Origin of the sequence: Actinophytocola gossypii, assembly GCF_025165815.1 — a bacterium.
GTDB classification, from domain to species: Bacteria; Actinomycetota; Actinomycetes; order Mycobacteriales; family Pseudonocardiaceae; genus Actinophytocola; species Actinophytocola gossypii.
Genome location: NZ_JAFFZE010000019.1, coordinates 113,718 through 227,643 on the forward strand (window position 1 = coordinate 113,718; position 113,926 = coordinate 227,643).

The 113,926-nt window shown below is 71.3% G+C and carries 108 protein-coding genes, 4 tRNA genes and 2 pseudogenes (2 of these 114 only partly in view); 62 read left to right on the top strand and 52 right to left on the bottom strand.

Going from position 1 to position 113,926, the window contains the following annotated elements; translation table 11 throughout:
* The 3 genes from trxB to JT362_RS25845 all read left to right on the top strand — a co-directional run.
* Positions 1-841 carry the 3' portion of a thioredoxin-disulfide reductase gene (gene trxB, locus JT362_RS25835; protein ID WP_260194340.1) on the top strand. 170 nt of this gene lie to the left of the window's left edge, so 841 of the gene's 1,011 nt are visible here — the last part of the coding sequence; the start codon falls outside the window, past its left edge; its stop codon occupies positions 839-841.
* A 9-nt stretch (positions 842-850) separates the two neighbouring features.
* Complete coding sequence (gene trxA, locus JT362_RS25840) at positions 851-1,177, top strand: thioredoxin (RefSeq protein WP_260194341.1); 327 nt, start codon at positions 851-853, stop codon at positions 1,175-1,177.
* 230 nt (positions 1,178-1,407) lie between these two features.
* Complete coding sequence (locus JT362_RS25845; RefSeq protein WP_260194459.1) at positions 1,408-2,556, top strand: N-acetylmuramoyl-L-alanine amidase; 1,149 nt, start codon at positions 1,408-1,410, stop codon at positions 2,554-2,556.
* Between the two features lie 4 nt (positions 2,557-2,560).
* Here JT362_RS25845 and JT362_RS25850 read toward each other — a convergent pair whose 3' ends face one another.
* The gene (locus JT362_RS25850) at positions 2,561-3,196 is read right to left on the bottom strand and encodes a GNAT family N-acetyltransferase (RefSeq protein ID WP_260194343.1); all 636 of its coding nucleotides are present in this window, start codon (positions 3,194-3,196) and stop codon (positions 2,561-2,563) included.
* 139 nt (positions 3,197-3,335) lie between these two features.
* Between JT362_RS25850 and JT362_RS25855 the strand changes: the two genes are divergently transcribed.
* Together JT362_RS25855 and JT362_RS25860 are read left to right on the top strand one after the other, a co-directional pair.
* Positions 3,336-4,652, top strand: coding sequence for an aminotransferase-like domain-containing protein (locus JT362_RS25855; RefSeq protein WP_260194344.1), 1,317 nt, complete (start codon positions 3,336-3,338; stop codon positions 4,650-4,652).
* Between the two features lie 10 nt (positions 4,653-4,662).
* Positions 4,663-5,625 (top strand): D-alanine--D-alanine ligase family protein, encoded by a 963-nt coding sequence (locus JT362_RS25860; protein ID WP_260194345.1) that lies wholly within the window; start codon positions 4,663-4,665, stop codon positions 5,623-5,625.
* 54 nt (positions 5,626-5,679) lie between these two features.
* Here JT362_RS25860 and JT362_RS25865 read toward each other — a convergent pair whose 3' ends face one another.
* The 8 genes from JT362_RS25865 to rpmH form a co-directional block, all read right to left on the bottom strand.
* Entirely contained in the window at positions 5,680-6,666 is a 987-nt protein-coding gene (locus JT362_RS25865) for a ParB/RepB/Spo0J family partition protein (protein WP_260194346.1), read from the bottom strand.
* Between the two features lie 11 nt (positions 6,667-6,677).
* Complete coding sequence (locus tag JT362_RS25870) at positions 6,678-7,577, bottom strand: ParA family protein (RefSeq protein ID WP_260194460.1); 900 nt, start codon at positions 7,575-7,577, stop codon at positions 6,678-6,680.
* A gap of 129 nt (positions 7,578-7,706) precedes the next feature.
* A complete protein-coding gene (rsmG, locus tag JT362_RS25875) occupies positions 7,707-8,429 on the bottom strand; it encodes a 16S rRNA (guanine(527)-N(7))-methyltransferase RsmG (protein ID WP_260194347.1) in 723 nt (240 codons plus the stop codon).
* Between the two features lie 195 nt (positions 8,430-8,624).
* Entirely contained in the window at positions 8,625-9,299 is a 675-nt protein-coding gene (locus JT362_RS25880) for a Jag family protein (protein ID WP_260194348.1), read from the bottom strand.
* A gap of 31 nt (positions 9,300-9,330) precedes the next feature.
* Positions 9,331-10,491 (bottom strand): membrane protein insertase YidC, encoded by a 1,161-nt coding sequence (yidC, locus tag JT362_RS25885; protein WP_260194349.1) that lies wholly within the window; start codon positions 10,489-10,491, stop codon positions 9,331-9,333.
* A 3-nt stretch (positions 10,492-10,494) separates the two neighbouring features.
* Entirely contained in the window at positions 10,495-10,785 is a 291-nt protein-coding gene (gene yidD, locus JT362_RS25890) for a membrane protein insertion efficiency factor YidD (RefSeq protein ID WP_375546557.1), read from the bottom strand.
* Positions 10,786-10,790: 5 nt separating this feature from the next.
* The gene (gene rnpA / locus JT362_RS25895) at positions 10,791-11,177 is read right to left on the bottom strand and encodes a ribonuclease P protein component (protein WP_260194352.1); all 387 of its coding nucleotides are present in this window, start codon (positions 11,175-11,177) and stop codon (positions 10,791-10,793) included.
* Positions 11,178-11,182: 5 nt separating this feature from the next.
* A complete protein-coding gene (gene rpmH / locus JT362_RS25900; RefSeq protein WP_260194353.1) occupies positions 11,183-11,320 on the bottom strand; it encodes a 50S ribosomal protein L34 in 138 nt (45 codons plus the stop codon).
* Between the two features lie 419 nt (positions 11,321-11,739).
* On the opposite strand from rpmH, the gene dnaA reads away from it, so the two are divergent.
* The 11 genes from dnaA to JT362_RS25955 all read left to right on the top strand — a co-directional run bounded on the left by dnaA (position 11,740) and on the right by JT362_RS25955 (position 24,680).
* Positions 11,740-13,302, top strand: a complete 1,563-nt coding sequence (gene dnaA, locus JT362_RS25905; protein WP_260194354.1) for a chromosomal replication initiator protein DnaA — start codon at positions 11,740-11,742, stop codon at positions 13,300-13,302.
* A 490-nt stretch (positions 13,303-13,792) separates the two neighbouring features.
* On the top strand, positions 13,793-14,920 hold the full coding sequence (gene dnaN, locus JT362_RS25910; protein ID WP_260194355.1) for a DNA polymerase III subunit beta: 1,128 nt from the start codon (positions 13,793-13,795) through the stop codon (positions 14,918-14,920).
* A 19-nt stretch (positions 14,921-14,939) separates the two neighbouring features.
* Positions 14,940-15,866: a phosphogluconate dehydrogenase (NAD(+)-dependent, decarboxylating) gene (gene gnd, locus JT362_RS25915; RefSeq protein ID WP_260194356.1), complete on the top strand. Its 927-nt coding sequence runs from the start codon at positions 14,940-14,942 to the stop codon at positions 15,864-15,866.
* A gap of 3 nt (positions 15,867-15,869) precedes the next feature.
* Entirely contained in the window at positions 15,870-17,024 is a 1,155-nt protein-coding gene (recF, locus tag JT362_RS25920; protein ID WP_260194357.1) for a DNA replication/repair protein RecF, read from the top strand.
* 31 nt (positions 17,025-17,055) lie between these two features.
* Positions 17,056-17,682, top strand: a complete 627-nt coding sequence (locus JT362_RS25925) for a DciA family protein (RefSeq protein WP_375546558.1) — start codon at positions 17,056-17,058, stop codon at positions 17,680-17,682.
* Between the two features lie 181 nt (positions 17,683-17,863).
* On the top strand, positions 17,864-19,834 hold the full coding sequence (gene gyrB, locus JT362_RS25930) for a DNA topoisomerase (ATP-hydrolyzing) subunit B (protein ID WP_260194358.1): 1,971 nt from the start codon (positions 17,864-17,866) through the stop codon (positions 19,832-19,834).
* A 391-nt stretch (positions 19,835-20,225) separates the two neighbouring features.
* Positions 20,226-22,829: a DNA gyrase subunit A gene (gene gyrA / locus JT362_RS25935; protein ID WP_260194359.1), complete on the top strand. Its 2,604-nt coding sequence runs from the start codon at positions 20,226-20,228 to the stop codon at positions 22,827-22,829.
* A 303-nt stretch (positions 22,830-23,132) separates the two neighbouring features.
* Positions 23,133-23,885: a DUF3566 domain-containing protein gene (locus JT362_RS25940; RefSeq protein WP_375546564.1), complete on the top strand. Its 753-nt coding sequence runs from the start codon at positions 23,133-23,135 to the stop codon at positions 23,883-23,885.
* 55 nt (positions 23,886-23,940) lie between these two features.
* A tRNA-Ile gene (locus tag JT362_RS25945) sits at positions 23,941-24,014 on the top strand.
* A 364-nt stretch (positions 24,015-24,378) separates the two neighbouring features.
* Positions 24,379-24,513 carry a DLW-39 family protein gene (locus JT362_RS25950; RefSeq protein ID WP_260194360.1) on the top strand — a complete coding sequence of 45 codons (135 nt, stop codon included), beginning with the start codon at positions 24,379-24,381 and terminating at the stop codon, positions 24,511-24,513.
* Between the two features lie 94 nt (positions 24,514-24,607).
* Positions 24,608-24,680 (top strand) — tRNA-Ala (locus tag JT362_RS25955).
* A 244-nt stretch (positions 24,681-24,924) separates the two neighbouring features.
* Here the strand turns inward: JT362_RS25955 and JT362_RS35670 are convergent.
* Positions 24,925-25,725, bottom strand: a pseudogene (locus tag JT362_RS35670) (DUF433 domain-containing protein); the annotation flags it as partial.
* 28 nt (positions 25,726-25,753) lie between these two features.
* On the opposite strand from JT362_RS35670, the gene JT362_RS25960 reads away from it, so the two are divergent.
* Positions 25,754-26,272, top strand: a complete 519-nt coding sequence (locus JT362_RS25960) for a DUF2020 domain-containing protein (protein ID WP_260194362.1) — start codon at positions 25,754-25,756, stop codon at positions 26,270-26,272.
* A gap of 47 nt (positions 26,273-26,319) precedes the next feature.
* Here JT362_RS25960 and JT362_RS25965 read toward each other — a convergent pair whose 3' ends face one another.
* Positions 26,320-27,009, bottom strand: coding sequence for a hypothetical protein (locus tag JT362_RS25965; RefSeq protein WP_260194364.1), 690 nt, complete (start codon positions 27,007-27,009; stop codon positions 26,320-26,322).
* Between the two features lie 83 nt (positions 27,010-27,092).
* Here JT362_RS25965 and JT362_RS25970 point away from each other — a divergent pair, with 83 nt between their 5' ends.
* Together JT362_RS25970 and JT362_RS25975 are read left to right on the top strand one after the other, a co-directional pair.
* Positions 27,093-27,653, top strand: a complete 561-nt coding sequence (locus tag JT362_RS25970; protein WP_260194365.1) for a peptidylprolyl isomerase — start codon at positions 27,093-27,095, stop codon at positions 27,651-27,653.
* Positions 27,654-28,574, top strand: coding sequence for a rhomboid family intramembrane serine protease (locus tag JT362_RS25975; RefSeq protein ID WP_260194366.1), 921 nt, complete (start codon positions 27,654-27,656; stop codon positions 28,572-28,574).
* 7 nt (positions 28,575-28,581) lie between these two features.
* On the opposite strand, the gene JT362_RS25980 is transcribed toward JT362_RS25975, so the two are convergent.
* Complete coding sequence (locus JT362_RS25980; RefSeq protein ID WP_260194368.1) at positions 28,582-29,007, bottom strand: PH domain-containing protein; 426 nt, start codon at positions 29,005-29,007, stop codon at positions 28,582-28,584.
* 134 nt (positions 29,008-29,141) lie between these two features.
* Complete coding sequence (gene crgA, locus JT362_RS25985) at positions 29,142-29,408, bottom strand: cell division protein CrgA (RefSeq protein WP_260194369.1); 267 nt, start codon at positions 29,406-29,408, stop codon at positions 29,142-29,144.
* Positions 29,409-29,536: 128 nt separating this feature from the next.
* Here crgA and JT362_RS25990 point away from each other — a divergent pair, with 128 nt between their 5' ends.
* Together JT362_RS25990 and JT362_RS25995 are read left to right on the top strand one after the other, a co-directional pair.
* Complete coding sequence (locus tag JT362_RS25990; protein WP_260194370.1) at positions 29,537-30,445, top strand: class E sortase; 909 nt, start codon at positions 29,537-29,539, stop codon at positions 30,443-30,445.
* Positions 30,445-30,600, top strand: coding sequence for a hypothetical protein (locus JT362_RS25995; RefSeq protein ID WP_260194371.1), 156 nt, complete (start codon positions 30,445-30,447; stop codon positions 30,598-30,600). Before JT362_RS25990 ends, JT362_RS25995 begins: the two co-directional genes overlap by 1 nt.
* Here JT362_RS25995 and JT362_RS26000 read toward each other — a convergent pair.
* On the bottom strand, positions 30,587-31,798 hold the full coding sequence (locus JT362_RS26000; RefSeq protein WP_260194372.1) for an APC family permease: 1,212 nt from the start codon (positions 31,796-31,798) through the stop codon (positions 30,587-30,589). The genes JT362_RS25995 and JT362_RS26000 overlap by 14 nt on opposite strands.
* 33 nt (positions 31,799-31,831) lie before the next feature.
* Here JT362_RS26000 and JT362_RS26005 point away from each other — a divergent pair, with 33 nt between their 5' ends.
* Entirely contained in the window at positions 31,832-32,485 is a 654-nt protein-coding gene (locus JT362_RS26005) for an aminodeoxychorismate/anthranilate synthase component II (protein WP_260194373.1), read from the top strand.
* 7 nt (positions 32,486-32,492) lie between these two features.
* Here JT362_RS26005 and JT362_RS26010 read toward each other — a convergent pair whose 3' ends face one another.
* The 8 genes from JT362_RS26010 to JT362_RS26045 form a co-directional block, all read right to left on the bottom strand.
* Entirely contained in the window at positions 32,493-33,530 is a 1,038-nt protein-coding gene (locus JT362_RS26010) for an NAD(P)/FAD-dependent oxidoreductase (RefSeq protein WP_311202756.1), read from the bottom strand.
* A 4-nt stretch (positions 33,531-33,534) separates the two neighbouring features.
* Positions 33,535-35,532 carry a Stk1 family PASTA domain-containing Ser/Thr kinase gene (gene pknB / locus JT362_RS26015; protein WP_260194374.1) on the bottom strand — a complete coding sequence of 666 codons (1,998 nt, stop codon included), beginning with the start codon at positions 35,530-35,532 and terminating at the stop codon, positions 33,535-33,537.
* Positions 35,533-35,609: 77 nt separating this feature from the next.
* The gene (locus JT362_RS26020; protein ID WP_260194375.1) at positions 35,610-37,088 is read right to left on the bottom strand and encodes a serine/threonine-protein kinase; all 1,479 of its coding nucleotides are present in this window, start codon (positions 37,086-37,088) and stop codon (positions 35,610-35,612) included.
* A 4-nt stretch (positions 37,089-37,092) separates the two neighbouring features.
* Positions 37,093-38,613: a peptidoglycan D,D-transpeptidase FtsI family protein gene (locus JT362_RS26025; RefSeq protein WP_260194377.1), complete on the bottom strand. Its 1,521-nt coding sequence runs from the start codon at positions 38,611-38,613 to the stop codon at positions 37,093-37,095.
* Complete coding sequence (locus JT362_RS26030) at positions 38,610-40,058, bottom strand: FtsW/RodA/SpoVE family cell cycle protein (RefSeq protein WP_260194378.1); 1,449 nt, start codon at positions 40,056-40,058, stop codon at positions 38,610-38,612. Before JT362_RS26030 ends, JT362_RS26025 begins: the two co-directional genes overlap by 4 nt.
* Positions 40,058-41,497 carry a PP2C family protein-serine/threonine phosphatase gene (locus JT362_RS26035; protein WP_260194379.1) on the bottom strand — a complete coding sequence of 480 codons (1,440 nt, stop codon included), beginning with the start codon at positions 41,495-41,497 and terminating at the stop codon, positions 40,058-40,060. The genes JT362_RS26030 and JT362_RS26035 overlap by 1 nt, the downstream gene beginning before the upstream one ends.
* Positions 41,494-41,955: an FHA domain-containing protein FhaB/FipA gene (locus tag JT362_RS26040; RefSeq protein WP_260194380.1), complete on the bottom strand. Its 462-nt coding sequence runs from the start codon at positions 41,953-41,955 to the stop codon at positions 41,494-41,496. The genes JT362_RS26035 and JT362_RS26040 overlap by 4 nt, the downstream gene beginning before the upstream one ends.
* Positions 41,956-42,044: 89 nt before the next feature.
* On the bottom strand, positions 42,045-43,196 hold the full coding sequence (locus JT362_RS26045) for an FHA domain-containing protein (RefSeq protein WP_260194381.1): 1,152 nt from the start codon (positions 43,194-43,196) through the stop codon (positions 42,045-42,047).
* Between the two features lie 129 nt (positions 43,197-43,325).
* Between JT362_RS26045 and JT362_RS26050 the strand changes: the two genes are divergently transcribed.
* From JT362_RS26050 to JT362_RS26060, 3 genes are all read left to right on the top strand, one after another.
* Positions 43,326-43,408, top strand: a tRNA-Leu gene (locus tag JT362_RS26050).
* A gap of 375 nt (positions 43,409-43,783) precedes the next feature.
* Positions 43,784-44,371: a hypothetical protein gene (locus JT362_RS26055; RefSeq protein ID WP_260194382.1), complete on the top strand. Its 588-nt coding sequence runs from the start codon at positions 43,784-43,786 to the stop codon at positions 44,369-44,371.
* Complete coding sequence (locus JT362_RS26060) at positions 44,371-44,988, top strand: NAD(P)H-binding protein (RefSeq protein ID WP_260194383.1); 618 nt, start codon at positions 44,371-44,373, stop codon at positions 44,986-44,988. Before JT362_RS26055 ends, JT362_RS26060 begins: the two co-directional genes overlap by 1 nt.
* Here the strand turns inward: JT362_RS26060 and JT362_RS26065 are convergent.
* Positions 44,985-46,301: a D-arabinono-1,4-lactone oxidase gene (locus JT362_RS26065; protein WP_260194384.1), complete on the bottom strand. Its 1,317-nt coding sequence runs from the start codon at positions 46,299-46,301 to the stop codon at positions 44,985-44,987. The genes JT362_RS26060 and JT362_RS26065 overlap by 4 nt on opposite strands.
* Positions 46,302-46,329: 28 nt before the next feature.
* On the opposite strand from JT362_RS26065, the gene JT362_RS26070 reads away from it, so the two are divergent.
* Entirely contained in the window at positions 46,330-47,541 is a 1,212-nt protein-coding gene (locus tag JT362_RS26070) for an amino acid deaminase/aldolase (RefSeq protein WP_260194385.1), read from the top strand.
* On the opposite strand, the gene JT362_RS26075 is transcribed toward JT362_RS26070, so the two are convergent.
* From JT362_RS26075 to JT362_RS26085, 3 genes are all read right to left on the bottom strand, one after another.
* Entirely contained in the window at positions 47,538-48,128 is a 591-nt protein-coding gene (locus JT362_RS26075) for a TetR/AcrR family transcriptional regulator (RefSeq protein WP_375546559.1), read from the bottom strand. The genes JT362_RS26070 and JT362_RS26075 overlap by 4 nt on opposite strands.
* Before the next feature lie 281 nt (positions 48,129-48,409).
* Positions 48,410-48,766, bottom strand: a complete 357-nt coding sequence (locus tag JT362_RS26080; protein WP_260194386.1) for a hypothetical protein — start codon at positions 48,764-48,766, stop codon at positions 48,410-48,412.
* Positions 48,767-48,780: 14 nt separating this feature from the next.
* Positions 48,781-49,023, bottom strand: a complete 243-nt coding sequence (locus JT362_RS26085; RefSeq protein ID WP_260194465.1) for a hypothetical protein — start codon at positions 49,021-49,023, stop codon at positions 48,781-48,783.
* A 222-nt stretch (positions 49,024-49,245) separates the two neighbouring features.
* Between JT362_RS26085 and JT362_RS26090 the strand changes: the two genes are divergently transcribed.
* From JT362_RS26090 to JT362_RS26100, 3 genes are all read left to right on the top strand, one after another.
* Entirely contained in the window at positions 49,246-50,625 is a 1,380-nt protein-coding gene (locus JT362_RS26090) for a helix-turn-helix transcriptional regulator (protein WP_375546560.1), read from the top strand.
* 14 nt (positions 50,626-50,639) lie between these two features.
* Positions 50,640-51,578 (top strand): aminoglycoside phosphotransferase family protein, encoded by a 939-nt coding sequence (locus JT362_RS26095; RefSeq protein ID WP_260194388.1) that lies wholly within the window; start codon positions 50,640-50,642, stop codon positions 51,576-51,578.
* 151 nt (positions 51,579-51,729) lie between these two features.
* Entirely contained in the window at positions 51,730-52,014 is a 285-nt protein-coding gene (locus JT362_RS26100) for a hypothetical protein (RefSeq protein WP_260194389.1), read from the top strand.
* Positions 52,015-52,184: 170 nt separating this feature from the next.
* Here JT362_RS26100 and JT362_RS26105 read toward each other — a convergent pair whose 3' ends face one another.
* The 4 genes from JT362_RS26105 to JT362_RS26120 form a co-directional block, all read right to left on the bottom strand.
* Positions 52,185-53,198 (bottom strand): CopD family protein, encoded by a 1,014-nt coding sequence (locus JT362_RS26105; RefSeq protein WP_260194390.1) that lies wholly within the window; start codon positions 53,196-53,198, stop codon positions 52,185-52,187.
* Between the two features lie 4 nt (positions 53,199-53,202).
* The gene (locus tag JT362_RS26110; protein WP_260194391.1) at positions 53,203-53,760 is read right to left on the bottom strand and encodes a copper resistance CopC family protein; all 558 of its coding nucleotides are present in this window, start codon (positions 53,758-53,760) and stop codon (positions 53,203-53,205) included.
* The gene (locus JT362_RS26115; protein WP_260194392.1) at positions 53,757-54,500 is read right to left on the bottom strand and encodes a YcnI family copper-binding membrane protein; all 744 of its coding nucleotides are present in this window, start codon (positions 54,498-54,500) and stop codon (positions 53,757-53,759) included. Before JT362_RS26115 ends, JT362_RS26110 begins: the two co-directional genes overlap by 4 nt.
* A gap of 78 nt (positions 54,501-54,578) precedes the next feature.
* Positions 54,579-55,118, bottom strand: a complete 540-nt coding sequence (locus JT362_RS26120; RefSeq protein WP_260194393.1) for a hypothetical protein — start codon at positions 55,116-55,118, stop codon at positions 54,579-54,581.
* Positions 55,119-55,238: 120 nt separating this feature from the next.
* On the opposite strand from JT362_RS26120, the gene JT362_RS26125 reads away from it, so the two are divergent.
* The 5 genes from JT362_RS26125 to JT362_RS26145 all read left to right on the top strand — a co-directional run bounded on the left by JT362_RS26125 (position 55,239) and on the right by JT362_RS26145 (position 61,562).
* Positions 55,239-55,886, top strand: a complete 648-nt coding sequence (locus JT362_RS26125) for an ABC transporter permease (RefSeq protein WP_260194394.1) — start codon at positions 55,239-55,241, stop codon at positions 55,884-55,886.
* Positions 55,879-57,009, top strand: a complete 1,131-nt coding sequence (locus JT362_RS26130; RefSeq protein ID WP_260194395.1) for an ATP-binding cassette domain-containing protein — start codon at positions 55,879-55,881, stop codon at positions 57,007-57,009. Before JT362_RS26125 ends, JT362_RS26130 begins: the two co-directional genes overlap by 8 nt.
* On the top strand, positions 57,006-57,788 hold the full coding sequence (locus tag JT362_RS26135; RefSeq protein WP_260194396.1) for an ABC transporter permease: 783 nt from the start codon (positions 57,006-57,008) through the stop codon (positions 57,786-57,788). The genes JT362_RS26130 and JT362_RS26135 overlap by 4 nt, the downstream gene beginning before the upstream one ends.
* Positions 57,785-58,768, top strand: coding sequence for a glycine betaine ABC transporter substrate-binding protein (locus JT362_RS26140; protein WP_260194397.1), 984 nt, complete (start codon positions 57,785-57,787; stop codon positions 58,766-58,768). The genes JT362_RS26135 and JT362_RS26140 overlap by 4 nt, the downstream gene beginning before the upstream one ends.
* A 127-nt stretch (positions 58,769-58,895) precedes the next feature.
* On the top strand, positions 58,896-61,562 hold the full coding sequence (locus JT362_RS26145) for an FAD-binding and (Fe-S)-binding domain-containing protein (protein WP_260194467.1): 2,667 nt from the start codon (positions 58,896-58,898) through the stop codon (positions 61,560-61,562).
* Between the two features lie 4 nt (positions 61,563-61,566).
* Here JT362_RS26145 and JT362_RS26150 read toward each other — a convergent pair whose 3' ends face one another.
* Positions 61,567-62,043 carry a DUF6474 family protein gene (locus JT362_RS26150; RefSeq protein ID WP_260194398.1) on the bottom strand — a complete coding sequence of 159 codons (477 nt, stop codon included), beginning with the start codon at positions 62,041-62,043 and terminating at the stop codon, positions 61,567-61,569.
* Between the two features lie 91 nt (positions 62,044-62,134).
* Here JT362_RS26150 and JT362_RS26155 point away from each other — a divergent pair, with 91 nt between their 5' ends.
* Entirely contained in the window at positions 62,135-63,769 is a 1,635-nt protein-coding gene (locus JT362_RS26155) for a TM0106 family RecB-like putative nuclease (protein ID WP_260194468.1), read from the top strand.
* 9 nt (positions 63,770-63,778) lie between these two features.
* Here JT362_RS26155 and JT362_RS26160 read toward each other — a convergent pair whose 3' ends face one another.
* Positions 63,779-64,537, bottom strand: coding sequence for an SDR family NAD(P)-dependent oxidoreductase (locus JT362_RS26160; RefSeq protein WP_260194399.1), 759 nt, complete (start codon positions 64,535-64,537; stop codon positions 63,779-63,781).
* 49 nt (positions 64,538-64,586) lie between these two features.
* Positions 64,587-65,549 carry an aldo/keto reductase gene (locus JT362_RS26165; protein WP_260194400.1) on the bottom strand — a complete coding sequence of 321 codons (963 nt, stop codon included), beginning with the start codon at positions 65,547-65,549 and terminating at the stop codon, positions 64,587-64,589.
* 84 nt (positions 65,550-65,633) lie between these two features.
* On the opposite strand from JT362_RS26165, the gene JT362_RS26170 reads away from it, so the two are divergent.
* Positions 65,634-66,590, top strand: coding sequence for an oxidoreductase (locus tag JT362_RS26170; protein WP_260194401.1), 957 nt, complete (start codon positions 65,634-65,636; stop codon positions 66,588-66,590).
* 219 nt (positions 66,591-66,809) lie between these two features.
* Here JT362_RS26170 and JT362_RS26175 read toward each other — a convergent pair whose 3' ends face one another.
* The 7 genes from JT362_RS26175 to JT362_RS26205 all read right to left on the bottom strand — a co-directional run bounded on the left by JT362_RS26175 (position 66,810) and on the right by JT362_RS26205 (position 78,614).
* Positions 66,810-68,750: an acyltransferase family protein gene (locus JT362_RS26175; protein WP_260194402.1), complete on the bottom strand. Its 1,941-nt coding sequence runs from the start codon at positions 68,748-68,750 to the stop codon at positions 66,810-66,812.
* 39 nt (positions 68,751-68,789) lie between these two features.
* Positions 68,790-69,989: an acyltransferase family protein gene (locus JT362_RS26180; RefSeq protein ID WP_260194403.1), complete on the bottom strand. Its 1,200-nt coding sequence runs from the start codon at positions 69,987-69,989 to the stop codon at positions 68,790-68,792.
* On the bottom strand, positions 69,979-71,145 hold the full coding sequence (locus JT362_RS26185; protein WP_260194404.1) for an acyltransferase family protein: 1,167 nt from the start codon (positions 71,143-71,145) through the stop codon (positions 69,979-69,981). Before JT362_RS26185 ends, JT362_RS26180 begins: the two co-directional genes overlap by 11 nt.
* Positions 71,146-71,193: 48 nt before the next feature.
* On the bottom strand, positions 71,194-74,955 hold the full coding sequence (locus tag JT362_RS26190; RefSeq protein WP_260194405.1) for an FkbM family methyltransferase: 3,762 nt from the start codon (positions 74,953-74,955) through the stop codon (positions 71,194-71,196).
* Complete coding sequence (locus JT362_RS26195; protein WP_260194406.1) at positions 74,948-76,126, bottom strand: flagellar basal body-associated FliL family protein; 1,179 nt, start codon at positions 76,124-76,126, stop codon at positions 74,948-74,950. Before JT362_RS26195 ends, JT362_RS26190 begins: the two co-directional genes overlap by 8 nt.
* A gap of 92 nt (positions 76,127-76,218) precedes the next feature.
* On the bottom strand, positions 76,219-77,298 hold the full coding sequence (locus tag JT362_RS26200) for an SHOCT domain-containing protein (RefSeq protein WP_260194407.1): 1,080 nt from the start codon (positions 77,296-77,298) through the stop codon (positions 76,219-76,221).
* Positions 77,298-78,614, bottom strand: coding sequence for an alginate O-acetyltransferase AlgX-related protein (locus tag JT362_RS26205; RefSeq protein WP_260194408.1), 1,317 nt, complete (start codon positions 78,612-78,614; stop codon positions 77,298-77,300). Before JT362_RS26205 ends, JT362_RS26200 begins: the two co-directional genes overlap by 1 nt.
* Before the next feature lie 167 nt (positions 78,615-78,781).
* Here JT362_RS26205 and JT362_RS26210 point away from each other — a divergent pair, with 167 nt between their 5' ends.
* Both JT362_RS26210 and JT362_RS26215 read left to right on the top strand, forming a co-directional pair.
* A complete protein-coding gene (locus tag JT362_RS26210) occupies positions 78,782-79,786 on the top strand; it encodes a hypothetical protein (RefSeq protein ID WP_260194409.1) in 1,005 nt (334 codons plus the stop codon).
* Positions 79,783-80,355 carry a DUF3558 family protein gene (locus JT362_RS26215; RefSeq protein ID WP_260194411.1) on the top strand — a complete coding sequence of 191 codons (573 nt, stop codon included), beginning with the start codon at positions 79,783-79,785 and terminating at the stop codon, positions 80,353-80,355. Before JT362_RS26210 ends, JT362_RS26215 begins: the two co-directional genes overlap by 4 nt.
* A 173-nt stretch (positions 80,356-80,528) precedes the next feature.
* Here JT362_RS26215 and JT362_RS26220 read toward each other — a convergent pair whose 3' ends face one another.
* The 7 genes and pseudogenes from JT362_RS26220 to JT362_RS26250 form a co-directional block, all read right to left on the bottom strand.
* Positions 80,529-81,479, bottom strand: a complete 951-nt coding sequence (locus tag JT362_RS26220; RefSeq protein WP_260194412.1) for a lysylphosphatidylglycerol synthase domain-containing protein — start codon at positions 81,477-81,479, stop codon at positions 80,529-80,531.
* A complete protein-coding gene (locus JT362_RS26225; protein WP_260194413.1) occupies positions 81,472-82,182 on the bottom strand; it encodes a class I SAM-dependent methyltransferase in 711 nt (236 codons plus the stop codon). The genes JT362_RS26220 and JT362_RS26225 overlap by 8 nt, the downstream gene beginning before the upstream one ends.
* Positions 82,179-83,189, bottom strand: a complete 1,011-nt coding sequence (locus JT362_RS26230) for a glycosyltransferase family 2 protein (RefSeq protein WP_260194414.1) — start codon at positions 83,187-83,189, stop codon at positions 82,179-82,181. The genes JT362_RS26225 and JT362_RS26230 overlap by 4 nt, the downstream gene beginning before the upstream one ends.
* A gap of 2 nt (positions 83,190-83,191) precedes the next feature.
* Positions 83,192-84,913, bottom strand: coding sequence for a hypothetical protein (locus JT362_RS26235; RefSeq protein ID WP_260194416.1), 1,722 nt, complete (start codon positions 84,911-84,913; stop codon positions 83,192-83,194).
* Between the two features lie 90 nt (positions 84,914-85,003).
* Positions 85,004-85,231: a DUF1707 domain-containing protein gene (locus tag JT362_RS26240; protein ID WP_260194418.1), complete on the bottom strand. Its 228-nt coding sequence runs from the start codon at positions 85,229-85,231 to the stop codon at positions 85,004-85,006.
* Between the two features lie 10 nt (positions 85,232-85,241).
* Positions 85,242-85,517 (bottom strand): annotated as a pseudogene (locus JT362_RS26245) (type II toxin-antitoxin system Phd/YefM family antitoxin); the annotation flags it as partial.
* Between the two features lie 68 nt (positions 85,518-85,585).
* Positions 85,586-85,661 (bottom strand) — tRNA-Gly (locus JT362_RS26250).
* A gap of 204 nt (positions 85,662-85,865) precedes the next feature.
* Here JT362_RS26250 and JT362_RS26255 point away from each other — a divergent pair.
* The 4 genes from JT362_RS26255 (at position 85,866) to JT362_RS26270 (ending at position 90,164) form a co-directional block, all read left to right on the top strand.
* Complete coding sequence (locus JT362_RS26255; protein WP_260194420.1) at positions 85,866-87,455, top strand: sigma-70 family RNA polymerase sigma factor; 1,590 nt, start codon at positions 85,866-85,868, stop codon at positions 87,453-87,455.
* A gap of 76 nt (positions 87,456-87,531) precedes the next feature.
* The gene (locus tag JT362_RS26260) at positions 87,532-87,966 is read left to right on the top strand and encodes a DUF983 domain-containing protein (RefSeq protein WP_260194421.1); all 435 of its coding nucleotides are present in this window, start codon (positions 87,532-87,534) and stop codon (positions 87,964-87,966) included.
* Between the two features lie 18 nt (positions 87,967-87,984).
* Positions 87,985-88,851 carry an Fpg/Nei family DNA glycosylase gene (locus JT362_RS26265; protein ID WP_260194423.1) on the top strand — a complete coding sequence of 289 codons (867 nt, stop codon included), beginning with the start codon at positions 87,985-87,987 and terminating at the stop codon, positions 88,849-88,851.
* Positions 88,852-88,886: 35 nt separating this feature from the next.
* On the top strand, positions 88,887-90,164 hold the full coding sequence (locus JT362_RS26270; protein WP_375546565.1) for a histidine kinase: 1,278 nt from the start codon (positions 88,887-88,889) through the stop codon (positions 90,162-90,164).
* 2 nt (positions 90,165-90,166) lie between these two features.
* On the opposite strand, the gene JT362_RS26275 is transcribed toward JT362_RS26270, so the two are convergent.
* Entirely contained in the window at positions 90,167-90,454 is a 288-nt protein-coding gene (locus tag JT362_RS26275) for a hypothetical protein (protein WP_260194425.1), read from the bottom strand.
* Between the two features lie 56 nt (positions 90,455-90,510).
* Between JT362_RS26275 and JT362_RS26280 the strand changes: the two genes are divergently transcribed.
* The 11 genes from JT362_RS26280 to JT362_RS26330 all read left to right on the top strand — a co-directional run bounded on the left by JT362_RS26280 (position 90,511) and on the right by JT362_RS26330 (position 101,217).
* Positions 90,511-91,386 carry a S49 family peptidase gene (locus JT362_RS26280; RefSeq protein ID WP_260194427.1) on the top strand — a complete coding sequence of 292 codons (876 nt, stop codon included), beginning with the start codon at positions 90,511-90,513 and terminating at the stop codon, positions 91,384-91,386.
* A 61-nt stretch (positions 91,387-91,447) separates the two neighbouring features.
* A complete protein-coding gene (locus JT362_RS26285) occupies positions 91,448-92,287 on the top strand; it encodes a LytR/AlgR family response regulator transcription factor (RefSeq protein ID WP_260194428.1) in 840 nt (279 codons plus the stop codon).
* A complete protein-coding gene (locus tag JT362_RS26290) occupies positions 92,284-92,715 on the top strand; it encodes a hypothetical protein (protein ID WP_260194429.1) in 432 nt (143 codons plus the stop codon). The genes JT362_RS26285 and JT362_RS26290 overlap by 4 nt, the downstream gene beginning before the upstream one ends.
* A 30-nt stretch (positions 92,716-92,745) precedes the next feature.
* Entirely contained in the window at positions 92,746-94,539 is a 1,794-nt protein-coding gene (locus JT362_RS26295; protein WP_260194431.1) for a sodium/solute symporter, read from the top strand.
* Between the two features lie 50 nt (positions 94,540-94,589).
* On the top strand, positions 94,590-95,681 hold the full coding sequence (locus JT362_RS26300) for a sensor histidine kinase (RefSeq protein ID WP_260194469.1): 1,092 nt from the start codon (positions 94,590-94,592) through the stop codon (positions 95,679-95,681).
* A complete protein-coding gene (locus tag JT362_RS26305) occupies positions 95,678-96,451 on the top strand; it encodes a LytR/AlgR family response regulator transcription factor (RefSeq protein ID WP_260194432.1) in 774 nt (257 codons plus the stop codon). The genes JT362_RS26300 and JT362_RS26305 overlap by 4 nt, the downstream gene beginning before the upstream one ends.
* A gap of 26 nt (positions 96,452-96,477) precedes the next feature.
* Positions 96,478-96,801, top strand: coding sequence for a hypothetical protein (locus JT362_RS26310; RefSeq protein ID WP_375546561.1), 324 nt, complete (start codon positions 96,478-96,480; stop codon positions 96,799-96,801).
* A gap of 112 nt (positions 96,802-96,913) precedes the next feature.
* Positions 96,914-98,620 carry a sodium/solute symporter gene (locus tag JT362_RS26315; RefSeq protein ID WP_260194470.1) on the top strand — a complete coding sequence of 569 codons (1,707 nt, stop codon included), beginning with the start codon at positions 96,914-96,916 and terminating at the stop codon, positions 98,618-98,620.
* A gap of 253 nt (positions 98,621-98,873) precedes the next feature.
* The gene (locus JT362_RS26320; protein ID WP_260194471.1) at positions 98,874-99,110 is read left to right on the top strand and encodes a DUF397 domain-containing protein; all 237 of its coding nucleotides are present in this window, start codon (positions 98,874-98,876) and stop codon (positions 99,108-99,110) included.
* A 212-nt stretch (positions 99,111-99,322) separates the two neighbouring features.
* The gene (locus JT362_RS26325) at positions 99,323-99,613 is read left to right on the top strand and encodes a DUF485 domain-containing protein (RefSeq protein WP_260194472.1); all 291 of its coding nucleotides are present in this window, start codon (positions 99,323-99,325) and stop codon (positions 99,611-99,613) included.
* Complete coding sequence (locus tag JT362_RS26330; RefSeq protein ID WP_260194435.1) at positions 99,610-101,217, top strand: monocarboxylic acid transporter; 1,608 nt, start codon at positions 99,610-99,612, stop codon at positions 101,215-101,217. The genes JT362_RS26325 and JT362_RS26330 overlap by 4 nt, the downstream gene beginning before the upstream one ends.
* On the opposite strand, the gene JT362_RS26335 is transcribed toward JT362_RS26330, so the two are convergent.
* A complete protein-coding gene (locus JT362_RS26335) occupies positions 101,214-102,404 on the bottom strand; it encodes an epoxide hydrolase family protein (RefSeq protein ID WP_260194436.1) in 1,191 nt (396 codons plus the stop codon). The two genes, JT362_RS26330 and JT362_RS26335, sit on opposite strands and share 4 nt — an antisense overlap.
* 80 nt (positions 102,405-102,484) lie before the next feature.
* Here JT362_RS26335 and JT362_RS26340 point away from each other — a divergent pair, with 80 nt between their 5' ends.
* From JT362_RS26340 to JT362_RS26360, 5 genes are read left to right on the top strand one after another with little or no spacing between them, the layout of a single operon-like run.
* Positions 102,485-103,060, top strand: coding sequence for a CGNR zinc finger domain-containing protein (locus JT362_RS26340; RefSeq protein WP_260194437.1), 576 nt, complete (start codon positions 102,485-102,487; stop codon positions 103,058-103,060).
* 28 nt (positions 103,061-103,088) lie between these two features.
* Positions 103,089-103,583: a SigE family RNA polymerase sigma factor gene (locus tag JT362_RS26345; RefSeq protein WP_260194438.1), complete on the top strand. Its 495-nt coding sequence runs from the start codon at positions 103,089-103,091 to the stop codon at positions 103,581-103,583.
* Positions 103,583-104,386, top strand: coding sequence for a hypothetical protein (locus tag JT362_RS26350; RefSeq protein ID WP_260194439.1), 804 nt, complete (start codon positions 103,583-103,585; stop codon positions 104,384-104,386). The genes JT362_RS26345 and JT362_RS26350 overlap by 1 nt, the downstream gene beginning before the upstream one ends.
* Before the next feature lie 43 nt (positions 104,387-104,429).
* Entirely contained in the window at positions 104,430-104,774 is a 345-nt protein-coding gene (locus JT362_RS26355; RefSeq protein ID WP_260194440.1) for a rhodanese-like domain-containing protein, read from the top strand.
* 1 nt (position 104,775) lies between these two features.
* The gene (locus JT362_RS26360) at positions 104,776-105,663 is read left to right on the top strand and encodes a DUF4328 domain-containing protein (protein WP_260194441.1); all 888 of its coding nucleotides are present in this window, start codon (positions 104,776-104,778) and stop codon (positions 105,661-105,663) included.
* On the opposite strand, the gene JT362_RS26365 is transcribed toward JT362_RS26360, so the two are convergent.
* A complete protein-coding gene (locus JT362_RS26365; RefSeq protein WP_260194442.1) occupies positions 105,628-106,296 on the bottom strand; it encodes a class I SAM-dependent methyltransferase in 669 nt (222 codons plus the stop codon). The genes JT362_RS26360 and JT362_RS26365 overlap by 36 nt on opposite strands.
* 45 nt (positions 106,297-106,341) lie before the next feature.
* The gene (locus tag JT362_RS26370) at positions 106,342-107,529 is read right to left on the bottom strand and encodes a cytochrome P450 (protein ID WP_260194443.1); all 1,188 of its coding nucleotides are present in this window, start codon (positions 107,527-107,529) and stop codon (positions 106,342-106,344) included.
* 38 nt (positions 107,530-107,567) lie between these two features.
* On the opposite strand from JT362_RS26370, the gene JT362_RS26375 reads away from it, so the two are divergent.
* The gene (locus JT362_RS26375) at positions 107,568-108,371 is read left to right on the top strand and encodes a glycerophosphodiester phosphodiesterase family protein (protein ID WP_260194444.1); all 804 of its coding nucleotides are present in this window, start codon (positions 107,568-107,570) and stop codon (positions 108,369-108,371) included.
* Positions 108,372-108,473: 102 nt separating this feature from the next.
* On the opposite strand, the gene JT362_RS26380 is transcribed toward JT362_RS26375, so the two are convergent.
* Positions 108,474-111,695: a S8 family peptidase gene (locus JT362_RS26380; RefSeq protein WP_260194445.1), complete on the bottom strand. Its 3,222-nt coding sequence runs from the start codon at positions 111,693-111,695 to the stop codon at positions 108,474-108,476.
* 382 nt (positions 111,696-112,077) lie between these two features.
* On the opposite strand from JT362_RS26380, the gene JT362_RS26385 reads away from it, so the two are divergent.
* The 3 genes from JT362_RS26385 to JT362_RS26395 all read left to right on the top strand — a co-directional run.
* Complete coding sequence (locus tag JT362_RS26385) at positions 112,078-113,019, top strand: DUF5926 family protein (RefSeq protein ID WP_260194446.1); 942 nt, start codon at positions 112,078-112,080, stop codon at positions 113,017-113,019.
* Positions 113,016-113,363, top strand: a complete 348-nt coding sequence (locus tag JT362_RS26390; protein ID WP_260194447.1) for a DUF952 domain-containing protein — start codon at positions 113,016-113,018, stop codon at positions 113,361-113,363. The genes JT362_RS26385 and JT362_RS26390 overlap by 4 nt, the downstream gene beginning before the upstream one ends.
* A 131-nt stretch (positions 113,364-113,494) precedes the next feature.
* A protein-coding gene (locus tag JT362_RS26395; protein WP_375546562.1) for a SigE family RNA polymerase sigma factor crosses the window boundary here: on the top strand, positions 113,495-113,926 show its 5' portion. Its footprint extends 48 nt past the window's final position; the window shows 432 of its 480 coding nt (coding positions 1-432); it begins with the start codon at positions 113,495-113,497; its stop codon lies beyond the right edge, outside the window.

The window sequence follows — 113,926 nt, forward strand, 5'->3', positions numbered from 1 at the left end:
CGGCTTCCGGGACGGGATCATGGGTCCGGACCTGATGGACCAGATGCGCGCCCAGGCCGAGCGGTTCGGCGCCGAACTGCGTGCCGAGGACGTCGAGGAGGTCGACCTCACCGGTCCGGTCAAGTACGTCACCGCGAACGGCGTCCGCTACGCCGCGAAGTCCGTCATCCTGGCCATGGGCGCGGCCGCCAGGTACCTGCACGTGGCCGGCGAGCAGGAGCTGCTCGGACACGGCGTGTCGGCGTGTGCCACCTGTGACGGGTTCTTCTTCCGCGACCAGGACATCGCCGTGGTCGGCGGCGGGGACTCCGCGATGGAGGAGGCCACCTTCCTGACCCGGTTCGCCCGGTCGGTCACGATCATCCACCGGCGCCAGGAGTTCCGCGCGTCCCGGATCATGCTGGAGCGCGCGCGGGCCAACGAGAAGATCCGCTGGCAGCTCGACTCCGAGGTGCTCGAGGTGCTCGGCCAGGCCGACGGCGCGGTCAAGGGCGTCCGGCTGCGCGACACCACCACCGGCGAGGAGTCCACGCTGGACGTGACCGGCCTGTTCATGGCCATCGGGCACGACCCGCGCAGCGCGCTGGTCGCCGGGCAGGTCGACACCGACGCCGAGGGCTACGTGCTCACCCAGGGTCAGACCACCTACACAGGAGTCGACGGCGTGTTCGCCGCAGGCGACCTGGTCGACCGGACCTACCGGCAGGCCATCACCGCGGCCGGCTCCGGCTGCTCGGCGGCGATCGACGCCGAGCGCTGGCTGGCCGAGCACGAAGGAACCGAGGAAGCCCACAAGGCACCCGAGCTCGTCGGCGGCGGCTACGCCCCGCGGGACAACTAAGGAGAGAACATGGCCGGAAAGCCAGTCACCGTGACCGACAGCTCGTTCGCCACCGACGTGCTGGGCAGCGACAAGCCCGTGCTGGTGGACTTCTGGGCGACCTGGTGCGGTCCGTGCCGGATGGTCGCCCCGGTCCTCGAGGAGATCGCGGGCGAGCACGACGAGATCACCATCGCCAAGCTCGACGTCGACGCCAACCCGACGGTGGCGCGCGACTACCAGGTCCTGTCGATCCCCACGCTGATCCTGTTCAAGGGCGGCGAGCCGGTGAAGCAGATCGTCGGCGCCAAGCCGAAGGCGGCACTTCTGTCGGACCTGGCCGACTACCTGGACTGATTTCCCGGCGACGGGGCAACCCCCAGGGTGAGTGGATACGTCCACGAATCGAGGACGGTGTGGCCGGGGTCACCGCGCGGACGCGTGACGTGACCCTCCGCGCCGGACTCATGTAGGCAAGGCACAATAGTTCTCGAAGTTCGTTCTCGATGTTCTTCGCGAACACGTGCAAGTCCGTGGACGTCCTCCGCACCGGTCTCCGGCCGGTGCCCGACCCGAGCGAGGGGTGCATGCGGGTACTCCGCCGCGGTGATGCTGGTCCGGCCGTTGCCGAGGTCAGGGCAACGCTCGCGGGACTCGGCCTGCTGCCGACGAACCCGCCGCCCGGCAGCTCACTGGAGGCGTACGACGAGCTGGTCGAGCACGCGGTGAGCTCGTTCCAGCAGCAGCGCGGTCTGATCACCGACGGCGTCGTCGGCCCCGCCACCTACGGCGCCCTGCGCGACGCCACCTACCAGCTCGGCGCCCGCCCGCTGGCCTACCTGGTGTCCGCGCCGGTGTCCGGCGACGACGTGCTGACCCTGCAGGAGCGCCTGCTGGAGCTCGGCTACGACGCCGGCCGCCCCAACGGCGTGTTCGCCGCCCAGACCGAGGGCGCGCTGCGCAACTTCCAGCGCGACTACGGGCTCAAGGTCGACGGCATCTGCGGCGCGGAGACGCTGCGGGCGCTGCGCCAGCTGTCCCCCCGGGCCCGGGGCGGGTCGCCGGTGCTGCTCCGCGAGCAGGAGCGGGTCCGCCGGGCCGGTCCTCGGCTGCGCGGCAAGCGGATCGTCATCGATCCCGGCCACGGCGGCGAGGACAGCGGCGTGTCGGTGGCCGGGGTGCGCGAGGCCGACCTGGTGTGGGACCTGGCCAGGCGCCTGGAGGGCCGGATGGTCGCCACCGGCATGCAGGCGCTGCTGTCCCGCGGTCGCGACCAGTGCCCGTCCGAGGGTGACCGGGCCGGTTTCGCCAACGAGGTCGGCGCCGACCTGTTCCTGTCGCTGCACAACGACGCCAACCGCTCGCCGGAGGCCCAGGGCGTGGCGAGCTTCCACTTCGGCACCACCGGCGGCACCACGTCCACCATCGGCGAGACGCTGGCCGGGTTCGTGCAGCGTGAGCTGGCCGCCCGCACCGGCCTGCGGGACTGCCGGACGCACCGGCGGACCTGGGACACGCTGCGGCTCACCCGCTGCCCGGCGGTGCGCATCGAGATCGGCTACCTGACCAACGCCGAGGACCGCGCCCGGCTGTCCGACCCGGGGTTCCGGGACGTGGTCGCCGAGGGCATCCTGGTCGCGGTCAAGCGGCTGTACCTGCTCGGCGAGAACGACCAGCCGACCGGCACGTTCACCTTCGCCGACGTCCTGCGGCACGAGCTGGCCAAGGCCGAGTAGTCCGCTAGCGCTGGAGCGCCGGGCTGGGGCTCGCCGTGGTCACCGAAACGGTGCCCAGCAGGCGCTCCAGGGCCGCTTCGACGTCTTCCTTCCAACTGATCGCCGAACGCAGTTCCAGGCGCACCCGGGGCCAACGGGGGTGCTGGCGGACGGTCTTGAAGCCGACCGACAGGAAGAAGTCGACCGGCAGCACGCAGCCAGCCCCGTCCTCCTCCGGCTTGGCGTCCCCGAACGCCTCGATCGCCTTCACGCCGCGCCGCGTCAGGTCCTTGGCCACCGCCTGCAGCAGCATCCGGGCGAGTCCGCCGCCGCGGAACTCCGGCAGCACGAAGAACCCGGTGAGCAGCACGGCGTCCGGGCTGGGCGGCGAGGTGGGGAACGCGGCCGCGCGCGGCACGGCGGTCGGCGGGGCGTAGAGCACGAACCCGACCGGCAGCTTGTCGCTGTAGACGATCCGGCCGCAGGAGCCCCACTCCAGCAGCACGCTGGAGACCCAGGCCTCCTTCTCCAGGTCGGCGGTGCCGAACTCCTCCGCCTGTTCCCGCAGATGCGGCGCGACCTCCCAGAACACGCACTTCCGCGAGTGCTTGGGCAGGTCCTCTAGGTTGTCCAGCGTGACGCCGATGACGCGTCGCGACACCTGACCTCCCCTGCCGTGTTGCGCGTTCCGCATCACAGGATAAGCCTCCACCGACGCCCGCGGAAACCTCGCGGGCCCGAGGAGGGCTCCGGTTACACTCGATCGATCTACCTCCGCCCCATCCGCGATGGAGCCGCGCATGACCTCGGGACCGCCGGACGGCATCAGCACCAGCACCAGCCTCGACCCGCACCTGCGCCGCTACGCGGCCCGCGCGGCCGGGATGACGGCCTCCGAGGTGCGGGCGCTGTTCGCGGTGGCCAGCCGGCCGGAGGTCGTATCGCTGGCCGGCGGCATGCCCAACCTCACCGCGCTGCCGCTGGACTCGCTGTCCACCGAGGTCGCCGGGCTGATCAGCGGGGAGGGCCTGGTCGCGCTGCAGTACGGCTCGGCGCACGGGCTGCCGGAGCTGCGGGACCAGATCTGCGAGGTCATGGCGCTGGAGGAGGTGCGCGGACACCCCGACGACGTGGTGGTGACCGTCGGCTCGCAGATGGCGCTGGACATGGTGACCAGGATCTTCTGTGACCCCGGCGACGTGGTGCTCGCCGAGGGGCCCTCCTACGTCGGCGCGCTCGGCACGTTCGCCGCCTACCAGGCCGATGTGGTGCACGTCGCGATGGACGACGACGGCCTGGTGCCCGAGGCGCTGCGGGAGGCGCTGACCGCGTGCGAGCGGGCCGGCCGGCGGGTGAAGTTCCTCTACACGATCCCGAACTTCCACAACCCGGCCGGCGTGACGATGAGCGTGCCGCGGCGGTCGGAGGTGCTGTCGATCTGCGCGGCACACGGCGTGCTGGTGGTCGAGGACAACCCGTACGGGCTGCTCGGCTTCGACGGGCAGACCTACCCGGCGCTGCGGTCGATGGACCCGGACAACGTCGTCTACCTGGGCTCGTTCTCCAAGACGTTCGCCGCCGGCCTGCGGGTCGGCTGGGTGCTGGCGCCGCACGCGGTGCGGGAGAAGCTGATGCTCGCCGCCGAGTCGGCCACGCTGTGCCCGCCGACGCTGAACCAGATGATCGTGTCCAGGTACCTGGCCACGCACGACTGGAAGGGCCAGGTCAAGGCGTTCCAGCAGGCCTACCGGGAGCGGCGGGACGCGATGCTGGCCGGGCTGTCCCAGTACCTGCCGGCGGGGTGCTCGTGGACCGTGCCGGCCGGCGGCTTCTTCGTCTGGGTGACCGTGCCCGAGGGCGTGGACACCAAGGCGATGCTGCCGCGCGCGGTGACCGCCCGGGTCGCCTACGTCTCCGGCACGGGGTTCTACGCTGACGGCCTGGGCAGCCGCCAGATGCGGTTGTCGTTCTGCTATCCGACCCCGGAGCGCATCACCGAGGGTGTGCGCCGGCTCGCCGCCGTGCTGTCCGACGAGCTGGAGCTCGCCGCGACGTTCGGCCCGATCAACCAGCGGGCCGGGTCCGGTCCCCAGGTGCCCGCTCCGGACACCGCCTAGGAGGGCGCCCGTGTCCGACCGTTGTGTGGCTGTGCTGTCCGGCGGGCTCTCCCACGAGCGGGACGTGTCGCTGCGGTCCGGGCGCCGGCTGTCCACGGCGTTGCGTTCGGTCGGGGTCACGGTCGACGAGTGGGACGCGGACGCCAACCTGCTGGCGCGGTTGCGGGAGCACCGGCCGGACGCGGTGCTGATCGCGCTGCACGGGGCCGAGGGCGAGGGCGGGTCGGTGCAGACCGTGCTGGAGATGCTCGACGTGCCGTACGTCGGTTCGGACTCGCACGCGTGCCGGCGGGCGTGGGACAAGCCGACCGCGAAGACCGAGCTGGCGCGGGCCGGGCTGGCGACGCCGGACTGGGTGGTGCTGCCGCACAGCACGTTCCGGGAGCTGGGCGCGCGGGCGGTGCTGGACGCGATGGTCGACCGGCTGGGACTGCCGATGATGCTCAAGCCGGAGCAGGGTGGCTCGGCGTTGGGCGCGCAGGTGGTGCGGGACGCGGCCGACCTGCCGGCGGCCATGGTCGGCTGCCTTGCCTACGGGGAGACCGTGCTCGCCGAACGGTTCGTGCCGGGCGTGGAGGTCGCGGTCACCGTGGTCGATGGAGTGGTCGACGGGTCCGACGGGCCGGTGGCGCTGCCGGCGGTGGAGATCGACCCGGAGAGCGGGGTCTACGACTACACCGCCCGGTACACCGCCGGACTGACCACGTTCCACACCCCGGCCCGGCTCGACGAGCGCGCGGCGGCCGCGGTGGCCGATCTCGCGGTGGCGGCGCACCGGCTGTTGGGGCTGCGCGACGTGTCCCGCACCGACGCGATCGTCGCCGGCGACGGGACCGTCCACTTCCTCGAAGTCAACTCCTCGCCGGGACTGACCGAGACCTCGCTGCTGCCGATGGCGGCGGAGGCCGATGGGCGCTCACTCGGCGACATCTACACCGCGCTGATCGAGCGCGCGGTCAACCGCTCTCGGTAGTCGAATCGGCACTTTTCGTCATCGTCACCGTGACGTAAAGGGCTGGGGTGATCCCTAATCGATTTCCGATGTCCGATTCGTCCCGTTTTTTGCCATCAGATCGACAATCCGTTCAAGATCGTCCACCGACCCGAACTCGACCACGATCTTGCCCTTGCGGCGGCCGAGTTCGACCTTCACCCGGGTGTCGAACGTGTTGGAGAGGCGGTCGGCGACGTCCTGGAGCCCGGGTGCCTGCATCGGCTTGCGGGGTTGCGCCTTCGGCTTGGCCGGTGCCTGGCTCTTGATGAGCGTGACCGCCTCCTCGGTGGCCCGCACCGACAGACCCTCGGCGACGATCCGGGCGGCGAGCTCCTCCTGCGCGCCGGCGTCGTCCAGGCCGAGCAGCGCGCGGGCGTGCCCGGAGGACAGCACGCCGGCGGCGACCCGGCGCTGCACGGGCAGGGGGAGCCGCAGCAGGCGGATCGTGTTCGTGATGACCGGGCGGCTGCGGCCGATCCGGGACGCCAGCTCGTCGTGGGTGACCTCGAACTCGTCGAGCAGCTGCTGGTAGGCGGCCGCCTCCTCCAGCGGGTTGAGCTGGACGCGGTGGATGTTCTCCAGCAGGGCGTCGCGGAGCATCGCGTCGTCGGTCGTCTGCCGGACGATGGCCGGGATCGCGGCCATCTCGGCGCGCTGGGCGGCCCGCAGCCGGCGCTCGCCCATGACCAGCTCGTACTTGTCGCCGCCGAGCTCGCGCACCACGATCGGCTGCATGAGGCCGAACTCGCGGATCGAGTGCTCGAGCTCGGCCAGCGCGTCCTCGTCGAAGACCTGACGGGGCTGCTTCGGGTTCGCCTGGATCGAGTCGGTCGGGACCTCGCGGTACACCGCACCGGCCACCGAACCGCTCGCGGCCGGCGGCGCCGGCGCGGTGTTGCCACCGTTCACCGGCCGGGCCGGAGCGGTCGGCAGCTTCACCGCGCCCTCGGTGCCCGCGGCCGGGCCCTGCGGAATCAGTGCGGCGAGGCCGCGGCCCAGCCCACCCTTGCGTTCAGTCATGCCCCTGCTCTCTACTCCCCGCCGAACCCTCGCTCGGCCATCTCCCGCGCAGCGTCAAGGTAGCTCATCGCACCCCGAGAACCCGGGTCGTACGCGAGCACCGTCTGCCCGAAGCCTGGTGCCTCGGACACCTTCACGCTACGGGGAATGACCGTACGCAGCACGGTGGCGCCGAAGTGCTTGCGGACCTCGGCGGTGACCTGGTCGGCGAGCTTCGTGCGGCCGTCGTACATCGTCAGCAGGATCGTGGACACCTTCAGGTTCGGGTTGAGGTGGTTCTGCACCAGCTCGATGTTGCGCAGGAGCTGGGAGAGCCCCTCCAGCGCGTAGTACTCGCACTGGATCGGGATGAGTACCTCCTCGGCGGCCACCATCGCGTTGACCGTGAGCAGGCCGAGCGACGGCGGGCAGTCGATGAACACGAAGTCCGGGTTCAGCTGGTCGAACGCGCCGGTGGGCAGCGCCTCCTTGAGCCGGGACTCGCGGCCCTCCATGGCGACGAGCTCGATCTCCGCGCCGGCCAGGTCGATGGTGGCGGGGACGCAGTAGAGGTTCTCCGACTGGTCACTGACCGCGGCCGCGTCGGCCAGGGAGACCTCGCCGAGGAGCACCTCGTAGATCGAAGGCACGCCCGAGCGGTGGTCGACGCCGAGCGCGGTGCTGGCGTTGCCCTGCGGGTCGAGGTCGATCACCAGGACCTTGAGTCCGTGCATGGCGAGCGAGGCGGCGAGGTTTACCGCGCTGGTCGTCTTGCCGACGCCGCCCTTCTGGTTCGCCACGGTCATCACGCGGCGCCGCGCCGGCTTGGGCAGCGTGTCCTTCGGGTGCAGCATGCGGGTCGCCCGGGCTGCTTCCTCCGCGATCGGCGTCCATCCGGACACCGCGGCGGCCGCCTCGACGTTCTCGTGCATCACCGCTTCCGGGTGCTGCTGGTGCCGGCCGCTCACGACTGTCCCTCGCAGGCTCGGTGGTGCCGCTGTTTCACGTGAAACATGGTCGCTCCGATCGTTGGGTAGCGGGGCACGAGACGTGGGCCGTCGTCAGTGCCCCTGTTCCTTCCTGGTGCGTTGCGCGCTCCGCTGCCGGGGCCGACCACGGCCCGACGCACGCCCCAGCGCGCTCATTCGCTCGACCTCAATGATGGTCGCCGGCGGGTCCAGCACGTCGGCGCCACACCGCTCGACCGACGGATGTCCCCCACCCGCGCGACCCACGGCGGCGCCGTCGCGTTCGATCTCGTCCGCCGCGCTCTCGCCCTTGAGTGCGACGAGGCGCCCGCCCTGCCGGAGCAGGGGAGCGCTCCAGCCCCACAACCGGTCCAGTGGAGCAACCGCCCGCGCGATCACGACATCGGCACCGGCGAGCCGTTGCTTGACACCCGGCTCCTCCGCGCGCCCGCGCAGGACGGTCGCGGACAGACCGAGTGCGTCGACGACCTCTTCCAGCCAGGCCACTCGGCGAGCCATCGGCTCCAGCAGGGTGACGTCCAGGTCCGGTCGCGCCAGGATGAGTGGCACGCCCGGCAGACCGGCACCTGAGCCCAGGTCCACCACCCGCGCGCGGTCGGGCACGCGTTCGCCAACCACCGCCGAGTTCAGCAGGTGGCGCTCCCACAGCCGCTCGACCTCGCGCGGTCCGATCAGGCCGCGTTCGATGCCGGCGGCGGCGAGCAGTTCCGCGAAGCGCACGGCTGCCGGCAGGGCGTCGCCGAATATCGAGGACGCGGACTCCGGGGGAGCGGGCGCTGCTGCCTTCTCGTCCAATCCGGGGCCTGCCTCGCTAGTGATGCGGTGTTTCACGTGAAACCGAGCGAATCGCGGCGAAACTCGTGGGCCTGCTCGGCGGGCGCCGACCTTCCCGCTCACGCGGCGGTACTCGGCACGACGATCGTATCCGACAGAAAAAAGCGGCTACCCCCGCCCACGAAGGACTGGGATAGCCGCTCGAACGACCTGTGGTCAGGTCTGGCGGAACACCACGACGCGACGCCGGGGGTCCTCACCCTCACTCTCGCTGTGCACACCGTCGAACGTGGCGACGGCGTCGTGCACGACCTTCCGCTCGAACGGCGTCATCGGCTGAAGCCGGACGCGCTCGTCGCCGCCGGCGAGCACCCGCTCGGCCGTCGCCCGGCCGAGGTCCCGGAGCTCCTGGCGACGGTCGGCGCGCCAGCCGGCGATGTCGAGCATCAGCCGACTCCGGGTGCCGGTCTCCTGCTGCACCGCGAGCCGGGTCAGCTCCTGCAGCGCCTCCAGCACGTTGCCGCGCGGGCCGACCAGCTTCTCCAGATCGTCGCCGCCGTCGATGCTCACCACCGCGCGTCCGGCCTCCACGTCGAGGTCGATGTCCCCGTCGTAATCGACCAGGTCCAGCAGCCGCTCGAGGTAGTCACCGGCGATGTCGCCCTCACGGACGAGCAGGTCCTCCGAACCGCGCTCGTCGTCCCCGTCCCCGTCCTCGTCCGAATCCTCAGCGTCGGTGTCGCTGTCGGTGTCACCGTCGCTGTCGCTCTCGGCGGGGTCCGCCTGCTGAGTGGGCGCGACGGTGTCCGTCTCACCGCCGGCGGTCGGCACGACCGTCGCCTCGTCGGCGTCGACCTGATCGGTCCCCGACTCCTGCACCGTCTCCGGCACGACTTCTCCTCTCCAGGTCCGAACCGACGCCTCAGCGGTTCTTCCGACCTGTGTTCTTCTTACGGGCTCGGTCTGCGTTGTCCGCGGTGCCGTTGCCGGTCGACTTCGCGGTGCCGGCCGGCTTCTGACCCGGCTTCGGCGCGCCCGGCTTGGCCTTGGCGCCGGAACTCGTGCCGGGCTTGGCGGCGGGCTTGGCGGCGGGCTTGGCGGCGGGCTTGGCGGCGGGCTTGGCGACGGGCTTGGCGGCGGGCTTGGCGGCGGGCTTGGGCGCGGACTTGGCAGTGGACTTCGTGGTGGACTCGCCGGCGGCGGCGTCCGTCGACGCCGGTCGCTGGGCCGGGCGCTTCTTCGTCTGCGGCCGCTGCCCGGGCTTGGGCGCGAGGTTGGTGCGCTTCTCCAGCGCGGCGGCCTTCTTGGCCTCCTCCTCGGCGTCGATCTTGCGGTACACCAGCCGCTGCTGGCCGAGGGTCCAGGTGTTGTTGGCGAGCCAGTAGAGCAGCAGACCGATGGGGAAGAACAGACCGAAGATCAGCACACCCAGCGGGAAGATGTAGAGGGTGAGCTTGTTCATGATCGCGGTCTGCGGGGTGGCCGAGTCCGGGTTCTGCCGGGCCACCGAGTGCCGCGCGGTCAGGTGGGTCAGCACGCTGGCGAGGATCATCAGCGGGATCGACACCAGGATGACCGAGGTGCGGCTGGCGTCGTACTCGGCGAGCACCGCGTCCGGCTGGGTGATGAAGTTCGACAGCCGGGCGCCGAAGATGTTCGCGTCCAGGTAGGAGCGCACGCCGTCCGCGCCGAAGAAGTAGTTCTCCTCCATGCTGTTGCCGAACGAGCGCAGCACGTGGAACAGACCGATGAACACCGGGATCTGCAGCAGCATCGGCAGGCAGCCACCGAGCGGGGAGAACCCGTGCTCGCGCTGGAGCTTCTGCATCTCCATCGCCTGGCGCTGCCGGTCGTTGGCGTACTTCTTCTGGATCTTCTTGATCTCGGGGCCGAACTCCTGCATCGCCCGCATCGAGCGGACCTGCTTCACGAACGGCTTGAACATGATCGCGCGCAGCGTGAAGACCAGGAACATGATGCCCAGCACCCACGAGATGCCGGACGCCTCACCGAAGACGTGCCCGAACACCCAGTGCCAGCACCACAGAATGAAGGACACGGGGTAGTAGATGAAGTCGAGCACGAGCTACTCCTTGGGGAGGGTTTCGGTCACGTCGTGCCGGCGCGGCGGCACCGGGTCGTACCCACCGGGATGCCAGGGACCGCAGCGCAACAGGCGGCGCACGGTGAGGTAGAAGCCGCGGAGCGCGCCGTGGGTGGTCAGGGCCTCGACGGCATAGGCGCTGCAGCTCGGCTCGAACCGGCAGGTCGGCGGAAGCACCGGCGAGATCCACGCGCGGTACAGCTTGACCGGCGCCAGCAGGACGCGGGCCGGAATTCCGGGTCGACGCTCAGGCACGACATCCCGGTCATGCATGAGAGTCACGAGGCACCACCACTGTCCGTACCGGCGAGCCGCAACGTCCGCAGCGCGGAGTCGAGGTCGTTGCCGAGCTCGGCGCTCGCCGCCTCGGCAGCGGGCGGCAGCGCACGGACGACCAACGTGCAACCGGGCCGGACGGTTCCCAGCCGGTCGCGGAGGAGGTGACGCAGCCGCCGCGTGACGCGGTGGCGGACGACCGAGTTCCCCACGACCTTGCCGACGACGAAGCCGACCCTGGTCGACCCGGGCGCGGGCACGCCGAGCCGGGCGACCTCCTCGGCCGTGATGGCATGTACGACGAGCCGTGGCCGGCCGGCACGCCGGCCCTTCCTGGTCACCAGCCGAAAGTTGTCGCTACCGGTCAGCCGAGCGGACGCGGGGAGCACGCAATTCAGGCGGAAAGGCGCTTGCGGCCCTTGCCACGGCGAGCCGTGATGATGGCCCGTCCGGCACGGGTGCGCATGCGCAGCCGGAACCCGTGGGTCCGCGCCCGGCGGCGGTTGTTCGGCTGGAAAGTACGCTTGCTCACGTGGGTCTCCCGGTACTGGCTCGCCAAGTTTCGCTGTCTCCGCCGGCGAACGGCGCGCGGAATCGTACCCACACCTCGCGGGAGACCTTATGAGAGTACGCACCCCGGATCCGGCCGTTCAATCCGGGTGCCCTTTAGTACCGTTCGACGACACGCCGCGCACGTCGGATCCTTGCTCGCCAACACGTCTTGTGGCATGGCCCGGCGCTTGTTAGCGTGCCATCTCCGGTTGGCCAGAGGGAGTGGGAGCCCTGCTGCGCCGCGAGGGTGAAACGGTGGAGTTGGTGGGTTGCTGCTGCGGTCCGTCCTGCCTTCGTGCACAGTTGTGGACAACCCTGTGGATGCCGCCCGTACGTTCGCGGGCCGAGGGCGAGGGGTTGGACATGACACACGGCCAACGAGGGGAGGGGAGCCCGTAGGTGTCCGAGCAGCAGATGAACCTGGGTGTGGTCTGGGAGCAGGTCGTGCGGGAGCTGTCCGCCGGCACACTGTCTCCGAAGCAGCGAGCGTGGATGCGGGTCACCCGCCCCATCGGGTTGCTGGACGGCACCGCCCTGCTCGGCGCACCGAGCGACTTCGCCAAGGACGCGATCGAGCGCGAGCTCCGCGGCCCCATCACCGACGCGCTGTCCCGCCGGCTCGGCCGCGCGGTGTCGCTCGCGGTCAAGGTCGACAACGTCACCCCGACGGTCACCCCGTCGATGGCCACCACACCGGTCCCGCCGGCCGGTGGTCCCGCGAACGGCGACGGCATGGTGGACGCGTTCGCCGACACCACGATCCTGCCCGCGATCACCGACGGCACGCCCGACGGCGACTCCGACAGCGACGAGGTGGACGAGGAGGGCGACGCGCTCGCCACCGTGCACGAGATCTGGCCCCCGTTCGCCGGCGGCCAGCCCGCGAGCGGCCAGCCGTTCACCGCGCCGGCCCAGCCGCAGACCTCCAAGACACGGCTGAACGAGAAGTACACGTTCGACACGTTCGTCATCGGCGCCTCCAACCGGTTCGCGCACGCGGCAGCGGTCGCCGTCGCCGAGGCGCCGGCCCGCGCGTACAACCCGCTGTTCATCTGGGGGGAGTCCGGGCTCGGCAAGACCCACCTGCTGCACGCGGTCGGTCACTACGCGCAGCGGCTGTTCCCCGGCATGCGGGTGCGGTACGTGTCGACCGAGGAGTTCACCAACGACTTCATCAACTCGCTGCGCGACGACCGCAAGGTCGCGTTCCAGCGGCGGTACCGCGACATCGACATCCTGCTGGTCGACGACATCCAGTTCCTGGAGGGCAAGGAAGGCACCCAGGAGGAGTTCTTCCACACCTTCAACACCCTGCACAACGCGAACAAGCAGATCGTGGTCTCCTCCGACCGGCCGCCCAAGCGCCTGGAGACCCTGGAGGACCGGCTGCGCACCCGCTTCGAGTGGGGCCTGATCACCGACATCCAGCCGCCAGAGCTGGAGACCCGGATCGCCATCCTGCGCAAGAAGGCCGCGCAGGACCGGCTGAACGCGCCGGCCGAGGTGCTGGAGTTCATCGCCGCCCGGATCGAGCACAACATCCGCGAGCTGGAGGGCGCGCTGATCCGGGTGACCGCGTTCGCGTCGCTGAACCAGCAGCCGGTCGACGTCGGTCTGGCCGAGATCGTGCTGCGCGACCTGATCCCGGACTCGCAGGTGCCGGAGATCAGCGCGACCACGATCATGGCGGTCACCGCGGAGTTCTTCTCAGTATCACTGGACGACCTCTGCGGGCCGGGTAAGACCAAGGCGCTCGCCGGGGCCCGGCAGATCTCCATGTATCTGTGCCGGGAGCTGACCGACCTGTCGCTGCCGAAGATCGGGCAGACGTTCGGCGGCCGGGACCACACGACGGTCATGCACGCGGAGAAGAAGATCCGCAAGGAGATGGCCGAGCGACGCCGGGTCTACGACCAGGTGCAGGAGCTCACCTCGCGCATCAAGCAGCGCGCCCGCGGCTGACGCCGCCCTCCGCTCGCGGCACCGATTTCCGTTGTCCCACAGGCAACTTCGCGCCTCCCTCACCCGGAAAGGGGACAAAAGTGCTCCCCAACCCTGTGCATGGCCTGGGTACGAAGGGGTATCCCGCTGGGGAGCGTCCCGTGGACAACTGTGGGCGGAATGTGGACAACCATGACGCCTCCGCGAACCATCCACGGGCGGCCCGAGTTGTCCACGGGATCCGTGCCAGGTTCATCCACACCGCGCCGCACGTTCTGACGTGCGCGAACGAGGGGTATCCACACAACCCACAGCCCCTACTACTACGGCTGTCTTTCTCTCTTCATAGATGTTCACAAAGAAAAAACAGGGGTCGCGAGTCGAGCGCGCCGGACGCGCTCCGGGACACCGACGGCACCGTGGCCCCGAGTACCGCGCTCGGCCGGGAAGCCGTACGGTGGCGTTCTACGAGAGCACTCGCGGCTCCTCCTCGTGTCTGGAAAGGACAGTCATGAAGATCCGCGTCGAGCGCGACGGTCTCGCCGACGCCGTCGCCTGGGTGGCTCGGTCGCTGCCGTCCCGACCCCCGGTCCCGGTCCTTGGCGGGATCCTGTTGGACGCCAGCAACTCCGACGCACTGACCATCTCCGGATTCGACTACGAGGTCTCGGCCACGGTCGGAGTCGCGGCGACGGTGGCCGACGGCGGTCGCACGCTCGTCTCCGGCCGGCTGCTCGCGGACATCACCAAAGCCCTGCCCGCGCAACCGGTCGAGATCATGGTCGACGGCGCCCGCGTGTCGATCACGTGTGGCAGCGCGAAGTTCAGCCTGCCGACGATGCCGGTCGAGGACTACCCGCAGCTGCCGGCGATGCCGCCGCACGCGGGCGAACTCCCGGGCGAGGTGTTCGGCCTCGCGGTCAGCCAGGTCGCCGTCGCGGCCGGCAAGGACGACACGCTGCCGATGCTCACCGGCGTGCGGCTGGAGATCAACGGCGACAAGCTCACCCTCGTCGCGACCGACCGGTTCCGGCTCGCCATGCGCGAGTTCGAGTGGAAGCCCGCCCCGAGCATGACCGAGACCGGCGAGGTCGCCGTGCTGGTGCCGGCGCGCACGCTCGCCGAGGCGGCCAAGGCGCTCGGCACCGCCGGCAAGACCGTCGAGATCGCCCACGGCGACGGGCTGATCGGCCTGTCCGGCTCCGGGCGCCGCACCACCAGCCGGCTGCTGGACACCGAGTTCCCCCGGTACCGCCAGCTGCTGCCGTCCGAGCAGACCGCGGCCGCGATCATCGACGTCGCCCCGCTCGTCGAGGCGATCAAGCGCGTGTCGCTGGTGGCCGAGCGCGGCACCCAGGTCCGGCTCGAGTTCTCCGAGTCCGGGCTGAAGCTCTCCGCGGGCGGCGACGACGAGGGCAGCGCGGAGGAGGAGCTCGGCGTCGAGTACACCGGCGAGCCGGTGACGATCGCGTTCAACCCGACGTTCCTGCAGGAGGGGCTCGGCGCGCTGCACGCCGACCGGGCCGAGCTGTCGTTCACCACCCCGAGCCGGCCGGCGCTGATCAAGCCGGTCGACGACGAGGGCAACGTGGTTCCCGGATACCTGCACCTGCTGATGCCGGTGCGCCTTCCCGGCTGACCAACCAGAAGGGACGCCAGTGCCAACGAACGTTCAGCTCGGTCTCGTCGGTCTCGGCAAGATGGGCTTCAACATGCGCGACCGGGTGCGCGCGGCGGGCCACGAGGTGGTCGGCTACGACCGCAACCCGGAGGTCACCGACGTCGGCTCGCTGGCGGAGCTGGTCGAGCGCCTCGCCGCGCCGCGGCTGGTCTGGGTGATGGTGCCGGCCGGCGACCCGACCCGGCAGACGATCGCCGAACTGGCCGAGCTGCTCGACGAGGGCGACCTGGTGGTCGACGGCGGCAACTCGCGGTTCACCGACGACCAGCTCAACTCCGAGCTGCTCGACTCGAAGGGCGTCGGCTACCTCGACTGCGGGGTGTCCGGCGGCGTGTGGGGTCGGGAGAACGGCTACGCGCTGATGGTCGGCGGCACGGCCGAGCACGTCGAGCAGGCGATGCCGGTCTTCGACGCGCTGCGGCCGGAGGGTCCGCGCGAGGAGGGCTTCGCGCACGCCGGCGGCGTCGGCGCCGGCCACTACGCGAAGATGATTCACAACGGCATCGAGTACGGGCTGATGCAGGCCTACGCCGAGGGCTTCGAGCTGCTCGAGGCGGCGAAGGTCATCGAGGACGTGCCGTCGGTGATCAAGGCCTGGCAGCGCGGCACGGTCGTCCGGTCCTGGCTGCTCGACCTGCTGGTGCGCGCACTGGACTCCGACCCGGAGCTGGACGACCTGCGCGGCTACGTCGAGGACTCGGGCGAGGGCCGGTGGACCGTCGAGGAGGCGATCAACCTCGCGGTGCCGGCGCCGGTGATCTCGGCCGCGCTGTTCTCGCGGTTCCGCTCCCGCCAGGAGGACTCCCCGGCGATGCGCGCGGTGGCCTCGCTGCGCAACCAGTTCGGCGGGCACGCGGTGCAGCACGCCGGGCCGACCTCGGGTTCGGGCACCACCCAGGGCTGACGGGTGCGGGTCAGCCACCTCCAGGTCTCCGACTTCCGGTCGTGGGAGCACGCGGACCTGGAGCTGGAGCCGGGCGCGAACGTCCTCGTCGGGCGGAACGGCCAGGGCAAGACGAACCTGGTCGAGGCCGTCGGGTACGCGGCGACGCTCGGCTCGCACCGGGTCGCGACCGACCTGCCGCTGATCCGGCACGGGTGCCCGCGGGCGATCGTGCGGGTGGCGGTGGTCCACGACGGGCGCGAGCTGACGATCGAGCTGGAGATCACGTCGGGGAAGGCCAACCGGGCACGGGTGAACCGGGCGCCGATGCCGCGGACCCGCGACGTGCTCGGCATCCTGCGCACGGTGTTGTTCGCGCCGGAGGACCTGGCGCTGGTGCGCGGGGACCCCGGCGAGCGGCGGCGGTTCCTCGACGAGCTGCTGGTGTTGCGCGCGCCCCGGTACGCCGGCGTGCGTGCGGACTACGACCGGGTACTGCGGCAGCGCAACGCCCTGCTCAAGTCGTCCGGGCACGCCCGGCGCGCGGGGTCGCGGGGGGACATCGGCACGCTGGACGTGTGGGACGGGCACCTGGCCCGGCACGGCGCCGAGCTGCTGGGTGCGCGGCTGGACCTGGTCGCGGACCTCGGCGACCACGTCACCGCGGGCTACGCGGGGGTCGCGCCGGAGAGCCGTCCGGCGCACATCGGCTACCGCTCGTCGATCGCCGACTCGTTCCCGGCGGAGTACGGCACGCCCGGAACTCGCGCGGACCGGGAGGTCCTGCACGACGCGTTGCTCGCCGCGATGGTCGCCGGCCGGGACGCCGAGTTGGAGCGCGGGGTGAGCCTGGTCGGCCCGCACCGCGACGAGCTGGAGCTGACCCTCGCCGACCTGCCGGCCAAGGGGTACGCGAGCCACGGCGAGTCGTGGTCGTTCGCGCTCGCGCTGCGGCTGGGGTCCTACGAGTTGCTGCGTGCGGACGGTAACGAGCCGGTGCTGGTGCTCGACGACGTGTTCGCCGAGCTGGACCGGCGACGGCGCAGGCGGCTCGCCGAGGTGGCGGCGGCCGCGGAGCAGGTTCTGGTGACCGCGGCGGTGGAGGAGGACGTCCCGGACGAGCTCGTCGGCGCCCGGTTCATGGTAGCGGAGGGAAAGGTGGCTCGTCACCATGAGTGAAGAGGGTCGTCCCACAACTGGGGACAAACCTGTGGATAGTGTGGATAACGCGGACGCTCCGCGTGCAGGCGAGCCCGATTTTGCCGGTCTGAACACCCGAAAGGGCGATGCGAGCGATCAAGCCACGCGTTCCACTACGGACGGTGACTATCCACAGCTCCGCGGGTCCGACCTGGCCCGGGCCGCGCTGCAGGCCGCCAAGGACGCCTCCGGTGGCCAGCCGCGCACGCCGAACAAGCAGGCCAAGCGCGGTTTCGGCACGTCGCGACGGCGCCGCCGCTGGTCCGGCGCGCGGGCGGACGAACGCGACCCGCAGCCGCTCGGCCGGCTCGTGTCCCGGGTCTCCACCGAACGCGGCTGGGCCGGCGAGCTGGCGACCGGCCGGCTGTTCGGCAGGTGGGCGGCGATCGTCGGCGAGGACGTCGCCGAGCACGCCCAGCCCGTGTCGCTGCGGGACAAGGAGCTCACCGTCCAGGCGGCGTCGACCGCCTGGGCCACCCAGCTGCGACTGCTGCAACGCCAGCTCATCGCGAAGATCGCGGCCGGTGTCGGCGACGGGGTGGTGACCCGGTTGAAGGTGCAGGGCCCGTCCGCGCCGAGCTGGCGGCACGGCACCCGGCACGTCCCGGGCCGCGGCCCGAGGGACACCTACGGGTGACGGCGCCCGGAAATTGTCGGATCGGGCTTTCGGGTACGGCCCAGGCGTCCGATCCCGCGCCGGTTCACGAGAGCGCGTCTGCGAGGAAGCTAGAGGTGTCCTTGCCCCACTTCTGCGCGGGCGCACCAGTACAATCGACGTAGGGGAGTTCCGCCCGTCCTGACGAGGGAGACACAGGCCCGTGGCAGCCACGAACAACCATGAATACAACGCGTCCTCCATCACCGTGCTGGAGGGGCTCGAGGCCGTCCGCAAGCGGCCCGGCATGTACATCGGCTCCACCGGCGAGCGCGGCCTGCACCACCTGGTCCAGGAGGTCGTCGACAACTCGGTCGACGAGGCGATGGCCGGGTACGCGACCAGGGTCGAGGTCACCCTGCTCGCCGACGGCGGCGTCCGGGTCTCCGACGACGGCCGAGGCATCCCGGTCGAGATGCACCCGGTGCACCAGAAGCCGACGGTGGAGATCGTGCACACCGTGCTGCACGCGGGCGGCAAGTTCGACAGCGAGACCTACGCGGTCTCCGGCGGCCTGCACGGCGTCGGCGTGTCGGTGGTGAACGCCCTGTCGACGGCCCTGGACGTGGAGATCTGCCGCGACGGGAAGCAGTGGCGGCAGCACTACGAGCGGTCGGTGCCCGAGCCGCTGGTCGAGGTCGGCCCGTCCGACCGCACCGGAACGACCACGACGTTCTGGGCCGACCCGGACGTGTTCGAGACCACCACGTACAACGCCGAGACCGTGGCCCGCCGCCTGCAGGAGATGGCGTTTTTGAACAAGGGCCTCACGATCGTGCTCCGCGACGAGCGCGTGTCCGACCAGGACGGCGAGGCCGACGCCGAGGGCAAGGCGGCCGCGATCAAGGAGCGCACGTACCACTACCCGGGCGGCCTCGAGGACTTCGTCAAGCACATCAACCACACCCGCGACGAGGTCCACAAGACGGTGATCTCGTTCGAGGCCAAGGGCGACGGGCTCGAGGTCGAGGTCGCGATGCAGTGGAACACCGGCTACAGCGAGTCGGTGTACACGTTCGCCAACACGATCAACACGGCCGAGGGTGGTACGCACGAGGAGGGCTTCCGCGCCGCGCTCACCCGGGTGGTGAACGTGTACGCGCGGGAGAAGAAGCTGCTCAAGGACAAGGACCAGAACCTCACCGGCGACGACGTCCGCGAGGGGCTGGCCGCGATCATCTCGATCAAGCTGGCGGAGCCCCAGTTCGAGGGCCAGACCAAGCAGAAGCTGGGCAACACGGAGGCGAAGACCTTCGTGCAGACCACGTGCAACGAGTGGCTGGCCGACTGGTTCGAGCGCAACCCGTCGGACGCGCGGACGATCGTGACGAAGGCCGTGTCGTCGGCCCAGGCCAGGATCGCCGCGCGCAAGGCGAAGGAGCTGGTGCGCCGCAAGGGCGCGCTGGACATCGGCGGCCTGCCAGGGAAGCTGAAGGACTGCCGCTCCACGAACCCGGAGGAGTGCGAGCTCTACATCGTCGAGGGCGACTCGGCCGGCGGCTCGGCCAAGGAGGGCCGGGAGTCGATGTTCCAGGCGATCCTCCCGATCCGCGGCAAGATCATCAACGTCGAGAAGGCCCGGATCGACCGGGTGCTGAAGAACACCGAGGTGCAGAGCCTGATCACCGCGCTGGGCACCGGGATCCACGACGAGTTCGACGTCACCAAGCTGCGGTACCACAAGATCGTGCTGATGGCCGACGCCGACGTCGACGGCCAGCACATCCGGACCCTGCTGCTGACCCTGCTGTTCCGGTTCATGCGCCCCCTGGTCGAACACGGTCACGTGTACCTCGCGCAGCCCCCGCTCTACAAGATCAAGTGGCAGCGCGCCGAGCCTGAGTTCGCCTACTCCGACCGCGAGCGCGACGGCCTCTTCAAGGCCGGCCTCGAGGCGGGCAAGAAGATCAACCGCGAGGACGGCATCCAGCGCTACAAGGGCCTCGGCGAGATGAACGCCGACGAGCTCTGGGAGACGACGATGGACCCAGCCCACCGCCTCCTCCTCCAGGTCACCCTGGACGACGCCGCCACCGCGGACGAACTGTTCAGCGTCCTCATGGGCGAGGACGTGGAGGCCCGCCGCTCGTTCATCACCCGCAACGCCAAGGACGTCCGCTTCCTGGACGTCTGACCCACCCCGCTCCACACCACCATCCACACCCCGTCCCCAACGCCCCGCGCCGGTGACCAGCACTGATGCCGAGTTATCCACAACCAGGCCCGTTGTCCACATGTGGATCACGCGCCCTTCCCCAACCCCCACCAGCCGGTAGACTGGCAAGGCGGGACGCCCCCGGGATCGGGTGGGGGTTGGTCTCTGGGGGGCGCGCGCGAAAGACCGCTGTCGGGGCTGGTTGGGTGGCGGGGATTCGGGCTCGTGGTGGGGGTGTGGGGGTCGGGTGGCCGGGCTGGTCCAGAGGGCTCAGCGTGCCTTGCACATCTGTTCTGACCAGCACAGATAGACTGCATTGGTTACCAGCGTCTCGTCGATCGCGCTGGTCTGCGGAAGGAAGCTTCACGTCGTGACGGAAACAACCGTGCCGCCAGAGGGAGACCGGACCGAGCCGGTCGACATCCAGCAGGAGATGCAGCGCTCCTACATCGACTACGCGATGTCGGTCATCGTCAGCCGCGCGCTGCCGGACGTCCGCGACGGGCTCAAGCCGGTGCACCGACGGGTGCTCTACTCGATGTACGACACCGGCCTGCGGCCCGACCGCAGCCACGTCAAGTGCTCGCGCATCGTCGGCGACGTCATGGGCAACTACCACCCGCACGGCGACTCGGCGATCTACGACGCGCTGGTCCGGCTCGCCCAGTCCTGGTCCATGCGATACCCGCTGATCGACGGGCAGGGCAACTTCGGCTCCCCGGGCAACGACCCGCAGGCCGCCATGCGCTACACCGAGGCCAGGATGGCCCCGCTCGCCATGGCGATGCTGCAGGACATCAACGAGGAAACCGTCGACTTCACCGACAACTACGACGGCAAGACCCAGGAACCGAGCGTCCTGCCCGCGCGCATCCCCAACCTCCTGGTCAACGGCAGCGGCGGCATCGCGGTCGGCATGGCCACCAACATCCCGCCGCACAACCTGCGCGAGGTCGCCGAGGGCGTCTACTGGGCGCTGGACAACTGGGAAGCCTCCGACGACGAGACCCTCGCCGCGATGATGCAGCGGATCAAGGGCCCCGACTTCCCGACCAAGGCCCAGATCCTCGGCACCCAGGGCATCGAGGACGCCTACCGCACCGGCCGCGGCTCGATCCGGATGCGCGCGGTCGTCGAGGTCGACGAGGACGCCAAGGGTCGCACCATCCTCGTCGTCACCGAGCTGCCGTACCAGGTCAACCCGGACAACCTGATCGAGAACATCGCCCAGCTCGTCCGGGACGGCAAGGTCACCGGCATCTCCGAGGTCGCCGACGAGTCCAACAAGCGCAACGGCATGCGCATCGTGATCACGCTCCGGCGGGACGCGGTCGCCAAGGTCGTGCTGAACAACCTCTACAAGCACACCCAGCTGCAGCACAACTTCGGCGTCAACATGCTCGCCCTGGTCGACCAGGTGCCGCGCACCCTGCGGCTCGACCAGATGATCCGGCACTATGTCCGCCACCAGGTCGAGGTCATCGTCCGGCGCACCCGCTACCGGCTGCGCAAGGCCGAGGAACGCGCCCACATCCTGCGCGGCTACGTCAAGGCGCTCGACGCGCTCGACGAGGTCATCGCGCTGATCCGCCGCTCGCCGACCGTCGACGAGGCCCGCACCGGGCTGATCGGGCTGCTCGACGTCGACGAGATCCAGGCCAACGCGATCCTCGAGATGCAGCTGCGCCGCCTGGCCGCCCTGGAACGCCAGAAGATCATCGACGAGCTCGCCGAGATCGAGCGCACCATCGCCGACCTGCAGGACATCCTCGCCAGGCCGGAGCGGCAGCGCGCGATCGTCCGCGACGAGCTCGCCGAGATCGTCGACAAGCACGGCGACGACCGCCGGACCAAGATCATCCCCTACGACGGCGACGTGTCGATGGAGGACCTGATCGCGGTCGAGGACGTCGTCGTCACCATCACCCGCACCGGCTACGCCAAGCGCACCAAGACCGACCTGTACCGGGCGCAGAAGCGCGGCGGCAAGGGCGTGCAGGGCGCCGGCCTCAAGCAGGACGACATCGTGGCGCACTTCTTCGTGTGCTCCACCCACGACTGGATCCTGTTCTTCACCAACAAGGGCCGGGTGTACCGGGCCAAGGCCTACGAGCTGCCCGAGGCCAACCGCAACGCGCGCGGCCAGCACGTCGCCAACCTGCTCGCGTTCCAGCCCGACGAGCACATCGCCCAGGTCATCCAGATCAAGGACTACCAGGTAGCGCCGTACCTGGTGCTCGCGACCAGGACCGGCCTGGTGAAGAAGAGCAGGCTGTCCGACTTCGACTCCAACCGCGCCGGCGGCCTGATCGGCGTCAACCTGCGCGAGGACGACGAGCTGGTCGGCGCCGTGCTGTGCGGCCCGGAGGACGGGCTGCTGCTGGTGTCCGCCCGCGGCCAGTCCATCCGCTTCCAGGCGTCCGACGAGGCCCTGCGGCCGATGGGCCGCGCCACCTCCGGCGTGCTCGGCATGCGGTTCAACGAGGGCGACGAGCTGCTCACCCTCGGCGTCGTCCGCGAGGACACGTTCATGCTGGTGGCGACCGACGGCGGCTACGCCAAGCGCACCGCGATCGAGGACTACCCGGTCCAGGGCCGCGGCGGCAAGGGCGTGCTCACCATTCAGCACGACACCCGGCGTGGCAGGCTGGTCGGCGCGGTGATCGTCGACGTCGACGACGAGCTCTACGCGATCACCTCGTCCGGTGGCGTCATCCGCACCACGGCCAGGGAGGTCCGCAAGGCCGGCCGGCAGACCAAGGGCGTGCGGTTGATGAACCTCGGTGAGGGCACCACCCTGGTGGCCATCGCCCGCAGCGCCGAGGAGTCGACCGTGAACGGCGCGTCAGCGCCGGACCAGGCAGACTCGACCCAGGCGGACTCGGCCGAGCCGATCGAAACGACCGGCGAAGCAACCGGAACACCGGAAACGGCGTCCACCGACACGACGCCGGAAGCCGAGCCACCGCGGTAACCAGCACAACGGAACACGACGACGGAAGACACGTAGGGGACCCTCGTGACACCACCTGACAAGTCCGGAAGCACTGGGCAGAACCCGGAGCGCGAGTCGGAGCGACCGTCCGGCATCGCCACCGACGGCCAAGCTCAGCCGGCCGAGCAGGCGTCCGAGGGCCCCGGCGAGCCCAACGGCTCGACCGCTGCCAGCAACTCCACCGGTTCCGGCGCCGCCGGCTCCTCGGACGGTTCGGCCGCCGCGGACCGTCCCGCCGGTTCCGGCGGCTCCACGGGTACCGACGAGCCGACCACCCGCACCGTGAGCGCCGCGAACCCCGCGAACCCCGAGGATCTCGAGCTCAGCCACGGAAGCACCCCGCCGCCGTGGCAGCGGGTACCGAACGAGCAGCAGGCGTCGAGCCGGCAGCAGCCCCCGCCGCTGAACCAACAGCCCGGCCAACGCACCATGCCGGTCTCCCAGCCGCCCGGCGAGACCACCGTCTCGGTCGAACGCCCCGCCGTCACCGGCACCGGCGCCGCCCGCCTGTTCGCCGAGGGCGCGGGCCTGCCCACCGCCGCCACCACCCCGCCGAACACCGGCCAGGGCCGCACCACCGTCCACCTCGACGCCGGCAACCCGTCCAGCGGCGCCATGCGGGTCGGCGCGGCCGCGACCCCGAGCGCCCTGCGCCGCCCCGGCCGCGGTCCGCGCCGGGCCAACCTGCAGATCAAGCGGTTCGACCCGTGGTCGGTGCTCAAGCTGTCGCTGGTGCTGTCCGTGGCGCTGTTCTTCGTGTGGCTGGTCGCAGTCGGCGTGCTCTACGCCGTCCTCGACGGCATGGGCGTGTGGGACAAGCTGAACGGCATCTCCAGCGAGATCCTCCAGCCCGCCGACGACGGCGGTGCCTCGGATCCGCTCATCAGCGCCGGCCGCGTGTTCGGCGTGGCCGCCATCATCGGCGCGGTGAACATCGTGCTGTTCAGCGCGCTCGCCACGGTAGGGGCGTTCATCTACAACGTCTCCGCCGACCTGGCCGGCGGCCTCGAGGTCACCCTGGCGGAACGAGAGTGACGGGGCCTGTGTGAGCCCCCGCGAACCCGTGCGATAAGCTTCGTCTCGCTGTTGAGGGCCTATAGCTCAGGCGGTTAGAGCGCTTCGCTGATAACGAAGAGGTCGGAGGTTCAAGTCCTCCTAGGCCCACGACCGACGTGGGGGATGTGTGTCCGCGGACAGCGCGGACCTAGCGTCGGTCTTCATCACGCTGGGGGGCCGAGCCCCCCAAACCCCCCACGGTGCGAGCTTCTGCTGACCCGGCGTGGTTGGGTTCGAGATGGACCAGCAGTATTACCTTGGGTGTTCGTCTCGATGTGCGTCTGGTCTCGGTGTGCGTCTGTGTGGATTTCAGCGCTTCGGGCTGCTTTGCCTTTTCTTCTGAGTCTTGGGGACCTTGGGTTGTTGGGTCTTTCGGCTTGGGGGGCTGGGGGTGTGGCAGACTTGGGGTTGTCGCTGCGGGGGTCGTGGCGCCGGTTTGGTTGTTGGGTGTTTGCCGAAGGAGGCAGTGGACGTGAAGAAGCTTCTCGCTCTGGTGGCTGTTGCTGGTGGCGTGCTGTTCGTGGTGCGTCGGAGCAAGTCGGCCAAGGCGCAGAACGACCTGTGGCGTGAGGCTACCGCTCCGGCCAACAACGCCAAGAAGGCCTGAGAGCGCGCGATTTGCGCTTCTGGGCGCGGCGGCCTGTCGACGGCGTCGCGCCTTGCCGGTGTGGGCTGGTTCGGAGGGGCTGCTCGCCCGGGTTGGGGACGTAGCTCAATTGGCAGAGCACTGCCTTTGCAAGGCAGGGGTTAGGGGTTCGATTCCCCTCGTCTCCACGACGGCGCCGATGGCGAGCGCCAAGCCTCGCAGCCCTGGCTGTCGCTGGCCGTACCGGACATGGTGTAGCCGCGACTTGCGGATGGCCGCTGTCTCCGCTGGGTCGTCGAACCGATTCGCGTCGTTGGTGACGAAGACCTCGTAGTACGCGCTGGCATCCCGTAGGAGCGGAATGTCGTTCTGTCGCCGTTCCTTTGGTCGCCAGCTTTCCACGTACTGGGCGAACGTCCAGGCATCGGCGGCGGCCGCGGTCACCGATGGGTAGTGGTCCTGGATCGATCCCGTCGGCACGCCATCGGCGACTGGCTTCGCCACGTTCTCGTAGGGCACGCGCGTTCCCGCCACCACCGGATGCCCGAGCCTGATCTCTGGGTCGATCTCGACGTGATCGTTCGGCCGGAGCAGAGGGGGAATGGGTACGTCGCTTCTGTTGACGATCGGTCCCAGGACGTCGCTCATCTCGGCCATGACGAACTGTCCTGGGCCTTGACCAGATCGATGGCTTCGTCGTTCCTCACCAGGACGATGCTCCCGTTGTCCGAGACGAGGGTGTACTGCGACAGGTGGCCCAGCTCGCCGAGGCTTCGTAGATTGCCCAGTGCCTGTCGTACTCGCTGCGGCGAGGAGTCCTTGCGGAGGTAGACACAGGTTCGCAGGGCCACGACGTCTCGGAACGAGTACAGAGTCGGTCGCCGGTGCGAGAGGGACCAGCACGGCTTCCGACGCCGTAATCCGACGACAATGGCCGAGTTGGCACCGTCGCGCCGGAGAGCGCTGCTGCCAGATATGGCGGGTGTGGCACCGAGCAACGTCTCTCGACGAACGGTCGGGTACGGGGATCGTGGCACGACTTCGCTCCACAGGTGGGAGCAACACATGAAATGTAGGCCGTTCATGCACAGGGCGGTTTGGTTTTTCCACAGGTTGTGCACAAGGGTTGTGGCTGTGTTTCGGCTGGTCGGGGCGGTTGTGGTGGGAAGTTGTGCACAGCTTGTGGCGGTGGGCGAAGGTGGGGCCACGGTGTGTGGTTGACTCCGAACCCATGAGACGTGGTGCGTTTCTCGTCGGGTTGATGGTGGTTCTGCTCGCGGGGTGCGGGTCGTCGGGCTCGGGGGAGCGGTCGCTGGAGTTGCCCGACGCGACGGAGGCCACGAGTGCGCCACCACCGGAGCAGGGGGTGCCGCCGGTGGCGGAACCTGGGCCGGCGGGTGACTGTCCCTACCTCGACGCCGGGTTCGTGGAGTCGACGAACGGGCAGCGGGTGGGGGAGACCAGGATCTCGGCCGTCTCGGGGGGTGGGACGCCCGCTTGCTTCTTCTACCGGTCGGATGGGGACGTGCAGGTCACCGTTCAGGTCTTTCAGGGGGAACCTGAGGTTGCCAAGGCGTTCGTGGATCGGGCGGCGCCGGTGGACACCTCGAACCCTGCCGCGCTCGACGGTGGGTGGGAAGGCGGGTCACAACCGACCGACGCCGGGGCGGTGTACGCCGTGGCCAAGGAAGGGAACGCGATCGTGGTCACCACCAACCAGGAGCAGACCATCAAGGCCAAGCTGATCGCGGAGGAGGCGATCGGTGTGTTGGGGCTGTAGCTGACACGGGTCGGGTCCCGCCGGTGGCGGCGGGACCCGACCGCGGGTCAGGACTGCTTGGTCGACTCCTTGTTCGTCGGCTGGCCGTTGGGGCTCGAGGACTCCGACGAAGCCGACTCCGGGGAGTCCGCGCGGGGGCGTGGTTCGGGGACCGGGGTCGGCTGCGGCGCCGCCGACGTCCGGCTGCGCACGACGTACGCGACGCCGCCGGCGACCACGGCCAGCAGCAGGACCTTCGGCCAGCGACGGCGCTTCTTCGGCGTCTCCGCCAGCTTCATCGCCACGGCCTCTTCCCTTGCCCGTTCCTTCAGCCTGGCCGCCTCGGCCTTCAGGGACGCCTTCATCCGCTTGGCGTCCGCCTTGGCCTGCTTGGCCGACTTCCCCGCCCGCTTCGCCGGCTTGCTCTTCCTGGCGTCCTTGTTCGCCTTCTTCGCCGCCTTCGCCAGCTCCTTGCGGGTGTGCTTGGCCGTGCGCGCCAACTTCTTGCGCGTCCGGCGCGTCGTCTTCCCGATCTCCTGGCGGGCGAGCTCGGCGCCCTCGGACAGTGCCTGGGTCAGGTGCTGCGGTGCGACGCCACGCTCCGTCAGCTTCCTGTCCGTGCTCTTCGCGGCCCGCACCGTCGCCTCGGCGCCGGCCTGACCAGCGCGCCTGGCACTCCGCCTGACCGTGAGCCAGCCGGAGCCGACGGCCTTGCCGACCGTCTCTCCGGCCCGGGACATGGCCTTCACTTCGTCCATCGTCTGCTCCAAGGTGGCTTTATCGGACGGTTACCATCCTGCCCCTTCCGGAGCGATCCCGCTGCGGATGGCACGATGACCGGGTGGCAGACAGCAATGGATCCCTCGTCGGAGTGAAGGTCACGGCCACCCTGCATACGTCGCAGGGTCCGATCCACATCTCCCTTTTCCCTGATCACGCGCCCAAGACCGTCGCGAACTTCGTCGGTCTCGCCGAGGGCAGCAAGCAGTACTCCGAGCGCAACGCCAAGGGCGAGCTCTCCGGCCCGTACTACGACGGCATGATCTTCCACCGGGTCATCGACGGCTTCATGATCCAGACCGGCGACCCGACCGGCACCGGCCGCGGCGGACCCGGCTACACCTTCGTCGACGAGTTCCACCCGGAGCTCCAGTTCAACCGGCCCTACCTGCTCGGCATGGCCAACCCGGGCGTCAAGGACAGCAACGGCTCGCAGTTCTTCATCACCGTCGCCCCCACCACCTGGCTGAACTTCAAGCACACGATCTTCGGCGAGGTGTCCGACCAGGAGTCGCGCAACGTCGTCGACGCCATCGCGCACACCCCGACCGCCCCGCCGGCCGACAAGCCGGTCGAGGACATCGTCGTGGAGCGGGTCACCATCGAGCGCGCCGAGGGCTGAGTGTCGGCCAACCGGTCCCACGACCTCCCGGCCTGCGTCCGCCACCCGGATCGGCCGACCGGCCTGCGCTGCGTGCGCTGCGACCGGCCGGCCTGTCCGGACTGCTTGCGCGAGGCCTCCGTCGGCTACCAGTGCGTCGACTGCGTCAACGAGGGCGCGCGGACCGTCCGCGCCCCCCGCACGGTCGGCGGCGCCCGCACCGCCACCCGAGGGTCGCGCTCGCTGGTCGTGGTGCCGGCGCTGATCGCGGTCAACGTCGCCGCGTTCGTGCTGACCGCCGCGCAGGCGGGCAGCGTCACGCAGAACGACCGCTCGTCGGTCTTCCTCGACGGCGCGCTGGTGCCCGCGTTCGTGGCGGCCGGCGAGTGGTGGCGGCTGATTACCTCCGGCTTCCTGCACTTCGGCAACTACGGCGGCTTCGGGCCGGTGCACCTGCTGTTCAACATGTTCGCCCTGTGGGTGATCGGGCGGGACCTCGAGGTCGCGCTCGGCCGCCTGCGGTTCATCGGCGTGTACCTGCTGTCGCTGCTCGGCGGGTCGACCGCGGTGATGCTGTTCGGCGACCCCGGTGGCGGTGTCGCGGGCGCGTCCGGCGCGGTGTACGGGCTGTTCGGCGGGATCGCGGTGGTGGTGTTCCGGTCGAAGCTGAACCCGGCGCCGGTGCTCACGCTGATCGCGATCAACATCGTCCTCAGCTTCACGCTGCCGGGGATCTCGCTGCTCGGGCACGTCGGCGGGCTGCTCGCCGGGGCGCTGGCGTCGGCGGCGATGGTGTACGCGCCACCGGCCAGGCGCACCCAGGTGCAGCTGGGCACCTGCGTGGTGTTGCTGGTCGCGATGGTGGTCGCGGTGACCGTGCGGAGCATCTCGATGGACTGCGCCGCGATCGGGCTCCAGATCTACTGCGGTGGCGTCGGCTAGGGATCACTCAGGTCCGCAGTTCGAGCAGGGCGTCGACGACGTCCTCCGGGTCGGCGCCGAGGTCGAGCCTGCCCAGCACGACCAGGGCCGGCACCTCGGCGTTCTCCGCGTCCAGCTCGAGCGACGAGACGTCCCGGCCCAGTCGGCGGGTGCGCACCAGGCGCACGTTCACCTCGGCCCACGACCACGAACGGCTGCCGGTCGGTCCGCGCACGGTCACGCCGGCCGGGCCGGCGGCCAGCCGCGGCCTGGCCAGCGCGCCGAACAGGCCGGCGGCGGCCAGGAACAGCGCCACGGCGCCCAGCAACACCCGTCCGGGTGGATCGTCGGTGAACACCGCGACCACGGCCGCCGCGGCGGCCAGAACCCAGGCCAGCACGGTCAGTTCGACCTTCGGTGCCCAGGTCAGGGCCGCCTGCGGAGACACGTTCACGCTCACGCTCCGAATCGGGATCGACACCCGGGGCGAGTTATCCACAGTGGTTATCCACACTGGGGATGACTTACACCCGTGTGGTTCAATCACGCTGCGCTGATCGGAGTAACGGGCGTCAGATCAACGCCGGATCAGCGCCACCGCATCGTCATCAGCAGGCCGCCGATCATCAGCGCGAAGCCGATGGCGAAGTTCCAGTTCTCCAGGTCGGCCATGAACGGGATGTCCTCGCCGGCGATGTAGTTGACCACCAGCCAGGCGAGACCCAGCAGCATCATGCCGAGCATCACCCCGACGTAGATAGGATGTGACGGGCCGGCCGCCTTCACCTTCACCGGGGTGCGGCGGTCGGCCGGGGCCGTGTAGACCGCCTTCTTGCGGACCTTGGACTTGGGCATCTCGTCCTCACCTGACGTGTAGCTTTGGTCGCAATCGTGATCGGTGCCGAAACACCGCCATCGCCAACACGTTAACGTAGCCGAGCAGGTCGGCGAACCAACAGGTCGGGGGCCGAAAGGAGCGCGTCGTGGGCACTGTGGAGCACTTGGGCCGCGGTGCGGGCCGGATCTCCGGGGACCTGGGCGAACTGGCGCCGTCCCCTCGGCCCCGTTCCGGACCCCCACCCGGGAAGCCGGACAAGACCCAGCGGGTCGTCCGCGGCGTCGGCGAGGCGCTGATCACGCTCGGCATGGTGGTCCTGCTGTTCGTGGTCTACGAGGTCTACATCACCGACCTCATCTCGGCCGGCAAGCAGCGGGAGGCCGCCGCGGAGCTCGACGACCGCTGGAGCGACCCCACCATCGGCGGCGGCGAGGAGCGGCAGGACCACTTCGGCCAGTTCGGCGAGGGCGAGGGCTTCGCCAAGATGCACATCCCGAAGTTCGGCGCCGACTTCCACTTCACGGTCGTCGAGGGCACCACCGCGCCGAGCCTGGAGATCGGGCCGGGGCACTACACCGACACCGCCTACCCGGGCGAGCCGGGCAACTTCTCGGTCGCCGGGCACCGGGTCGGCAAGGGCGCGCCGTTCAACGACATCAACCTGATCGAGTCGTGCGACGCGATCGTGGTGGAGACCCAGTACACCTGGTTCGTCTACCGCATGGTGCCGCTTGAGGAGGAGAAGGCGGGCTGGGCCCAGGGCAAGGGCAAGGACCCGCGCTGCGAGGGCGTGCTGCTCGGCGGCGTCTACGAGGGCCTGGTCGGCCAGCGGATCGTGCTGCCCACCAACGGCGACGTGATCGCGCCCATCCCGACCGACCCGACCAGCACGGCGAGCGCCGGTGAGTCGGCGTCGCTGCTGACCCTGACCACCTGCCACCCCCGCTTCTCCGACAAGGAGCGGCTGATCGTGCACTCGGTGCTCACCAACGAGTACCCCAAGGACCCGAGCAAGCCAGACTGGCGGCCGCCGGCCTTCGAGGAAATCACCTGATGTACGGATGGATCTGGCGGCACCTGCCGGGGCCGCTCGCGGTCCGGGTGGCGCTCGCGGTGGTCCTGGCGGCCGGGGTGGCCGCGCTGCTGCTGTTCGTGGTGTTCCCGTGGGTGGAGCCGCTGCTGCCGTTCAACAACGTCACGACCGAGTGACCGCCCGGCCGGCCAGGCCGAACACGAGGACGCCGAGCCCGGCCAGCACGGACATGAGCGGCAGGGTGGCGGCCAGCAGCAGGCAGCCGGCCAGCCCGGCGGCGTTGAGCGCCCTCGGCCACCGCCGGTCGGCCGCCGGCTGGGTCCACGCCGAGGCGTTGGCGATCGCGTAGTAGACGAGCACCCCGAACGACGAGAACCCGATGACCTCGCGCAGGTCGGCCACCAGCACGGCCACCACCACGACCGCCGCGACGGCGACCTCCGCGTGGTGCGGCACCGCGAAGCGCGGGTGCACGGCGGCCAGCCAGCCCGGCAGGTCCCGGTTGCGGGCCATGGCGAGCGTGGTCCGGCCGACGCCGGCGATGAGCGCCAGCAGCGCGCCCAGGCTGGCGGCGGCCGCGCCGACGGCGACGACCGGCGCCAGCCCGCCGTGCCCGGCGGCACGGAGCAGGTCGGTCAGCGGTGCCGCCGAGTCGGCGAGGTCGACCGGGCCGAGGACGCCGAGCAGGACGACGGCCACGGCGAGGTAGAGCACGAGCGCGCCGGCCAGCGCGCCGAGCACCGCGCGCGGAATGGTGCGGGCCGGGTCGCGGACCTCCTCGCCGAGGGTGGCGATCCTGGCGTAGCCGGCGAAGGCGAAGAACAGCAGCCCGGCCGCCTGGAGCACTCCGCCGGTCGACCATCCACTCTCGACGGACACAGTGGACACGTCGGGAACGGACAGTGCGATCGTCAGCAGCAGCACGGAGAGCACGATCGCGAGCAGGATCCGCGTGAGGAGCGCGGTGCGGGTGATGCCTCGGTAGTTCACCGCGGCGAGGACCACGACGGCGGCCGCGGCGACCGGCCGCTGGTACTCCGGCAGCACGTAGGTCGCGAACGTCAGCGCCATCGCCGCGCAGCTCGCCGTCTTGCCGACCACGAACCCCCAGCCCGCGGCGAACCCCCACCACTCGCCGAGCCGCTCCCGCCCGTACAGGTAGGTGCCGCCCGACGACGGGTAGGCCGCGGCCAGTTGCGCCGACGCGACCGCGTTGCAGTAGGCGACGAACCCGGCGAGCAGGAGCGCGACCGGCAGCGCCGCCCCCGCGCTCGCGGCCGCCGGGGCGAACACGGCGAACACCCCGGCGCCGAGCATCGAGCCGAGCCCGATGGCGGTGGCGTCGAACGTGCCGAGCCGGCGAGCGAGCTCCACGGGGGTGCCTCCGGGCAAGTAGGGTGGTCGGTCATGCGGGTACTGGTGGTCGACAACTACGACAGCTTCGTCTACAACCTGGTCCAGTATCTGGCCCAGCTCGGGGCGGACTGCGTGGTGCGCCGCAACGACGACGCCGAGCTGACCGCGCCGGACGCGCTCACCGGGTTCGACGGGGTGCTCGTCAGCCCCGGCCCGAGCACGCCGGAGCGGGCCGGGTCGAGCATCGAGGTCGTGCGGCGCTGCGCCGCGACCGGGGTGCCGGTCCTCGGCGTGTGCCTGGGCCACCAGGCGATCGGGGTCGCGTGGGGCGCCACGGTCGACCGCGCGCCGGAGCTGTTGCACGGCAAGACGAGCGTGGTGCACCACGACGGCGCCGGGGTGCTGGCCGGCCTGCCCGACCCGTTCACCGCGACCAGGTACCACTCGCTGACCGTGCTGCCGGACACCGTTCCGGCCGAGTTCGAGGTCACCGGCCGCACCGAGGGCGGCGTGGTGATGGCGATGCGGCACCGGGAGCTGCCGGTGGAGGGCGTCCAGTTCCACCCGGAGTCCGTGCTCACCGAGGGCGGCCACCGGATGCTGGCGAACTGGATGGCCGCGTGCGGGTACCCGGTGCCGGACGCCACGGTCGCCGACCTGACCCTGCAGCTGCGGGCCCTGGCCAGCGCGGCGTCCATCCCCTGACGGCGGCTCAGGCCGGCGGGATGTCGGGGACCGTGCCGTCGAGCGTCGACGCGGCCAGCGACTCGCCGACGGCCGGCGCGTGCTTGAACAGGTTGTCGCCCCACAGGAACGTGGCCGGACCGCCGGTGGTCACGTGCACCCCGTCGCCGAGACCGGCGGGGAGGTCGCAGTACAGCTCGTCCACGATGTCGTCCTCGACGCCGGCCAACGCCTCGCGGACGTAGCGGCGCACCAGGTCGCGGGATCGGGCCACCACCGCCGCCCGGCCCCGTTCCCACGCCTGTTCCGCCGGCGCCAGGGAGGCGCCGACCGACCAGTGGCCGGGGCCGGAGCACTGCTGGTAGGTGGTGAACCCGGGCCGCCACGACTCCGTGCCGTCGATCCAGCACGGCGGTGCGGCGGCCGGATCGCGCAGGCGGAACGTGAACCGCACGTGGTGGGCGAGCTCGGTCGGCACGTACACGCCCACCTGCGCCGCGAGCTGCCAGGTGCCGCGCCCTGCGGCGACCACCACCCGGTCCGCCTCGACCGGCCCGGCGGACGTGTCGAGCCGTACCCGGTCGTCGGTCGCGGTGAGCCGGTAGGCGTGGGCGGTGCGCAGCGCGGAACCGACCGCGGCGCGCAGGAACGTCCGGGTGGCCGGCACGTCGATCACGCCGGCGCCGGGGTCGACCAGTGCCGGGCCGGGCAGCGCCGACCGGACGGGCAGGCCGAGCGCGTCGGCGGCGGGCTCCACGGTGTGCGGGAACCCGGCCATGGCGGTGGCCCAGTCTGGCGCGTTCGGTCCGGTGACCACGAGGCCCTGGGTGCCGACCAGTGGGGTACCGGCGCGCTCCGACCACCACGACCACAGGTCCGCCGACCGGGCCGCGTAGGCCACGAGTCCGGGGTCGGCGTGCGCCAGGCGGAAGATCCGTGAGTTGCCGGCCGACCGGGCGGCCATCGGCTCGTCCTGGTCGAGGCACACCACCTCGGCCCCGCGCCGTGACAGCGCGTCCGCCGTCGCCAGACCGACGATCCCCGCCCCGACGACCGCGACCCGCATCGCCTCAGCGGCCCCCGCCGCCGTTGAGCTCCGAGGCGACCCGCACCCCGACCTCCTGGTCGACGTCGATCTCCTGGCCCTCGGCGATCTCCTGCTCGACGATCCGGCCGAACTGGGTCGGGTCGTCGGTCTCGCCGCCCTGCTGGACGTTCATGTCGCCCTCCCAGCCGAGCTGGCGCAGCTGGGCCTCCGCCTCCTGCGGGAACAGGCCGGTGAGGTTCGGCATGACGATCTTCTCCTCGGCCAGCTCGCCGTTCGACACCTGCAGCGTCACGGTCGTGCCCGGCGGGTGCTGCCCGCTGCTCGGGTCCTGGCCCACCACGGTGCCGGCGGGCTCCTCGGAGTCGACTTCCTCGGTCTGCACCTGGAACCCGAAGTTCTCCAGGTTCGCGCGGGCGGTCTCCACGTCCTGGCCGGTGAGATCGGGCACGCCGACCGTCTCCAGCTCCTCGCCGATGGTGATCGACACCTGGCCGCCCTTGTCCATCGGCTGCCCGGCCTCGGGGCTCTGGTCGACGACCTTGCCGACCAGGTTCTCGTCCTCGGTCTCCTGGGTCGGCTGGTTCGGGTCGATGGTCAGGCCGACGTCGGTGAGGGCCTTCTTCGCCTCCTCCGGCGTCATGCCGGTGAGGTCGGGCACGTCGACCTGCTCCGCCGGGGCGCCGACCTTCAGCGTCAGCCGGTCGGCCTTGTCCATGGTCGTGCCGACGGCCGGGTCGGTGGCGATGACCTGGCCGATGCTGTTCGGTCCGCACGGTCCCGGCTGGCCGTCCGGGGTCGGCTGGCAGGGCACCTGCTCGGTCCGCACGGTGAAGCCGTCCTCGGTGAGCGTGCTTCGGGCTTGTTCGGCGTCCTGGCCGATCACGTCCGGCACGGTGACCTGCTCCGGCGGCGCCTCCTCGGTGTTGAACGCGCTGGAGACCAGCCAGACGATCACGCCGATGAGGGCGATCCCGAGCACCGCGACCAGGGCGATGAGCCAGCCCTTCTTGCGCCGGCGCCGCCGCTCCTCCTCCTCGTCCTCGTACGGGTCGTAGTCGTCGTACTCCTTGGCGAGGGTCTGCGGGCGGTGCCGGCCGCGGGTCTGGTCCATCGGCGCGCGGCCCTGGGACATGACCGCGGTGCGGTCCTCGTCGGTCATCACCATCGGCGCCAGCGGCCGCTGGCCGGACAGCACCCGGACCAGGTCGGTGCGCATCTCGGCGGACGACTGGTACCGGTTCGGCGCGCCCTTGGACATCGCCTTGAGCACGATCGCGTCGAGCGCGGGCGAGACCCGCGAGTTGAGCGACGACGGCGGCTTCGGGTCCTCCCGGACGTGCTGGTAGGCCACCGCGACCGGGGAGTCACCGGTGAACGGCGGGTCACCGGTGAGCAGCTCGAACAGCACGCAGCCGGCGGCGTAGACGTCGCTGCGGGCGTCGACCGCCTCGCCGCGGGCCTGCTCGGGCGAGAGGTACTGGGCGGTGCCGATCACCGCGGCGGTCTGGGTGACGGCGGCCTGGCCGTCGGCGACCGCGCGGGCGATGCCGAAGTCCATCACCTTGACCGCGCCGGTCTTGGTGATCATCACGTTGGCCGGCTTGACGTCCCGGTGCACGATGCCGTGCCGGTGCGAGAAGTCCAGGGCCGCGCAGACGTCGGCCATGACCTCCATCGCGCGCTGGCCGGGCAGCGGGCCCTCGGTCTTGACGATGTCGCGCAGGGTCCGCCCGTCCACGTACTCCATGACGATGTAGGGCAGCGGGCCGTGCTCGGTCCTGGTCTCGCCGGTGTCGTACACCGCGACGATCGCCGGGTGGTTCAGCGCGGCGGCGTTCTGCGCCTCGCGGCGGAAACGCTCCTGGAACTGCGGGTCGCGCGCCAGGTCGGCGCGCAGCACCTTCACCGCGACGTCCCGGCCGAGGCGGACGTCGCGACCCTTGTGCACCTCGGACATGCCGCCGTAGCCGAGCACGTCGCCCAGCTCGTACCGGTTGGAGAGCAGTCTAGGACTGTTCATCGGTCTGTCGTCTCGATCCCTGTATGCGGATGTGCGGCGCTCGGTCACATCATGCCGTTCCTGCCACCTGCCCGGGGTCACGGCGGTCCTTCTTCCTCGTCACAGCGAATGATGACCTCCGCACCGGTCGCCAGGGTGCCGTCCGGGGTGAGGCTGGTCACCGCGCAGCCGTCCGGGTCGTCCGGTGGGCGACCGTCCTCGCTCAACACCACCGGTTCCAGCCCGGCGCCCTGGAGGCGTTCCTCGGCCTCCGCCGCCGGCAGGCCTTCGTAGTCACTGCTGTCAACGACGACGAGCTCGGTTGGGTTCTCCTCATGTCCTGGCATCGACGGCACCCCGGGTGCTTCGCCGGCGCCGTCGTCGCCGACGTCGTTGTCGCCGCTGCCACCATTGTCGTCCTGGTCGGCCGGGGCGGACGACTGCGGCCGGGACTCGCCGCCCGTGTCGCCGTCGTCGTTCAGCAGCGTCATCAGCCCGAACCCGGCCAGGGCCAACAGCGCCACCGCGAGCACCCCGACCAGGATCCACAGGCCGGTGCGGTTCCGCCGGGGCGGGGGGTAGGGGGTGCCCGGGTTGAACGACCCGGTGCCGGGGACCTGGTGCGGCGTGCTCGGCGGACCGACCGCGAGCAGCTGCGGGTTGCTCGCGCTCGCCGGACCGCCGAGCTGGGCGGGGGCGAGCGCGCGGCCGGTCGGCGCCGGCAGCGGGAGCCCGGCCCGCACCGCGGCGACCGCGGCGGCGAACTCCCCGCCGCTGCCGTACCGCTGCGCCGGGTCCTTCACCAGCGTGGCCTCCACCACGGCGCGCGCGTGCGGCGGCACGTCCGGCGGCAGTGGCGGCGGCAGGTCGCGGATGTGCATCATCGCCACGGTGACCGCGTTCTCGGAGAGGAACGGGCGGTGCCCGGCGAGGCACTCGTAGCCGACCACGGCCAGCGAGTACACGTCGCTCGCCGGCTCGGCCTCGTGCCCGAGCGCCTGCTCCGGGGCGATGTAGTGCGCCGTGCCCATCACCATGCCGGAGCGGGTGACCGGGGCGGCGTCGGCGGCCTTGGCGATGCCGAAGTCGGTGAGCTTGACCACCACTCGGCCGTCCGGGGTGGGGGTGACCATGATGTTGCCCGGCTTGACGTCCCGGTGCACGAAGCCGCGTTCGTGCGCGGCCTGCAGCGCGTTGCCGGCCTGTTCCAGGATCTCCAGGGTGCGCTCGGCGCTGATCCGGCGCTCCTTGGCCAAAATCGCCGCCAGCGGGTCGCCCTCGACGAGCTCCATCACCAGGTACGCGGTGTCCTTCGGGCCGTCGACGATCGCGGCGGTCTCGCCGTAGTCGTGCACCGCGGCGATGCCGGGGTGGTTGAGGGAGGCGGTGGTGCGGGCCTCCGTGCGGAACCGGTGCAGGAACTCGGCGTCCCCGCACAGCTCCGGCTTGAGCACCTTCACCGCGACGCGGCGGTCGAGCCGGGTGTCGGCCGCCTCCCAGACCTCGCCCATACCGCCGACCGCGATCCGGCGGGAAAGCCGGTATCGCTCGGCGAGGAGCTGGCCTGACGTCAGCATCTGCTCAGTTCCCCCTGGCCAGGGCGGCGTTCATGGTCGCCCGTCCGACAGCGGCGGACAGTTTGCCACCGGTGGCCGCCACATCCCTGCTTTCTACCACCACGGCCACCGCGACCTGCGGGTCATCGGCCGGCGCGAACGCCACGTACCAGGCGAACGGCGGGGTGTTCTTGGGGTCGGCGCCGGTCTCGGCGGTACCGGTCTTGGAGGCGATCTCGATGTCGTCGCGCTTGCCCTCGCCGCCGGTGTTGTTCTCGGAGAGGATCATCATGTCGGTCAGCTCGTCGGCGTCCTCCGCCGACATGGCCTCGCCGAGCTCCTCCGGGTCGTACTCGGAGATCGTCTCCAGGTCCGGCGCGAGCACCTTCTGCACCAGCTGCGGGTGCATCCGGATGCCGTCGTTGCCGATGGTCGCGGCGATCACCGCGTTCTCCAGGGCGGTCAGCCGCACGTCCTTCTGGCCGATGCCACTCTGGTACAGCGACGGCTCGTCCTCGATGTCCATGCAGTTCCCGTCGGCCCGCGAGCCGACGCAGGACGGCACCACCTGCAGCGGGATCGTCAGGTCGGTCTGGCCGATGCCGAACCGGGCCGCCTGGTCGACCAGCTTCTCCTCGCCGACCTCGGCGGCCAGCTGCGCGAACGCGGTGTTGCAGGACAGCTCGAGCGCGGTCTCCAGCGAGGCCGTCTCCCCGCTGCCGCACGTCCTCGAGTTGTAGTTGCTCATGCAGCGGGTGCTGCCGTCGGACGGGTCGCACGCTTCGCCGGTGAGCACGTCGATGCCCGGCGCGGCCATCAGCTGGGTGTCGGAGTCCCGGCCGTCCGCCAGCCCGGCGGCGGCGGTGATCAGCTTGAACGTCGACCCGGGGGTGTAGTTCTCGGAGATGGCCCGGTTCAGCATCGGCTTCTCCGGGGCGTTGGAGTCCCGGTACTTGTTGTACGTCTGCTCCTGGACGTCCGGGTCGTGGTCGGCCAGCCCGCTCGGGTCGTAGGACGGGGTGGACACCATGGCCAGGATCTGGCCGTCGTCCGGCTTGATCGCGACCACCGCGCCGGTGAAGTCGTTGCCGGTCATGGCCTGGTAAGCCGCGGTCTGCACCCGCGAGTCGATGGTGGTGACGATGTTGCCGCCGCGCGGGTCGCGCCCGGTGACCAGGTCGGACAGCCGGCGCACGAACAGCCGGTCGTCGGAGCCGTTGAGGATCTCGTCCTCGGTGAGCTCGAGGCCGGTGGCGCCGTAGCGGACCGAGTAGTACCCGGTGACCGGCGCGTACAGCGGGCCGTTGGCGTAGGTGCGCTGGAACTGCAGCTGGTCGTCGGTGGCCTTGACGTTGGCGATGATCTTCTCGTCAGCGGTGATGATCCGGCCGCGTTCGCGGGAGTACTCCTCGTAGAGCACCCGCTGGTTGCGCGGGTCGTCGCGGTACTCGTCGGCGTTGAAGAGCTCGATGTAGGTCGTGTTCGCCAGCAGCAGCACGATCATGGCGAGCATGACCAGGCCGACCCGGCGCAGGGGCGTGTTCATGAGGGTCTCTCCACCATGACCGTGTGCGCCTCGGCGATCGGCGCCTGGGCGACCGGCTTGGGCTTGACCCCGGTCTGCGGACGGCGCGCCGCGTCGGAGATCCGCAGCAGCAGCGCGACCAGGACGTAGTTGGCGAGCAGGGACGAGCCACCGGCGGACAGGAACGGCGCGGTGATACCGGTCAGCGGGATCAGCGTGGTCACGCCGCCGACGACCAGGAAGATCTGCATGATCAGGGTGAACGACAGGCCACCGCCGAGCAGCTTGCCGAAGCTGTCGCGGACGGCGACGGCGCTGCGCAGCCCGCGCAGCGCCAGGATCATGTACACCAGCAGCAGCGCGGTCAGCCCGATGAAGCCGAGCTCCTCGCCGATCACCGCGGTGATGAAGTCGGAGTTGGCCTGGTACAGCAGCATGTCCGGCCGCCCGGCGCCGAGGCCGGTGCCGAACATGCCGCCGGTGGCGAAGGCGAACAACGCCTGCGCGAGCTGGTAGCCGCCGGTCTCGTAGAGCCCGAACGGGTCCAGCCAGCTCTCCACGCGGCGCTCCACGTGTCCGAACAGCTGGTAGGCGAGCACGCAGCCGACCGCGAACAGGGTCAGCCCGACGCCGACCCAGATGAACCGCTCGGTGGCCACGTACAGCAGCGCGAGCACGACGCCGAAGAACAGCAGCGCGGTGCCGAGGTCCTTCTCGAACACCATGATCGCCACGCAGATGCCCCAGGCGAACAGGATCGGGCCCATGTCCCTGGCCCTGGGCAGGTCGATGCCGAGCACCCGGCGGCCCGCGACGGTGAACAGGTCGCGCTTGGACACCAGGAACGCGGCGAAGAACACCATCAGCAGGATCTTCGCGAACTCACCCGGCTGGATGGAGAAGGCGCCGAGCCGCAGCCAGATCTTCGCCCCGTTGACCTCGGACAGCTGCGCCGGCAGCATGCCGGGCAGGGCCAGCAGCACCAGCCCGGCCAGGCCGAACATGTAGGCGTACCTGGACAGCGTCCGGTGGTCCGGGAGGAACTTGAGCACGGCGATGAACAGCCCGGTCGCGATGGTCGTCCAGAGCACCTGTTTCGGCGCGGCCGCGGACCAGTCGTCCGATCCGAACCGCTCGGTCAGCGCCAGGTCGATCCGGTAGATCATCACCAGACCGATGCCGTTCAACAGCGCGACGCACGGCAGGATCAGCGGATCGGCGTAGGGCGCCCACCTGCGCACCGCCGCGTGTGCCACCGCGAACAGCACCAGGTAGGCCAGGCCGTACCAGACCAGCCGCATGGTGAGCTGCTGCTCCTGGTTGACCTCCACCAGCATCAGCGCGCCGGTCATCAGGCCGGCGGCGAACGCGAGCATCGCCAGTTCGGTACCGCGCCGGGTCGGAGCCGAGCCGCCTGGCTGCTCGCTTCCCTGGGCGGGCGGCCCCGCTGGACCCGGCGAGGCCATCAGCCGCCGCCCTCGTCCCCGCGCGGCTCGCGGCAGTTGACCCCGGGCTCGGGTTCCAGCGGCTGGGGCGAGGTGCCCGTGGCCGGCTCCGAGGGCGGGGTGGAGGCGGCGGTCGAGCCGGCACCGCGCGACGGGGAGTTCGTCGGGGTGCTCGGTAGCGTCGGCTGGCCGACCTGATCCTCCTGCTGTTGCTGTGCCATCGACTCACAGATGGGCAGCGGGAACTTGGTGCGCAGGTCCTGGATGAAGTTGCGGGCGTCCGGGATGTTGTCGAAGCTCTCCGAGCCGGAGCGGACCGTCTCCCGGCCGAGCTGGCGGAGGTCGTCGACGTAGAACCTGTCGCAGGTCGTGACCTCGGGGTCGCAGCTGCCCTGCACCTGCCGGTTCAGCGAGACGCCGAAGACGCTGCCGCGTACGCCCTGGAAGATGGCGATCTCGCCGTCCTCCGCCTCGCCGACGAAGTACTGCCGGTTGACCACGATCCAGGTGGCCACCGCGCCGCCGGCGAGCACCACCAGCACCAGGAACAGGATCATGAACAGCCGGAAGCGCTTGCGGCGCTTGGCCTTCGGGTCCGGCGGCGGCGCGGCCTGCTCCGCCCGGACCGGTTCGATCCTCGGCGCGGTGAGCGCGCCGGCCCGCGACGCGGGCGAGTCCGGCTGCGGGCCCTCGTCCTGTCCGTTCCCGGCGGCGCCGCCCACGATGGGCGCGTCCTCGCCGAAGTCGATGTCGACCACGTCGGCCACGATGACCGTGACGTTGTCCGGGCCGCCGCCCTTGAGCGCGAGCTCGATCATCCGGTCCGCGCACGCCTGCGCATCCGTGATCTTGATCGTCTCGGCCAGCGTCTCGTGCGAGACGACGCCGGACAGGCCGTCCGAGCAGAGCAGGTACCGGTCGCCTGCCCGTGCCTCCCGGATGGTCAGGTTCGGCTCCACCTCGTGCCCGGTCAGCGCCTTGAGCAGCAGCGAGCGCTGCGGGTGGGAGGCCGCCTCGTCCTCGGTGATCCGGCCCTCGTCGATGAGCGACTGGACGAACGTGTCGTCGTGGGTGATCTGCGCGAACTGGCCGCCGCGCTGCAGGTAGGCGCGCGAGTCGCCGATGTGCACCAGGCCGATGCGGGTGCCGGCGAACAGGATCGCGGTGAGCGTGGTGCCCATGCCGTCGAGCTCGGGGTCGCTCGCGACCAGCTCGGCGATCGCGCCGTTGCCGGCCTGAGTGGCCTCCCGGAGCTGGGCGAGCAGGTCCTCACCGGGTTCGTCGTCGTCCAGCGGCGCGAGCGCCGCGATGACGACCTTGCTGGCCACCTCACCCGCGGCGTGGCCGCCCATACCGTCGGCGAGCGAGAGCAGGCGGGGACCGGCGTACACGGAGTCCTGGTTGTTGGAGCGGACCAGGCCCCGGTCGCTGCGGGCCGCATAGCGAAGGACGAGGGTCATGACCGTAGCTCGATCACCGTCTTGCCGATTCGGATCGGGGCCCCGAGAGGCACCCGGAGGGGTGCCGTGACCTTAGCCCGGTCGAGGTACGTCCCGTTCGTCGAGCCCAGATCTTCCACATACCAGTCGGTTCCACGCAACGAGATCCTGGCATGTCGGGTGGACGCGAAGTCGTCGTCCAGCACCAACGTGGAGTCGTCCGCGCGACCGATCATGATCGGCCTGCCGTCCAGGGAGATCCTGGTTCCGGCCAGCGCCCCGTGCGTCACCACGAGCTGACGGGGCGCCTTGCCGCCCCGGGACTTCTTCGCCGACGAGCGGCGGAAACCCGGGACCGAGACACGAAGGCCGGCCGCGGCGTACAGGTCGGAGCGAACGACCCGCAACGCGGCCAGCACGAACAACCAGAGCAGGGCGAGGAACCCTGCTCTGGTCAGCTGCACAACCAGCTCTGGCACCTGCTGCGAACGCTCCCGCCGATAGGAATAGGTGAGTCACCGCGCGGCGGTCTGCCTGCGGTCGGGTCGGGCTGCCGGAGTGCGGCTGATCAGCCCTGGGTGCGGAACACCAGCGACGAGTGACCGATGCGGATCACGTCGCCGTCGGCGAGCTGCCAGGTCTGGACCGGGGTGCCGTTCACCGTCGTCCCGTTGGTGGAGCCCAGGTCGGCGAGTGTCGCACTCTGCCCGTCCCAGGTGATCTCCAGGTGCCGCCTGGACACGCCCGTGTCCGGCAGCCGGAAGTCGGCGTCCTGGCCGCGGCCGACGACGTTGCCGCCCTGCTTGAGCGAGTAGGTGCGGTTGGAGCCGTCGTCGAGCTGCAGGCTGGCGTTCAGCTGACGCGGGCCGGTCTGCACGGCCGGCGGGGCGTAGCCCTGCTGCGCGTACGGGTCCTGGCCGTAGCCGCCGGCCGGCTGCTGGCCGTAGCCCTGGTCGTACCCGCCCTGCTGGCCGTACCCGCCCTGCTGGCCATAGCCCTGGTCGTAGCCCTGCTGGCCGTAACCCTGTTGGCCGTAGCCCTGGTCGTAGCCGCCTTGCTGGCCGTAACCCTGGTCGTAGCCCTGCTGGCCGTAACCCTGTTGGCCGTAGCCCTGGTCGTAGCCGCCTTGCTGGCCGTAACCCTGGTCGTAGCCCTGCTGGCCATAGCCCTGTTGGCCGTAGCCCTGGTCATATCCTTGCTGCTGGCCGTAGCCGTACTGCTGCTGACCGTACGGGTCGCCCTCGGGCGGTTGGCCGTAGCCGGGAGGCTGGCTCATGGATCGGTCTCCTGCGTTGCGGGGTGGTGCTGACCGCTGGCTTGCCGGCGCCCTGGCCGAGGCCTTGACGTCGGGGTCGACGGTCGAGCGTATTCGAAACTGTCCGGTGTGCAGCGCGTCGGAGCGCTCCAGGGAGACTACGACGTCACCATAGGTGTCCCACTGGTGCTCGGAGAGATACTCCGCCACACAGTCCGCGAGCAGCGCTGTTGTGCGGTCCTCGTCCCCGGCGAAGTTCTCGTGGTCGGTCGAACCGAGCGTCACCACGTAGTGGTTCGGCGCCAGCAACCTGCCACCAGCCAGCTCACGGACTCCTGCCTCACCTTCGCGTAGCAGCGCCTGCGCCACCTCCTGCGGTACGACGCTGCCACCGAAGACCCGCGCGAACGAGTTGCCCACGAAGTTCTCCAGTTTGCGGTTCAACCGCTGGCCGATGTTGCCCATGGGTACCTCCTTCCGCACGTGTGCTCCTCGTCCGATCGTATCCGGGTACGGGGAGTAGGACAGGGTGATGTGCAAACCCGGTTGAGTACCCCCGCCGAGACCGGTGTAGTCTCTGTCCCGTTCCCACTCGGGCGAGTGGCGGAATGGCAGACGCGCACGGTTCAGGTCCGTGTGTCCGTAAGGACGTGGGGGTTCAACTCCCCCCTCGCCCACCGATCGAAATTTCGACCGGTCCTGTCGGTGCTCCTGGCATCGGACAGGACCGTTTTTCGTTTGTGATGTGGCTCGCGCCCGCTCTCCGCGGCCGTTGATCTTTCCCCCTTCTTTTCGGTTGGGCCGTCTGGCTCACGGGTCACCCGGACGGCGGCACTGCCGGGGTGAAGTCCTGATGTCGGTCATCGACCGGTTATCGATGCAGGTGCGCCGCCGGTCGCAGGAGGGCCGTTCGCGTCTGCGTTTGCACGTGCAGGAACTGGTAGGCCAGAGAGGTACCAAAATACGTCGGGCTGGCAGGGGATGGCTTGGGCTCGGCGGTAATGGAGAGGGCTGGGTTCGTGACGGGCATTCCAGGGCGCGCGGCGGCTGCGGTGGACAATCTGACGGCGGTGCCGTCACCGCTTGTTCCTCCGGTCGAGCTGGCCGCCGAGGTCGACGAGCTCGCCGCCGCCGCGGCGCGTGGGCTCGGCTGGCAGGGGGTCGTGCTGCCGGAGATGAAACTTCTCGGGCGGCGGATCAATCTGGTGGCGCAGTTGCTGCCGGACGTGCACGCGGAACGCATCTGCCTCGGCCAGGAGCCGGAGGTGGACCGGGCGACCGTGTCCACCTGGGCCTGGTCCGAGTTCGCCGGACGCGTTCCGGAGCCCGCGGTGCGGATCGTGGGCGCGCTCGCGGTGGCGCGGCACTGGCGCACCGGTCTGGTGAACGCGGTGCCGTTCCTGCGGTGGTGCGACGCCGCGATGGTGCTGCCGATGTCGGTGGTGCTGACCAACGACTACCTGGTCAACTGCCTGCCCAGGGCGCGGGCCTACGGCGTCGGCATCGTCAGCTCGGTGCCCGGCCCCGAGGTCGACCTCGACCTGCCGGGACGGGCCGAGCGGGCACCGGCGGCCGTCGACGGCACGCAGCGGTGGCTGACCGAGCTGGCCTACGAGCAGATCCTGGCGACCGCGTCCTGATGCGGGTCGTCATCGCCGGTGGGCACGGCAAGATCGCGCTGCTGCTCACCGCTCGGCTGGCCGCACGCGGCGACTCCGTGCTGGGCATCGTGCGCAACCCCGACCACGTCGACGACGTGCGGGCCGCCGGTGGCGACGCGGCCGTCGTGGACCTCGAGGGCGCGTCCGTCGACGAGGTGGCCGCCGTGCTGGCCGGGGCCGACGCGGTGGTGTTCGCCGCCGGCGCCGGGCCGGGCAGCGGGGTCGCGCGCAAGGACACCGTCGACCGGGCCGCGTCCGCCTTGGTCGCCGACGCCGCCGAGCGCGCGGAGGTGCGCCGGTTCGTGCAGGTCAGCGCCATGGGCCTGGGCCGGGCGGACGACCCGTCCGTGGGCGAGGCGTTCGCCGCCTACCTGCGCGCCAAGGAGGCCGCCGAGCGCGACCTCACGGCACGGGCACTGGACTGGACGATCCTGCGGCCGGGGCAGCTGACCGACGATCCCGCGACGGGCGACGTCCGCCTCGACGAGAGCGTGCCGCCGGGCGCGGTGAGCCGCGACGACGTGGCCGCCGTGCTGGTGTCGCTGCTCGACGATCCTGCGACGAACGGTCGGATTCTGGAGCTGACCGGTCGCTAGGGCCGGCCGAGAACCCGGTTCACGTAGGGATTGCCGAACGTGCCGGCCGGATCGAGCTTCGTACGCAGCGCCGTGGCCTCGTCGAACCTCGGGTAGCGCTCGCGCAGGGCGGTGGCGTCGAGGGAGTGCATCTTCCCCCAGTGCGGCCGACCGCCGACCGCACCGGCCACCGACTCGAACAGGGCGAAGTACTCCCGGTACGGCATCCCGACGAACTGGTGCACCGCGAGGTACGCCGTCTCCCGCTCGTAGGCCGTGGACAGCCAGATGTCGTCCGGCGCCGCGACCCGGACCTCCACCGGGAACATCACCGGATCCGCCAGCCGGGGCACCCGCTCCCGCAGCTCGGCCAGCACCTCGCCGAGCGCGGCCCTCGGGATCGCGTACTCCGACTCGACGAACCGCACGTCCCGGTTGGTGACGAACACCCGGTGCGAGACGTCGGAGTACGCGCGGGCGGACAGCGCCGACGAGGACACGGCGTTGAGGGTCGGCACCAGCCGGGGCACCGCCCGGCCGAGCCGGCACACCGCGCCGAACACCGTGTTCTCCATCAGCCGGTACTCGACGAACCGGCGGGCCGGCGACAGCGGCTCCGGGGGCGTCCCGGCCGGCAGGCGGTTGTTGCGCTTGGTCAGCGCGGCCCGGCCGTAGGGGAACCAGTAGAACTCGAAGTGGTCGTTGTCCGCGCAGTTCTCGTCCAGGGCGGCCAGCACCTCGTCCAGCGGCTCCGGGCGCTCCCGCGCGGCCAGGACGAACGCGGGCTCGGTGCGCAGTGTCACCGTCGACACCACGCCGAACGCGCCGAGGCCGACCCGGGCGGCGGCGAACAGGTCCGGGCGCTCGTCGGCCGAACAGGTGACCACCGAGCCGTCGGCCAGCACCAGCTCCAGCGCGGCGACCTGGGTGGCGATGCCGCCGAACCGGGCGCCGGTGCCGTGCGTGCCGGTGGCGATGGCGCCGGCGATGGTCTGCGCGTCGATGTCGCCCAGGTTGGTCATGGCCAGGTCGAGCCGGTCCAGCTCGGCGTTGAGCGCGCGCAGCGTGGTACCGGCGCGGACGGTCACCAGGCCGGTCTCCAGGTCGGCCGCGGTCACCCCGGTCCAGCCGGCGAGGTCGACGGCGACGTCGTCGGCGGCGCCGACGGCGGTGAACGAGTGCCCGCTGCCCCTGGCCCGGACGGTCTTCCCCTCGTGGGCGGCGCCGGCGACCGTCGCGGCCAGCTCGTCCAGGCTCCTCGGCCTGCTCACCGCCGTCGCCACGGCGGACTCGGTGCCGGCCCAGTTGCGCCAGGCGGTGGATGGAGCTGCCACGGGTCCTCCCAGGTCGTACCGTTGGCGGGTGCCAGACGCCGAGTTGTTCAACGCCGCGACCAAACACCTCGACCCGCCGATCGCCGTCGTCGATCTGGAGGCATTCGACCACAACGCCGACGACCTGGTGCGCCGCGCCGCCGGACGGCCGATCCGGGTGGCGAGCAAGTCCGTCCGGTGCCGGTACCTGCTGGAGCGGGTGCTGCGCAGGCCGGGCTTCGCCGGCGTGATGGCGTACTCGCTGCCGGAGGCGCTGTGGCTGGCCGGCGAGTGGGCCGGCACCGACCTCGCGGACACCGACATCCTGGTCGCCTACCCGACCGTCGACCACGCCGCCCTGCGGGAGCTGGCCACCGACGCGCACGCGCGCGCCCGGATCTCGATCATGGTCGACTCGGTCGGGCACCTGGACGTCGTCGACGCCGCGCTCGGCCTGGGCCACCCGGACGTCCGGGTGTGCCTGGAACTCGACGCGTCCTGGCGGCCGGTGCTCGGCCGGGACCTGGCGCACGTCGGCACCCGCCGGTCGCCGCTGTTCACCGCGCGGCAGGCCGGCGCGTTCGCCCGCGCGGTCGCCGACCGGGACGGGTTCGAGCTGGTCGGGCTGATGGGCTACGAGGGGCAGATCGCCGGCCTCGGCGACCAGCCGCGTGGGCGGCCGGTGCTCGGCGGGGTGCTGCGCTGGATGCAGCGGCGGTCGGCGGCGGAGCTGGCCGGCCGGCGGGCCGCGGCGGTGGCGGCCGTGCACGAGGTGGCGGACCTGGAGTTCGTCAACGGCGGTGGGACGGGGAGCATCGAGAGCACCGGCGGGGATGCCTCGGTCACCGAGGTCGCGGCCGGGTCGGGGCTGGTCGGGCCGACGTTGTTCGACCACTACCGGCGGTTCAGCCCCCGCCCGGCGGTGCTGTTCGCGCTGCCGGTGGTGCACAAGCCGCGGCCGAGGATCGCGACGCTGTTCGGCGGCGGCTACGTGGCGTCGGGCAAGGCGGGCGAGGACCGGCTGCCGAGCCCGTACCTGCCGGCCGGGCTGTCGCTGCTCGGCGTGGAGGGCGCGGGCGAGGTGCAGACGCCGGTGACCGGGCGCGTGGCCAGGAACCTGCGGGTCGGCGACCGGGTGTGGCTGCGGCACACGAAGGCGGGCGAGCTGGCCGAGCGGTTCACCGAGTACCACGTGCTCGACGGCGACCGGATCGTGCGGACCGTTCCGACCTACCGCGGCGAGGGGCGCTGCTTCGGCTAGAGCTCGCCGGCGAGGTAGCCGCGGACGACCCGCTTGGCCTCGTCGATCATGTCCTGCTGGTCGAACAGCCTGCGCCGGAAGGCGAGCGCGAGAATGCCGTCGGCGAGCTCGTTGGCGATGGTGATCTGCCGGAACAGTCCCTCGACCGGCAGACCCGACCGCTCGCCGATCACCCCGGCGAGCTTCTCCGCGATGACCGTGTTGTTGTCCCGCTGGTCGTCGATGAACCGCAGGTCGATGACGTCGCCGAACCGGACCCGGGCGAACCCGGGGACCGTCCGGTACATCTCGACGTAGATGTCGATGATCTCGTCGACGCCGTCCCACCAGTGTTCGAGGTGGTTCCAGTCCAGCCGCCGGTCGATCTCGGCGGTGAACTGGTCGAGGTTGCGCTTGGTCAGCGCCTGCACGACGGCGCGCTTGTCGGGGAAGAACTGGTAGAGCGAGCCGACCGCGACGCCCGCCCGCTCGGCGATCAGGGTGGTGGTGACGCCGTCGTAACCCAGCTCGTCGACGAGCTCCGCACACGCCCCGAGCATCTGCTCGACCCGCTTGGCGCTGCGCTGCTGCACGGGTTGCTTTCGCAACGAAACAGAGGTTGCCACATGCTCTCCTAGAACCCGGGACCTGCCTCCATCGTGCCCAACGCGACCCGCAACCACCACAGAACTTTGTATACGAAACTCCTTCGGCAACACCGGTTCACCAGCACAAACACGGTCGGAACCGACCATCGACGAAGCTCTCGAACAACGCGGAACGACCCCCGCTCGACGTTGCGAGCGGGGGTCGTCCGGTGGTGGAGCCGCGAACCGATGCTGGTCGGGGGAGGGGGAGTACAACAGCACCGGTTCGCGGAGTCTGTGTCCTATCTGGCGTTGGCGAACCTGCCCGCCGAGCGCGTGCTCTTCTGCTCGGGCATCGCGTGCCTCGCGTTGGACGGGGTGGGGGCGAGTCCACCGGCCACCAGGTGCTCGTAGGCCGCCTGCCACACCGAGCACGGTGCCTTCTGCTGACGCCACCGGGTCGAGCACACCGGGCAGTTGCCCTTCTCGTCCGGTTCGTGGGCGGCGAGCATGGAGCGCCAGCCCTCGGTCAGCCTGGGGAGTTCGGAGCGTGCCACCGAAAGCAGGGACGGCGCGTCGGCGCGGTCGGCCAGCTCGGAGAGCATGTCGAGCCGTTCCCACACCGCGTTGCGCAGTACCTGCCCGAGTATCTCGTCCATCGGAGGAGTCACCGTTACCTTTCCGCCTGCTCGGCGGCCTCGCGAAGCGCGACCCGCAGCTGGCCGAGTTGACCCGCCGTCAGCACCGCTGTCTCGCCCGGCGGTCCTACCAGGACCACCCGATTGCGTTCGACGAGCACGGTGAGGCACCGCTCACGGTTGACGATGTCGCCGCAGTCGATGCGCCACACCCGCCGGCCGAGCGCGGAACCGTGCAGGTCCGCCGGTGGCGACGGGGCCACCGCTGTCTTGACCAGCTCCACCGTCTCGGATTCCCTCCGTGCTCGTACGCTTACAACCAACTACATTGGTGCCTACGAACACAGATTGGTGCGTCACAGCGCCGATCGGCGGTCGTCCCACGGTGAGCGGTCGCTGAACTTCGGTCGGACCGATCAGGTTCGCCGATCCGGACTTCTCGCGGCTTGTGAAGTGCGCATACATTGCTGCTGACGCCCAGCGGACTGTGAGGGGGCGGAATGAACTCCATCGGATCTCAAAGCTCATCCGTTACACGCGACGCGTGGGAGGGGCAGGAGATGCGACAAGCGCTCGCGGCGCGGGAGGTCAGCACGATCTACAAGCTGCTGCGACGCAGAGGCGTGTCACAACGCCAGATCGCGGCGATGACCGGTCAGTCACAGTCCGAGGTGTCGGAGATCCTCAAGGGTCGTCAGGTCATGGCCTACGACGTCCTGCTCCGGATCGCCGACGGCCTGGGTGTCCCGAGGGGATACATGGGCCTCGCGTATGACGAAGTCACGGCCACCCGGGTGGTCGAGACGCGCGAAGCCCCGGAGGCTGAGGAGCCGGAGAACGTGAAGCGTCGGAAGTTCCTTGCGCACGCCGCCGCGGTCGCGGTCGGTGCGCATGTGCTCGGCGCTGACTCGGGTCAGTGGGTGTCCAACCCCGTGTTGACGCCCGCCCCCGGTCGGATCGGGATGACGGACGTACGCCAGGTCGAGGCCGCCACCAGAGCCCTGCGCTCGCTCGACTACCAGTACGGCGGCGGGTTCTGTCGCGACGCCGTGGTCGCGCAGCTGTCCTGGGGGCAGCAGATGCTCAGCGCGTCCGGCACGGACGTGGTCAAGGCGCGCCTGCACGTCGCGCTGGCCGACCTGCACAACCTCGCCGGGTGGACCTCGTTCGACATCGGCCTGATCGACTCGGCGCGCAGCCACTTCGGCCGGGCGCTCGAGCTCGCGAAGGCCGGCGAGTCCAGCCAACTCGTGGCCAACATCCTGTACCGGATGGGCCGGGTCTACCTGCACAAGGAGTCCCCGGACGACGCGCTGAAGATGTTCCAGCTCGGCCAGATCGCCGCCCAGGAGTCCGGCTCCGAGCTGGCGGTGGCCGTGATCTGCGCGAACCAGGCCTGGGCCTACGCGATGATGGGCCACGAGGACCAGACGATGAAGCTCATCGGCCGCACCCGCGACGAGTTCGCCAGGGCCAACGCGGGCGAGGCCGAGGACTGGGTCAAGTTCTTCAACGAGGACGACGTCTACGCCATGATCGGCACCGTGCACACGGTGCTGGCCCAACGCGTGGACGTCAAGCACACGAAGTTCGCCATTCCGGCCCTGCACCGGGCCATCGGCTCCTACGGCGACGACATGGCCCGCAGCAAGGCGTTCAACCTGAGCTTCCTGGCCACCAACCACCTGCTCGACGGCGACATCGACCACGGAGCCAAGATCGGCCACCAGGCCGTCGACCTGGCCCAGCACCTCAAGTCCCGCCGCGTCCGGGACCGGCTGCTGCCGCTCAAGGAAGAGGCAGACAAGCGGCGCAACTACACCGACGCCCGCGAACTGTCCGACACCATCACCCGGTTCTACGACGCGGACGCCTCCTAGGCGAGGGCGGCCCGATGACCGCTGCGTCCACTCCGGCGTCCACCTCGGACCTGGCCCCGGGTCGCGGCGGTCAGTTCTCCCAGGCGAGCCTCGCCGAGGCCCTCACCGCCATCTGCGCGGCCGCGGGGCTCGACCCGGCCGGTGCGCGCCTGGTGCGCTGCACGAACAACGCCGTGTTCATGCTGGCCACCGCGCCCGTCGTGGTGCGGATCGTGGCCTCGAACGCGCTGGCGCACCGGGTGGACAAGGTGGTCCGGGTGGCCACCTGGCTCGCCGAGCACGACGTGCCGGCGGTCCGGCTGGCGCCGAGGATCACCCAGCCGGTGCGGGCCGGGCGGTACGTGGCCACGGTCTGGGAGTCGGTGCCGGCCGGCGGGCGCCGGCCGCGCGGGCGTGACCTTGGCAAGCTCCTGCGGCGGCTGCACGAGCTGCCGGAGCCGCCGTTCCGGCTGGCGGCGTGGCACCCGCTGGACGACGTACGCCGGCGGATCGGGGAGGCCGACGGGCTGGAAGCGGCCGCGCTCACCTTCCTACTGAATCGATGCGACCAGGTCGCCGAGCGCCTGGAGGCGGTGCGGTTCGACCAGCCGCCGGTGCTGCTGCACGGCGACGCGCACCTGGGCAACCTGATCCCGTCCTCGACCGGGGCGGTGCTCTGCGACTTCGACTCGGCCTGCGTCGGGCCGCTGGAGTGGGACCTGACGCCGCTCGCGGTCGGGGTGACCCGGTTCGGCGAGCCGGCCGGCCGGTACCGGGAGTTCGTGCGCACCTACGGGGTCGACGTGACCAGGTCGCCCGCCTTCCGGGTGCTGCGCGAGGTCCGGGAGCTGAAGCTCATCACGAGCGTGCTGCCGATCCTGTCCAGCCGGCCCGAGGTGCGGCCGGAACTGCTGCGGCGGCTGGCCGACGTACAGCGGGGAGTCACCACGTCCCGGTGGGCCCGCTACACGTAACCCGATCGGGTGAACTGGGCAAACTTGATCGTTCGGGTGATGGGGGGACGTCAGCCTTCGCGGGAAGCAAGCTACGCTCTGTGAAAGCTAGCCCCTTTCCGCTCCCCGAACGAGGTGTTCCATACCGGTGGCTAGGCGCAGGATTGTGACCATGCCGCGACGGCGTGCCCGTCGTGCGCTCGCCTCCGCGCGGATGCTCGACCAGGTCGTCGCCGAGCAGTTGCCGCTGGTCGCGCGCCTCCCGGAGGACAGCCGGCACCGGGCGGCGGACTTCCTCGCCGAGCTGGTGCTGCTGTCCCAGGCCTACCGGCACCACGCCGCCGGCTGGATCTCCCGGCGCGAGCTCGAGGAGCGGGGGTCGCACGCGGTGTCCCGGATCGCGGTCATCCGCCGTCGCTCGAGCCTCTCCTCGGCGCAGTTCACCGAACGAGACTGACCATTCGTCGTTGCGCCGTTCCGGGCGTCCTCGAACCCCGTGTGACCTGAGTCACACCCGTCGTGCGCGCGGTGAACGGTATCGGCCGCCCGCTCAACGCTTCGGACCGACCGAACCGGCGATCTCACGCAACCTCGCGGCCGTCTCGTGCGTACAGGATCAGGCCGGGTTCACGTCACCGGCGCGCGGGACAGGACGACCGCGAACCCGATCGCGAGCCCCATCACCGCCAGCTCCGCGGTCGCCCAGCCGACCAACGCCGTCCGCCGTTGCCCGACGATCGCGGGCAGCAGCCGCCAGCGGATGTTCGCGCCGAGCGCGGCCAGCACCGCGAGACAGGTCAGCTTCGACAGCACGAGGACGCCGTAGCCGGTGCTGAACAGCACGTCGAACAGGCCGCGGGTCGCGGTCAGCTCCACCACGCCGTTGAACACCCCGGTCACCGCGACCACGACCAGGCACACCGTGGCGAGCATGGAGAACCTCGGCAGCGCGGTGGCCAGCAGCGCCCGGTTCGACGCCAGCAGGACCAGGACCGCGGCGAGCCCGCCGGTCCACGCGGCCGCGCCGAGCACGTGCAGCTCCAGCGACACCATCGTGAAGTCCTGCCAGCGGAAGTTCGTCGCGTGCCCGGTCACCGGCAGCGGGAGCAGCGCGAACAACGCGACCGCCGTGCGCAGCTCCGCCGGTACCCGCTCGCCGAGCCGCACCGCCGCCAGGGCGAGCCCGAACGACACCAGCGCCAGGCCGGCCACGAACAACAGCGCCTTCCCGGCGGCGACCTGGCCGACGTAGGCCACTACGGCGTCGACCGACACCCCGGCGCCCGGCCGCACCTCCGCGGTCTGCAGCACCAACGCCACCAGCGCGGACACCGCCCAGACCAGCGCCGACACCGCCGCGAACCGCCGGCTGCCGGCGAGCACCGGTTCCGCCCTGGCCGGCCGGTCGTACCCGACCAGGATCGGCAGCAGGCTCAGCCCCACGGTGACCACCGCGGCCACGTCGAGCAGCCCGCGCACGACCGGGAGCCCGTACCGGACCGCCGCGTCCGGCTCCACCAGACCGGGCACCGGCTCGGCGGCGGTGACCGCGAGGCCGGCGAGCGTGCCGACCAGCGCGGCCCCCACCAGCACGGCGACCAGGTGGAGCCGGGGGGACGCGGCGGTCCGGGACCGGCTCATCGGTTCACCGGGATGGCTTGCCGCCCATCCGCAGCGCCACGGTCATGCCGGCGCCGAGCACCACGACCGCGCCGAGGATCCACACCCAGACCGGCAGGCCGCCGTCGTCGCCACCGCTCTCGGCCGAGTCGGACGCCTGGTCGTCGGTCTCGTCCTCGGCCGGCGCCGGGGTCCCGTTGCCGGCCGTGCCCAGGGTGAACTTCACCTCGCCGGACACCGGGTGCCCGTCCGCGGACAGGATCCGGTAGCCGATCGTGTACTCGCCGGTCGGGCCGAGCTCGTCGACCGTCGCGGTGACCACGTTGCTCGACACCTCGGCCGGCCCGGTCGCCCAGGTCGAGCCGTCCGGACCGGTCACGGCGACCGAGTTGAGCCCCTCGCCCTTCTGCACCGGCTGGTCGAACGTCAGCTCGACGGTCGACGGGCTCTGCTCGACGGTGGCCTCGTTCTCCGGGTTGCTGCCGATCAGCTGGTTGTGCGCGAGCGCCGGGGTGGCGAGCCCGACCACGGCCAGGCTCGCCACCACGAACGTTCCGGCGACCCGCGCGACGAGCCGCCTCACTGCTGGCCGGCCCGGCGGGCCCGCATCATGGCGCCCGCACCGAAGCCGAGGCCGAGCGCGCCGACCACCAGGCCGGCGCCGCCGAGCCAGCGGGCGGTGCTGTCGGAGGCATCCTCGGCGGCGGCGGTGTCGTCGGACTCCTCGCCGTCGGTCTCGTTCGCCGCCGGCGCGGCCCCGCCGTGCGCGTCGTCCTCGGACGCCGGGGCCAGCTCGATCACCGGCGCCGGGCTCTCCGGCTCCTCGCCGTCGTCACCCGGCACCTGGTCCCAGGCCACGACCTCGTTGCTCTCGTAGGTCTGGATCGCCGGGATGACCAGCTCCTCGACCTCGGGCAGCGGGCCGACGGCCAGCTCGAACTCGCCGAACTCACCTGGCGCGATCCGGGTGCCCTGGTTCGCCGTCCAGGTCACCGAGCTGGCCGCCTCGGTGATCTCCGCGCCGTGCGACTCGATCGGCTCGTCGAGCGTGGCCATGGTGACCTGGGCGGTCCAGCCCGGCATCGGCTTGGGCCGCACCGAGCTCATCGGCGCGTCGGCCGGGAGCTTGATCTCGAGCTTGACGGTGCCGCTGTCGTCGCGCTCGTTCGGTACCCGGAAGGTGATCTTGCTGTACGCGCCCTGCTCGGCCGCCTCGCCGATGATCTTGGCGGTCACGTGCGCCGACGCGACGCCGCTGCTGAGCAGAAGGGCCGTGCCGGTGGCGACGACCAGCGCGCCGGCGCGCGCGAATCGGTTGGACATGGTTGGTTGACACTCCTGATGTCGGGGGAGAACGCCGTACCTCTCGACAAGCGGTACGGCGCGTGGGGGTGACGGGGTTCAGGAGTGGACCGGGGGGCCGCGGCGCGGGATGGCCCGGCGCAGTGTGACCTCGAGCAGGACGCCCGGCCGGGAGGTGACCCTGGCCGGAATCGGCCGGGCCGGGCCGGCGGGCGGCGCCGGGCAGAGCGCCTGGAGCCGGCCGGCCAGCCAGCGCACCGCCGCCGCGATCCGGGCGATCGCGCCGCCCGCGCGGACCAGCAGCACCGCGGAGAGCACGGTGGCCGCCGCGTGCGTGCCGAGCATCAGCCAGCCGTTCACCGACTCCGCCGGGGCGTGCACGTGCGCGATCTCGGTGAGCAGCACGTGCTGGGCCGCCTGGGTGGCGGCGAGCACCCCGACCAGCGTGACCAGCCCGCCGCGCCGGGCCAGCGACGCGCCGCCCCAGGCGAGCAGGGTGGCCAGCAGCGCGGTCAGCGACGAGTCGGCGACGGTACCGCCCGCGCTGCCGTGCGCGGTGACGGTGAGGGCTGCGACACACGCGCCGAGCAGCCATCCCGGCACGTCGTGCGTGCCGGATGTGCTCGTCGGGCGGCCCATGACCACCAAGCGTAAGGGGACTCGATAGCGCAACACCAGTGCGTCCAGGCTTGCCAGCAAGGTCGACATACGACACGGTGTGCCGGCAACAACAGCAGTGCGGACGGGAGGTGACCTGGGGTGACGCTCTGGGAGTTCGTCGGCGATCGCTGGTCCCGCCTCGCCATCGAGGCCTACCAGCACGCCAGCGTCGTCATCCAGTGCACGCTGATCGCCGCCGTCATCGGAATCCTGATCGGGGTCGCGGTGTACCGCAGCCCGCTCGGCTCGATCGTGGCCACCGCGCTCGCCAGCACGGTCCTCACGATCCCGTCGTTCGCGCTGCTCGGCCTGCTGATCCCGGTGCTCGGTCTCGGGGTCGCGCCGACGGTCACCGTGCTCGTGCTCTACGCCCTGCTGCCGATCGTGCGGAACACGATCGTCGGCCTCGGCGGCGTGGACGCGGCGGTCACCGACGCGGCGAGAGGCATCGGGATGAACCGGGTCGCCGTGCTCACCAGAGTGGAGCTGCGGCTCGCCTGGCCGGCGATCCTGGCCGGCATGCGGGTCAGCACCCAGATGCTGATGGGCATCGCCGCGATCGCCGCCTACGCCAAGGGGCCGGGCCTCGGCACCGAGATCTTCTCCGGCCTGAACCGGGCCGGCGCCGCCAACGCGACCAACCAGGCCCTCGCCGGCACCATCGGCGTGATCGTGCTGGCCCTGGTCGTCGACGGCCTATACCTGATCATCGCGCGCCTCACGACCTCAAGGGGGATCCGTGGCTGAACCGTCCGTCGCCATCGAACTCGACGAGGTCACCAAGCGGTACCCCGGCCAGCGGGAACCCGCCGTGGACGGGTTCACCATGAGCATCAACCCCGGCGAGATCACGATCTTCGTCGGACCGTCCGGCTGCGGCAAGACGACCACGATGCGCATGATCAACCGGCTGATCGAGCCGACCAGCGGACGCATCACGATCGGCGGCGAGGACACGCTGTCGCTCAACCCGGACGAGCTGCGCCGCCGGATCGGCTACGCGATCCAGCAGGCCGGCCTGTTCCCGCACCAGACCGTGGCGCAGAACGTCGGTGTGGTGCCCGGCCTGCTCGGCTGGTCGAAGGCGAAGATCGCCGAGCGGGTCGACGAGATGCTCTCGCTGGTCGGTCTGGACCCCGGCGAGTTCGCCGGCCGCTACCCGCGCCAGCTCTCCGGCGGCCAGCAGCAGCGCGTCGGCGTGGCCAGGGCGCTGGCCGCCGACCCGCCGGTGCTGCTGATGGACGAGCCGTTCGGCGCGGTCGACCCGATCACCCGGGGCAACCTGCAGGACGAGCTGATGCGGCTGCAGGCCGAGCTGCACAAGACGATCGTGTTCGTCACCCACGACTTCGACGAGGCGGTCAAGCTCGGCGACCGGATCGCGGTGCTCGGCGACCGCTCGACGATCCTGCAGTACGACACGCCAGAGGCGATCCTGGCCAACCCGGCGGACGACACGGTCGCCGGATTCGTCGGCGCCGGCGCCTCGCTCAAGCAGCTGACCCTGATGCGGGTGCGGGACATCGAGATGGCCCAGGCGGTCACCGCCACCGAGGACGAGTCGCCGGCGACCGTGCGGCAGCGGATCGAGGCCGAGGGCAGGCGGTACGCGCTGATCCTGGACAAGCGGCGGCGGCCGCTGCGCTGGGTGCACTTCCGCCAGCTCACCGGCTCCTCGATGGCGGGGATCGGACGCCCGGTCGGCGACCAGGTGAGCGTCCAGTCCACGCTGCAGGACGCGCTGGAGGCGATGCTCACCGAGGGCGGCGACGCGGTGGTCACCGGAAACCGCGGCGAGTACGTCGGCACCGTGCAGCTGGACACGGTGGTGACCAGGATCCGCGAGCTGCGTGAGGAGCACGCGTCATGAGCACCGACACCGACACGGGGGCGGTGCTCAACGTCGAGTCCGGCTCCCGGCGGGCCGAGCTGGTGCGGCTGTTCCTGCAGCCCGCCGCCGCTGTCGTGCTCGTCGGCGGCGTGCTGATCTGGGCGTTCAGCACCGAGCTGGACGCGCTCGAGGTGGTGACGCTGAACGCGACGACACTGTTGCGCACCACCTGGGAGCACGTGCTGATCACCGCCGCCGTGACCGTGCTGGTGGTCGTGGTGGCGATCCCGCTCGGCGTGGTGCTGACCCGCCGGTGGGCCAGACGGATCGCGCCGATCTTCGTCGGCATCGCCACCATCGGGCAGGCGGCGCCGGCGATCGGCGTGATCGTCCTGTGGTTCCTGCTGACCCAGCAGGAGGGGCTGTGGGCGGCGGCCATCCCGCTGACGTTCGTGTCCCTGCTCCCGGTGCTGCGCAACACCATGGTCGGCATCCAGCAGGTCGACCCGGCCCTGGTCGACGCCGGCCGGGGCATCGGCATGTCGTCGTTCACCGTGCTGCGCCGGGTGGAGCTGCCGCTCGCGGTGCCGCTGATCCTGGCCGGCCTGCGCACCTCGCTGGTGCTCGCGGTCGGCACCGCGACGCTCGCGCTGTTCGTCAACGGCGGCGGGCTCGGGTTCATCATCGACACCGGCTACAAGATCGCGCGCACGCCGGTGCTGCTCACCGGCGCCACTCTCGCGGTCGGCCTGGCGCTGATCGTCGACTGGCTCGGCGCGCTGGCCGAGCGGTACCTCGGACCGAAGGGGCTGCGATGAAACGGCGTTTGGCCGCGCTCGCGGCCGTCGGCGCGCTGGTGGCCGGGACGTCCGGCTGCGGGCTCGGCGCCGGCTACGACCTGCCGTTCGAGGTGGCGCCGGGATCGATCGAGCCGGTGCCCGAGCTGGAGGGCGTCAAGATCAGGGTGGGGTCGAAGAACTTCACCGAGCAGATCCTGCTCTCCTACATCGCCGAGGTGGCGCTGACCGCCGCCGGCGCGGACGTCGAGGACATGACCAACATCCAGGGCTCGCCGGTGGTCCGGCAGGCCCTCGAGGTCGGCGACATCGACCTGTACTGGGAGTACACCGGCACCGCCTGGATCCAGTTCCAGCAGCAGACCACGCCGATCCCCGACGAGCAGGACCAGTACGAGGCGGTGAAGAAGGCCGACCTGGAGCAGTTCGGCATCGCCTGGCTGGACTACTCGCCGGTGAACGACAAGTACGCGCTGGCCACCACCCGCGAGTTCGCCGACAAGCACGGGTTGAAGACCATGTCGGACATGGTGGCGCTGGTGCGCAAGCAGCCCCGGCTCGGCACGTACTGCATGGAGTCGGAGTTCATCAGCCGGCAGGACGGCCTGGTCGGCGCGGAGCAGAAGTACGGCTTCGACGTGCCGAACAACCGGATCAAGACCTTCGGCATCGGCGCCATCTACGCGGCGCTGGCCAGCGGCAACGTGTGCAACTTCGGCGAGGTGTTCACCACCGACGGCCGGGTGCTGACCCTGGACCTGGCCGTGCTGGAGGACGACAAGAAGTCGTTCCCGCAGTACAACGCCGCGGTGACGGTTCGCGACGAGTTCCTCGAGGCGCACCCGGAGATCGCCGACGTGCTGGAGCCGGTGTCGGCGAAGCTGAACAACCAGCTGATCCTGGAGCTCTCGGTCAAGATCGACGGCGAGGGCATGGACCCGGCGGTGGTCGCCCGAGACTGGCTGGTCGAGGAAGGCTTCGTCACCGTTCCGAAGGACTGACACCGAGCGGGTCGCTCGCCGGTCCGGCAGGGTGGGGCGGGTGGATCTCGACGGACTGCGCGCCCGGCTGACCGAGACCGTTTCCGGGCACGTCGGCTTCGACGCCGGCACCAGGGCGCTCTACACGATGGACGCGTCGAACTACCGGCAGGTGCCGTGCGCGGTCGTGCTGCCGGACGGCGAGGACGACGCGGTGGCGGCGGTGGCGGCGGCGCGCGAGTTCGGCGTGCCGCTGGTGCCGCGCGGCGGCGGCACGAGCCTCGCCGGCAACGCCACCGGCGGCGGGCTCGTGCTGGACCTGTCGCGGCTGAACCGGATCCACGCGATCGACCCGGGCGCCCGCACCGCCAGGGTCGGCCCCGGCGTGGTCCTCGACGACCTGCGCGCGGCCGCCGGCGAGCACGGCCTGACGTTCGGCCCGGACCCGTCGACGCACAGCCGCTGCACGCTCGGCGGCATGATCGGCAACAACTCGTGCGGCGCGCACTCGGTGGCCTGGGGCACGACGCTGGACAACGTCGTGGAGCTGGACGTGCTGACCCACGACGGCCGCCGGCTCACCGTCGGCGCCGGCACCGACGTCCCGGAGCTGCGCGCGCTCGCCGACGAGAACCTGGCCGTGCTGCGCACCGAGTTCGGGCGGCTCGGCCGGCAGGTGTCCGGCTACCCGCTGCACGCGCTGCTGCCGGAGAACGGGCGGAACGTGGCCAAGGCGCTGGTCGGCACCGAGGGCACCTGCGTGGTGGTCCTCGGCGCGACCGTGCGGCTGGTGCCGGTGCCGGCCGCGCGGGTGCTGTTGGTGCTCGGCTTCGCCGACGACGTCGCCGCGGCCGACGCGGTGCCGTCGATCCTGCCGCACGACCCGCTGACCGTGGAGAGCCTGGACGAGCGGATCGTCGCGCTGTGGGCGTCCCGCAACCCGGAGCCACCGCCGGAGCTGCCGGCCGGCGGGGCGTGGCTGTTCGTGGAGCTGTCCGACGGCGCCGCGGCGACCGCGATCGCGGCGGAACTCGGGGTGCCGCACCAGGTGCTGGCGGACCCGGGTGCGCAGCGGACGCTGTGGCGGCTGCGCGAGGAGGGCTCCGGCATCTCGACGCGGATGGCCGACGGGTCGGAGGCGTGGCCCGGCTGGGAGGACACCGCGGTGCCGCCGGAACGCCTCGGCGCGTACCTGCGGGAGCTGCGCGCGCTGCTGGACCGGCACGGGTTGCGCGGGCTGACCTACGGCCACTTCGGCGAGGGCTGCATCCACATCCGGATCGACTGGGACCTGGTGAGCCAGGACGGGGTGGCGGCGTACCGGCGGTTCATCGAGGAGGGCGCCGACCTGGTCGCCCGGCACGGCGGCTCGCTGTCCGGCGAGCACGGCGACGGCCAGGTGCGGGCGGAACTGTTGCCCCGCATGTACTCCCCGGCGGCGCTGGCGCTGTTCGAGCGGTTCCGGGCGTTCTGGGATCCGGCCGGGATGATGAACCCGGGCATGGTCGTGCGCCCGTACCGGATCGACGAGAACCTGCGGTTCGCCGCGCTCAAGCCACTGCCGCTGACGACGGCGTTCAGCTACCCGCACGACGACGGCGACTTCGCCCAGGCGGCCCGGCGCTGTGTCGGGGTCGCCAAGTGCCGCAACCACTCCGGCTCGGTGATGTGCCCGAGCTTCCAGGTCACCGGCGAGGAGAAGCACTCGACCCGCGGCCGCGCGCGGCTGCTGTACGAGATGCTCGCCGGCGAGGTGGTCACCGACGGCTGGCGCTCCGAGGAGGTACGGGACGCGCTGGACCTGTGCCTGTCCTGCAAGGGATGCGCGAGCGACTGTCCGGTCAATGTGGACATGGCGACGTACAAGGCGGAGTTCCTGCACCACCACTACCGGGGCCGGCGCAGGCCGGCGTCGCACTACTCGATGGGCTGGCTCCCGCTGTGGCTGCGCCTCGGCTCCCGCACGCCCCGCGCCGCCAACGCCGCACTGGCGTCACCCCGGATGTCCCGTGCGCTCAAGAAGATCGGCGGCATCGCCCCGCGCCGCGACCTACCGGCGCTCGCACCGGAGCCGTTCACCCGATGGCTGCGGCGATCCACGCGGACGCGGGGCCGGCCGGTCGTGCTGTGGCCGGACACGTTCACGAACTTCTTCACCCCCGAGGTCGGCGTCGCCGCGGTCCGGGTGCTCCGCGCCGCGGGCTTCGAACCGTTGCTGCCCAAGGGATCCGTGTGCTGCGGTCTCACCTGGGTGTCCACCGGGCAGCTGTCGGTCGCCCGCCGCGTGATGCGTCGGACCCTGCGTGTCCTGGAACCGGCGATCGCGGCCGGACTGCCGGTGGTGGCGCTCGAACCCAGCTGCCTGTCCGCCCTGCGCGGCGACGTCCCGGACCTCACCGCCGACGACCGCGCGCGCCGGCTCGCCGACACCAGTCACACCCTCGCCGGCTTCCTCGCCACCCACGCTCCACAGTGGACACCGCCGAGGATCGACCGGACCGCGGTCACCCAGGTGCACTGCCACCAGCACGCCACCCTCGGCTTCACCGCCGAGACCCGCCTGCTGGCCGACGCCGGCATCACCGTCGACCGGCTCCCCGCCGGCTGCTGCGGCCTCGCCGGCAACTTCGGCTTCGAACCCGACCACTACGAGGTCTCCCAGGCACTGGCCGAACGCGCCCTGTTGCCCGCGGTCCGCGCGGCGTCGCCGGACACGCTCGTACTCGCCGACGGGTTCAGCTGCCGCGTCCAGGTCGCGCAGAACAGCGACCGCCGGGCCGTGCACCTGGCCGAGGCGCTCGCCGCCGGCCTCTGACCAGCTACAGCCCGAGTCGGGACAGCAGCCGCTGCTCCAGCTCGTCCAGCTCGGTGCTCGTCGCCCGGTGCGCGGCCTTGCGGCGGGCGGGCGGCATCCGCTCGGCCGCGCGCACCACCGCGGCCAGCTGCTCCAGCGTCGTCTCGGACCGGGCCGCGAAGTCCTTGTCGTCGGCCGTCGCCGCCGGCCGGTCACGCAGCTCGGCGATCGCCCTGGCGACCCCGGTGATCCGCGCGTGCAGCGCCCCGCCCTTGCCGGAGAACCGGGCGATCTCCTCCACCGGCACCCCCAGCCGGCGGGCCTTCATCCGGTCCAGCCGCTCCCTGGCCTCGCCGAACGCCCGCACCGCCAGCGGCGCGACCACCGGGATCACCGCCGGCCCGACGACCTTGAACACCCCGAGCGCGTTCTTCGCCCGCTTCGGCGTGAACCGCGGGTCGCCGGGCGTGGGCTCGGTCACCTTGCGCTTCCTGAGTGCCATGCGGGAAAACCTACTGCGCCCGGCGCCCGTGAGCACGGCGGCTACCTGCCAAGTTCTGTCAGAGTGAGCGCCTAGACTGCACACCGTGACAGTGCTGCTCGACGCGGGCGTCGTGAACCGCTGCCGCCGTCGGGTGCACCTCGAGCACGACGCGGCGATGGCCGGCGTGCCCACCGCGCCCCCCGACCCCACCGCCGAGCAGCGCAAGGCCGACGCCGCCGCCCACCGGCGCGCCGTCGCCGACGACATCGCCGCCCGCCTCGGCGGCGCCGAGGCCGGCTGGACCGAGATCGAGCGCGGCCCCGACGCGCGCTCCGTCGACCGCGAGGCCGCCACGCTCGACGCGATGGCCGCCGGCGCCCGGTTCATCTGGGCCGCCCAGCTCCCGCGTGACCACGCCGGCAACCGGCGCGGGCAGATCGACCTGCTGGTCGCCACCGGCACCGGCTACGTCCCGGTGCTCGTGGTCCGGCACAAGGTCAGCGATCCCGGCCAGGGCGCGCAGACCTCCCCGCTCGCCACCCCGGTCCCGTCCGCCCGCGGCACCGACCAGACCCGCAAGGTCCGCCCGCAGCCCCGCGACCAGCTGCGGCTCGCGCACACCTACCGGCTGCTGGAGGCGTGCGGCCACGCCGACGGCTCCGCGCTCGGCGGCGTCGTCGGTCTCGACGGCGACGTGGTCGTCTGGCACGACCTGACCGCGCCGACCTGGCCGGGCGGCCGGGGCGCGCTCGCCGAGTACGACGCCCGGTTCGCCGACCGGCTCGCCATCGCCACCACCGCCGAGGCCGGGGGCGAGGCGCTGGCCCAGCCGTCCCGGATCGTCGAGTGCCGCAGCTGCCCGTGGTGGCCGGTGTGCGAGGCCGACCTGGAGCGCACCCGGGACGTGAGCCTGGTGGTCCGCGGCGAGGAGGCCGCCACCCTGCGCGGCGCCGGCGTGCGCACGGTCGACGACCTGGCCGTGCTCGACCCGCACGACGAGTCGCTGCCGCCCACCGGGATGCCGCTCACCGACGCGGTCGGCCTGGCCAAGGCGTGGCTCGCCGACCTGACCGTGGTGCGCCGGGTCCCCGAGGTCACCGTGCCGCGCGCGGACGTCGAGGTCGACGTGGACATGGAGAGCTTCGGCGACGCGGGCTCCTACCTGTGGGGCGTGTGGCTCTCCGGCGCGGACGTCGGCGAGGAGCACGGCTACCGCGCGTTCGCGACCTGGGAGCCGTTGCCCACCGACGACGAGGCCCGCTCGTTCGCCGGCTTCTGGCAGTGGCTGACGCTGGTCCGGCTGCGGGCCGCCGCGCGCGGGCTGAGCTTCCGCGCCTACTGCTACAACGAGCTGGCGGAGAACCGCTGGCTGCTGGCGTCGGCGAAGCGCTTCGCCGGCAAGCCGGGCATCCCGACCACCGAGCAGGTGCAGGCGTTCATCACCTCGGACTCCTGGTTCGACCTGTTCGGCAGCGTCCGCGACCACTTCCTGTGCTCCCGCGGCAAGGGCCTCAAGACCATCGCCCCGGTCGCCGGCTTCCGCTGGCGCGACCCGGAGGCCAGCGGCGAGAACTCGATGCGCTGGTACCGCGACGCGGTCGGCATGGACGGCGCCGCCCCGGAGCCGGAGCAGCGCCGCCGCCTGCTGGAGTACAACGAGGACGACGTGCGGGCCACCTTCACCCTGCGGAACTGGATGTCCTCGCCCGCCGTCCGCGAGATCCCGTACGTCGGTGACCTCTAGCGGCGATGTCTAACGGGGTGCCATCCGCAGTGCCCCATCCATCCGGATGACCTCGCCGTTCAGGTAGTCGTGCGCAATGATCGACCGGGCGAGTGCCGCGTACTCCGCCGGCGTCCCGAGCCGCTTCGGGAACGGCACCCCGGCGGCCAGGGCCTCTCGGACCTCCTCGCCGACCGTCGCCAGCATCGGGGTGTCCACGATGCCCGGCGCGATCGTCATCACCCGGATGCCCAGCGACGCCAGGTCGCGGGCGGCCGGCAGGGTCAGCCCGACCACGCCGCCCTTGGACGACGCGTACGCCGCCTGCCCGATCTGCCCGTCGAACGCCGCGATCGACGCCGTGTTGATCACCACGCCGCGCTGCCCGTCGCCGTCCGGCTCGGTGCGGCCGATCGCCTCCGCCGCCAGGGTCAGCACCGTGAACGTGCCGACCAGGTTGACCTCGACGACCTTGCGGTACAGGGCGAGGTCGTGCGTCCCCTTCCTGGACACGATCCGCGCCGACGGTCCGATACCCGCGCAGTTCACCACCACCCGCAGCGGCACTCCCGACCCGGACGCCGTCGCCACCGCGGTCGCGACCTGGTCCGCGTCGGTGACGTCCGCCTCCAGGTAGGTGACGCCGTCGACCGGGGGCGCGGCCTCGATCGCCCCCGCCAGGTCGAGCGCGAACACCCTGGCCCCGTCGGCCGCAAGCGCTTGCGCGGTCGCTCCGCCCAGGCCGGACGCCCCGCCGGTCACGATCGCCGCGGTCTGGCTGATCCGCATGCCCTGTCCCTTCTCTCGGCTGATCCCCGGCCGGAAGGTTAACCGGGCGTCAGCGCCGCCCGGGCGGGCAGATCTCGTCGAGCAGCCGCAGGTCGTCCGGCGTCGGGTGCCACTGGGCGGCGCCGGCGTTCGCGGTGGCCTGCTCGGGCGTGGTGGCGCCGGCGATCACCGAGCCGACCGGGCGCTGCGCGGCCAGCCAGCCGATCGCCACGGTGGCCATCGGAACGCCGCGTTCGTCGGCGAACGCGCGCAGCTTCTCGATCCGGTCCCACGGCGCGTCGGCCAGCAGCCGGGTACGGCCGGCGAGCCGGGCGTTGGCCGGCGGCTCGGTGTCGCGGTGGTACTTGCCGGTGAGCAGCCCGTTGGCCAGCGGGAAGTACGGCAGCAGCCCGAGCCCGAACCGCTCGCAGGCCGGGATCACGTCCCGCTCGGCCTCCCGCTCCAGCAGCGAGTAGTGGTTCTCCGCGGCGATCGGCGCCAGCACGTGCCGGGTGCGGGACAGCCACACGGCGTCCGCGATCTGCCAGCCGGCGAGGTTGCACACCCCGCCGTAGCGGATCAGGCCCTCGCGCACCAGGTCGTCGAGCGCGCCGAGGGTCTCCTCGATCGGGGTGTCCGGATCGGTCCGGTGCAGCTGGTACAGGTCGATCCAGTCGGTGCCCAGCCGCCGCAGCGACGCCTCGACCGCGCGCTTGACGTACCGGCGCGACCCGCGCGCGCCGAAGTCGGGGCCGTTGGCGCCCTGCATGTCGACGCCGAACTTGGTGGCGATCACCGCGTGGTCGCGTCTACCGGACAGTGCCTGGCCGAGCAGCTCCTCGCTGCGCCCGCGCGGTGCCCCGTACACGTCGGCGACGTCGAACAGGTTGATCCCGGCGTCGATCGCGGCGCCGATGAGCGCGCGGGACCCCGCCAGCGACTCCGCCGCGGTCCCCGGGCGGCCGAGGTTGTTGCAGCCGAGCCCGACGACGCTGACGACCAGACCGGATTCTCCCAGGTGACGCAACTCCACCGGCCCAGGCTACTGAGCCGGACCGCCCCGATCCAGCAGTCGAACGTTGGGTGGTACGCGGGCCGCTCTGGCAGGCTGTGCCTCATGAGCAGTGCACCCCAGGGTGACAAGGCGAGCGACAAACCCACGGCCGCCGACTGGGTCGCCGGCCACCTCTCCGACCAGGTCCGCCGCACGGTCGTGGTGACCGGCGCGAACAGCGGTCTCGGGTTGGAGACCGCGCGTGTCCTCGGCGGTCTCGGCGCCACGGTCATCATGACCGCTCGGGACGTGGCGAAGGGCGAGCGGGCGCTGGCCGAGCTGCTGGCCGAGCAGCCGGGGGCGAAGCTCGAACTGCGCCAGCTCGACCTCGCCGACCTCGACTCGGTGCGGCGCTTCGCCGACGGCGTCGAGGAGCTGGACGTGCTGGTGAACAACGCCGGCGTGATGATGCCGCCGCACAACCGCACCGTCCAGGGGTACGAGCTGCAGTTCGGCGTCAACCACCTGGGCCACTTCGCGCTCACCGGCCTGCTGCTGGACAAGCTCGGGCAGGCCGAGGAGGACGCGAGGGTGGTGACGGTCAGCTCGATGCTGCACAAGCGCGGCCGGATCCACTTCGACGACCTGCACGGCGAGCACGGCTACTCGCGGTCGAAGTACTACAACCAGTCCAAGCTCGCGAACGTGGTGTTCGGGCTGGAGCTGAACCGCAGGCTGCGCGCGAACGCCGTGCCGATCAAGAGCGTGCTGGCCCACCCCGGCTACTCGGCGACCAACCTGCAGGAGACCGGCCCGACCGGGATCGGGAAGCTGCTGCTGAAGGTCACCACCAGGCTCGCGGCCCAGGAGGCGGCGATGGGCGCGCTGCCGCAGCTCTACGCGGCGGCCGGCGCGGACGTGGAGAGCGGCCAGTTCTGGGGCCCGGACGGGCGGGGCGAGTCGAAGGGCTTCCCGACGCTCGTGGAGCCGCTGGACGCGGCGCGGGACCGGGAGCTCGCCAAGCGGCTGTGGATCATCTCCGAGGAGCTGACCGGCGTGCGGATCCCGCTGGAGCCGTGACGGCCCGGTTGCCCGCCTTCGACGGCTGGTCGTAGAGCGCGGCGACGAGCCGCACCAGGAACACGATCGCCACGATCACGACGACCAGGATCTGTACCCACATGCTCGCCTCCGGACGGGTTTGTGCATGCGACGCACCGGATGCTCGCGCCGTTCCGGCGCCGGGTGCGGGACGGGCGCCGGGACACGCCGGTGGTCGTCACCCGTTCGGGCTAGCGACTAGTCCGAACGGTGGCGCCCCGGGGTTCGCCGGCCGCTGTCGGGATCGTCGCCCTCACCCGGCCAGGTCGGCCGGTTCTTGCCATCGGGGGCGGGTGGCGCCGCCCGCCGCGCCGCGCCACGGGCGGGAACGAACCGGGTGGCGTCGGCGGGTGCCGGTTCCGGGGCGCGGCGACGGCCGCCGCTGCCGTCGCGGATCGTGCCGTTGAGGATGTCCTCGGCTCGCCGCCTGCCGTTGCGCGGGGACGAGGAGCCCAGGTCGTGGCGGTGCCCGTTCCTCGGGGGCTGCTGCGCGTCGTCGGCACCCGGCCAGCGGTGGGCTTGGCCGTTGCGGACCGGCGTCCCGTTCGGCGTCCCGATCGGTGTCCCGTTGGTCGGCTTGCCGTTGACCGGCCGTCCGTTGCGCTCGGGGCGCTCGTCCTCGACCGGCCACGGGCGCAGGCCGGCGGGCGAGTTGTTCGGCTTGCGGTCCTCGGCGCGGCCGCGCGGCGGGACCGGCGTGCCGTTCGGCGCGCGCTGGGGCGCCGGTGTGCCGTTGGGTCTGCGGTCCTCGACCGGCCGGCGCGGCGGCACGGGTGGGCGCCGCGCCGGTGGTCCGGGTGGGCGGCGGCGCGGGCGCTCGACCGGCTGGATCTTCTCGGTCTCCACCTCGACCGGAACCGGCCGGGGCGGTGGCCGCCTGCGTGGCGGGGGCGCGACCGGCGGGGTCTTCTCGGTCGGCTCCTCGGCCGGCTCGTCCTCCGCGTAGTCGTCCTCGTAGTCCTCGTCGTCGTAGTCGTCGTAGTCGTCCTCGTAATCGTCGTCGTCGTCCTCGTCGGCGCGGTCGTCGGGTTCCGGTTCGCGGACCTTCTCGCGGCGCCGGGACAGGCGTCTGGCCAGGTTGTGGCTCGGTCGCTCGACGAACCGGTACGACAGCTCCGCCGCCAGCGCCGTCGCCACCAGCGCGACCAGGAAGCTCAGCCACACCGGCAGCGAGTCGAACACCAGGTGCAGCACCGGGAACGCCACCGCGCCGTGCACCAGGTAGAGCGAGTACGTCCGCTCCGACAGCTCCGTCCAGAACCGCCGCTGCCGCAGGTGCGGCTCGGCGAACAGCCCGATCAGGAACACCAGCAGCGCGAGCCCGACCGGGAACACCCTCGGGATGTAGTTCGGGTCGATCTCCAGGTGCCCGGCCCACACGAACAGCAGCCACGCCACGGTGACGAACACGCCGGCCAGCCATGCCGGGATCCGCCTGCTCCACGCCGCCCACATCGCCTGTCCCATGATCGGGATCAGCGTGTACGTCATGTTGATCACGAGCGCGCGGTACTCGTCGCCGAACGCGCGGTAGGTGATCAGCAGCATCGCCACGATCCACAGCTGCACCGAGATCGCCAACCACAGCCTGGTGCGCAGCAGCGGCAGCAGCGCCACCACCATCACGTAGAACAGCACCTCGACCGCGAGCGTCCAGGCCACCCCGACCCAGGCGCCGAACGGCCGGTCGATGAAGTTCCACAGCGACAGGTTCGACAGCACCGAGCCGAAGGTGATGTCCATCGGCTTGCTGGCCAGCGGTCCCAGTTCGAGGGCGAGCAGCACCGCGCTCACCCCGACCACGACGAACAGCAGCGGGTAGACGCGCAGCAGCCGGTTGACGCCGAACCGCTTCGGCCCCAGCTTGAGCGCGATCGGGGTGATCACGAAGCCGCTGATCAGGAAGAACAGGGGAACCGCGATCCCGCCGATGCCCTGGTCGTTCAGCCGGAGCGGGTCGACGATCGTGGTGTCGATCGCGTCGCCGACGGGGGTGTGGCTGTCCTTGTGACCGACGATGAAGTTGTTGTAGATGTGGGTGTAGACGACCAGTACCGCGGCCAGCCCGCGACCGATGTCCAGGAACGCGGTGCGCGTCTTGTCCGGCACGAAGTCCGGACCAGCGCGTTCGCTAACCACTGCATCGCCCCCGACAGTCGACACCTGACGTCTCGCACCTTAGCGCGCGACTCGCCGTTTTCGACCCCTCTCCGATGCCGGCGGCCCGGCCGGGACCGGCAACCGGACGGGTGTGGGCGGTGGTGGCGGAGGCGGCTCCTCGGGCCGGCGGGCGCGGGACAGGTGTCTGGCCAGTCTGTCGCTGGGCCGGTCGATCAGGTGGAAGCACAGCTCGTTCACCAGCAGGGTGCCGCCGACCGCGATCGGCACGCTCTGCCACATCGGCAGCTCGTCGAACAGCAGGTGCATCAGCGGGAACGCCACCGTGCCGTGCAGCAGGAAGATGCCGTAGCTGCGCCGGGACAGCTCGGTCCAGATCCGCCTCGGCTTCAGGTACGGCTCGGCGAGCAACCCGATCATGAACAGCACCAGCGCGATGGTCAGCGGGTACGGCTTCGGGTTGTTGGTGGGGTCGATCGCCAGCTTCTCGCCCCAGCTGAACATGAGCCAGGCGGCCGTGACGAACAGCGCGGCGAGCCAGGCGGGGATCCTGCGGTGCCACGCCGCCCAGATGATCTGGCCGATGACCGGGATGAGCACCCAGGTCATGTTCATCGCGAACGCCCGGTACTCGTCGGCGGCGACCAGCCGGTGGGTGAGGATCAGCACCAGGACCAGCGCGAGCTGGGCGGTGATGGCCAGCCACACCTTCCTGCGCAGCAGCGGCAGCACCAGGATGATCAGGCCGTAGAACAGGAACTCCACGGCCAGCGTCCAGGCGACCGCGACCCAGGCGCCGAACGGTCGGTCGATGAAGTTCCACAGCGACATGTTCGACAGGAACGAGCCGACGCTCACCTCCTGCGGCAGCGTGGACAGCGGGTTGTAGCGGCCGATCGAGAGCAGCACCGCGCAGATCGTCACCGCGACGATCAGCATCGGGTAGAGCCGCACCACCCGGTAGACGCCGAACCGGACAGCGCCCCGGCGCAGCGCGACCGGGGTGATCACGAACCCGCTGAGCAGGAAGAAGATCGGCACCGCCACCGTGCCGAGGCCCTCGTCGAGCTTCAGCTGGTCGAGCACCGAGCTCTGGAACCAGTCGGCGGGCGGCACCGGCGCGCCCTTGTGCGCGTGGATGAAGTCGTTGTAGAGGTGGCTGTAGAACACGAGCAGTGCGGCGAACACGCGAGCGACGTCCAGGAACACGGTCCGGTTGGAACCGGCGCGCACGTCCGGGGTGAGTCGGTCAGGCCGCACGGGCGGGCCTCCGCTCGGCGAACCGGCGGGCCAGCGCGGCGCAGGGTCTCTCCACCGCACGGTGCAGCAGCTCGGCCGTGACCAGCACGGCGGCCACCGCCAGCGGCACGGCCAGCACCGAGGGCACTTGCGGCCACAGCGCGGCCAGCACCGCGTACGCGACGGTCTGGTGCACCACGTACACCGCGAAGCTGCGGGACGCCAGGTAGGTGACCACCCGCAGCCGAGGCACCCGGTCGTCGGCGAGCACGGCCAGCACCACGAGCACCGCGGCCAGCGCGAGGGTCTGGTTGAACGAGTCGTCGTAGCGGCCGTACCAGGGCGCGTCGTACGCGGCGTACAGCAGCCAGCAGGTCAGGCCGAGGGCGAACCCGGCCCACGCCGGCACCCGCCTGGTCCACACCAGCCAGATCGCCTGGCCGAGGACGACCGCGGTGCCGAACGTGCCGATGTGCGAGATCGACCGGGCCGCCAGCTCGTCGAGGGTCGTCGTGACCGACGCGATCACCGAGCACAGCGTGATCTGCACGGCGACCGCGATCCAGGCGTCCCGGCGGAACAGGAACAGCAGGGCGCCCATCATCGCGTAGATCCCCAGCTGGATCACCAGCGTCCAGGCGACCCCCAGCAGCGGCACGTACCCGTCGACGAAGAAGTTCGCCAGCACCAGGTTCGCCAGCAGGTCGTCGAACCCGACCGACTCGCCGTCGTCGACCGGCACCGAGAGCGCCCCGGTGACGACCAGCACCCAGGCCAGCAGCACGGCCGCCATCAGCCCGGGGAAGATCCGCAGCAGCCGCTTGACGGCGAACTCGGCGACCCGTTCCTTCGTCGCCACGTGCGCCATGACGAACCCGCTGATCACGAAGAACAGCGAGACGCCGATGAAGCCGAAGTCGTCGTTCAGCCGCAGCGGCCCGATCACCCACTCGTCCAGGACCGTGCTGATCCCCAGTGGGTCGTCCTGCAGCTTGTACCAGGGGGAGATGTGCGTGTAGAGCACCAGCAGGCTCGCCACCGCCCGCAGCACGTCCAGCCCGTCGAGCCGGCGCCCCTTCCCGGTCCGGTCCGGGGTGGGTGGCGGCGGTTGGACCACGCGGGGTAACGGCTGGGTGATGTCCGGGTCGTGGGGACGTGCGGCGAGCTGCTCGCTCATCGCGTTCCCTCCCCGGCTTCCGTCACCCCGCGTGCCAAGCTACCCGACTCAGCTCAGCGGTCGTAGCCATAACGTGACGAAGCGGTCGGCACTGTCACGTGCCAAATCGACCAGCTCCTCGTCCGAGGTGGCCACGTCGGACGCCCGGTACCGGCCCGCCGCCGCGGCGTCGACGACCTCGTCGGTGACCGGGACCAACTGGTAGCCCCACGACCGGTACCTGGCCGCCACCTCGGCCGGCACGTCGCCGGCCTGCTCGATGGCGTCCGGGTCGAACTCGGTCAGCACGTGCGGCCGGCTGGCCTCGATCAGCGCCGTCATCCCGGCGAGCGCCCGCTGGTCGCGGCCCTGCGCGTCGCACTTCACCACGTCCACCCGGCGGTCGCCGATGCCGGCGAGCCCGTCCAGGCGCAGGCCGGGCACCTCGACACCGCCGGTCGGGTCGATCCGGTTGTCGCCGGTGTTGCCCTCGGCGGACAGCGCCAGCCGCAGCGGGCCGTCGGCGTCCCAGGCGGCGCCCTCCACCAGCGTGAGCCGGGCGGCGACCTCGGGCGGGACGTTCGCGGTCACGTTGCGGCACAGCAGCTCGCGGACCGGCGCCCACGGCTCCACCGCGTACACCGCGCCCTCGGCGCCGACCCGCCGCAGCCCGCGGACGGTGAAGTAGCCGACGTGCGCGCCGATGTCGACGAACACCCCGCCGGCCGGCAGCAGCAGGTCGGCCAGCCGCGACTCGGCGGCCTCCCAGGTGCCGTACCGGCGCAGCCACGGCAGCACCACGGTGTCCTCGGCGGGCAGCCGGATAGGGCCGATGTCGGTGATCACGGTCTGGCTGGGTACCGCGCCGCCCTTCGGCGCCGGGTCGACCAGGTCGTGGTGGCGGAGCAGCCCGGTGCGCAGCCGGGGCACCTCGGTGGTCAGCTCGGCCGCGGTGGCCTCCATCCCGGCCATCCACTCGGCGCGCTCGTGCAGCAGCGACATGATCCGGTGCTCCAGCTCGGCGATCCGGGTGCCGAGCCGGTCGGCCTGGCCGCCGATGCGCCGGTCCATCTCGACCGGCAGCGCCTCCTGGCCGGTCCGCAGCTCCCGCAGCTCGTCGGCCAGGCCGGCGTTCACCTCCCGCTGCGCCTCGGTGTTGCCGGCCTGGGTGTGCTCGAGCCGTTCGATGCGGGCGAGCAGGTCCTGCTGACCGGCGGCGAGCTGGCCCATGCTGGCGCCGACGCCGTCCATCAGCTCGGTGAGCACCGCGCGCTGGTGGTGGTCGTAGTGGTCGAGCACCCGCAGGATGCCCCGGCGCAGCGCGGCCGCCATCGGCACCTTGCTTGCCGCGGCCGGGTCGGCCCGCCAGCGCAGTGCCTCGCGGCTGTGCTCCAGCGGAGCCAGCGGGCTCGGCCGCTCCCGCTCGACGCGCCGGTGCAGCCAGGTGCCGTGCGCCTCCTCCAGCCGGGTGCGCACCCAGCGGGCGGCGGCGGCCGCCGAGCGGGTGGCCAGCACGTGCCGGCGGGCGGCGGCCCCCCGGCGCAGCGCGGCCGCCGGGTCGGCGGCGATCTCCCGCAGCGCGGCGGCGGCCGCGTCGGTGTCCGGCTCGGCCCAGTGCGCGTCGCGCGGGTAGGGCTCGTTGCCGGGGCCGACCTCGACCAGCCGGTAGGGGACCGGCCAGCCGGTGTCGGCGGTGAGGAACTCGGCGGTGCCGCCGTAGTCGGTGGCCACCACCGGCAGCCCGTGCGCCATCGCCTCGGCCACGGTCAGGCCGAACCCCTCGCTGCGGTGCAGCGACACGTACGCGTCGGCGGTGGCGAAGAGCTTGGCGACCTCCTCGGCGCTGAGGTAGCCCTCGATCAGCTCGATCCGGTCGTCGCCGGCCGCGGCCATCCGCAGCCGCTCGCGGTCGCCGGGGTGCCGGTCGCCGTTGATCGACTTGATCACCAGCCGGACGTCCTCGCGGTCGCCGAACGCCGTGCGGAACGCGGTGATCGCGGCGAGCGGGTTCTTCCTGTCCAGGATGCTGTTGTGGTCGAAGACGAACAGGAACCGGGTGACGCCGCCGGCCGGCGGCGTCCGCTGCTCCGAGCCGGCGCCGAGCGGGTCGCGGACCGGCACCGGGAACGTGCGCACCGGCACCGGGGAGTGCTCGCGGATCGCGGCCGCGCAGAAGTCGCTGATCGTCCAGATCTCGTCGACCAGCGAGAACGCGGGGTGCATGGCCTCCGGGAAGGTGTCCAGCTCCCAGGACCACACGCCGATCACGTGCCGGTCGCGGGCCAGGTCCTGGTGCATCCGCAGGGTCTGCCCGGTCATGTCGGCGTTGACCACGAGCACGCTGACGCCGTACCGGGGGTCGCCGAGCACCGCGTCCGCCGGTAGCGGGTGCGAGGTGCGGCTGACCACGGTGAACTCCTCCACCGCGGTGGCCACCGGGACCCCGCTGTCCACCACGGCCTCGTGCACCAGCCGGCCCAGCTCGCCGACGCCCAGCTCGGCGGTGAGGTAGCCGAGCACGTTCGCGCCGAGGTCGGTGACCGGGGCGACCGGCTCGGCCGGGGGCCGGTCGGCGACCGCGGCGGCCGGCAGCGCACGCTCGTTGAGCCCCGAGGTCCGGCACCAGTGCCGGTAGCCCTCGGCGTCGGCGTGCAGCGGGTCCGGGTAGACCTGCCGCAGGTCCTCCCGGGAGTGCCAGAGCGCGTAGGACCAGCGGGACAGGCCGGCGCGCTCCTGGTCGGGGGTGGCCGGCGCGCACGCCCAGCGCAGCAGCTCCTCGGCGGTGTCGTCGCCGAACGGGTTCGGCGGCGCCGGGGTGCCCCGGCGCTCGGCGTCGACCCAGGCGGACCGGTAGGCGCGGCGCAGCGACATCGACACCGGGGTGCCGTCGGGGAGCGTGTTCCACCGGTAGGGGACGTCGTCGAGGGCACGCAGGTACCCGGCGTCGAACAGGTGGGTGCGGTAGTCCGCGGCCAGCTCGGCGAACAGCGGGTACTCCGACAGCAGCACCCGCGGCCGGTCGGCGTAGTGGGTGGAGGCCAGCCACGGCTTCTCCGGGCGGTAGCCGGAGAAGTGCACGAACCGCAGCGGGTGGCCGCTCGCGGTGAGCGTGCCGTCGGCCTCGAGGGCCAGCGGGCGCTGGTAGACGTTCCAGTAGGCGACGTTCCAGCCGGGGTCGACGACCTTGGTGTGGCGGAACAGCGCGGGCACGTTGTCCACCCAGCGCTGGTCGGTGAACAGCTGCTCGGTGACCGAGGAGATGGCGTCCTGGCGCAGCCGGTCGGCCCAGAACTGCAGGAACGGCGCCGCGTCCCGGGACACCCCGATGAAGCCCAGGTTGAACACCCCGGAGGCCATGATGTCGGCCTCGCTGGGCCGCAGCCCGTCGCGCGGCATCGGCTCCAGCACGTGCGGGGTCAGCACGATCTCGTGCTCGACCGCGAGCGCGCCGACCTCGGTGGCGAACGACCCGAACACCTCGATGTCCGGGTCGAGGTAGATCGCCACCTCGTGCTCGGCGAGCAGGGTGCGCAGCAGCCACGGCTTCACCGCGGTGCTCAGCTCGGTCACCGTGTAGGCCAGCGCCATCCGGCCGAACTCGGCCCGGTCGATCGCGATGTCGTCCGGGCCGAGGAACCGGACCCCGGGCACGTCGTGGGCGAGACCGGTCAGCTCGTCGGTGTCGGCGTCGATGACCAGCACCGCGAAGCCGGCGTCCGGGTGGTGGCGGCGGAACGACTCGGCCAGTACCCGCGCGGCGGGCACGTAGTTGCGCGCGACGATCGTCCCGGCACAGATCCGGGTCCCCGACCCGATCATCGAATCAGCCATCGACGGGTGACATCTCCAGTTGGTCGGCGAGCACGTCCTCGAACAGCTGGTTCGCCGCGTCCGCGTCCTGGCCGATGGTCTGGATGCGGATGAGGTCGCTGCCGGAGACGTAGTGCGCGCGGGTGAGCTGGCCGTCGGCGGTGTCCGGGTTCCTGGACGCCAGCACGCCGGCCGGCGCGTCGATCTTCTTCAGCTGGAACTTCAGCTGCAGCGCGGCGAGCTCGTCACGGGCGGTCGCGGCCGCGGCCTCGCTGGTCATCGTGGTGTAGACGACGATGACGGTGACGTCGTTGTCCCTGGACAGGGCCATGGCCGCGTCGCCGGCGCCGCCCTGCTTGTAGATGGCGACCTCCTCGGGGGTGAGGTGGTCGATGGTCTCGACGTCGGCGAAGGTCTCGATCCGGCTCAGGTCCTGCGGGCTGCCGGGCAGTTCCGCGATCGGGCCCTGCGGCTCGGTCTCGCTCGGCGGTGCGGTGGTCTCACTGGCCGGCGGGTTCTCGTTCCCGCCGGGGCCGGCCTCGGTGTCGCCCTCGTCCGGCCGGAACAGGAAGTACGCGCCCGCCGCGATGCCGACCAGCACCACGACGATCGCGATGATGCCGAACACCTTGGCCGGGCTGGACTTCTTCTCGGTCTCGAAGACCTCCGGGCCCTGTCTGGCCCAGTCCGGGGTGCCGGCCGCGGCCAGCGGCGGGAACTCCTGCCCGGCCCACGGCGGCGCGAGGTTCTCCTCGGCCTGCCACGGCGGCTGGTTCTGCTGGTTCTGCTGCGGGAAGCCCTCCGGCGGCGAGTGCGGCCCGGGCGGCGGCGCCGGGCGCAGCGGCCGGGCGCCGGCCTGCGCCTGCGGCGGCACGCCGGGCACGACCTGGGTGCGGTTCGGGTCGTCCGGCGGGGTGGCGCGCCAGCCGACCGACTGGGTGCGGTCGGAGTCGCCGAGGTCCTGGCCGGAGACGATCTGCGTCTTGTCCGCGTCGCCCTGCTGGTTCTGGTTACCCTGCTGGGGCTGCACGGGCGGCATCATCGTGGTCGACTCGCTCGAACTCGGCGGCTCAGCGCCCGGCGCGACGGCCGTGGACAGGATGTGGTCGCGGCGCGACCGGTAGTCGTCGGCCGAGATTCGCCCGGCGGCGAGCTCTTCGTCGAGCCTGCGGAGTTCGTCCTGCCAGGACACCCTGGTCTCCCTTCGTGTGACCGGCCCGCGGTACCTGGCCGTACTACTCCCCATCCCCGGGACACATTGTGCATGGGGTCGGTGTTTCGACTTCAGTCGGCCGGAAGCCGTTCCGTGAGTTCGGCCAGCACCTTCTGGAACGCCGCCCGCAGCGCCTCGGGGTCGGCGTCCGGCTTGGCGGAGGCGTTGAACTGGATCCAGACGTCGCCGGAGGAGTAGATGGCGATGAAGGTGCGCAACGCGGCGTCGGTGCGGCTGATCACCGGCGGGTCGCCGGCCGTGACCTCCTCGGCCGGGGCGAACCCGGCGCGCTGCAGGTGTTCGCGGGTCAGCACCGCGACCCCTTCCGCCCCGTTGGCCGGCGGGATGGGGGAGGCGGCCAGCAGGTACCCGATGCCGTCGGCGCCGGAGCCGCGGTAGACGACGTCCTCGGCGCCGTTGTCGACCAGCAGGGTGGTGTAGGGCTCGGTGAACAGCTTCAGGCCGAGGGCGTCCTGGACGGTCATGGTGCCGTTGTCCTGGCTGGCGTTGCCGGGCAGCTCGGGCAGCCGGGCGGCGATGTCGTCGGTGGTGGTGCGGGGCGCCTGCTCGCTGGTGGTGGCGGGCGGCTGCGCGGCGGGTGCCGGTTCACCGTCCTCGCGGAACACGAACCACCACACGCTGGCGCCGATGAGCGCGAGCACCACGATCGGCACGAGCACGCGCACCAGTAACCGGCCGCGGGCCGGTGCGGCCTCGGCGAACACCTCCTGGCCCTGGATCGGCGGCGCGGGCCGGTGGGCCGTCTGCTGCGCCCATGGCGCTCCAGGGGGCGGACCCTGCGGCGCCGGTTGGGCCGGTTGGGCGGGTTGCGGGGTGATCGTGTTCGCGTCGACGACCTGGGTGGTCTCGTCGGTGGTGTCGTTGCTGTCGACCTTGACCACGAGCGTGGTCTCGGCCGAGGCGGCGTCGCCGGCCGGTTCGGCGGGTTCGGCCGGTGCCGGCGGCTCGGCCGCGGGTTTGGCCGGCGCCCACATGTCCTCTGGCTGCCTGGCGACCGAGCCGCTGGAGGCCTCGGCGAGGATCTCGTCGCGGCTCTTGCGGTACTCGGCCGCGCCGATCTCGCCCCTGGCCAGGCGCGCGTCGAGCTGGCGAAGGCTCTCCTGCCACGTCATCTTTTGGATCTCTTCCACTAGCGGATCGGGCGTTTCTGCAGTTCCTGGCGCACGGTGGCGATGAACTCCTCGCTCAGCACGCCGAGGTTCCCGCGCGCGATGGCGCGCTCGACGATCTGCAGCACGACCACCTCGTTGGCGGCCATCGTGCGCGCGACCATCCCGGCGTCGTCGTCGACCGTGGTGTAGTACAGCTGGGTGACGTCGGAGAACGCGGCCGGTAGGTAGGCCGAGACCGGCAGGGTGAAGGAGTCGCCGAGCACCAGGGTTGGCCGGTGGACCATACCGGTGGTGGGCCTGGGGGTCCGCCGGACCGGCGCACGCAGGTCGGGCAGGACGCCGGCGTTCTCGAAGCTCTCCCCGTCGGCGGCGAGCTCGTAGGTGATGGCGCGGTTGTCGCCCTCGCGACCGATCAGCGGCGGCAGGTCGGCGTGCACGGTGACCTCGCCGCGCTCCCGGATCTCCCAGCTCTCGGTGATGTCGGGCTCGAGCCGCTCGGCGAGCTGGCGGACCATCTCGAGCGCGCCCTCGTTCGTCCAGTGCGAGTCGAGGGAGTAGTAGGGCGGGCGGTCGAACTGCTCGGCCACGTTCCGCAGCGGATCCCGCATGTCGAGCACGCCGTCGACCGAGCTGACCGCGCTCCACAGCTTGGGGGTGGCCTCCTCGGCGCACTTCTTGCCGGCGTAGCTGTCCGGGAGGTTCTCCGGCACCATCGTCCACTTGTCGGGCACGGCGACCATCACGAAGGTGCGCCCGGAGGCCTCCACCGCGTCCCGCAACTGCCCGATCCGCTGCGCCGTCTCGCCGAAGGACTGACCGGACTGACACTTCCCGGTGACGTCCTCGCCCAGGTAGAGCCAGCCGTCCTCACCCTCGATGACCCGGCGGTACCCGGCGGCGTTGGGCTCGTTGTTCGGGTTGTCGGGTTCGCTGCTCGGCCCGCCAGGACCACCCGGCAACGGCCCGGTCGGAGCGCTGGTCCCCTGATCGAACGGCGCCGGTTCCCCGAAGAACGTCTCGCTCACCCAGCCCGCCGCGTCGATCGCCTGCGCCCGGAACACGAGGTTGTCGGTCGCCCACGGATCCATCCCGGTGAGGAACCCCCACCCGTCGAACACGCTCGGGAACCCGGTCAGCTCGTGGTTCTCGAGTTCGACCGGCCGCATCCCCCCGATCCACATCAGGGCGGGAGCCGCGAAGAAGACCAGGGCACTCACGAGCGCGGTCAGCTGCCGCCCACCGTGCCGCGGCCGGTGCAGGGCGTGCTCACGGGGCATCCACGCCTCGTGGATCGGAGGCAGCCCGCCGACCGGTCGCCGATCGTCCAAGGTCACGCGCGATACGTTAGCCGGTGGCTCCGTGTGTTCGGCGCGAGTTGCCGACTCCGGCCAGCACCGCTCGCGAACGAAGCGAATCTTCCGTGTTCACCGCCCGTGATCGAACGAACGCGCTAACGTCATCGGCCTGGAGGGAGTTCGTACGGATTCGAGGGGGATCGACAGTGGGGTTCACCGTGCGACCGGCCGCGTTGCGGGAGCTCGAGAAGCTGCTCGCGCGGGCGAAAGAGGATGTGGGCACCGCCAACGCGCACCTGGTCAACATGGAGCACTTCGCATATGCCGACGGCGCCCTCGCCGTGTGCCTCGACGGCCACCGGGCCGCGTACCGAACGCTGTCGGACTGGCTCGGCGAGGTCGCCGACCCGACACTGACGGCGACCACGGCGGCGGTCGCCGACTCGGCGGCCTACTACGAGCGAACCGACACGACGACCGCCGCGAACCTCGACGCCACCTATCCGGACGCCGACGTCGCCGGCGCTCGTGAACGCGCGAAACACGTTCCGCTGGAGTCCGAGGGCACCGCCCGCTTCGCCGATGTCACCGAACCGGCGAAACACCTCGGCGCGGTCAAGGACTACACCGACGAGATGGAGGCCGGCGCGCTCCAGCTGTGGGACATGATCAGCCCGTCCTCGTTGCTGAACCAGGCCATCGAGGGCGTCAGCGAGGTCGCCGTCATGCTCGACTGGCTGGAGCACTCCTACAACCCGTACGAGCATCTCGCCCGCGAGTTCGTCGGCGAGGCCGGCAGCGCCGGCCGACCTGGCGAGGTGAACGCCGTGAACCAGCCCGCCAACCTCACCGAACTGCTCGAACTGACCAAAGGCACCCGTTACGAGTCGATCGCCGGGAACGAGCAGGAGATCGAGCGGCTGTTCGTCGAGGAGATGACGCGGAGCTCCGACCCCATGATCAGGGAGATCGGCAGTGGTATCGCCGACGGCACGATGACCTGGCATGCCGTCGCCACCAGCTCGGCATACGCCGAACAGATGAACCGCGGTCTGGAGGTCATGCGCGACTTCGACCTCCCCGGCGCACTGGGTGCGCTGGCCGAGCAGGACGCACCGGTGGAGAAACCCGTGGACAAGCCGAGGCGTGAGCCGCATGAGGATGACGACTTGTTCACAGGTGGCCTGCTGAGGAAGCGGCGGCCGCGATGAGGGCGCGGTTGTTGGCCGCCGTTGTCAGCCTGGCAGCCGTTGTCGGCTGCTCCGACGACGGCGGCGGTGCCGGCGGAAGCGAGGACACGTCGGCGTCGAGCCCGGTTGACCGGTCGACGCTCGAGTTCGCTCCGGTGCCCGAACAGCTGGACATCGGCGCGGTCCCCGACGCATGCGGCTTGCTGAGCCCGGCCCAACGCGACGAACTGGGTCTTCCGGTGACGAGTTCGGACTCGCCCCGGACCTGCGACCTGGGAACCGCCGAGAACTCCCACCTACTGAGCATCCACACCGAGCTCTCGCGGCTCGACCGGGTCCACTCCAACTGTTACGAGTCGGAGACCGAGAACGACGTCAGCCCGTGTGACTCCTGGACGGCCGACACCATCGACGGTTACCCGATCATCCGGGCACCGGCCGACTCCGGATTCGGTGTGCTGTGCAACCTCTATCTCGGCGTCAACGATCGGTCTTCGATCATGATTCTCGACGGACAGGTGCACAAGGGCGGGCCGGACTGCACGGTCGCCGACAAGGCCGCGACCTTCATCCTCGAGACCCTGCGTTGAGCGCTACGCCGTGCTCACGACGCTGGTTGTGGGACGGGACCAACGGCTCCGGCGGACGGACCTGCGGATCGCGGCCATGGCCGCAGCGCACCAGTTGCCGCTGCTGAGCAGGAACGCCGAGGACTTCGTCGGCGTGGAACGAGTGCCGGACGTGATCGCCAGCTGAGCCGGGCTCAGCCCGTGGTGACCTCGCTCGGCCGCTCCTTGCGGCGCACCCGGGCCAGGCCGTAACGCAGCGCCAGCACCACGTCCGCCACGGTGTGCGCCACGCGCAGCACCAGGCTGACCGTCGTCGCGGCGGCCACGCCGGTCAGCGGGGTCAGGGCGAGGATCAGCACGGCCTCCCGCGCCCCCACACCCGCCGGCGCGATGAACACCACGAGCCCGACGATCCACCCGAGCGCGAACGCGCCCGTGCACACCAGCGCCAGCACCACGACCGAGTCCGTGAACGGGTCGGCCAGCAGGTACCCGCCGAGCCCGTACCCCAGCCACGCCGGGAACATCCACGCGATCGGCGCCACCAGGTGCCGCCACCGCAGCACCGGCGGCTCCACCCCGGACCGCCCGGCCAGCTTGCGGGCCAGCGCGTTGACCACCTTCGGGTGCAGCAGCACCAACGCCAACGGGATGCACACCCCGGCCCAGCCGAACTGGTTCACCAGGCTCGGCTGGCTGATCAGCAACAGCGCCCCGACCAGCACCGACGTCACCGCGTGCACCACCAGGAACACCGAACCGGCCAGCAGCGCCAACCCGCCGGGCACCCCGTGCTCGCGGGCGAACTTCATCTGCGCCAGGAACGGCCAGATCGAGCCCGGCAGGTACTTCCCGGCCTGCGCGGGGAAGAAGATCCGCCGCGCCGCGGGCGACCCGACCTTCGAACCGAGCGCCGCCAGGCAGTGCTTCCACACCTCCGCGGTGGCCAGCAACCCCAGCACGGTCGCGGCCAGCGCGAGCACCATCCGCCACCAGCCGATCTCGCCGAGCGAGTCGACCACGTCCGGCAGCTGGTCGCGCAGTGCCCAGCCGGCCAGGCCGACCGCCACCACCACGAACACCACGGCGAGCAGGTCCGCTCGCCTGCTCGGTCGTGGCGGTGCCGGCGCGGCCTGCTCAGTCACGCCAGATCAGCCCGGTCGTGGTCGGGTACGGCAGCGTCGGCGTGCCGCCCTTGAGCAGCTCGATCCGCAGGCCGGGCAGCACGGACACCACGTCCCAGTACCGCTTGCGCTTGATGTTGTCGAACACCACCACGCCGCCGTCGGCCAGGTGGTCCAGTGCCCGGCGGAACGCGTCGACCCTGGCCCGGCCGTCCACCACGATCAGGTCGAACGGGCCGCCGACCTGGTCGATCGTGGACACGTAGTCGGCGAAGTCCAGATCGGTGTGGCCGACGCGGTTGGAGCGCACGACGGTGTCGGCGGTGGCCGCGGTCGGCGCGACGGCGTGCAGCTTCACGTTCCCCACGGACGCGCCCGCCACCATCTCGCGGACCACCTCGGCCCACTGGGTGTCGTGCTCGACGCTGTCGACCTGGCCGGCGCGCTTGGCCAGCCACAGGGTGCTCGCCCCGGCGCCGTACTCGAAGATCCGCGCCTCCGGCCGGTCGGCGAGGAACTCCTCCACCCGCCGCATCGCCGGGTAGCTCCACCACGCCATGTCCATCCGGACCATCTCGGTGGCGTCGTGGATCGAGAACAGCGTGGCCAGGTGCCGCACCTTCGCCGAGTCGCTGCGCTCCAGCTTCGTCAGCAGCCCGGCCTTGTCGGCCGCCTTGCGGACGGTTCGCACACCGGTCACGTAGGCGCCCCGGATGCCGCTCATTTCGCTCCCAAAGGTTTCGCCGGCTCGGCCACGTCGGCCGGCTCGAGGGTCTTCGTCCGTTCCGCGATCAGCTCGGTCGCCTCGCGGCGGTTGGCCGTGCGGTGCAGCACGATCTCGGCGATCAACCCGATCGAGATCATCTGCACACCGAGGATGACCAGCAGGATACCCAGCATCAGCAGCGGCCGATCGCCGATGGCCTCGCCGCCGAAGAGCTTCACGACGGTCAGGTAGGCCAGCAGGACGAACCCGAGCAGCCCGGACGCCAGGCCGAGCCCGCCGAACAGGTGCGCCGGGCGGCGGCCGTACTTGGTGATCGTCATGACGGTCAGCAGGTCGATGGCGCCGCGCACGTATCTCTCGAAGCCGTACTTGGACCTGCCGTGCTCGCGCGGCCGGTGGTTGACCGCCAGCTCGCGGACCTTGTAGCCGCTCTGGTGCGCGAGCGCGGGGATGTAGCGGTGCAGCTCGCCGTAGAGCGGCACCCGCCGGTAGACCTCGGTGCGCGCCGCCTTGAGGCCGCAGTTGTGGTCGTTGAGCTTGAGCCCGGTGATCACGCCGGTCATCTTGTTGAAGAACTTCGACGGGATCCGCTTGCCCAGCGGGTCCTTGCGGTCGGCCTTGTGCCCGGAGACCAGGTCCGCGCCGTCCTCGAGCTCGGCGAGCAGGCGCGGCACCTCGGCCGGGTCGTCCTGCAGGTCGGCGTCCATGGTGACGACCAACTCGCCTCGGGCCTCGTCGACGGCGGCGGCGAGCGCGGCGGCCTTGCCGAAGTTGCGCCGCAGCCGCAGCGCGCGCACCCGCTCGCTGTCCCGCGCCAGCTCGCACATCACCGGCCAGCTGCGGTCCGTGCTGCCGTCGTCGACGAAGATCACTTCGTACTCGGTCTCGGGCATCGTGGCGAAGGCGGCGTCGATCTCGCCCAGCAGGATGCGCAGCGTCGCCTCCTCGTCCTTGACCGGGATCAGGACGCTGACGCGCACCTCGGGTATTGCTTCGATACTCATTCTCAGTCTCCGGTGTCGGTGACCTCGGGCGGCAGCCAGCGCATGGCACCGCTGTCGTAGACGACCACGATGCGTGTCTCGTCGGTGACGGGGCCGATCAGTTTGAAGCCTACGTTGGGGGACAGCTCCCAGTACGTGGCGGTGACGTCGCCGCGTGGCTGTCCGCTCACGCCGCCGCCGACGACCTTGCCGTTCCCGTCCACGACGAGAACGCAACTGACCTGGTCGGCCTCGCGGTGGGCGCCGCCGGTCGCCCAGCCGGTGATCAGGTGGGCCTCGCCCCGGTCGTCGATGCTGTTGACCACGCCCACCGGCTCGAACGGGGCGCGCGTGCCGGGCGCGGGCAGCGGCTCCGCGTCGCCCACATCGATCGTGGAGCCCAGTTCGGGGCCGCCGCAGCCGAGGGAGAACGAGTCGTTGAACGGGTAGTGCGACAGCGCGCGCAGGTCGGGCTCGAGCTCGTCCTCCCTGGGCAGCACCGGGCCGAGCGTGTCGCCGTAGCCGGCCCGGATCGCGACCGCCTCCAGCGGGTGCTCCCGGATCTTGTTCCGGAGGTCGGTCGCGGTCGGCACGCCGAGCGTGAAGCCGATGACGCCGATGCCGACCGCCATGGCCGCGATCTTCTGCGCGTTGCGCCGGACACCCCGGTAGATCACCACGGACGTGATCACGAGCAGCGGGATCGCAGCGATCACGGCGATCGAGGAATACCGGCTCTCCAGGCCGAACTCGGCGCCGAAGTCCATCCGGGCCATGCCGGTCATGCCGCAGGCGAGCACGCCGTAGCAGGCGAGCGCCCACCAGAACCGCAGCGCGGGCTGCTGCGCGGTCCGGTTGGTGGCGAGGATCGTGTAGACGACGAGCGTCAGCGCGCCGGCGACGACCGCGAAGCCGGGTACGGTCGCGGTCCACATCTTCCCGAGGATGGTGAGGAAGGTGAACAGCAGCGAGCCGATGTCGTTGGCCGGGGTGCCGCCGACCCAGTCGTTGGGTTTGAGCGCGTACCAGATCCCGATGATGACGACACCGATGCCGAGCGGTGTGACCCGGTAGGTCCAGCGTTCCCTGCGCAGGATCGCCAGCAGCGCGAGCGCGGGCCAGAGCGCGAACGCGGTGCCGTAGCTGGCACTGGCGAGGACCCCGGCGACCCAGGCGGGCCACCACTTGCCCTTGGCCGCGAACAGCAGCGAGGCGACGACGATGAGGTTCGCGGTCAGCCACGCGGCGCCACTCATCGAGCGCACGAACATGTGCATGCCCTGCAGGCTGAAGACCAGCGCGGAGGCGGCGACCACTAGCCCGGCCCGCGCGAGCGGGGGAAGTGACCTCGGCAGCACCGCCCGCAGGAGCAGGACCGTGGCCCCGGCGACGACGATGACCAGGTAGCCGAGTACGCGGTTGTCCCCGTCGGCGAGCTTGGCGTCGAGCCAGTAGAGCAGCGACGGGATGATCAACGGGTGCTCGTTCTGCGGGGTGAACACGCCCAGCGGGCGGAACGAGCCGTCGGGGTTGGTGATCCGGATCAGGACGTACCAGTAGTCGAGCCACTGCAACTTCCCCGCCCGGGCCACTTCCATGATCATGGCCACGACGGGCACCAGGGCGAGCAACTCGACCAGGCGCGCGATGTTGGTGTCGGTGAGCCGCTCCCGCCAGCGGGACGCGGGCGGGCCGGGTTCGGCCGCCGCGTCGGCGTCGTCCTGCTTCACCACGGTGCTGGTCACGACCGGTCTTCCTCCGCGCGAGTTCGGGCGTCCGCCGGAGCGGCGACGGTACATACCATTCCAAAGCCGGTTTGGCGACCGGCGCGCGGCCTAGTTTTTCGGGTTGTTCACGATCGTGGTCTCGTCCCGCGTGCCGACGATCTGCGTCATCTCGCCGGAGGGAGCCTCCCAGGCGGCGGAGCGCGGAATGTGCACCTTGGCGGCCTCTTTGTCGGCTTCGGCCAGGATCGCCGCACTGCGCTCCCGGTACTCGTCGGTCGTGATCTGCCCGCTGGTGAGCTGCTCGCCGAGCTCGCGGAAGCGTTCCTGCCACCCCATGGCGACGTTGTTACCACGGGCGCCGTCGTACCGGGTACGAGGACCGGGTGTGACCGCCGTCGGCTGGGCGGCTGCTCCACCCTTCGTCCCCGCCCGGCGTTACCCGCCGTAGTGGTAGCGGCAGGCCGCGACCCGGATCTCGTCGTCGGCGATCGCGTGCGTTCTCCGGACTGCGAAGCAAGTACGCGGTCTCCTTCAACGACTCGTAGTCGTCGAGCGACACCATCACCACGGGTTCGTGACCAGCACGGGTGATCACGACTTCCTCGCGGTCGTTGACGACCGAGTCGAGAGTCTCGGGTTAACGAGCCCTGGACTCCGAGTAGCTCATCGTCCGCATAGGGGAGGTCATCGTGGAGCGGACGACGGGACTCGAACCCGCGACCCTCACCTTGGCAAGGTGATGCGCTACCAGCTGCGCTACGTCCGCATTGCTCGCGGCAAGTCTAGCGGACGGCTGCGAGCGGCCAAGAAGGGGAGTTCGCTACGCCGTTCGGCCGTCCGGGTGAGGCCGAACAGCCCACGACGTTCGACGGTATCGCCTTCCCGTTCTTAACGTTTGTCGACCACGGGAAACCCTCCTGTGGCATGTTGAGCCAATTCCCGTGGCGGCCGGGAGGAGGTGCCGGGTTCCATGACCGGCGAGGTTCCGAGAGTGACCGGGGCGGACGATCCGACCTCGGAGGACCGTACGTTACTGGCCCGGCTGCGCGCCGGTGAGGACGCGGCCTTCGGGCAGCTGTTCTCCCGTCACTCCACCGCCGTGTACCGGCTCGCCATCGGGTTGGTGAACGACCGGGCGGAGGCCGAGGACCTGACCGCGGAGGCCTTCTTCCGCGTCCTGCAGGCCATCCGGCGCGGCTCCGGTCCGGTGGACAACGTGCGCGCCTACCTGCTGATCGTCGTTCGGCGGGTCGCGCTCGAGTGGAGCCTGCGGCGGCGGGACGTCCCGGTCTCCGACGAGGAGCTGACCAACCGCGCGCCGTCCAACCCGGACACCAGTGGTGCCTTCACCGAGCGGAACCTGATCCGCAGGGCGTTCACCAGCCTGCCGGAGCGGTGGCGCAGGGTGCTCTGGAAGATGGAGGTCGAGGGCGAGCGCCCGGCCGTGGTGGCCACGAACTTCGGGCTCAGCCCCAACGCCACCGCCGCGCTCGCCCGGCGTGCCCGCCAGGGGCTCCGGGCCGCCTACCTGCAGGCCCACCTCGCCGCCGACCGGCACGCCACCGGCTGCCGCTCGGTACTGGAGAAGCTCGGCGCCTACACCGCGGGCAGCACCAGGGGCATCGAGCACCGGCGCATCCGGGCCCACCTCGCGGGCTGCCCCTCCTGCACCGCCATGCACGCCGAACTCCGCGACGTCTGCTCCGGCCTGCGTGCGCACGCCGCGTACCTCGCCCTCCCGGCCGCCTTCGCCGCCGGCGCCACCGCCGCCCACCTCGCCGCCGAAGCCGGCGCCGCCACAGCCGGTACCGCCGGTACCGCCGCGACCGCTGGCGCCGCGACCGCTGGCACCGCCGTCGGGGGCGGGACGGCTACCGCGGCCGGTGTCGGCGTGGCCACCGGGACCACCGCCTCCGTCGTCAAGGTCGGCGGGCTGACCGCGCTCAAGGGCGTCCTCGCCACCACGAAGGCCCAGGTCGTCCTCGCGCTCGGCTCGGCGGCGGCCATCGGTGTCCTCGGCTTCGTCTCCGTCACCTCGACCGGTGACGGCCCGCACGCCCCCGTCGACCTCGCCGGCAAGCGCGGGGTCGAACTCAACATCTCCGACCCGCCCTCCTCGACCTCCTCCACGCTCCGCGCCGCCGAGGGCGAGCTCACCACGCACGCCGAGGCCCCGCGCCACACCCGGCAGACCCGCGACGAACAACCCGCCGACGACCCCGTCCGGCCGACCTCGGACCAGCCGCCGGCCCCCGCCAGCGGCACCACCGACGACACCGGCGCCCGCATCGACACCCCGCTCGTCAGCACCGGAACCTTCGACGAGACCTCCCCGATCCGCTACCGCGAGGAGACCGTCGAACGGCGCACCGAGACCACCAACGGCGCCACCGTCGTGTACGAGACCACGACCGTCACCGAGGTCAACGCCGCCGACCAGACCCGCGTGACCACCGAGACCACGACCTACACCCAGCCCACGTCGACCCCGAGTGGGGGACAGCCGACCCCCCGAACGGTTGAATCTACCCCGCTCGCCTCTACCCCGGACGGCCCCTGACGGGTGCGTCGCCCCACCTCGGTACGTCATCATTGACCCTGATGTTCCCGACCATGCTCGGCGCCGGGAGGCCTCAATGACGCGCGTGGTGCGCGGCGCGGACGGACGTGTGTGGACCCTGCACGGCCAGATGGAATGGCGGACGGACGACTCCGACGAGTTCGAGCACGACGTCGCCGTCGGCGGCGCGGCGGCGATCGTGCTGCTGATGCTGGTGCTCGGGCTCGGGCTGGTCCTCGTTCTCTGGTCACCCGAAGGGCTCGTGGTGCCCCTGTGGGTGGTGCTGTTGGTCCTGCTGGCCTTCCTCTTCTTCCCGGCCCGCTGGGCGTTGCGCCGCCCCTGGCGCCTCGTCGCCGAGACCGGGGACGACGGCGAGGGCGACCCGACCGAGAAGTGGGAGGGCAGCGTCCGCGGCATGATGAACGTGCGCTCCCAGATGAAGCGGGTGGCCAAGAACATCGCCGTCGAGTCGCAGCCGAGCATCGAGGGTCCGTTGCAACTGGTCGCGTAGCCGGGTGAGACTGGGTACGTGCCTGAACTCCCCGAGGTGGAGGCGCTCGCCCAGCACATCCGCGAGCACGGCGTCGGTCGCACCGTGACCAGGGTCGACGTCGCCTCCCTTGCCGTGCTCAAGACCGTCACCCCGCCCTGGACCGAGCTGCACGGCCGAACGCTGACCGCCACCGGCCGGCACGGCAAGTTCCTCGACCTCGACTGCGACGGCCTGCACCTGGTCATCCACCTGGCCCGCGCCGGCTGGCTGCGCTGGGCCGACACCCTCTCCGCCGCCCCGCCGCGCCCGGGTGGCAAGGGGCCGCTCGCGCTGCGCGTGCACCTCGGCCCGCCCGGCCAGGGCCCCGGCTTCGACCTCACCGAGGCCGGTACGAAGAAGGGCCTCGCCGTCTGGATCGTGCGCGAGCCGACCGACGTGCCGGGCATCGCGGCACTCGGTCCGGACGTGCTGGCCATGACCCGGGACGACCTCGCCGCCGTCCTCGCCGGCCGCACCGAGCGGCTCAAGACGGCCCTGACCACCCAGAAGATCATGGCCGGGGTCGGCAACGCCTACTCCGACGAGATCCTGCACCTGGCCCGCCTCTCCCCGTACGCCACCGCCGGCAAGCTCGGCGACGACGCGGTCGACACGCTCCACGACGCCATGCGCACGATCCTCACCGACGCGGTCACCCGCTCGGTCGGCCAGCACGCGGCCACGCTCAAGGGCGAGAAGCGCTCCGGCCTGCGGGTGCACGGCCGCACCGGGATGCCGTGCCCGGTCTGCGGCGACACCGTCCGCGAGGTCTCGTTCGCCGACAAGGCCTTCCAGTACTGCCCGACCTGCCAGACCGGCGGCAAACCACTCGCCGATCGTCGGATGTCTCGGCTGCTCAAATAGGGGGCGCTTGCCAGGCGGTGCACGTACGGTCGAGCATTACAGGCGTGACCGACCTGTTGACCGACCGAGCCGTGGTGGGAGTCCTCGCCATTCTCGTCGCCGTCGGCTTGCTCGTGTTGCTGCTGCGCGGGCGAAAGTCGGAGGGCTCCATCGACGACGCCGTGCTCGACGCGGTCCAGCGCCTGTCCAAGGCGGCCCCGGCGATGCGCAGCGGGCTCACCGAGGAGGCCGCCGACCAGGCCGTCAAGCACCTGGTGGAGATGCTCAAGTGCGTCGCCATCGGGATCACCGACGCGAACGGGAACCTGCTGTCCTGGGACGGCGGCGCCAACGAGCACTACGAGGACCTGACCGGCGCGGTCGACGTCGCGGTCCGCAACGGCCAGCGGGCACACATCCACCACACGAACCTCAACTGCGACCAGCGCGGCCGCTGCCCGATGCGGACGGCCGTGATCGTCCCGCTGATCCCGGACGGGCACGTCGAGGGCACGCTGATCGTGGTCGGCGGCGTCAACTCCAAGCGCCTGATCCGTGCCGCCGACGAGGTGGCGAAGTTCGTCAGCATCCAACTGGAGCTGGCGAAGCTGGACGAGTCCAAGCAGGCACTGGCCAAGGCCGAGGTGCGGATGCTGCGCGCGCAGATCTCCCCGCACTTCCTCTACAACGCGCTGAACTCGATCTCCTCGCTGATCCGCACCGACCCGGAACGGGCACGTGACCTGCTGCAGGAGTTCGCCGACTTCACCCGGTACTCGTTCCGCACCTCCGGCCAGTTCACCACGCTGGCCGAGGAGCTGCGCAACATCGACCGCTACCTGACCATCCAGTCCCAGCGCTACGCCGACCGGCTGAACGTGCGGATCAAGATCGCCCCCGAGGTGCTGTCGGTCGTGGTCCCGTTCCTGGTGCTCCAGCCGCTGGTGGAGAACGCCGTCCAGCACGGCCTGTCCCCGAAGCCCGGCGGCGGCACCATCACCGTCGTCGCCCAGGACAACGGCAACGAGGCGCTGATCAGCGTGGAGGACGACGGCGTCGGCATGGACGCCGACCGCCTGTTCGCCGACCTGCGCGACGCGCACAAGACCGGCTCGCACGTCGGCATCGGCAACATCAACCAGCGCATGCGTTCGGTGTTCGGCGACGAGTACGCGCTGATGGCCGAGACCGCCCCCGGCGCCGGCATGAAGGTCATCCTGCGCGTTCCGAAGTACTTCCCCGGCGTCCGCCCCGACCTGCCCAAGTTCGGCCTGGACGACGAGGAGCAGGAAGAGGACGCCGCCCCGGACGTCCCCTCCCAGGTCTCCCGCTAGCCCTACTCGCCGGGTCTGCGCCAGCGGACCCGGCCGTCCACCAGGTCGGCGTCCAGCCCGGGCCCCGCGGCCGGCTCCCAGCGGGTGCCGACGTACTCGCCGAGGTCGATCGAGCCGAACACCGACACGTTCGGGTGCGACCTGACCGCCCTGATCCGCTGCTCCACCCACGAGCGCGCCGCCGACGCCGACCCGAACTCCGCCAGGTCGAGCTGGGTCAGCGACGCCGAGTCGCCGACGCCCAACCAGGCCCGCCACGTCCGCTCGCCGGTGCGATCGGTACCAATCATGCTCCCCCTCCTCGCTGTACAGGAGGCTCGACGGCCAAACCGGATACGGTTGAGTCATGAGCAGCGTCACCGACAAGCTGGTCCAGCGGCTGCCGAAGCTCGGCGAGCGGAGCGGAACCGGCAAGCCCGTCGTCGCCGTGGTCAAGCTGCACGGCGTGATCACCCCGACGCCGTCTCCGCTGGCGCGCGGCACCATCAACATCAACACCGTCGAGTCCGCGCTGACCCGAGCGTTCGACCACGAACGCCTCCGGGCGGTGGCGATCGCGGTGAACTCGCCGGGCGGCGCGCCGACGCAGTCCGCGCTGGTCGCCGAGCGCATCCGGGAGCTGGCCGGCAAGAAGAACGTCCCGGTCATCGCGTTCTGCGAGGACGTCGTGGCCTCCGGCGGCTACTGGCTGGCCTGCGCCGCCGACGAGATCTACGCGCACAACTCCTCCCTGGTCGGCTCGATCGGCGTGGTGAGCGCCGGGTTCGGGCTCTCCGGCCTGCTCGAGCGGGTCGGCGTGGAGCGCCGCGTGCACACCGCGGGCGCGCACAAGGTCCGCCTCGACCCCTTCCGGCCGGAGAAGGAAGAGGACGTCGAGTGGCTCAAGGGCCTGCAGGGCCAGCTGCACGACCAGTTCGTCGGCTGGGTCCGGGAACGCCGGGGCGACCGGCTCCAGGAGACCGAGGAGCTGTTCTCCGGCGAGGTCTGGACCGGCACCCGCGCCGCCGAGCTGGGGCTCGTGGACGGGGTCGGCACCGTGCGCTCGGTGCTCACCGAGCGGTACCCGGACGCGGAGATCAGCGTGGCCGAGCCCAAGCGGCCGCTGCTGGCCCGGCTCGGCTTCGGCGGCCCGACCGGCGGGCTGCTCAGCCCGGCCGACCGGGTGCTGGCCGCGGTCGAGGCCGTCGAGGTCCGTGCCAACTGGTCACGTTTCGGACTTTGAGTCACCCGGTGGAGGTAAGCGTGACGTCGACCATGGACAACCGGTTCTTCCGATCGGCAAGATGCACCACACCGTGACTACCTCAACGAGCGCCCCTGGTCTCGTCGTCCTGGCGGTGGACGACGAGAAGGACGGCATGGACCTCCTGCTGGAACGGCTGGAGGGCAACCGCTACGTGCGTCGCGTGATCACCGCGTTCGACGCCACCGAGGCACTGCGCCACCTCGCCGGCGACGATCCCGAGCTGAACGCGCGCCGCGACTCCGGCCGCCCGATCGTCGACGCCGTGTTCTCCGACCTCAAGATGCCCGGGCTCACCGGCATGGAGATGGCCAAGGTGCTGGCCGGCTTCAAGCCGTCGCCGGTGCTGGTGTTCATCACCGGGCACGGCGAGGGCAACGACGCGGTCGAGGCGTTCGAGCTCGGCGCGGTCGACTTCATCCCCAAGCCGTGCGACCAGACCAGGATGGACCGCGCGGTCCAGCGGGTCATCTCCAAACTGCGCGGCGACGGCATGGCCGGCGAGGCCGCGGCGGCGACCGCCGCCGCCGAGCCGAGCGACGACGAGGTCATCCCGGTCGAGCTGGCCGGCACCACCAAGCTGATCCCGCGCTCCTCGGTCCGCTGGGTCGAGGCGCAGGGCGACTACGCCCGGCTGTTCACCAACGAGGGCTCGCACCTGGTGCGCATCCCGCTGGCGCAGCTGGAGGAACGCTGGGAGAAGGCCGGCTTCGTGCGGATCCACCGCTCGTACCTGGTACCGATCAACCTGATCACCGAGCTGCAGCTCGGCGGCAACGGCTACCACGTCGTCATCGGCGAGGAGGAGCGCAAGCTGCCGGTCAGCCGCCGGCACACCCGCGAGCTCAAGGACCGCATCACCCGGCGTGGCGGCGTGTGAACCGGCACGCGGCCGGTCCGCCGGGCAGGGACGGCAGGGAACCGGGCAAGCCGTACCGGGACCCGCCGACCGCCCCGCGCCGCAAGCGGGTGGTGCTCGCGGACTCCCGCGCGCCGGTGACGGTGCTGCGCACGGTGGTCGAGCTGGAGGAGCAGACCAGCTACGGCGAGGCGCTGGTCACCAACTTCATCCGCAGCCAGCTGAAGTGGTCGGTCCTGCTCGGGGGCATCGTGCTGGCGTACCTCGCGGCCCTGCCCGCCTTGTTCTACTTCGTCCCCGCGCTCACCGACGTGTCGGTCGCGGGCGTACCGTTGCCGTGGTTGCTGGTCGGCGTGGCGCCGTTCCCGTTGTTGTTCGGCGTCGCGTACTGGTACAACTCCAAGGCCGAACGGCAGGAGCAGGCGTTCGTCGCGTTGGTGGAGAAGTAGCGGTTCTGTTGGGATAGGGACGTCCCTGACGTGGAAGCGAACATCTTGGCCGTCGCCGGGATCGCGCTCGTCGCCGTCGCCACCTTCTACCTCGGCTACCGCACCTCGCGCTCACCCAGCACCACCCAGGACTTCCTGGTCGCGCGCCGCACGGTCCGCTCCCGGCGCAACGCGGCCGCGGTGTCGGGGGAGTACCTGTCGGCGGCGTCGTTCATCGGCGTCGCGGGCCTGGTGCTCAAGGACGGCGCCGACGCGCTCTGGTACCCGGTCGGGTTCACCGTCGGCTACCTGGCGCTGATGCTGTTCGTCGCCGCGCCACTGCGCCGCTCCGGCGCCTACACGCTGCCCGACTTCTGCGAGGCCCGGCTCGGCTCCCGGGCGTTGCGCGGGCTCGCGGCCGCGTTCGTGGTGTTCATCGGCATCCTCTACGTCGTCCCGCAGCTGCAGGCGGCCGGGCTGTCGATCACGAAGATCGTGCCGGGCGCGCCGAACTGGGTGGGGGCGTTACTGGTCACGGTCGTGGTGATCGCGAACGTGTTCGGCGGCGGGATGCGCGCGGTCACCGTGGTGCAGGCGTTCCAGTACTGGCTCAAGCTGTTCGCGATCGCCGCGCCGACGTTCGTGCTGTGCGTGCTGTTCATCGGCGAGGGCGGCCGGGGCAGTGTGACCACCGGGCTGACCGAACCGCTGCCGCCGACCTTCGCCGAGAACACCACCCTCGACGTGCGCACGCCGGTGCTGCTGGAGGTCACCGAGCCGGTGCACCTGGCCGCCAACGGGGTGGTGGACGGCGACGAGGTCAGCGGCTCGGTGTACTGGACGCCGATGAGCAGCCCGTACGAGGTGGACGCCGACACCCAGCTGAGCTTCTTCGCCGGGTCCTCGGTGCCGGTGGTGGCCGGCGCGCCGCCGACCAACGACCTGTGGCTCGCGCCGAGCGGCGACGGCGAGGACGTGTTCGCCACGTACTCGCTGATGCTGGCCCTGTTCCTGGGCACCATGGGCCTGCCGCACGTGCTGGTCCGCTTCTACACCAACCCCGACGGCCGCGCGGCCCGGCGCACCACGCTGCACGTGCTGCTGCTGCTCGGCGTGTTCTACCTGTTCCCGATCCTGCTCGGCGCGCTGTCCCGGCTGTACGTGCCGGAGCTGCTGGTGACCGGCCGGACCGACGCGGCGGTGCTCGAGCTGCCGTCGAAGCTCGCGCCGGGCATCCTCGGGCCGATCCTGGCGGCGGTGCTCACCGCGGGCGCGTTCGCGGCGTTCCTGTCCACCTCGTCGGGCCTGGTGGTCAGCGTGTCCGGAGTGCTGTCGACGGACGTGCTGCGCGGGCGGGTGCGGGACTTCCGGTTCGCCACCGCGGTCGCCGGCGGGGCACCGCTGGCGCTGGCGATCGTGCTGCGGCCGTCGGACATCTCGCTGTCGGTCGGCATGTCGTTCACGCTGGCCGCGTCCACGTTCTGTCCGGTGCTGCTGCTCGGGGTGTGGTGGCGGAAGCTGACCTCGGTGGGCGCGGCGGCCGGCATGGTGGTCGGCGGCGGGCTGGTACTGGCGGCGCTGGTGCTGAACGCGGTCAGCGGGTTCACCGGCAACTGGGCGCCCGCGCTGCTGCTGCAGCCCGCGCTGGTCACGGTGCCGGTCGCGTTCCTGACGGTGATCCTGGTCAGCCGCGCGACGCAGTCGAAGGTGCCGGCGGACGTCAACCAGATGCGGCTGCGGATGCACGCCCCGGACGGGCTCGGCTTCATCCGGGACCGCGCGGTGGCCCGGTTCGGCTCGGCCGAGGAGCGCGCCAGGCTCGCCGACGGCCGACACCGGAAGTGACCGGGATTACCATTCACCCGACCGACGACGGTCGACGGATGGGAGCGCTGATGGCGGTGTCCGCCGGTCGAGCGCCCGATACGGCGCCGGCCCGGTCCAGGAGGCCTTGGGCGCGCACGGATCCGGTCGCGGTGCTGGCGGCCGCCCGGCACATCGCCGACGAGCTGCGGGACGGTCTCGCCGGGTCCGGCGCCCGGGCGGCCGCGCGCGGGGTCCGGCGACTGCTCGACGTCGACTGCGTCGGCCTCGCGGACCTGTCCGGCCGCCCGGTGTGGGCGCCCGCGCCGCCGCCGGGGGAGGGCGCGGAGGCGGCGAACGCGCTGGTCGAGCAGGTGCTGCACTCGGAGTCCAAGGGCGGCCGGCCGCCGCTGCTGGCGCTGCCGCTGCACGTGCACCACGAGCTGGCCGGCGTGCTGGTGGTGTTCGGCAACGCGCGGCGGTCGGCGGTGCGGGAGGCGGCGGCGTGGGTCGTCGAGGCGCTGGAGCGCGGCAGGCTGGAGGCGTCGGCCGAGCAGGCCGCCCAGGCCGAGCTGCGGGCGCTGCGGGCGGAGATCTCCCCGCACTTCGTGTACAACGCGCTGACCGTGATCTCCGCGCTGGTCAGCTCCGAGCCGGACCGCTCCCGCGAGCTGATGATCGACTTCGCCGACTACATCCGCTACAGCCTGGCCAGGCACGGCGAGTACACCACGGTCGCCGACGAGTTCCACGCCATCGAGACCTACCTGGCGTTGCAGCGCGCGGTGCTGGGTGAGCGGCTGGCCGTGCAGGTGCGGGTCGCGCCGGAGGTGCTGGCCGTCGCGGTGCCGTACCTGGTGCTGCAACCGCTGGTGGAGAACGCGATCCGGCACGGCATCGAGCCGCGTACCGGCACCGGGCACGTCACCGTGCGCGGCGAGGCCGAGGGCAACGACTGCGTGATCAGCGTCGAGGACGACGGCCTGGGCATGGATCCCGCGCTGGCCGAGGAGATCCTGGCCGGCCGCGGCGGCTCGGACAGCGTCGGCCTGGCCAATGTGGACCGCCGGTTGCGCCACGTCTACGGCCCCTGGTACGGGCTGGTGGTGGAGACCGGGCCGGGGGAGGGCACCCGCGTGGTGGTGCGGATCCCGCGGTTCCAGCCGGGGGTGATGCCGGGATGACGGGCCTGCGTGTGCTGGCCGTCGACGACGTGCCGCCCGCGCTCGACGAACTGTGCCGCCTGCTGCGCGAGGCGCAGGAGGTCGGCGAGGTCGCCGCGGCCGGCGACCCGCTGTCGGCGCTGCGGATGATCCAGAACGGCCGGTTCGACGCGGTGTTCCTGGACATCTCGATGCCCGGCCTGGACGGCCTGGAGCTGGCGTCCCTGCTGGCGAAGCTGTCCGAGCCCCCGGCGATCGTGTTCGTCACCGCCTACGAGCAGCACGCCGTGGCCGCGTTCGGCATCGGCGCGGTCGACTACCTGCTCAAGCCGGTCCGCGCCGAACGCCTGTCCGACGCCCTGGCCCGGATCGGCCGGGTAGTCCCGGCGAACCGCCCCCAGCCCGAGCCCGTCCAGGCCAGGACGATGGACGCGATGGCCGCCCTGCCGGTCGAGCAGGCCGGCCGCACCAGGTACGTCCGGCGTGGCGAGGTCAGTTTCGTCGAGGCGCACGGCGACTACGTCCGCCTGCACACGGCCTCCGGCGTGCACGTGGTCCGGATGCCGATCTCGCGCCTGGAGGAGTACTGGGAGCCCGCCGGGTTCGTGCGCGTGCACCGCGGCTTCCTGGTCTCCCTGGACCGCGTCCGCGAACTCCGCAGCGACTCCGTCGGCGGCCTCCTGGCCCACACCGACCTCGGCGACGTCCCGGTCAGCCGCCGCCACGCCCGCGAGCTCCGGGAACGCCTCCTGGCGGCCGCCAAACGCGGCCAACTGGATCGGCGCCCCTGATGCCAGGCCACAAGCGCGTAGCCGTCATGAGCCCGCAAACCCGCCTGGCCCACTCCCGCCGCCGCGCCAGAGGCCGCTGGCGCGTCCCCAAACTCGACCCCGCGGGCGCCGACCGCGCCGCCACCCTCTACCGCCGCCAACGCACCCTCGCGGTGGCCCCTCTCCTCCTCCTGTTCACCGGCATCCTCGGCCTCCCCCTGGTCTTCGCCCTCTTCCCCGCCCTCGACGACCTCCGCCTCCTCGGCATCCCCGTCTCCTGGCTGGCCCTGGCCGTCCTGCCCTACCCCGCCCTCACCCTCCTCGCCGGCTGGCAGCTCCGCCGCGCCGAACAAGCCGAAGACCGCCCATGACCCCGCGAGTCGTACCCTCCCGTCCCGCGAGTCGTACCTTCCCGTCGCGCGAGTCGTACCTTCCCGTCGCGCGAGTCGTACGTTCCCGTCGCGCCCGTTGCGTGGGGTCGACGTGATCATCGCGTTCGCGGTGGCGCCGGTGGTGCTGGTGACGTTGCTCATCGGGTTGCGTGGGGTGGCCGCGATGCGTACGACGTCGGACTTCCTGGTGGCCTCGCGGCGGGTGTCGCCGCTGCTCAACTCGGCCGCGGTCTCCGGCGAGTACCTGTCGGCGGCGAGTTTCCTCGGCGTGGCCGGGCTGATCGTCAAGGACGGGGTCGGCGCGCTCTGGTACCCGGTGGGGTTCACCGCCGGGTACATCGCCATGCTCGTGCTGGTCGCGGCGCCGATGCGGCGGTCGGGCGCGCTCACCGTGCCCGACTTCGCCGAGGCCAGGCTCGCCTCGCCCGCGCTGCGTCGGGTCACGGCGGTGGTCATCCTGGTCATCGGCGGGCTGTACCTGGTGCCGCAGTTCCGCACCGCCGGGCTGGTGCTCAGCGCCGTGTCGGAGACGCCGTACTGGGTCGGCGTGGTCATCGCCGGGGTCGGGGTGGCGGTCACGCTCGCGCTCGGCGGGATGCGTGCGGCGACGTACGTACAGGCGTTCCAGTTCTTCCTCAAGCTGGTGCTGTTCATCGTGCCCGCGGTGTGGCTGCTGGTCCAGGTCGGCCCGGCCGCCCGGCAGGAGGCCGTGCACCCGGTCGAGTTCACCGAGTTCGACCACGACACCCGCGTGGTCTTCCGCGTCGGCACCACTCTCGACTTCGCCGAGCCCACGATCGTCCACATCGGACAGGAGGAGCGCCGGGTCGAGGGCACCTGGGACGTCCCGCAGGGCACCACGGTCGTCTTCCCGCGCGGCACCGAGGTCCCGGAGCTGGCCGGCGAGGCCCGCCCCGGCGGCGACGAGTGGCAGCGCCCGCTGCTCGACATCCGCGACTCGGGTCACCCGCTGCTGTCCACCTGGGCGCTGGTGGTCGCGCTCGCGCTCGGCACCATGGGGCTGCCGCACGTGATCATGCGCTTCCACACCAGCCCCGACGGTCGCGCCGCCCGCCGCACGGCCGCGTTCACCGTCGGGCTGTTGAGCGTGTTCTACCTGTTCCCGGGGATCTACGGCGTCCTCGGCCGGGTGCTCGTCCCGCAGCTGTACCTGTCCGGAGCCACCGACACCGCCGTGGTCGCGCTCCCCGCGCAGGTCGACGACGGCTGGCCCGGCGACATGTTCACCGCGCTGCTCACCGGTGGCGCGTTCGCCGCGTTCCTGGCGACGTCGCTCGGCCTGGTGCTGGTGGTGTCCGGCGCGATCTCGCACGACCTGTTGCCGGGTGGGCTGGTGCGGCTGCGGATCACCCCGCTGGTGGTGTCGGCGGTGGTGGTCCTGTTCGCGCTGTCGGCGATCCGGCTGGACGCGGGCGTGCTGGTGACGTGGGGTTTCACCGTGGCGGCGTCGACGTTCTGCCCGCTGCTGGTACTCGGCATCTGGTGGTCGAGGCTGACGGTCGCCGGCGCGATGTCGGGCGTGCTGGTCGGGTTGTTCACGTCGTCCGGGGCCATCGCGTGCGCCCTGTTCGGCGTGCCGCTCGACGGGTGGCTGGCGATCCTGGTGGCGCAGCCGGCGCCGTGGTCGGTCCCGCTCGCGTTCGCGACGATGGTCGTGGTGTCGCTGCGCGGCCGCCCGCCGTCGTGGTCCAGGACGGCGATGCTGCGCCTGCACCTCGACGAGGACAGCGTCGGCACACCCGCCGACCGCCTGCGCGCCCTGCGCGAGGGCGGCTAGGGCCAGATCAGCGCCATCGGCTCGAACCGCGACCAGCTGGTTGACCAGCGCGAAGAGACGCCCACTCGTGCGGGTCCTGCCGCTGTGCAACGGAACGCACAGCTCCATGGATGGCGCGTTTCACGTTGCTGTCGTTTCCCGACCTCGGCGGTCTTGAGCTGCTCTACGTGGAGTCCGCCACCGGGCCGCATATCGAGGATGTGGACGAGGTCCGAGCGCGAAACTGGTGTTCGAAGAGGTTCGCTCGGAGGCGATGAATCCCAGCGACTCCATCGCCCACATCGAGCGCATCATCACCGAGCGGTACGCCCATGATTGTCGAGGCGATCACAGCGGCCGCTCCGGTCAGGACGGCAGCAACGGAAACTGTGTCGCGATCGCGTTCGCTGGGCCGGCGGTTGCGGTGCGTGACTCGAAGTCCCCGAACGAGGGAACTCTGGCCTTCCCGTCCTCCGAAAGGGTGAGCTTCCTCCGCGCCACCAGGCGTTGACCTCACTGTGACCTGAACCACTCGACGCGCCACGCTACCGCTCGTCGACCGTTCGTCGCTCTACCGGGTGAATTGATCCGCGAGAGATTCAGCTCACAGTGCCGGCTTCCTAGGGTCTAGTGAACGTTTTTCCCGTTCTGCGGCCCACAGGAGGCACTGTGAGTAGCACCGACCAGGAGCCGACACCGACGACGGCTCCCGATTGGGCGACAATCCAGAACAGCGCTGAGTTCCGTCAGCTCCGCAAACGGCTGCGCGGCTTCGTCTTCCCGATGACCGTCGCGTTCCTCGTCTGGTACCTGCTGTACGTCCTGCTCTCCGCCTACGCGCACGACTTCATGTCGACCAAGGTCGTCGGCAACATCAACATCGGCCTGATCTTCGGCCTGCTCCAGTTCGTGTCCACGTTCCTGATCACCAGCCTCTACGTGCGACACGCGAACCGGCACCTCGACCCGGTCGCCGACAAGATCCGCGCGGACATCGAGGGAGACGACAAGTGAACCTCGCCCAGGGAATCGAGGGCAGCAATCCCGCCCTCAACATCGGCATCTTCACCCTGTTCGTCGTGATCACGCTGGTCATCGTGTTCCGGGCCAGTCGCTCGTCGAGGACCGCGGCCGACTACTACGCCGCCGGCCACGCCTTCACCGGCCCGCAGAACGGCATCGCGATCTCCGGTGACTACCTGTCGGCGGCGTCGTTCCTCGGCATCGCCGGCGCGATCGCGGTCGCCGGGTACGACGGCTTCCTGTACTCGATCGGGTTCCTCGTCGCCTGGCTGATCGCGCTGCTGCTGGTCGCCGAGCTGCTGCGGAACACCGGCAAGTACACGATGGGCGACGTGCTCAGCTTCCGGATGCGGCAGCGTCCGGTCCGGGCCGCGGCGGCCGTCTCCACGCTGGCCGTCTCCTTCTTCTACCTGCTGGCCCAGATGGCCGGCGCCGGCGGCCTGGTCGCGCTGCTGCTCGGTATCGAGAACCGGGCCGGCCAGTCGCTGGTCATCGCGGTGGTCGGCGCGATCATGATCGTCTACGTGATCATCGGCGGCATGCGCGGCACCACCTGGGTGCAGATCATCAAGGCGACGCTGCTGATCATCGGCGCCGGCGTGATAACCCTGTGGGTGCTCGGCAAGTTCGGCTTCAACCTGTCCAGCGTGCTCGGCGGCGCGGTGGAGCGCGCGGGCGACGCCGGCAGCCGGCTGCTCGAACCGGGCGGCCGCTACGGCGCCTCGGAGACCACCAAGATCGACTTCGTCTCGCTGTCCCTCGCCCTGGTGCTCGGCACCGCCGGCCTTCCGCACGTGCTGATGCGCTTCTACACCGTGCCGACCGCGAAGGACGCGCGCCGCTCCGTGGTCTGGGCGATCTGGCTGATCGGCCTGTTCTACCTGTTCAGCCTGGTGCTCGGCTACGGCGCCGGCGCCCTGGTCGGCGCGGACGTGATCGCCGCGGCACCCGGCGGGGAGAACTCGGCGGCACCGCTGCTGGCGTTCGAGCTCGGCGGCACCGTGCTGCTCGGCATCATCGCCGCGGTCGCGTTCGCCACGATCCTCGCGGTGGTCGCCGGCCTGACGATCACCGCGTCGGCGTCGTTCGCCCACGACGTGTACGCCAACATCATCAAGAAGGGCACGGTGGACGACAAGGAGCAGGAGGTCAAGGTCGCCCGCCGGACGGCGCTGGTGATCGGCGCGGTGGCGATCGTCGGCGGCATCTTCGCCAACGGCCAGAACATCGCGTTCCTGGTCGCGCTGGCGTTCGCGGTCGCGGCGTCGGCGAACCTGCCGACGATCCTGTACTCGCTGTTCTGGAAGCGGTTCAACACCAGCGGTGCGCTGTGGAGCATCTACGGCGGCCTGAGCGTGTGCATCATCCTGATCATCTTCTCGCCCGCGGTGTCGGGCGGCGCGAACCCGATGTTCAGCGGCGTGGACTTCCACTGGTTCCCGCTGTCGAACCCCGGCATCGTGTCGATCCCGGTGTCCTTCCTCCTCGGCTACCTCGGCACGATCCTGTCCAAGGAGCGCAACGAGGCCAAGTTCGCCGAGATGGAGGTCCGCTCCCTCACCGGCGCCCACGCCGAGAAGGCCACGTCCCACTAGTAACCACCGACCGGCGCGGCCCTCGTTCCTTCGGGAGCGGGGGCCGCGGCCAGCACTGCCGCGAGACCCTCCCGCAGGTCCTCGACGAAGTACCCGGGTACCTCCAGCGACGGGAAGTGCCCGCCGGTTTCGGGGGTCCGCCAGCGGACGATCCGCCGGTACCGCTCCCGCGCCAAGGGGCGCGGGCACTTCTCGACGTCGCGGGGATACATGGTGATCGCCGCCGGAACGTCGACCCGGAGGTCGGGATCGAGCGAGTTGTGGCTCTCGTAGTAGATGCGGGCCGCCGACGCGCCGGTCCGGGTCAGCCAGTACAGGGTGACGTCGTCGAGAACGCGGTCTCGGGAGATCGTCTCGAACGGGCTGTCCTCGGTGTCCGACCACTCGGCGAACTTGTCCAGGATCCAGGCGAGAAGGCCGACCGGTGAGTCGACGAGCGAGTAGCCGATGGTCTGCGGCCGGGTCGCCTGCTGCTTCGCGTACGCGGCGCGGTGGCGCCAGAAATCGCGGGTTTCCCGGATCCACTCGCGCTCGGTCGCCGTCAGCCCGTCCGTCGACAACCCGGGCGGTGCCTCCGCGAACGTGGTGTGGATGCCGAGAACGTGCTCCGGGAACCGGCCGCCGAGAACCGTGGTGATGTTGCCTCCCCAGTCACCGCCGTGGGCCGCGAACCCGGGGTAGCCGAGCCTGCCCATCAGCTCCACCCAGGCGGCGGCGATCTTCTCGGTTCCCCACCCGGTGGTGGCCGGCTTGTCGCTGTACCCGAAGCCCGGTAGCGACGGGGCCACGACGTGGAACGCCGGCGCGTCAGCGTCCTCCGGATCGGCCAGCTCGTCGATGACGTCGACGAACCGGACGATGCTGTCCGGCCAGCCGTGCGTCAGGAGCAGCGGCGTGGCGTCCGCGCGCGGGGATCGGCGGTGCAGGAAGTGGATTCCCAGATCGTCGATGGTCGTGCGGAACTGGCCGATGCGGTCGAGGCGCTCTTCGAACGGCCGCCAGTCGTACTCGGTGCGCCAGTAGTGCACGACGTCGACGAGGTCGGCGAGTGGAACGCCCTGGTCCCATCGGCGAGGGCCGCGGACCGTCTCGGCCTCCGGAAGCCGCGCGGCCGCCAGCCGCGCGCGCAGGTCGTCGAGGTCGGCGTCGGTCGCGTGGGCTTCGAACGCCCGCACTGGGCTTGGCATGGAACCTCCTGGTCATGCGAACCGGCTAAGACGGTTCTAACAGGGCACGACGTCTGCTGGCAACCTGCTAAGGTGGTTCCGTGCCGGCCGGGTTCCCTGACTTCCGCCTCGGCAGCGTGCTGGCGACCAGCTTCACGGGGACTCTGTCGGAGCGTCATGGCGACGCTGTGGAGCGCATTCCCACGCCGGGGCGACTCGTCGACTGGCTGGTGGTGAACGGCCTCGCCGTCGACTCCTGCACCCCTGCCCAGCTCGACCTCGCCCGGGAGCTGAGGGAGTCGATCCACGCCGCCGCGACGGCGGCCGCGACCCGGGACGCGCTCCCCGCGCCCGCTGTCCAGGTCATCAACGACCGCAGCGAGCAGGGCCGGGCCGCGGCGATCCTGACGCCCGATGGCGAACGGCGATGGCGGCTCAGCTCGGCTTCCCGCGTGGAAGACGCCCTCGGCGTGATCGCCGCCGACGCGATCGGCATCATCTCGGGCGAACGGGACGGGAAGCTGGCCCTGTGCGCGTCGCCGACCTGTCGGGCCGCCTTCTTCGACGTCAGCCAGAGCCGCACTCGCAGATGGTGCGACATGAACACGTGCGGGAACCGGCAGAAGAAGGCGCGCTTCAACGCCCGCCGTGCAACCTCCGGGGGGACGTCCGCGTAGAAGGGTGGACGGCAGGGGAGGTGTGCTGGTGCGGGCGCGGGACCAGGAGTTCGCCGACTTCTTCTCGGCTCGCTTCGACGCCACCCGGCGGGTCGCCTACGCCATGTGCGGGAGCTGGGTGGACGCGGAGGAGATCACGCAGAACGCGTTCGTCCGGGTGTACGCGCGGTGGGCGAAGATCCGGCTGGACACCGTTGATGCCTACCTGCGGACCGTCGTCACCAGGGTCTTCCTGGACACCAAGCGCCGGGCGCGGGCCAGGGAGCAAGCGTTTGCGGACGTGCCCGACCAGGCGGTTCCGCCCGACCACAGCTCGCACGACCGCCTCGCCATGCAGGCCGCGCTGATGACCGTCCCACCGGGTCAGCGAGCCGTGCTGGTGCTCCGCTACGTCGCCGACCTGTCCATCGACCAGGTCGCCGAGATCCTCGGCTGCTCCGCCGGCACGGTCAAGAGCCAGGCCGCCCGCGGCCTCGCCACCCTCCGCGCCAACCTCGACCCGGCAACCACAGGAAACCGCTGATGTCCGACGAGACCCAAGCCCTCCGCGCCCTCGCCGACGCCCCCCTCCCGCCGGCGACCACCACCGTCGAGGACGTCATCCGCCGCGGCCGGCGCCGCGCGTTCGTCCACCGCGCCGGGGCGGTGGCCGCCGTGGTCGCGGTGGTGACCGGCATCGGCGTCGGCACCGCCCTGCTCACCGCCCCGACCCAGGAGGTCGAGACCGCGACGGCCCCGCCGCCCGAGACCCCGATCGACGGCTGGATCTGGGTCGAGGTGACCCCACCGTGCACCCCGAAGGGCAGTTCCGGCCGTTCCGCCGACCAGCCACTGCCCACGCCGGAGGAGGCACAGACGCTGCTGCTCGACGCGATCGACACGGTCGACGGAGGCGAGCGGGCCTACGTCAGCTCAGCGTTGGAGAAGCCCGCGATCGGCCACGTCAAGGTCGCCGTCTCGATGGGTGAGGCTCGCGGCAGCGTCCAGCTGCGGGTCACCCACTACAGCGGCACCCCGACCCAGCAGGCCGACGACGACGCGAGCGTCTACGACAACTGCGCGGGCCCGTCCCGCACCGTCCTCGCCGACGGCACCGTCCTGCAGCTCTACCCGCCGGACCGGACCGACTCGAAGAGGCCGTTGCAGCACCTGCGCGTCTACCGCCCCGGCGGCCGCCTCTACGTCGTCACCTCCGCCGGCTCCACCGAGTTCAGGACCGTCGAATCGCCCGGCGGCGGTGTCCGGGCGGAGGTCGGCAGCGGCCGCCTTCCGCTCACCGTCGACGAACTGGCCAGCGTCGGCCGCGAACTGGCCGCCGTCGGGTAGCTCACGGGCGTCCTACGGCCGGGCGTGGCAGCATCGTGGCGTGATGCCATCGCAGGTGCCCTCCGTGGGCGTGCCAGAGCTGCCCGCCGAGATCCCCGCCGACACCACCCTGCTCGACGTCCGCGAGCAGGACGAATGGGACGCCGGCCACGCCCCGCAGGCGCTGCACATCCCGATGAGCGAGCTGGCCGGCCGCCTCGGCGACCTGCCGGAGGACCGCGACGTGCTCGTCATCTGCCGGTCCGGCGGCCGGTCCGCGCGGGTCACCCAGTACCTCAACGCCAACGGCTGGGACGCCCGCAACGTCGACGGCGGCATGCAGTCCTGGCAGGCGGCCGGCCGCCCGCTCACCACCGACACCCCCGGCACCGACCCCCAGGTCATCTGAGATGACGAGGTGGGTCGCGTCGGTTCCGGGTGGCGTCCGCGGACGCGCGCCCCGCCGACGGCTGCCCTACCTCGGCCCGCCGTCCTACCAGGGCACCCCGCGCTGGGGCTTCCCCGCACTGGCCTGGCGCTGGCCGACCGCCGTCCCCGGCGCGAACACCGTCGCCGCGTACCCCGTCACCGTCGAGCGCGTGCGCTCGGTCGGCGGCCACGCCGCCGCGATGATGTGGACCGTCGCCGCGCTCACCCTGCTGGCGGCGGGCGGTGAGGTGTGGCGGTACGTGCTGCTGGTGCGCAGCCGTCAGGGTGCGCTGTCCGACCGGCTGGTGGCGATGTCCGACACCGTGGTCACCGTGGCGGCCGTGCTGGCCCTGGCCTTCGCGGTCCTGACCGCGATCGTCACGGTGTGGTGGCTGGTCCTCGCGCGCCAAGCCGCGGCCGACTCAGCCGACCAGGGCCTGCCGAGGCCGACCTGGCAGGTCCTGGTGTACCTGGCGATCCCCGGCGTCAACCTGGCGATGGCCGGCGTGTTCCTGGCCGAGCTGGAGCACCAGGCCCTGCACCGTCCAGCGGGCCGCCGCCCCCGCCCAACCCGCGCGACCGCGGTCTGGTGGGCGGCCTGGGTGGTCAGTGGAGTGCTGTTCGGCACCACCATCGCCTGGCGCTTCCGCGACGGCGTCCAGGCCCAGGCCGACGGCGTCCTCCTCACCGCGGCGACCGACCTGGCCGCCGTGGCCGTCGCGGTCCTCACGGCGCTCACCATCCGCCGGGTGTCCACGCTGCTCGCCCCGATCGACCCGGAGCGCATGCGGCACCTGCGCGTCATCCGCGTGATCGACGCACCGGCCCCGGAACTACGCCGGGTCCGCACCACCCCGTCCCGCCGCTGACCGCACCCCCAGCACGACCGGCGTCACCCCCGACCCCTCGGCGAACCGCTCGGGCACGAGCCCCGCGTCGAGGAAAGCGTTCAACAGGCCGGGCAGAGGCAGATGCGTGGCCCCCACCTTGTCCCGAAGCCCCTGGTCGGTCCAGGACTCCGTGGTCCAGTGGCCATCCCGGTAGCCGGGCCGGATCACCACCGCGTCCGGGTCCGTGCGGTCGGCGAACCCGCCGCAGAAACACGGATGCACGCCGACATGGACGAACACCCCACCCGGCGCCAGAACCCGCGCCACCTCACGAAGCACGTCCGGGTACGCGGGCATGTCCGTGTGCACCATCACCGAGACGACCGCGAGCACCGACGAGTCCCGTACGGCCAGCCGCGCGGCGTCCCCCCGAACCACCGGCAGCCGTTCGGCGGCGTACCGCAGCATCCCCGCCGACAGGTCCACACCGACCGGCGTCCACCCCAGCTCCCGGAGCAGCCGAGCGTGCACCCCGGTGCCGCACCCGACCTCCAGACAGAGCCCGGTGCCCGCACCGAGCAGGTCGCGCAGGACATCGCCGGTTCCGTGGTCACCGGGCCGGTCAAGGAACTCCGCCTCGTACCAGTCCGCGATCTCGTCGTAGGCCGCCACAACCCACTGACTACCTCCCCGACGCCACGACCTCCACGAAATCCCCTACCGGCGAACCGTCACCGGGAGGGTGCGGAAGCCGCGGATCACGAACTCCCCGCGTCGTTCCGGTTCGGCGGCCAGGTGTAGGTCGGGGAGCCTCGTCGTCAGCGCGGACAGGGCGGCCGCGACCTCCACCCTCGCCAGCGGAGCACCGACGCAGTAGTGGATCCCGGCTCCGAAGCCCAGGTGCGGGTTGGGTGACCGTCCCACGTCCAGCCGATCGGGTGACTCGAACACCAGCGGGTCCCGTGCCGCCGCCCCCAGCAGGGCCGCCACCTTCGAGCCCGCCGGCACCTCGTACCCCGCCACCACCACGTCCGCCGTCGCCGTTCGTTCGAACAGTTGCAACGGCGAGTCGTACCGGATCAGCTCCTCCACCGCCGTGGGCAGCAGCTCCGGGGACGACACCAGGCGTTCCCACTCGGCACGGTTCCGCAGTAACGCGTGCACTCCGTTGCCGATCACGTTGACCGTCGCCTCGTGTCCGGCCATCAGCAGCAGCACCGCCGTGCCCACCAACTCGTCCTGGGACAAGCGATCCGAGCCGTCCCGCACCGACACCAGGTCGCTGACCAGGTCGTCACCGGGTGACGCCGCCCGGTCCGCGGCCAGCGCGCGCAGGTACGCCACGAACTCCCCGGACGCCGTCTCCGCGGCGGCGGCCAGGTCGGCCGGCAACCCGTACTCGTACATCTTCACGATCGCGTTCGACCACGGTTGCAGCAGCGGGCGATCCGCCGCGGGCACCCCGAGCAGCTCGGCGATCACCTCCACCGGCAGTGGCGCCGCCAGGTGCGTCAGCAGGTCGGCCGAGCCGTCCCGGTCGATCGCCGCCGCCAGGGACGACACCAGGGACTCCGCAAGACCGTTCACCCACGGGGTCAGCCTCGACGTGTGGCCTCGGGCGAACGCCGAGGAGATCAGCCGACGCAACCGGGTGTGCCGGGGCGGCTCGCTCTCCAGCAGCGAGTTCCGGTGCAGCAGGTTGAACGCCTCGAACGACCCCAACGGCGTCGCGTCCGTCCACAGGCGGCCGGCCGCCCGGTCGCGCAGCACCGCCGAGCACGCCGCGTGGGACACCGCGACCGGCAACCCCAACCCGGGGTGGAAGTGCACCTCGCCCTCGTCGCGCAGGGCCGCGAAGGCGGGGTACGGGTCTGCCAGGAACGCCGGATCGTGTGGATTGAACACCCCTGCGACGGTAACCCGCGTGTGCGATGATCCGCGCCGTGCAGCCCGCAGTCGTCGCGCACCGGGGTGCCTCCGCCCACCGTGCGGAGCACACGGTCGCCGCGTACGCCCTCGCGCTCGATCAGGGCGCCGACGCACTCGAGTGCGACGTCCGACTCACCCGCGACGGGCACCTGGTGTGCGTGCACGACCGCACGGTCGACCGCACCTCCACCGGGCGTGGCGCCGTCTCCACGCTCACCCTCGCCCGGATGGCCGAGCTGGATTACACCCGGTGGCACCCTGGCATGCCCGAGCACGCCGACGACCTGGTGCACGCGCCGGCCTGGGTCCCCGACGAGCACGACCCCGGCGTGCTCACCCTGGAGTCCCTGCTCGACCTCGTCGTCGACCACCCGGGCACCCGGCTGTTCGTCGAGACCAAACACCCGGTGCGGTACGGCGGCCTGGTCGAGGCCAAGCTCGTCGCGCTGCTGCGCCGCTACGGCCTCGCCAGCCCGAGAACCAAGGACGACTCCCGGATCGTGATGATGTCCTTCTCCGCGATGGCCGTGCGCCGGGTCCGGCAGCACTCCACCACCCTGCCGACCGTCCTGCTGCTCGACCAGCTCAACGCCGTCCGCTGGGACGGCACCCTGCCGCGCTCCGCCGACTACGCCGGCCCCGGCATCCACCTGCTGCGCGCCGACCCGGACTACGTCGCCCGCGCGGCCACGTTCGGCCACCGGATCTACACCTGGACCGTCGACGATCCGGCCGACATCGACCTGTGCCGGCGGCTCGGCGTGACCTGGATGGCGACCAACTCCCCGGCCACCGCACGCGGCCAGTTGACCCGTTGACCGTCCCGCCCCGGGATGGGTGGAGAGATCGAACACACCCGCAGGACCACCACGCAGTGAAGGGTCCCTTCGCTGCTGCCGTGAAGGGACCCTTCTCCGCGGTCAGCGCAGCGCGTACGCCCGGATGATCGTCTGGCGGTGCTTGTTGCCGTCGTTGTCGGTCACGCGCGAACGCAACGACACGAACTCCGCGCCGGCCGGGTGGTCGACCGTGGCCCTCCAATCGCCGCCGTCGGGTTCCACCGCCGCCGACCCCCACGTCGAGCCGTCGTCGTAGGAGACCTCGACGGCGGGCTTGTTCGTCCGGACGGAACCCGCACTCCCGTTGCGCTGCACGTACACCGGGATCGAGAACCGCTTCCCGGCTGGCGCGGCGTTGTGGTCGTCCAGGTTCGGTGCGTACCGCAACGTGAGCAGCGGCAAGGGAACCGTCGCCTCGGCGACGTGCTCCGAGACGAACGTCCACTCTGAACTGATCTGGGTGGACAGCCGGGCGAGGGCGGACCGGTCGGCCGACGCGCGCACGGTGTACTCCGCGCGCTCCGGTCCGACGTCCACAGGATCGATGATGTGGGGCCCTCCCGACATCGACGAGTCGGCGATGACCTCACCGTCGCGTAGCAGTGTCGTGGTGCCCTCCTGCGCCACGTGACCCATCCGGCCGCGGCCCTGGTCGACCACCATCGGCAGGTCGATCCACACCACGTTCTCGAACCGGCCCGCGATGTCGGTGCCGGGTCCGGCCATCGCCGGCCCGAACACACCTACTCCCCATCGAACAGTGGTGGTTCGACCACACTGGAACGTCACCGGCTCGACCTGCCTACTGGCCGACACCGGCACCCGCTCGCCGTCCGGCCCGGGCGCCCACTCCACGAACTCCATCTGCGCCCATGGCACGCCGGCGGTGTAGTACCCGATCAGTGTGCTCGGCAGGGGGACGTTCTCGCCGAGGAGTCCGCCGACGCTACCCGGCACGGTGGCGGCCAGCTCGTTGCGCACCTTCGCGAGGTCCCGGTCCGGGAAGTGCCACCGCAGCGTCTGCGGAACGGCGTTGTCGGTGTGCCGCACGCGGTAGAAGTAGGGCGTGCCCTCGAACGACTGACCGTTCCACTTCATCAGCGTGGCTTCCGCTGTGAACCTGTAGTCGTCGCTGCTGGTGGTCGACGGTTTCAGGGTCGTGGAGCCGTCGGCGGGCCAGTAGACGGACGCTGGTAGCTCCCCCCATTCGTTCTTGCGCCCCAGCTCGAAGAAGCCGCCGTTCGGCCTCGCGGTCGGGTTGTCCACCGTGAAGTCTGCCGGCCTGGCCTCACGTGCGTCGAGGACCACGTCGGTGTCCTCGGAGACGACGAACGCGGGCTCGGCGAACACCGCGTTGCGATAGTCCTCGCCCACCTGTTGCTGCACGGTGGCGTTGTACGAGTACTCACCCGCCGGCAGCCGCAGGGTGACCTCGCCGGACACCGCACCCAGCGGCTTGTACACGTACGGGTGGTACCTGTCGGGCTGGGCCACCGGCACGAACCGGTAGCTGTAGTGGTCCGCGGGTGCGCCGCTGTGGTCGATGCCCTTCAGCGTCACGTCGTAGCTCTCGATCTCACGGTCGATGGCGATCGGCGTACGCACCGATTCGCCCTCACCCGTCGCGGTGATCGCACCCTGGAAGACGCCGTAGGGCCCGTCGACCCTCGTGTCGGCGGTGACGGTCGCGCTCGCCTCACCACCGGCCGGCAGGGTCAGCCGAGTCGGTGTGATCGTGAACATCTTCTGCGGGGCAAGGGATCCGTCCTGGCCGACGATCCTGGCCGTGAGGTCGAGCGTGACCGGCGCACCGCCGGTGTTGGCGTAGGTGAGGGTCTTCGTGATCGGCTGGTCGTCGGTGTGCGGCCAACGGACGAGCCCGAAGCTGAGGCTTCCCTCCTCGGTGAACACTGTCGCCGCCGTGGCCTTGGCCACGTCGACCCGACCGGCGCCCTGGTCGAACACCGTCAGCCCGTCCTTCGGCTTCGCGCTGCCCATGAGGGACGCCTTCAGCTGCTCGGCGGTCCAGTCCGGGTGCTGGGCGGCAACGATCGCCGCCGAGCCGGCCACGTGCGGGGCGGCCATCGACGTGCCGGACATCGCGACGTGGCTGTCGCCGGGTTCGCCCTCCTGACCATTCGCCGCCCGTGCCGCGACGATGTCCACGCCCGGCGCGGTGATGTCCGGCTTGATCGCGCTGTCGCCCACCCTCGGCCCGCGGCTGGAGAACCCGGCGAGCTCGTCGTTCCGGTCGACCGCGCCGACGGTCAACGCGGCGTCCGCGGCGCCGGGCGAACCGATCCACCCGGCGGTGGGCCCCGAGTTGCCAGCGGCGATCACGAACAACGTCCCGGTCTCCGCGGTGATCCGGTTGACCGCCTGTTCCTGCGGACTGGTGCCGTCACTCGGGAGCGGGCTGCCGAGGCTCAGATTGACGACATCAGCGCCGCTGGCGGCTGCCCATTCCATGCCGGCGATCACCCAGGACTCGAGGCCGTACCCGTTGTCGCTCAGCACCTTTCCGTTGAGGAGCTTGGCATCCGGCGCGACGCCCCGGTACCTGTCACCGTTGCCGGTGATCGTCGAGGCGACGTGTGTGCCGTGTCCACTGCGGTCGTCGGTGCTGTCGCTGTCGGTGAAGTTCCGGGCGTCCACGACCGCGTCGGCAAGATCAGGGTGCGTGGTGTCGACTCCGGTGTCGAGTACCGCGACCGTCGCCCCGGCGCCGGTGTGTCCGGCGTTCCAGGCATCGGGCGCGCCGATCTGCGGAACCGAGTGGTCGAGGGTCGCCCGGACCTTGCCGTCGAGCCAGACGTGCTCGGCCCGCCGCGCGGTCGACCAGTACGCGCCGGACCGCTCGACCGAGACGGCCGTCGCGCCCACGACGGACAGTTCCCGGCTGACCCGTGTGCCCGCGTCGCGCGGCATCGGCCCGGTGTGGTCGACGATCAGCGGAAGCCGCGACCGGTCGTCGTAGCCCGAGCGGACCAGCTCCGTGACGTTGAACAGGCGTGGATCGAGCTTTCCCCGTGTCAGTAGGGAAACCGCGTCCTCCGGCACGACGTGCACGTCACCGCGCTCGTCCTTCTCGGTAAAGAACGTGACGTGCTCGCGACCCGCGCCAGCCCGCACGCTCACCTCCCGCATCCCACCGACGACGGTCACCGTGTCCCCGGTCAGCAACGTGACCGTCGGGCCGCCCGGCACCGCGACAGCACCGGGCAGCGCGCCGGCAGGCGGCACGACCACACCCGCGGCCACGACGGCCACGAGCAGGCCCAACCGAGCTCGTTTGTGTTTCATCAACCCTCCACGCGACAAGGCGACACCTCACCGTTCACCTCTCCAACTAGCTCACGACGCCGCACGCGCTCTCCAGGGTTGCCTGTGGCACGAAACTCTGGCCGTGCACGACTCCGCCTCAACAGGTCGGGTGGTGCACATCCGAGGGTGTGGTTTCGACGAGTTCCTGCGTGCGCGGCTCGGGCCGCTGGTGCGGTGTGCCGGGTGCCGACGGCCGACGCGCACCTGCCCAGGACGCCCTCGTGCCTCGGACAGCGTTGGTTCGTGCCGACTCGGTCAACTTCTCGCTCGTGATCGTGCTCTCGAAACGTGCGCAGCGTTCCGCGCGGGTCTTCACCACCGGGCTGAAACCCGACCCACTCACCCGGTAGCGTCTCGCACCATGGCCAAGCGAACCGCCGTGAAGCAGCGCAAGACCGACGGCCCCAACCCGCGCCAGCCCTGCCCCTGCGGCTCCGGCAAGCGCTACAAGGCCTGCCACGGCGTCTCCGGCGGCCCGGTCGAGCTGCCCGTCGCGCGCCCGCTGGCCGGCCTGGCCGGCGAGTGCGAGCTGATCGCGCTGCGCGAGTTCGTGCCATCGGCCACCGCCCCGCTGACGCTCGCCAAAACGGCGGACCGTGAGGTCACGCTGGCCACCGTGCTGCCGATGGCCTCGGCCGCCCTGGTCCGCGCGGACGGGTCGGCGCTCATCGGCCTGCAGGTGCAGACCCGCTCCAGCGACGTCAGCCGCGACATGGCCAGGGCGCTGCGCTGGGCGCTGGAGGCCGAGCCGGGTGCGGTGCTCCCGGTCGTCGGCCCGGAGACCGACGAGTCCCCCGAGCGCGAGCGCTTCCAGGACCTGGTCGACCCGGCCGCGCCGATCGAGCCGACCCTGCACCCGGACTTCTCCTGGTGGCTGCCCGAGGGCGAGGAGCCGACCGGCGAGGTGGCGCTGTCCCTGGAACGCGCGAACCAGGCGATCATGCCGACCGAGCGGATCGGCCCGGCCGCGTACTGGGTCGACGCCGGCGAGCGCGCGCACCTGCGCTGGGTCCGCCCGGAGCCGGAGGAGCAACTGCTGCTCGCGCTGGCCAGGCTGTCCGCGAAGGGTGAGCTGAGCCTCGGCGAGGGCTCCCGGTACGCGGGCTCGTTCCGCGCGCACGGCCTGCTGGTGCCGGTCTGGGACCTCGACCAGGAGTCGCACGCCCGGGAGTGGACCGAGCCGGCCGCGGAGCTGGGCACCCGGCTGGATCAGGCACTCGCCTCGCTCGAGGACACCCCACTGACCGGCGAGGAGCGCCGTGCCCGCGACGGGCTGATCGGCCGCCAGGTCACCATCCGGTGATCCTGCACATCTGCCGCGCCGGTGACTGGACGCCCGGCGAGCCGTACCGCCCGGAGTCCCTGGACACCGTCGGCTTCGTGCACTTCGCCGACCCCGGCACCGTTCACCTGCCGGCGGACCGCCTCTTCCGGGGGCGAACCGACCTGCTCCTGCTGCGCGTCGACCCGGCCAGGCTGACCGTGCCGGTGCGCTGGGAGGAGGGGGACCCGCCGGACCCGGGCGGCGTCCGGTTCCCACACGTATACGGCCCGATCGACCCGGCGGCCGTGGTGTCCACCCACCCGTTCCCGCCGGCGGCGGACGGTTCGTTCCACCTGCCCCCGGAGTTGGCCGCCGGCGGCTGACGGCCGCCCCGCGCAACCACTGGATCACGAATCCGACACGTGGCGGCAGCCGAGCAACCGGTCGGCAACCCCCCGCGCCTTCCCAGCGTGCTTCAACCACTGGCACGTGACTGGGGAAGGGAATCAACGGGGTGGACGACTTCACCGACTTCGTCCGGGCGGCACTGCCCGGCCTGCTGAGATACGCGCACCTGCTCACCGGGAACCCGCACGACGCGGCGGACCTGACGCAGACGGTGCTGGAGAAGATGGGCGCCCGCTGGGGCGCCGTGCGGCGGATCACCGACCCGCTCGCCTACATCCGCCGGGAGATGGCCAACTGCCACGTCAGCGGGTGGCGGCGGACGCGACAGGGGGACCTGCTGGCCGACATCCCGGACGTGCGGGTGGTCCGCGATCCGGACCCGTTCGACCACGAGCCGCTCTGGACGGCGCTGCGCGGGCTTCCGCCGCAGCAGCGGGCGGTGGTCGTGCTGCGGTACTTCGAGGAGCTGTCCGAGGCCGAGATCGCGACTGTCCTGGGGGTCAGCCGGGGCACGGTGAAGAGCCAGGCCAGCAAGGCC

Bases quoted from the DNA above. Each gene is read 5' to 3' on its own strand.
- JT362_RS26215 (WP_260194411.1), top strand. From the start codon at position 79,783: ATGAGGGCGCGGTTGTTGGCCGCCGTTGTCAGCCTGGCAGCCGTTGTC.
- JT362_RS26305 (WP_260194432.1), top strand. From the start codon at position 95,678: ATGACGGGCCTGCGTGTGCTGGCCGTCGACGACGTGCCGCCCGCGCTC.
- JT362_RS26380 (WP_260194445.1), bottom strand. From the start codon at position 111,695: ATGAAACACAAACGAGCTCGGTTGGGCCTGCTCGTGGCCGTCGTGGCC.
- JT362_RS26335 (WP_260194436.1), bottom strand. From the start codon at position 102,404: ATGCCAAGCCCAGTGCGGGCGTTCGAAGCCCACGCGACCGACGCCGAC.
- JT362_RS26045 (WP_260194381.1), bottom strand. From the start codon at position 43,196: ATGGGCAACATCGGCCAGCGGTTGAACCGCAAACTGGAGAACTTCGTG.
- JT362_RS26140 (WP_260194397.1), top strand. From the start codon at position 57,785: ATGAAACGGCGTTTGGCCGCGCTCGCGGCCGTCGGCGCGCTGGTGGCC.
- yidD (WP_375546557.1), bottom strand. From the start codon at position 10,785: ATGCATGACCGGGATGTCGTGCCTGAGCGTCGACCCGGAATTCCGGCC.
- JT362_RS26310 (WP_375546561.1), top strand. From the start codon at position 96,478: ATGAGCCCGCAAACCCGCCTGGCCCACTCCCGCCGCCGCGCCAGAGGC.
- JT362_RS26320 (WP_260194471.1), top strand. From the start codon at position 98,874: ATGAATCCCAGCGACTCCATCGCCCACATCGAGCGCATCATCACCGAG.
- JT362_RS26190 (WP_260194405.1), bottom strand. From the start codon at position 74,955: ATGGCTGATTCGATGATCGGGTCGGGGACCCGGATCTGTGCCGGGACG.
- crgA (WP_260194369.1), bottom strand. From the start codon at position 29,408: ATGCCCAAGTCCAAGGTCCGCAAGAAGGCGGTCTACACGGCCCCGGCC.
- pknB (WP_260194374.1), bottom strand. From the start codon at position 35,532: ATGAACAGTCCTAGACTGCTCTCCAACCGGTACGAGCTGGGCGACGTG.
- JT362_RS25865 (WP_260194346.1), bottom strand. From the start codon at position 6,666: ATGACTGAACGCAAGGGTGGGCTGGGCCGCGGCCTCGCCGCACTGATT.
- JT362_RS25845 (WP_260194459.1), top strand. From the start codon at position 1,408: ATGCGGGTACTCCGCCGCGGTGATGCTGGTCCGGCCGTTGCCGAGGTC.
- JT362_RS26105 (WP_260194390.1), bottom strand. From the start codon at position 53,198: ATGAGCCGGTCCCGGACCGCCGCGTCCCCCCGGCTCCACCTGGTCGCC.
- JT362_RS26185 (WP_260194404.1), bottom strand. From the start codon at position 71,145: ATGAGCGAGCAGCTCGCCGCACGTCCCCACGACCCGGACATCACCCAG.
- JT362_RS26005 (WP_260194373.1), top strand. From the start codon at position 31,832: ATGCGGGTACTGGTGGTCGACAACTACGACAGCTTCGTCTACAACCTG.
- JT362_RS26355 (WP_260194440.1), top strand. From the start codon at position 104,430: ATGCCATCGCAGGTGCCCTCCGTGGGCGTGCCAGAGCTGCCCGCCGAG.
- JT362_RS26120 (WP_260194393.1), bottom strand. From the start codon at position 55,118: ATGGGCCGCCCGACGAGCACATCCGGCACGCACGACGTGCCGGGATGG.
- JT362_RS26025 (WP_260194377.1), bottom strand. From the start codon at position 38,613: ATGAACACGCCCCTGCGCCGGGTCGGCCTGGTCATGCTCGCCATGATC.
- JT362_RS26080 (WP_260194386.1), bottom strand. From the start codon at position 48,766: ATGGACGAGATACTCGGGCAGGTACTGCGCAACGCGGTGTGGGAACGG.
- JT362_RS26090 (WP_375546560.1), top strand. From the start codon at position 49,246: ATGAACTCCATCGGATCTCAAAGCTCATCCGTTACACGCGACGCGTGG.
- JT362_RS26095 (WP_260194388.1), top strand. From the start codon at position 50,640: ATGACCGCTGCGTCCACTCCGGCGTCCACCTCGGACCTGGCCCCGGGT.
- JT362_RS26010 (WP_311202756.1), bottom strand. From the start codon at position 33,530: ATGCGGGTCGCGGTCGTCGGGGCGGGGATCGTCGGTCTGGCGACGGCG.
- JT362_RS26260 (WP_260194421.1), top strand. From the start codon at position 87,532: ATGACGCGCGTGGTGCGCGGCGCGGACGGACGTGTGTGGACCCTGCAC.
- JT362_RS26300 (WP_260194469.1), top strand. From the start codon at position 94,590: ATGGCGGTGTCCGCCGGTCGAGCGCCCGATACGGCGCCGGCCCGGTCC.
- JT362_RS26150 (WP_260194398.1), bottom strand. From the start codon at position 62,043: ATGGCACTCAGGAAGCGCAAGGTGACCGAGCCCACGCCCGGCGACCCG.
- JT362_RS26275 (WP_260194425.1), bottom strand. From the start codon at position 90,454: ATGATTGGTACCGATCGCACCGGCGAGCGGACGTGGCGGGCCTGGTTG.
- JT362_RS25965 (WP_260194364.1), bottom strand. From the start codon at position 27,009: ATGGACGAAGTGAAGGCCATGTCCCGGGCCGGAGAGACGGTCGGCAAG.
- JT362_RS26160 (WP_260194399.1), bottom strand. From the start codon at position 64,537: ATGCGGATCAGCCAGACCGCGGCGATCGTGACCGGCGGGGCGTCCGGC.
- JT362_RS25995 (WP_260194371.1), top strand. From the start codon at position 30,445: ATGTACGGATGGATCTGGCGGCACCTGCCGGGGCCGCTCGCGGTCCGG.
- JT362_RS26170 (WP_260194401.1), top strand. From the start codon at position 65,634: ATGAGCAGTGCACCCCAGGGTGACAAGGCGAGCGACAAACCCACGGCC.
- JT362_RS26135 (WP_260194396.1), top strand. From the start codon at position 57,006: ATGAGCACCGACACCGACACGGGGGCGGTGCTCAACGTCGAGTCCGGC.
- JT362_RS26225 (WP_260194413.1), bottom strand. From the start codon at position 82,182: ATGAGCGGCATCCGGGGCGCCTACGTGACCGGTGTGCGAACCGTCCGC.
- JT362_RS25855 (WP_260194344.1), top strand. From the start codon at position 3,336: ATGACCTCGGGACCGCCGGACGGCATCAGCACCAGCACCAGCCTCGAC.
- JT362_RS26060 (WP_260194383.1), top strand. From the start codon at position 44,371: ATGCGGGTCGTCATCGCCGGTGGGCACGGCAAGATCGCGCTGCTGCTC.
- JT362_RS26255 (WP_260194420.1), top strand. From the start codon at position 85,866: ATGACCGGCGAGGTTCCGAGAGTGACCGGGGCGGACGATCCGACCTCG.
- JT362_RS26230 (WP_260194414.1), bottom strand. From the start codon at position 83,189: ATGAGTATCGAAGCAATACCCGAGGTGCGCGTCAGCGTCCTGATCCCG.
- dnaN (WP_260194355.1), top strand. From the start codon at position 13,793: ATGAAGATCCGCGTCGAGCGCGACGGTCTCGCCGACGCCGTCGCCTGG.
- JT362_RS26020 (WP_260194375.1), bottom strand. From the start codon at position 37,088: ATGCTGACGTCAGGCCAGCTCCTCGCCGAGCGATACCGGCTTTCCCGC.
- JT362_RS26385 (WP_260194446.1), top strand. From the start codon at position 112,078: ATGGCCAAGCGAACCGCCGTGAAGCAGCGCAAGACCGACGGCCCCAAC.
- JT362_RS26145 (WP_260194467.1), top strand. From the start codon at position 58,896: ATGGACGCGTCGAACTACCGGCAGGTGCCGTGCGCGGTCGTGCTGCCG.
- JT362_RS26360 (WP_260194441.1), top strand. From the start codon at position 104,776: ATGACGAGGTGGGTCGCGTCGGTTCCGGGTGGCGTCCGCGGACGCGCG.
- JT362_RS26100 (WP_260194389.1), top strand. From the start codon at position 51,730: ATGCCGCGACGGCGTGCCCGTCGTGCGCTCGCCTCCGCGCGGATGCTC.
- JT362_RS26350 (WP_260194439.1), top strand. From the start codon at position 103,583: ATGTCCGACGAGACCCAAGCCCTCCGCGCCCTCGCCGACGCCCCCCTC.
- JT362_RS26240 (WP_260194418.1), bottom strand. From the start codon at position 85,231: ATGGGGTGGCAGGAACGCTTCCGCGAGCTCGGCGAGCAGCTCACCAGC.
- JT362_RS26115 (WP_260194392.1), bottom strand. From the start codon at position 54,500: ATGTCCAACCGATTCGCGCGCGCCGGCGCGCTGGTCGTCGCCACCGGC.
- JT362_RS25870 (WP_260194460.1), bottom strand. From the start codon at position 7,577: ATGCACGAGAACGTCGAGGCGGCCGCCGCGGTGTCCGGATGGACGCCG.
- trxA (WP_260194341.1), top strand. From the start codon at position 851: ATGGCCGGAAAGCCAGTCACCGTGACCGACAGCTCGTTCGCCACCGAC.
- JT362_RS26030 (WP_260194378.1), bottom strand. From the start codon at position 40,058: ATGGCCTCGCCGGGTCCAGCGGGGCCGCCCGCCCAGGGAAGCGAGCAG.
- JT362_RS26285 (WP_260194428.1), top strand. From the start codon at position 91,448: ATGCACCACACCGTGACTACCTCAACGAGCGCCCCTGGTCTCGTCGTC.
- JT362_RS25960 (WP_260194362.1), top strand. From the start codon at position 25,754: ATGGTGGTTCTGCTCGCGGGGTGCGGGTCGTCGGGCTCGGGGGAGCGG.
- JT362_RS26035 (WP_260194379.1), bottom strand. From the start codon at position 41,497: ATGACCCTCGTCCTTCGCTATGCGGCCCGCAGCGACCGGGGCCTGGTC.
- JT362_RS26280 (WP_260194427.1), top strand. From the start codon at position 90,511: ATGAGCAGCGTCACCGACAAGCTGGTCCAGCGGCTGCCGAAGCTCGGC.